Below are 115,343 nucleotides of genomic sequence, written 5' to 3'. Positions count from 1 at the left end.
AATGTTTTTGTTTCATTTACTGTAGTTGTCATTCTTCATTACCTCCTAGAATTATGTATTACGTTTTTGAACCTTTCGTAATTAATTTCAAATATACTGAATCTTTTTTTAATTATCAAGCCTGTAAATTGCTCATTTTCGCAAGGAAACAATATCTTTTCTCTTAAATACTCTTTCATTCTATCTTTTTGAAGGTTTTTAAAACGTTCGTAAAAAATACGTAATTTTTGTTTTAGGATGTGGTATTATTAATTTAAATACATAAGCTCTATTAGAAACATGGATATCTTGATAATCAAGGAGGTTAAAATGAAAGGTAATAGTAGATTCAAGAATCTATACGGAAATCTAAACGTTAATACGATTAGTTCAGGTGTTGTTGCAGCTATTTTCGGGTGTACAGGCCCTGCACTGATTATTATCGGAGGTGCATCAAGCGGTGGTTTAACCCATGAACAAACAATCAGCTGGTTATTTGCCGTGTATTTTTTTGGAGGTTTATTGGGACTCTTTTTATCTTTAAAATATAAACAACCGATTGCAGGGGCATATTCAATTGCTGGTGCTGTGCTAGTGGCAGGTGCTTTATCACATTTTTCATTACAAGAAGCAATCGGTGCCTATCTTGTAGCAAACCTCATTGTTCTTATACTAGGTATAACTGGATTAATCGATAAGGTGATGAATTGGATACCAGTTCCAATCGTAATGGGAATGATTGTTGGTGTCATGATGCGATTTGCAATTGAGATGATTACTTCTGTTGAAGTATCCCCTCTATTAGCTGGTTCGGCCATCTTGGTCTATTTGTTATCCTCAAGATATATCAAAAAAATACCACCTGTTTTATCAGCGTTAGTGGTCTCGGTACTCCTTGCCATTGTCATGAATGAGTTTAATTTTTCAAATGTACAAAGTTCATTTGTGCTTCCTCAACTAGAACTTCCAACCTTTAGTTTTAACGCTATTATTTCTCTATCAATCCCTCTTGCAATCTTAATCATTTGTACAGAGAATGCACAAACTACAGGAATCCTAATGGCAAAGGGATATAAACCGCCAATTAGTGCGATGGCCATCTTTGGCGCAATTTTTGGTTTTATTGCCTCCTTTTTTGGAGCTCACGCCATCAACACTGCAGGGCCAATGACTGCTATTTGTGCATCTGATGAATCAGGTAAGAAAGAAGGCAGATATGCTGCTTCTGCATCAAATGGAGTTTTATTTGCAAGCTTCGGTATATTTGCAGCGCTTGTTGTTCCTTTTGTAATTGCGATGCCAGGTGTAATTGTGAGTACCATTGCAGGCTTAGCGATGATAGGTGTACTCTTATCGTCACTTAAAATTGCTTTTTCCGATACAAAGTTTCAGATGGGGGCATTTTTTGCATTCATTATTGGAATGTCTGGAGTAAATTTCTTTCATATCGGTGCCCCATTATGGGCGATTGTAGGTAGTGTTTTTGTCTCCCTTTTGATTGAAAAAAAGGACTTTGAAAGAAAGATAAAAGTAGAAAAAAATCTCAAGCATGGTGCATAGCATTCACGATGGATGTGTTGTAAATAGATGGACATACTAAACACATCCGAAAATCTCATGAGAGGTGAATCAACATGAACATTGATATAACATCTATTTATGACAACATGCCAGATTTTTCGAATCATATGGAAGCCAGAGAGTGGTTTAAAAATGAGTTTAAGGACAGATTTTTCTTAAGGACACATAGTGATAGCGAAGGAAAAATGACATATTTCTATCACATTGTCAAGGATCCAGAAACGTATCAAAGATACATGGAAAGTTTTGCAAGCAATGAGAAACGTGAAATTACGGAAATGTCAACATTTGAGAGCTACACAACCGTTGAAATTACAGAAGATGGCGATGTAAATATTACAATCTAGAAAGAGCCTCTTATCGGCGACAAACACGCGACGAACTCTTTCCTTAGAAATTTGTGACCTCGAGCAGGTGTCACTAAATACATGTAAAAAGGAGGTTTTCGATGTGAAACCTCCTTTTTATTCAGTCTATTTCTCCTATGACAGCCACTTTAGACCTTATTGACTTTTTATGAATAAATTCGTCCATATCAACTTTATTAATTGGCCGACTGAATAAAAAGCCTTGTATCTCGTCGCAGCCCATGTTCACAAGGATATCACATTCATTCCAAGTTTCTACACCTTCTGCCACCACGTTCAACTGAAGTCCATGTGCAATATCAAAAATCGATTTTACTAATAACGCTTTTTTCTCATCTTTATCGATATTATGAATAAATTGTCTGTCGATTTTTATTTCGTCAATTGGAAGCTTCAATAGCTGGTAGAGAGACGAGTATCCCTTTCCAAAATCATCAATTGAAATTTGAACTCCTAGCTCTTTCAGTTTTCGAATCCGATCAGCAACATGCTGTTGATTCGTAATAAATACACTTTCTGTAATCTCAAGCTTTAAATATTGTGGCTCTAATCCAGAATCTTGCAATGCCTTATTGACCATTGAAACAAGATAATCTTGTTGAAAATGTTTGGCCGATAGGTTTACCGAAATCGGAACATGAAGAAGGTTTTCAAGCTGCCATTGTTTATTTTGTCTACAGGCCTGGGTGAGAGACCACTCATCAACTTGCGAAATGAGACCTATTTCTTCAGCTACACCAATAAAAACTCCAGGTGAAACCACCCCTAATATGGGATCATTCCAACGAATCAATGCTTCAATACTTGTGATCTTACCTGCCATTGTCTTCGGCTGATAAAATTGTTCAAACCGATCCTTATCCACTGCAGTACGCAGAGCATTTTCTATTTCTAAACGCTCTTGAAATTTATTTTTCATGGACCCATTGAAAAACTGAACCCTATTGCCACCTTTCTCCTTCGAGGTGTACATTGCAATGTCAGCATATTTTACTAATGTATCTAGATCTTTACCATCTTCCGGGTACACACTGACCCCTATACTTGCAGTTATATAGTGATTTTGACCCGCTATTGTATAATAGGATGAAAATTCTTTGACAATCATGTCTAATGTTTTATCTATCTCATCTCTGCTATCAACAGAATGGACAACAACAAACTCGTCCCCTCCAAGTCTGAAAACCTGTCTAGTGTCTTCTTGCAACTTCTTTAGCTTGTTACCAGTTGCTTTTAGAAGTGTATCTCCTGCATCATGACCTAATGTATCATTGATTTGTTTAAATTGATTGAGGTCGATAAAAATAATCGCAAACATTTGGTCATGGTTATTTCGAATTAATTCACGTACATATTTTTGGAAGAAATAACGATTGGGTAAGTATGTTAAACTATCATAAAAAGCAAGTTTATGAAGCTTGTCCTCGGATTCCTTCAATCTTGAAGTTTGTTCTCTTAGAATGTGGTTCATCTCAATGCTCTCTTGAAATAACTCCTTTAGCTTATCAGCCATTTTCTTTAAATTTTTACTCAAGATGCGAAGTTCTGATATTGAACCTTGCGGCCATTCAATATTTTCTAAAGAACGCAGCTTTTGTGGTAATCCTGTTGTAATTGTTGTCAGTTGCCTTAGGTTATTCGTGAGCATTCTGCTAACAGCCATTACAAACAATATGGCTGAAACTGCTAGAATGAGTAAGTATTTTAGTTGGTCGAGAGAAATATTAAAAATTTGTTGTTGATACCCAGCGATTGGGTACTGCAACATAATTCGGTATGAATCCGTATCTCTTATATAAAAATAAAAAGCATCGTCCCACCTTGTAATCGGCTGCATTTCATTGTTAGCTACCGGTAAAGCCTCAAAAACATTAGGTGAAATCTTCCGAATTTCATACTTATTCGGATCAAAATCCGCCAACGCTGTCGATGAAATGACATGATTTCTATTGTCCAATACCGTAATATCGGTATCTTGGTTCTTATTTTGCCATAATATTTCTTCAATTTGATTAATGTCGATACTTCCGTTTGCTTTTTTTAGTTGATACAGGTCGTTTTCTATCCGATTTGCTCTCGTTTCACTAACATTAACTAAGTCCTTCTTAATAACTTCAAAGGTGTTTAACGTATTTGTAACTACACTAATAAAGAACGGAACAAGAATTGTTAAAATGGTGATTTGGGATAAGAATTGGTGTACTGATACATTATTTTTGCTGATTCGTTTATTTTTAACAAACTTATAGAATGGGAAATAAGCTAGCAACATATCTGCAACTAATACATTAAAAAGACCATTTGCAACATCTTTACAGATTTGAAAATAGAGTGCACTGCCTGACAGTGATTCTCGACAGAAAATAAAGAGCAGGGCTATTCCTATAAAAGTCCAGAAAAAAAAAGTCAACGAAAAACATTTTTGCTTTTCGCCCTCTTAAGAAAAAGGCTCCAACAAATATGACTTCAACAAGCATGATCACTGCATAATAGGGACTGTTTGAAAAAAACATGGCAATAAAGATGGCAATTAAACTCGTTACAATCGCGGTGGTATAGCCAAAAATGCGAAGTATTAAAAAAACTGAAATACTCGCAAATGTAAAAGTAATTCCATAAAGTAACGTTAATTTGAAATGAGAGGCTAATAATACAAATCCTACCAGGGTTACTAATAGGATTAAATCCGTATTTATCTTGCCTTTAATCTGCAAAAATCCTAGCATAAAGTCTCCCCTGATTTATTTATATGTAAATCGATATTTTCTCTGTGGTTATGATAATAATATCATAAAATCTACATCTTTTTTTCAGTTTTTGTTTAACCAAATCATACAGTCTCAACTCAGATCAAAAGTCAGGATTATTGGCAAAAAGTAGTAAACTCTGTTAACCTAATATAGCTAAACTTTTGTGGGAAAACTATGTTTACATAAAAGTTAATGTAAAAGAAAGGGTTATATGATGAAGAAAATATCAAATGTTTTTTGGATTTCGGTTGCTATCGTTCTTGCAGCTGTCATATTTGGTGTTGCAGCACCAAAAAGTTTTGAAGAAGTAACAGGTAATATTCAATCATTTATTACATCAGCCTTTGGATGGTATTACCTTATTTTAGTCACAATCATTGTGATATTCTGCGTTTTCCTTATTTTTAGCCCAGTTGGGGCAATTCGATTAGGAAAACCTGATGAGAAACCTGAGTATTCAAATATATCATGGTTTGCGATGTTATTTAGTGCTGGGATGGGGATTGGACTTGTCTTCTGGGGGGCAGCAGAACCTCTTTCCCATTATATGACTCCCCCTTTAGCAGAGGGTGCTACAAACGCTTCCCAAAAAGAAGCGATGCGCTATACATTTTTCCATTGGGGAATACATGCTTGGGGAATTTATGCACTCGTTGCACTCGCCTTAGCCTATTTTAATTTTCGAAAAGGTGAACCAGGTTTAATTTCAGCTACATTAAAGCCTGTTCTAGGTAAAAAAGCAATGGAAGGAAAACTTGGTACCTTGGTTGATGTACTAGCCGTATTTGCAACGGTTGTAGGTGTTGCGACAACGCTAGGGTTTGGTGCAGCACAAATTAATGGGGGGTTAGCTTATTTACTTGATATACCGATTAGTTTCTTCATTCAATTAATCATTATTGCTGTTGTTACCGTCTTATTTATGATTTCCGCATGGTCTGGATTAAGTAAAGGGATTAAATATTTAAGTAATGCAAATATGATTTTAGCACTTGCCCTTCTCATTTTAATGTTTGTAGCAGGTCCTACAGTTCTGATTCTTGATATGTTTACAGATACACTTGGTGGATATATACAAAATATTGTACAGATGAGTTTTAGAATTGCTCCACTTAATGAAGAACACCGTTCTTGGATTAACGGTTGGACTATTTTCTACTGGGCTTGGTGGATTTCATGGTCACCGTTTGTAGGTATTTTTATTGCCCGTGTCTCAAAGGGAAGAACAATTCGACAATTTATTATCGGTGTTTTATTGCTTCCGGCATTAGTAAGCTTTCTCTGGTTTGCAGCATTTGGGACTTCTGCTGTAGAAGTTCAAAAGGAAGGAAACGTGGATCTCTCACAATTTGCTACAGAAGAAGTACTTTTTGCAATCTTTAATGAATCTTCTCTATCGGTGGTTTTATCAGTGGTTGCGATTATACTTGTTTCAACATTCTTTATTACATCTGCGGACTCAGCTACATTTGTACTTGGTATGCAAACCACATACGGTTCACTAACACCCCCAAATACTGTAAAACTGACTTGGGGAATCCTTCAATCAACAGTAGCTGCTATTTTATTATATAGCGGTGGTTTACAGGCATTACAAAATGCCCTTATTGCAGCAGCTTTCCCATTTTCAATAATAATGGTGCTGATGATGATTTCACTATATCGTTCATTAACAAAAGAGAAAAAAGAACTAGGTTTGTATTTGAAACCAAAACCTAAGAAAAAATCTCCTGCTCCTCAGCAGTAAAAATCAAAAAACCGGCATTGTGCCGGTTTTTTTGATTTGCAAAATCTTTTCGGTTTCACTTAGTAACTAACCCTTGTTTCCATGATTTAACCCCATCATCTTCTACAAATTCAATGATGACATCAGTCACTCCATTCATTGCTTGGATTTTTTCCTCAATGCGTTCTTTTATTTTAACAGCCTCTCTAACAGTTATATTACAGTCTATCTCCAGCTTCATTTCGATATGGAAATCCTCTCCTTCCTTCATGGCAAACAATGCGTTTATATCTTTAATTTCTGGATTTGTATAAATAAGCTCAGCAATTTTGTTTTCTAGCTCTTCATCCGCTTCACCAAGTACCCCTTTGGCATTATCCAAGAATACTCTGCCCACTACGTAAAACATCATTAATCCAATTATGATTGATGCAATTCCTTCTGCGGCATGCCAACCCCCATAATAGGAAAGCAGAATTCCAAAAATTGCAATGACTCCACCAAGGGTTGCGACTAAATCCTCCATGAATACAAGTTTCGTGGCAGGTGTAGCTCTCCCTAAATTGTTGAAACTTTTGCCGATTGCTGCAAATCCTTTAGCTTCAACCCGTGCCTCATGTAAAACTTCCTTCATCGCCTTAAAAAGAACATAAGACTCCAAAATTACAGCTAACCCTAAAACAGACAGATTAATGGCAATCCCACTCGATTCGGTTGGGTGTTTAATATGATGATATCCCTCTTTTATTGTTTCATAACTCATAATCCCTACAATGATCACGGCACCGAGTAAAACCAAATTAACAAGGCGGCCAAAACCGTTTGGATATTTTTCGTTCGGCATTTTTTTACTTAATGCACTACCAATGTATACGAAAAATTGATTGGCTGCGTCACCTAGTGAATGCATTGTTTCAGCAAACATCGCGACATTCCCCGTGAAGAAGTATGCAACTCCTTTAATAATCGCAATTATAGTATTTACAATAGAAGCAATCAAAGATGACTTATTTCCGTTCTTTAATAAACTTTGCTTTTTTGACATAAAGACCTCCAAAGGATGATTCTTTTGGTAATACTTGTAGTATTTATTACTTTTGAAAAATTTATCAGAAGAATTGCGGTAAATCTGGAATGGATGTGTTTCCGCATACTTCCATTTCGGGCCAGATTTAAACCCTTCCGGCGGTTTCTCCGTAAGGCCGACTATGTAAAGGGGGTATTGATGGAAGAAGTTAGCTGGATTTCGGACAAAGTTACTGATTTATCGGACACAACACTCTAGATATCGGACATAATCCTGATTTTATCGGACATAACTTTTAAGATATCGGACATAGTCCTAATTTTATCGGACATATAGCCCGATTCGGAACCAAAAAAGAAAGCCTTCCGGAACACCCGGAAGGCTTTAGCTTATCTTTATTCTTTTACAAGTAATGCAACTGCTTCAACGTGCACAGTATGTGGGAATAGGTCCACTGGTTGAACCATTTTTAGGGTGTATCCAAAAGGCTCAAGTTCTTTAATATCCGTTGCAAAAGTCTCTGGGTTACAAGAAACATAGACAATTCTTTCTGGCTGTGAGCGACCAATCCTTCTCATTACTTTACCGCCGGCACCTGAGCGTGGAGGATCAAGTAAAAGTAACTCTGGTCGTCCAAAACTCTCAAGCAATTCATCAATTCCTTTTCTTGCGTCCTTAGCTAAGAAATACGTGTTTGATAAACCATTATCTTTTGCATTGCGTTTTGCAGACTCAATTGAGCTTTCAACAATTTCAATACCTGCAAGCTTTTCAACACGACTGGCAAATGGTAGAGAAAATGTTCCAACACCACAGAAAAGATCAATCATTTTTTCTGTTTTCTTAGGTTCCCCCATTTCCACAGCTAGGTCTACTAACTTTTGAGCTTGCGTTGGGTTTGTTTGGAAGAAGGTGTCAAACCAGACACGGAAACGATATCCATCCATTTCCTCATAAATGAAATCACGCCCCGCTAATACATGCGTTTCTTCAGATTGAGTTCGGTCTGCCCAGTCCGTATTTTCAAGCCAAAGTAAGCTTTTTACTTCTGGGAATTTTTCTTCGATTCGTTTCACTAAATCATCTGAGGCATGTTTAAGATTGCCTTCTGGCGCCTCAGTTGCAAAAATGGCAAGCATGATTTCACCAGTAGCAAATGATTGTCTCACCATAAGGTGTCGAAGAAGACCTTCATGCTGATCTTTGTTATAGCCAGGTAGCTGATGGTCTTTTGCCCACTGTGCAACTTCCATAGCACCTTCCACCATTTTTTCACCTGCAATTAGGCATGTTTCAAGGGAAATGATCTTTCGGAAGTTTCCTTGTTCATGTAAACCTAGTGACCCCTCAGGAGAGAAGGTAAATTCCATCTTATTTCGGTAATGCCATGGCTCGTCCATTCCAATGGTATCTTTAACAAGGTCCGGATTAAAACCTTGTGATTCAACTTGTCGCTTTACATAATTTGTTTTGTACTGAAGCTGTCCCTTGTAATCCCAATGCTGCCATACACAGCCACCGCATTTTTCAAAATGAGGACAGGGTGGTGCAAGACGTTGTTTATTTGCTGCTAGGATTTCCTCAGCCATCACCTTTCTTCGTTTACGATCAGGTTGGTCTACCGTTACACGAACCTGCTCACCAATTAAGGTTTGCGGAATCGTGAGTTTTAGCTTTTTTTTATTACCGTGCTCATTTTCACGCCACACGACCCCTTGACCTGATCCTTTTTCATCTAACTTTTTAATCTCAACAATCATCGTTTCTGGTTTCGTTACTGCCAATTATTGTTCCTCCCTAGGTAAACCTTTTTGTCTATATTCAAGTTAATAAATCTTGTCGTTTTCAGGTTCTGAAGAAATATAAGTATAGTCCATTTCTATCCTTTTTTACAACATACTAACCAAGTATAAAGCACAACTCATAAATTTGGAATTCCTACACCCCTAGAAAGTATTAACATTCTGCCATTTATAGCTGGAGTCCCTCCTAATTAGAATAGCAAAAGAGCCTCTGGCCTTCTTCACAAAAGCAAAATAACCTGTTCTTCAAAAGGACAGGTTTCGTTTATAAGTAGGATTTTATGTATTTCCCTTTACTATTGCAACACCTAAGGCATGGTACTCCCATAGAATATCTTCTATTTGCTTTGCTTGTAATTCATCACAATCGATGATAAGAATGGTTTCAGCAATTTTACCATTTTGTGACCTCTTTTTCTTTTTATATACAATCTCTACATATAGTCTGATTGTAAAGCCGATCATAAATCCAACTACTGCACCAATTAATCCCCAATAAATTGGCCCCCAAGTTAGGTTAAATCCAAGGCTTGCACCAATTACAGCAAACGCCGTAGCAAGTGCCGCCCCAATATCAAAAAGAGTGGTGCCATCCGATTCTTTCAATGTATCAAATAGTCTTACGTCTTCTTTTGGATTATCAAGCGGAACCGCAAAAATATTTTCGCTCTTTATCCCCTTTTTCTCTATCTCCACGATGGCAATCTCTAAATAATCATTATTTTTAAACGTTGCAAATACCTGCATTCATTTATCACTTCACTTTTTGTCCTTTGAGAACTTGAAATTGACTTGATTGGTAATTTTCTCTTAAGAAATTCCGTTGATCCCTTTCGTATAACTTGTTATTTTCAACTGCATTAATGTATGAATCATAAATAGCAAAACCAAAAACTGATGGTAAAAACAAGAACCACTCTGGATCTAAAACTTTTGTAGCTTCGTTTACTTTACCTAAGAACAATAGAGAGACAGCTTCTAGAGCATGTGAAAAGTAGAAAAAAATTACACAGCAAATAATGAGAAAGAAAGCCGTAATCGTTTTATGATTATAGAGGTGACCTAACCCTGGCATGAACAATGACCATATAATAACTAGGATTGGATTTCTTTTATCCAAATAGTTGATACCAGCAGCCCCCATGCTAAAAGTGTTAAATCGATGGTTCTCATGGTCGGCAAGTATATACATATTATTAAGATCAATTGTTGATCGGTAGCTGTCCCAAATCCCAAAAATGTAGACAGGTATGTACATAAGGAGCCATCTCGTGTCCAAGATGTTCTTGGCCATTTCTATATTTCCATGAAATGAATGAATCATTGCAAGGTTTACGTTAGCATTAATATTTACAATAACTTCCCAAATAATTAGCAGGTATCCACGATGATATTTGTCTAATAGCAAATGGCCAAACCCCGGAAAAGCCGCCGACCACCAAGCAATAATATATGGGTTCCTCAAGTGAATGATAGATGTACCAAATATACTGACATTTGCTATATAACGTCTTGCCGAATTATCATTCGTGTAATTGTTCATGACGTGTAGGTTAGCCTCCATCCGCTTGTTCCAATTTTATAAAGCCAGTATAAGAGGTAATCTTCCCCAACCTAAATCGAAATATCTAAAATGAAGATACGTTTAGTAGAAAGTCATTCGTGGATGGTGAATACTTCCTTCTTTGTTGTTAAATACTAATTGAAAGTATTTGCACTTTATACGGGGTTAGGTGGAGGTATGTTCTGGAAAAAGAAGGATTTTAAACAAACTGTTAACAGTTATGAAACTGAAGAAAAAACCATTGAGGAAGTATTTAATAAAGCAAAAAAGTCGAGTGATTTTACAACAATCACACCTATTGAGAAAAATAATAACATTTCATTAAGTTTTTTTAAAACGTTAGTTGATTCTAAAACGCTACAACAGTCCCTTTTACAGAATTTAAAAGAAAATATTTCTGTTGTAGAAAAAGTATCTGATTTGAAAAATATTATCCCAATTGAGGATATGGTAGTTACGAAGGATCCAAAGGAAATTGAAAAGGCACTTCATGAAGGTGCAACAGTTATTTATTTTAAAAATCAAATGGATGAATTTGCTCTACTTAAGATTGGGAACGCAAGACTTGGTCAACGGGAAACAAATGACACACAAAATGAATTTAGTGTGATAGGGCCAAAGGTTGGATTTATTGAAGATATTGGGACAAATCTCCATATGCTAAGAGAGCATCTTCATTCACCAGATCTTATTTTTGATGAATTAGTTGTTGGAACAAGGACACAAACAAAGGTTGTCATTGCTTACATAGATGGTGTTACGAATCCTGAGTTTGTAAAAACTGCGACACAGAGATTACAAAACCTTGATGTTGATGCTATATTTGACAATACTCAGCTGGAACAATTAATTTCCGATCATTCCTCATCACCATTTCCATTATTTGTAACAACAGAAAGAATAGATCGGACTGTGGGATCGCTTTTATTAGGACAAGTTGTCCTAATTACCGATAAATCCTCCTATGCTGTAATAGGACCCGTAAATCTCATGGATTTTTTCTCAAATCCAGAGGATTTTTATCTACCCTCTTTAATCGCATCTTTTTTTAAATTAATACGGATTTTTGGAATGCTTTTTTCTATGTTTGCAACATCCTTTTATGTTGCGATTCTAACATTCCATTTTGAGGTTATACCAAAAGACTTGCTTGGTCCAATCATTAACTCAAGAGCCAACGTTCCCTTTCCACCTGTCATTGAAGTTTTGTTCCTAGAAGTAACAATTGATCTTCTCAGAGAAGCTGGAGCTCGTTTGCCCACAAAAATTGGACAGACACTTGGAATAGTCGGAGGAATTGTAATCGGACAGGCAACTGTGGAAGCTGCACTTACCAGTACCATTTTGTTAATCATTGTTGCACTCTCAGCCTTAGCCTCTTTTACAACGCCAATATATAAAATGTCAACTGCTGTAAGAATGTTAAGATATCCTTTTATTTTACTAGCTGCCATTTGGGGTGGTTTAGGTATTTATGTAGGGTTACTTTTTATAATCGGACATTTGTCTCGACTCAAGTCATTAGGGGTTCCTTATATGGTCCCCCTCTATCCCTATCGTAAAGGCTGGGCACTTGGTTCTTTCATAAGGCCTAGTTTCGTAAATCTTAAAAAACGTCCATCGTACTTTAGACCATTAAGTAACAAACGATATACTCCAACCCCATCCCAAGATTCAGAAGATGGACTGAACTCAGAATAAAATTTTCTAAAAAAGAAAGCAGAGATTATATGGGTAAACGGAGAAAAGGTAGAATACTTGTTATTATATTTGTTTGTATCGGATGCCTAGTAGGATGTGCAAGAACTAAGATTGTTGATAAGTTGAGTATTATACATGTATTTGGTTTTGATTTAGACGAGAACGGGAATATGGTTGGAACTGCCTTGTATCCTGAATATACCAAGAGCAAGTCCAGCGATAAAATTCAATATTTAGAAGAGAAAACAGATGCAGTTGCGCTATTAAGACCTAAAATGTCAACACATACAAGTACCCCAGTAGCCTTATCCAAAATTAGGGTTATAGTGTTCGGTAATGATTATGCAAAAACTGGTGTTAACGATGTAGTAGAACGACTTCTTTTGACACCAGAAATCGCGACCAATATACAAATTGCTGTTTCTACCCACAGTGCCAAGGAAACACTTAACTCCCTAAAAAAGGGTAACCTGACGCTAGCTGATCAAATCAAACAAAACATGACAGGACAACAACTTCCAAAGATGAACCTGCATGTTTTTTTAAACCATTACTATGGAGAAGGAATGGATCCGTATGTACCAATGATAACGATTGACGAGAACGATAAGATACAGGTTGATCGAGTTGGTATTTTTAAAAATGATAAGCTCAAACTTCACTTGGATGAGAAAGAAACCTTTACTTTTTCGATTTTAGAGGATTATCGAACACAAGCCATATATGAAATTGTCCTTGACGAAAAGGATCTGAAAGAAGTCATTGTGATTCAAGGGTTTCGAAATAAAAGGAAGTGGGAATGGGTAAAAGATAAGCAGCAATTAAATCTTTCTTTAAAGCTCACATGGATAGTTACACATCATCCGGACCGTTTCAACTTAGAAAATCCACATGATCTTGAAATGATTAAAGGTTTAATTAAAAAAAATGTACAAGAAGATGTCGAGGAACTCTTAAATAAGTTCAAAGAAACAGGTGTTGATCCGCTAGGTATTGGAAATATAGTTCGATCCAAGGATCGAGATTGGGAAAAAACATCCTTTTATGAGCAATATCCTACGCTACCTATCAATATTGATTTGAACTTAGAAATCATACATTCGGGCCTTCAGGGCTAGGCTAGACAAGACTAGGATGGTCAATTATGAACAGTCAGATTAACGAAAGTAAACAAGTCTCTCCATATTTCCTGTTTTTTTTAATCCACACCTCTCAAATTGGGATTGCTTTATTAAGGTATCAAGGAAATGTAAGTAAAGGGGCTGGTAGTGAAGCATGGATGTCCATTTTAGCTTTGGGTTTAAGCCTTCACCTTTTGTTCTATATGATGCTATATATATTAAAACAGTCTCCCGCAGGCGATATTCTTTCGTTTCATAAAGACCTACTGGGAAAGAAACTAGGAGGCGCTTTAAATTTATTGTTGGCATGCTATTTTTCTCTAGCAGGAATAGCGGTTGTATATGGTTATATTGACCTTCTCCAAGTATGGGTTTTTGATGGCATTCCTAGTTGGGAGTATGCTCTTCTACTTTGTTGTCTCGCTTTTTATCTGGTCTCTGGGGGATTTCGAGTTATTACTGGAGTTGCATTTTGGGGTGTCGTGATTCCCATTTTCTTATTAGTTTCCTTTTTTTATATTGCAGGCTTTTTGGAGGTGTCATACCTCCAACCGCTTTTTGATCATAGTTTAAAAGACCATTTTATTTCGATTAAAGCAGCTATCCCATTATTTATAGGGTTTGAAACAGCTCTTGTATATTTTCCATTCATAAAAAACGGAAAAAAGGCAGGCAAGTGGGGGCATTTTGGCTTATTGTTTACAACAATCATAACTGTATTTATAACGCTTGTCTCTTTTATGTTTTTTGTACAAGGAAAAATTCAGCACTTAACATGGCCAACCTTGACAATGATAAAAATCATACAGTTTCCTTTTTTGGAACGCTTTGAGTTTATCTTTATATTCACCTGGCTCTTAGTGATCATGCCAGTTATATGTTTATATCTTTGGTCAGCTGTTCGCTCTATAAAAGTTACTCTTCCAAAAATAAAGCCAACTAATATTCTGCTTTTATTACTAGCTTTGTATCTTTTTGTAAATAGCGAACTTATTGATATCTATTACACTCAACTCATACAAAAAATGGTATTGATTAGTGGTACTACTTTATTATTTGGTTATATCCCGCTGCTTTTCATCATCAGTCTGATTCGCCAGTTCATAAAAAAGCAAAAGCAAGGTTGAGTTTCTTTAGCATGTGTATGGATCAAGAAAACTCAATCTTCTATTGGTCTTTATTTACCAGCTTTAGATTCAAAACTTTCAAGGATGTTTAGTTGGCCCCTTATTAAGTTTTTAGGCAATGGGGTCGTCAAGAGTACCATTTTTTAGAAATTTAGGGTTATACTCCTATCACAAACGCGATATAATGAGTTTGGAATGAAATTGTTTTCGTATGGAGGGGAAGTTATCATGTTAAAAAAATTCGCAGCTGATGCTTTAGGTTTATCGGATATCGGAAAAATTATTGGTCCAGAGGATTATGACAAAACAGACGCAGATGATTACATTAGACATGAGGATAATGAAAAGATTTACTTCTTGATTAAGACAAAAGCCGATGAGTATTGCTTCACAAACACCGCTTTCATCCATGTTGATGGTGCGAATGCCGTTTCATCGAAACGGATGCTAAAACGCTACCCGTATTCACAACATAAAATCACAAATGTTTTTCTCGAAACAGCTGGTAGAGTTGATTTAGATATCGAAATAAAATTCAACTTAGGTAATCAAGCTTTTAGTATTGATGTGGATAAAAGACAGATCGATAAATTAAATGATTTATACAAAGCACTCGTTTATATTTCTGAAGTTATTCATGAAAATAATATTATGTATGATATGGCGATCAATAGCTTGGACAAAGCGGTAACAGTATTGCACAACTCCCGACCATCAGAAATCCAGCTTGCTGAGGAATACAAGCAATTAACCGAATACGGCTTCTCTTGGCTATCGTCAGCACGGGATCAGTACCTCAGGAAAGACTTTGGTGATGTTTTCGAAAAGTATATTAATAACTAATAGAAAAGACGGCATCCGAATTGTGATGATGCCGTCTTTGTTTTTTGTAATTTGATCTATGGCAGAGATGTAGACCTTTACTAGATTCTACATGCTATGTTTGGTCGGGGGAGCCATTAAGTTTATGAAGGACTTTGGATGACGGCTGCCGGGGTGTTCGGGACTTCATACCACTTATGAAGGACTTTCGGTGATGGCTGCCAGCGCGTTCGGGACTTCATACCGCTTATGAAGGACTTTGAGCGATGGACGTCCTGGTGTTCGGGACTTCATCCAGCTTATGAAAGACTTTGAGCAATGGACGACGATGCGTTCGGGACTTCATCACGCTTATGAAGGACTTTGCGCGATGGACGCCATGTAGTTCGGGACTTCATCCAGCTTATGAAAGACTTTGAGCAATGGACGACGATGCGTTCGGGACTTCATCATGCTTATGAAGGACTTTGCGCGATGGACGTCCTGGTGTTCGGGACTTCATCCAGCTTATGAAAGACTTTGAGCAATGGACAACGATGCGTTCGGGACTTCATCACGCTTATGAAGGACTTTGCGCGATGGACGTCCTGGTGTTCGGGACTTCATCCAGCTTATGAAAGACTTTGAGCAATGGACAACGATGCGTTCGGGACTTCATCACGCTTATGAAGAGGATTCACACCAAAATCAAGGTTCCTTTTCCCCTTCATCTCGTTTATGAAGAGGATTCACTTCTAAATTCAAGCCTACTTTCCCCTTCATCCCCTCTATGAAGAGGATTCACTTCTAAATTCAGATTGCTTTTTCCCCTTCATCCCCTCTATGAAGAGGATTCGCTTCTAAATCCAGGGTCCTTTTCCCCTTCATCCCCTCTATGAAGAGGATTCACTTCTAAATTCAAGCCTATTTTCCCCTTCATTCTGCTTATGAAGAGGATTCAGATCAAAATCCAGATTGCTTTTTCCCTTCATCCCCTCTATGAAGAGGATTCACTTCTAAATTCAGATTGCTTTTTCCCCTTCATCCAGCTTTTGAAAAGGATACAGCTAAAAATCCTTGTTCGTTTTCCCCCTCCTCTCCCCTACAACGCGGATTCATCTCGTAATTAAAATTCCCTATCCCTCGTAGCAAGCTCATACTACAACTTTTCTAAATCTACATAAAAAATCGGTGCCTGATTCCCAGCGAGATTGCAAGATTACGATACTCACTGGGTGCCAGGCACCGATTCCGTTTTACCAGAATTAAGTGGCAATCCAACTCTAACACTCTATTTGGTATAACGGTTCGCGTAGCATGAGGCCACGAATGCATTTGGTTTTATTTTCGGTTCCACACCAATTGCTTCCATTCGTGTCACCATTTCCTTCACAAATTCACGTGTTTTGTTTCTCTTCCCTGCTCCGATGTCAATGTGCCCCTCCATTGTGAATGAAGCACCATCATATATATAAGGGAGCACGATATCGATGAGTTGATTTTTCTTCTCTTCGGTAAACAATGAAACAACTTCCTCCGATAATGATAATTCATAGGAAATGCGCTCATGCAATTGTTCCATTCTCCTTGGAACAACCACTTTTCGGATACATGCCCAGACACCTTTTCCTTCATTAAGGATGACAACACCTGTTATAAAGGTAGTTTGTCTTGGGTGCACTTGAGAATCTGTCCCAATAATGAGCCTGAATTTCCCACTAGGTTGGGAGCGCATGAACTCAGTAATATGCTCAAAAACTCGATCAAATGACATCCGTTTTTCCGTGAGATTTTTAAATAAGAAGTGATTATTTGAATTGTTTTTCATAAATTCATATCACAACTTTCCCGGTCTCTTTATTGACCTGCTTTTATACATTTTATGACCGGAAACAGAATAATGTGTGCTAAATGATGATTTGGTACAAAAATTGAAGCCCCACAATAAAAATCATGCTATTTTTCCTAGTACTTTGTTACCTACTTTCACCCACTTTTTGATTGTATAATATTACCATAATCCTAAATTGGAGCGTGCATGTGAAAAAAATGAAAAAACAAACAATTGATCCATTTGATTCCATTCTGTCAGAAGCCATAAATAATCCTGAGAAGCGCTATTATTTTTATAAAGCCCTCCTGGATTTAGAGGTGGTTGCAATCGGCACGGTTTCCTCCAGCACAAATGGAGAACCTATTTTGAATTTAAAGTATATAGAAATGAATAATGAGCTTGTTCTCCCTGTGTATTCAAGTATTGAGAAATTCAACTCCATCTATAAGGGAAACTATAAATATATAAAAATCTCCACACGTATGTTACTAAAACTAATTGAGTCAGATACCCCATGGGTTCTTAACCCTGGTTTTGATGTTAGTAAAAAGATTATCCAACAGGAACTCGAAACACTACGGGACGGAAGAATTTTACATTACTTTTTTGAGGAGTTAAGTGTTGAAGAAAAACAGAATTTCTTAACAAACCAAATGGAAGGAATCCCTCAATCTGTTCTAAGTGTTATTTCCGACAATTTAAAAAGCTTTCCTTCAATCAAAAACGCATACTTTACCCATATATACAATCCCGCTAGTGCAAGTAAGCCGATTCCATTTATTGGATTAACGGTAGACAATCAAGATGCGAAAAGTTCCGAGAAACTAGTATTGGATGTGTTTAAAACCGTTGATACACTTTCTAATCAGCAAATTGAAATTGTGATTCTACCAGAAGATTTGCCACTAACAAATTCGATTATAGATCAGACCAACCCCTTTTATACTCGTACAGCAATAAATGATTTGAATTCCTTGTTTCGATAATATTCACGAAAGGAGGTTTCGAAATGGCTCAAATAGACATAAAAGTGAATAGTGTCCGCTCCTCAAACAGTCGGTTAAAAGGAATCACTTCCGATTTAACAGATACACAGAGTCGAGTATCTAGTCTACGCCATGCGATTGACAGTCAAATCACTAGTAGGCAGGGCATTGCATTAAATCTAAATAATGTAGCTACTTCCATACATGATATAGAAAAACGTCTCAATCAACTGTATAGTTTCGTGGATACTACCATGACTCGGTATGAACAAGCTGATAAACAAGTAAACTCTCACTCACAACATTTAACCGCGCCTCCTACAAAGTCGTTTTGGGATTCGGTTGGAGATTTCTTTGGAGTTGTCGGCAGGTCTGTTAAAGGATTTGCAACAGGACTATGGGATGCCGTCGCATCCACTGTAGAAGGGATCTGGCATGCAATTACACACCCAATAGAAACGATTAAAGGATTAGTTCATGTTATTCAACACCCAGTTGAAACAGGAAAAGCGATATGGGATGCAATCAAAACATCATGGAACGAAGATGTTGTTAACGGTGATGCTGAAAGTCGAGGAAATTGGTTTGGTCGCGCTTTTGGAGAAATTGCGTTGGCAGTTGTAGGTGCAAAAGGTATTGATAAAGCAATAAAATTATCAAGAGGAGCAAATATTGTTGATGAGGTTGGTGGGGTTCGGATCGTTGATAATTCAGGCTCTAGTAATAAACCTGATGCAATAGACCCAACTGACGTGGGATTTACGATTGAACCAAGAATTGTAGATGAAATATTACAGACTAATAAAGGAAATCGTCCTGACCCTTCGACCTATTTACCACAAGAGTATATCGTAAATCATTTAGCCAAATTTGATGATGGTGTTACCAAAATCGCTTGGGCAGCACCAACACGACCATTAGGACCACCTGGAGGAACGTTCGTGATGCCAAAGTCTGTTGCTGACGAACTAATCACCCAATCCAATGGAAATGTAACAAAGTTAGAGGAATTATTAAGTTTAGAACCAGGCACACTTGGCGAAACGCCAGTTCGAATCGACATATCTCATCCAACAGGACTAAGAATGCCAGATGGTAATGAATTAGGTGCGAATGAACAGTGGATTCCTGGTGGCTATACCGGCGGAGGAATACCTGAGGCTACCATCGATCAAGTCCCACTTGATAAATTAGTAGTAACTGATTTATTTTTAGATTAAAGGAGTGAGGAAAAAGTGAAAAAAATATTCTCAGATTATGGCATTGATATTCACGAAAATAATGGTCAGTACTTCCTGACATTTGACCAAGGTGAAATTGCTGTTCAGATGACAACTATTGAAATCTCAAAAGAAGATGCTGAAAAAGCCCAACAAAGTGCGAATGATGCTTATCAGGTAATTATTAAGCACCAGAATAATGCAAGAAATTCTAATGTGTAATCTAGCAAACCTTCATTGGTTATGGTAAAGACCAAAAATGCCTAGACCCTTAATGGGCTAGGCATTTTTATTATTTCAAAACATTCACTGCTCCCTCTCCCCTTCAATCTCAATCACGCCTTTCAAATCGCCCTGCACGCTTTATGATACAAGGGGAACTTTTGAGCGGTAGGGTCGTTGGTTGTTGATGAGGTTGGCGGAGGTACGCAATATTATTCAAAAATAGAGGTTGTAGATGACTTCGGTAACAAAGTTCCTGCGACAGTCGAGAGCTTAATCAAATATGGTTATATTAAATAAGAAAAAGGGAATGAAATAAATGGACAAAGATCAACTATTACAAATATGCAAATATGTAGGTATTGCAATTAAACATGATAATCATATCTTGATGGAAGTGAAGTCACCTTACGAAAATTATGCTCAACTCGAGTTTAGCAATGGTAAATATGAGTATTCTGAAATTAACTTTGAAAGACAACCTAATCCAAAGAAAGAAAACATCGTTATGTTTAATGATGGAGCAAAAGCAACAAAGTATTTCTTAATTAAATTATTAAAGAAATTCTTTTTCTATAAAATTTTCCCTTCTGATAACCCAGTTCATGATTTCAAAAACACTAATGAGCTAATTGCCTATTTCCAAAAACTTGGGATTTCAAGTAAATATTATCATTTCAACACAATAAGTTCACAGACTATTCACTGTGAGATAGATAATAGTAATAACATGCTAATTAGTTATATTGATGTTAACAACAAAAAAAGCTTTACCACTATGCCACTGAGTGTAAATCGAGGTATTTTTGTTTTGTATCGATTGACTTATTCTTTGTATTTAATTAAAGAACTTGAGCAAAAACTAACCCTGCAAGGGCTTCTAAATGAAAAATTTGATGATGAAGATATCGAATTATTAATAAAATAAATCAACATAACCATGATCAATATTAATCTCGTCGAGGAATGATTGTTGAAGAGATATTTTAAAACTAGAAAAAGAGCCCTGATATAGAGGAGATGTGGTCATTATATGACGAAAGAACAGGCACTGCAAATAATTAAAGACGAGAATCTACAATTCTTTAACTGGTATAATGATCATGACATTAGTCCGAACGAGGTGTTAATCAGTCAACAGGGAAATACCTGGAAGGTTTCCACAACAGACGAACGCGCAAATGCTATTTCCGAAAAAGATTTCGACAGTGAGGAACAAGCATTAGAAAATTTTATTAAAAGAGTACGTGGATTGAACAAGTTTCATAATCTATCTAAATAAGAAATTTCCCCTAGGTTTTAAATTTTAAAATAATACTGAGGAAACAATTATGAGCGTATATGCAATTTATCAGAATAAGAACTACCCAGTGAATATTCGGGGTCAAGTACTTCGTTTAAAATGTGTATATAAAAATAACGGCTTTCAAGAACTTATTGATTTAGCAGGAAACAAGCATAAAGATATTTTTATAAAAGAGGTTTCCCTTGATGATGTTGAGCTAGTTTATGAGTTAAAGATTAACGCAATTTTTAAAGGAAAGGAATTTGAAACCTATGGGGTTGATACCTCTACATTAGAAAATAATTACATACTATTATTTAGCAAGAAGTATGAAGATGTAAATAATTACGGTTTCATCAAATACGAACAATTTGTTTACCAAAAAGAGGCAAAACTTGAAGACATTGATTCGTTAGTTGAAATAAAAAAGCCAATCTTAAAGTGGGAGAACCAGCCTGAATCTCGGAAAACAATTGCCAGTAACAAGATTCAAGAATATTTAAGAACAACCAAAAATGCCTAACCCTATAAAAAGGCTAGGCATTTTTATTTCGAAGCCTTCACTGCTCCCTCTCCCCTTCAATCTCAATAACGCCTTTCAAGTCATCTTGCACGCTTTGTTCTGCAAGGGGAACTTTAGAGCGATAAGCAGAGCGCACAATTACATGTGCCGCGACTGGAGCTGTAAGGAATACGAAAAAGATTCCTAGAAATAAGCGAATACTAAAAGTACCTTCCATGATAAAGAATAGAAACGTTCCTACAAGAGTAAACAGAACGCCCATCGTTGAGCTTTTTGAAGCTGCATGAGCACGGGAATATAAATCAGGTAATCTAATTAAACCAACTGCACTTAAAAAACTAAAGACAGTTCCCACTAATATCGATAAAACTGCAATGACTTCTAACACCTCAATCGGATTGCTTACGCCGCTCAATTACAACACCTCTTTCAATGAATCTCGCGAAGGAAATCGTTCCGATGAAGGAAAGAATCCCAATTAATAAAATCACTTCAAAAAAACCAGTATTCCTTAAAAACACGGAAAAAATAGCTACTCCCGAAATGATATTAATCCCTAAGACATCAAGCGCTTGGACTCTATCAGAGGCTGAGGGGCCTTTCACTAACCGATAAATCGTCGCAAAAATAGCGAATGTTAAAAAAAACAATGAAATTATTAAAATGATTCTGATCATTATCGCGTCACCCTCTTTATCGCCGCTTCAAATTTTTCCGTTGAACGTATGACAGCATCGCTTGATTCCGGAATATCCATAGCATGTATATAAAACTTTTTCTCATCATGTGATACTTCAACAACCACCGAACCAGGGGTTAACGTTAATAACATCGCAAGCAAGGTTATCTCCAAGTCCCCTTCTAGTTCCGTCTCTAAGGTAAAAATGCCCGGTGTGATATTAATTTTTGGACGCATAACTTGCTTAACAACTAACACACTGGATGTAAATAATTCTTGGATGAAAATAAAAAATAATTGTAAAATAGCAACCAAAGTCACGATATAGAATTGATGAGGGAAATACCTCCGTAGTATAAATAGCACGATTAGACCAAATAAATAACCACTAAAAAAGGTTAACACGGACCAACTATCCTGAAGGAACATCCAAATAAAACCGATTAACAAATTAATTAAAACCTGCATGGGCATTGATACCACCCCTTTCTTATTTAAAGAATAACCACGGGATTTTTCAAAAGATACTCTTCATCCGTCACCTTTTCACGCTCAAAAAACTTATTCAATAAAGGCACTACCCAAGACCGCCTCAATATAGATAGATGGATTCATAATCACTTCAACCGCAAGGTCAACATACTCACTAATCCCTTGAGTCCCTAATCCAAGCGTAATTGTCAAGCCGGTAAGAATGCCCATAGGTAATAATAATCCTTTTAAAGACTTAGTTGCGCTTTCCTCTGGTACGTCAGTATAACCCCAGAATCCATTCATAAAAATTTTCATCACAGAGTAAAGAACCATTAAACTTGTGAGCAGACCAATTCCACCAAGCCAAAAATAGCCCGTTGCGAAGGTCCCCTCTGTAATAAATATTTTTCCTAAAAATCCACTAAGGGGTGGTAATCCTCCGAGTGACAAAGCTGCAACGAAAAACATCCACCCGAATTTTGGTTGTAGGCGCATTAAACCACTGAATTCTTTTAAATTACTAGACCCAGTCAGATAAATAATAGTTCCTCCTAAAAGAAAGATAAGTGCCTTTACAATCATATCGTGGATTAAGTAGTAAATAGATCCGGTTATCCCTTCAGCAGTTAACGATGCAACCCCTGCTAAAATAAAGCCAACTCCTACGACCACATTGTACGTTATAATCCTTTTAATATCCCAATAAGCCACGGCCCCAAAGGCTCCAAGCAACATCGTAATAGCTGCTAAAACACCGATTAATAGATGTGTCACTTCTGGTTCATGGTAAAACACAAGCGTGAATACTCTCATAATCGAATAAATTCCAACCTTTGTTAACAGCGCTGCAAAGATTGCAGCAATCGCTGTTGGTGGTGCACTGTATGAACCCGGTAACCAAAAGAAAAGGAACAGTCCTGCCTTTAAACTAAACACAATCAAAAATAGGATTGCGACTGTCGTCATAACACCGTCCTGACCGACCTCAGCAATGCGAACTGAAAGATGTGCCATATTTACTGTACCTGTCATCGCATATAAATAGGCAACAGCTACTAAAAATAAGAAGGAAGAAATCAGGTTCACTAATATATATTTGATAGATTCCCTAAGCTGTATTTTCGTGCCACCCAAGGAAATTAAGACATAGGATGAAACAAGCATGACTTCAAAACATACGAATAAGTTGAAAATATCCCCTGTAAGAAAGGAACCATTAACACCTGTAATTAAAAATAAAAAGAGCGGATAAAAATAAAATAGTTCTCGGTCCCTCCCAATTGTGTAAAACGCATAAATGAGACAGCACAATGCCACAATGCTAGTGACCATAACCAAAATAACAGCCAACATATCTGCAACCATACTTACACCAAATGGCGCTTCCCATCCACCTAACTGGAGAACCTGAATTCCATCTATTTTTATTTGTTGCATCAGTACCAATGAAACCGCAAATATACTTACTACTGCAACTATACTAAGCGCCCTCTGCAGCATGATATTTTTTCGAAAAATAACCATAATCATCCCAATAAGAATAGGGATGATTATTGGAATAATAACTAAATTACCCATCGTTTTTACCTCTCAATGCTTGCGTATCGTCCGTGCCTAAAACCTTATACGCACGGTAACTTAGCACTAAAAATAAAGCAGTGGTCGCAAAGTTGATGACGATTGCTGTTAAAAGTAGTGCCTGTGGTAATGAATCTACATAGGATAATCCCTTTATTCCCAGTAGCGGAGGTCCACCCTTTTCGAGGCCCCCCATTGTAATAATGAGTAGGTTCACACTATGACCGATTATAGATGTTCCTAATATGATTCGTAATAGAGTTTTCGTTAAGATAAGATAAACCCCGATTGCAAATAAAATCCCGACAAGAATAGACATTAATGTTTCCATTATCGATCATCACCTATACTCATAATAATTGTGAGTGATGTTCCAATGACCGCCAAGGCGACACCTACATCAAACAAAACCGCTGAAGCAAGCTCTGTTTCTCCGAAAACAGGGAGCTCAATATATCCAAATGTTTGGGTTAAAAATGGCTCATTAAATAGCAAGCTTCCGACCCCTGTGCCAACTGCAATTAATACTCCGATCGCAGCAACCACTTTAAAATCGAGGGGCAAATTTTTGCGAACCGTTTCTATATCAAAGGTTAGGAACAGAAGGACCAATCCGGCTGAAAAGGTCAAGCCTCCTATGAAACCACCGCCTGGATGGTGATGACCAGAAATAAACAAGTTGATTGCAAATGTAAAAATAATAATAACCGCAATCTTAGTGATACTTCTTATAATGACGTCATTCGGCTCTTTCATCTGAACCCTCCTTTACTAAACGTAGCTTTATTAATGAATAAACTCCTAATCCTGCAATGCTTAACACCAGAATCTCAAGCATTGTATCAATACCTCTAAAATCCACTAGAATAGCATTGACGATATTCTTGGCTCCTGCAAGTTCATAGGCATTTTCATAGTAGCTTGAAATCGAATCAAATAATCGATTTCCATTCACAGATAATGCCACTAGTGTGATGACTACTCCTGACCCAATAGCTATGACCGCATTCGTTACCTTAAACGGGATTCGACTAATTTCTTTTCGCAATTGCGGTAAGTGATAAAAACATAATAGGAAAAGAGCGGTTGTGACGGTTTCCACAACCAGTTGAGTCAAAGCCAGATCTGGTGCACGGAATAAGACAAAGAAAAATGCCACTAAATATCCTAGTGCTCCCACTGCAACAATCGAAGAAATTCTTGATTTTGCAAATAGAACGGTGACAGCTGAAACTACAGAAACGATCATAATCGCGATTTCAAATAGTGTAGCCGGATTATCATTTGATGAATCAAAGGAAATCCCATCAAATAACCAGATTGATCCCCCGACAACGATAATCATGAAACCAAAGATATAAACAAGATAATCACGAATAAAACCTGTCATATAAAAGTTTGTAATCAAACCATAAATCTGTTCCAATTTATTTAAAGAAAGATTATAGATATGGTTAATTGTTAATGACTGTGGGTAAAACTTGTAAACCCGGTACCATTTTCTAATATTGAGATAGAGAATCGTTCCGAGAACAACTACCCCGATTGTCATCCAAAGTTCCTGATTCCAACCATGCCACGCCGTTATTTTCAACCTCAACACATCTGCCTCTGTAAGCATCGGCAATACTGACGTTAACGCCGGTTTTAATAAATACTGTGAGATCAGATTCGGGAAAAAGAAACCGAGAATCACGAGTGACCCTAAAATTATCGGAGGTATTAACATTCCAAGTGGCGCTTCATGAACAACTCGGTCATTATCGAGCTTATATTTCCCTCTAAATGTTTTAAATACAAGTATCATACAGTAGATAAATGTAAAAACACTGGCGATCCAAGCAATGATAGGAATTAATACGCCTATCGTTCCCATGTTAAAAAAGTCCATTTTTGCTGCATTATTGACCGCTGCAAAAAACATTTCCTTACTTAAGAAACCATTAAATGGAGGCAGTCCAGCCATTGAAAAGGCGCCTATCACCATTAGCGTAAAGGATATAGGCATAAGATGAATAAGACCACCCAACCTTCGAATATCACGAGTCCCTGTTTCATGGTCAATAATCCCGACTACCATAAAGAGACTCCCTTTAAATGTCGAGTGATTCAGCAAATGAAACAGTGCTGCAAAGACGGCTGTGCCGTATACAGCTGTTTCATCCCCCAAACCGAAATACATCGCAGCTGAACCGAGACCAAGAAGACTCATGATCAAGCCTAATTGGCTAATCGTTGAGTATGCCAATAGAGCTTTTAAATCTGTCTGACGTACCGCATTAACAGATCCGTACAGCAATGTAATTAAACCTACTCCCGTAACAATCCAAAACCATTCAGATGAGCCACCAAAAACAGGAGTTAATCGTGCAACTAAATAAATACCTGCTTTAACCATTGTGGCTGAATGTAAATAGGCACTAATAGGGGTCGGAGCTTCCATTGCATCTGGGAGCCAAATACTAAAAGGAAATTGAGCTGATTTCGTAAAAGCACCTAATAAAATTAATACCATTGCTGGTACGAATAAAGCACTCGATGTTATCGCATCAGTATTCATCAACATTTCACGAATGCTATAGGTTCCGGAGTTACTTGAAATCATTACAAGTCCCGCAAGCATCGCTAATCCACCAAAAATTGTAATTAGCATAGATTTTTGCGCACCGTATCGTGATTTCTCACGTTCATACCAATAGGCAATTAATAGGAAAGAAGATACACTTGTTAGTTCCCAAAATACATAAAGAACAAAGATATTATCAGAAAATACTAAGCCAAGCATGGCTCCCATGAACATCAGTAAATACACGTAAAAGTTATGGAGTGCTTCACGTTCTTTTGATAAGTAAAAAATGGAATATAAAATAACCAATGCACCAATACCCGTAATTAATAATCCAAACATTAAACCTAATCCATCGATATAGGTAGTAAAATTAATATTATAGGAAGGTATCCAAGGAAGGCTTGTAATAATGGTATTCCCATTTGCAATATCGGGAATAAATGTAATAAGATAAACAAAAATCAGAAGTGGCACCAGGAACACGAACCAGCCCGTATGAATGCGAGGACAAAACTTCTTATATAATATAGGAACAAACACGGCGAAAATAAATGGCAGCATGATTAAAAAATGGAACCAATACATTGGAATCGCCTCCTTAGTGGATGATTTTTACAAAATGGCTGAATGGATTGACTCATTTTGTAGCATGCGATATAGTCATACATAGTTTATAAATTAAAGAACATTTTTTAATACTTTTGTAATCAGTAGCTAATTAAATTCCTACTGAAATATAGCTTAGCGGTTGCCTCGATTTACTCAAATATCGGATCTAATTAGCTAAGTGAATTTTAATAGGTGGTGTGATAAATGTAAGCCCAGCTAAATTAAGGGTTTATCCTTTAGTAGTTCCTTATTTGCTTGTTATTTATGAAACGGAAGTTGGCTAGGCCAATGATTTCACATCAACTTCGAGGTGAGTAATAATGAAATTAATAAAAGAGCGAATGGACGAGAGTATCCTTGTCTGTGTATATTATGGCCCAAATGGTGAACGTCTCATCCAACGTGGTTGCAAGATTGCAAAAATGCTAGATTGTCCACTTTATATCTTAACTGTTGATCCAAAGCCTTTCGATGATCTCGACCCTGAAAAGGTAAGCTATATTGAAAGATGGAAAGAGTTAGCTGACCAACATAGTGCGGATGCGTTTATTATCAAGGACAATGAAAAAAGACCAATTTCAAAAGTAATCGCAGATGTTGCAAGGGAGAAAAATGTTACCCAAATAATTCTTGGCCAAACTGCACAAAGTCGTTGGGAACAAATCGCAAAAGGTTCAATTATAAATTCATTATTAAGAGAGATTCCTTTTGTAGACCTTCATATCATATCTGTTGCCCGTTACCTTAAAAACACTGAAGGCCATTTTGACAAAGGCGTTCGTGCATATCTAGTCCAGGAGGGTAATGTTTACCGCCTCATCTTTAAACATACAAAAAATGTCCTTTATGAAGGTATCTTCTTTAAGGAATTCGGTACAGACTTTAATAATGGAATATTTAAATTCATGAAAGACCAGAAGACATTACAGGTCCAAGTGAAAGAGGATATCGTTTCTGATTTTACAAATGTAGAAATGAATACAAATTTAGACGACGATGATGACTTTTTATGACCACTCCGCTATCAAGCGGAGTTTTTTTTGTACTTTATTATTTATAGGTTTACGTCCACTTTCACTAATTGCTTCTCTTCGTTATTGATTCCGATATATTTGAACGTTTCGGATGGTGAATGATGGTTGTAGATATCCATTAATATTGAAATTGCAATTCCTTTTAGGTATGCATGATAGCCAAATGTTTTTCGAAGAGTATGCGTTCCGATCTTCCCAGAAACTCCCACCTCTTTAGCAGCATGATTAATAATCCGGTATGCCTGCTGTCTGGAAATTGGTAGATTATCCTTCTTTGATTTAAATAAAAAATCACTGCCTTCGTATTCTTGTGAACTTAAATACTCAGTAAGTTCATTTTTTATCATATTATTTAAATAGAAAGCTTTAACTTCCCCACTTGTTATGTCATTTATATAGAGGAAATCCTTCATTCCAGATTCACCCCATACGTCTTCAACACGTAATGAAAGTAAATCACTAACCTTTAATCCTGTGTTGATCCCAAATACAAAAAATAATAAGTCCCGATGGGATTGCTTTTTAAGCACTTCCTTAATTTCATTTATTTTATTTACGTCTTTAATTGGATCGACAAATTCCATCGATATCCCCCTACTAATGTTACATAACTTAAAACTAACATACATTAAGTAACATGACAAGAATCATGCTTACAAATTTTTTAGAGAAATGCCCTCACTTTTTATTGAATAACACCATGTACTGCTAAAATCTCAAATTTTCAGCTAATAAATTGGATTATTTTATTTGGAGCAGGGCAAATTATAAAAAATCTTATTAACTTTATTCAGGAAAAGTCCACCACTTTATATGTAGTGGGATGAGTGCACTAATAGTAACTATTCAGAAGGAGAATTTGGACTGAATAAAGTTAAAGCCCTAGGCGGACGCCATGATTTTTCGGAGGTGTTTTTTCGACCATAAGATCAAAGACTACTAACGCCACTTCCTGTGGCAACGTCTTTGTGACCCACCTCGTGTGGGCCTAAGAATCTGGCGATAGTACGCTAAGCGGCATTTGATTAATTTTCACTATTATCACAATGGAAAGGAGTTTTACGGGATGAAAAGGTTTGGATGGGTTATTATTGTCCTGCTTGTTGTAATTGCCATCGGAGCTGGTGTAATGATTTCAAATAATATCGGCAAAGAAGAACAAGCTGAACAAGGAGTCGAAAACCAAGAAAAAGAAAAGCAGAAAGTAGACAAGAATAAGCATTTTTCAGTACAACATAAGGATTATCCTGGAAAAGTTGCCCCGAAATTTTCAGCTGAGGATTTGACGGCGGCACCAACAGGAGATTGGATTACACATGGTGGAAATATCTTCAATGGTAGGTACTCTCCGCTAGACAAAATCAACATATCAAATGTAAAAGGCTTAAAAGCTGAATGGGTTACAAGTCTCGGCTCAGGTTATGAATTTAAATATTCAGGCGAAGCAACTCCAATTGTCTATGACGGGGTTATGTTCACCATTACCGGTGCTGATGATGTTCAAGCAATTGATGCTAGAACTGGTGAATTAATTTGGGAATATCGCCCTGAATTAGCAGCGAACTTAGATACGGTCTGCTGTGGATGGACAAGTCGTGGTGTTGGATTAGGAGATGGAAAAGTCTTTGTCGGGCTATTAGATGCAAGACTAGTTGCATTAGATCAAAAAACAGGCGAACTTGTTTGGGAAACGAAAGTTGAGGATTGGGAAAAAGGATATAACATCACTAGTGCCCCACTTTATTTTGATGGATTGGTATACACAGGGGTTGCTGGAGGTGAATATGGAATCCGCGGTTTCGTTGCTGCATTTGATGCTGATAAGGGTAAAGAAGTTTGGAAAACCCATACGGTTCCTGGACCAGGTGAGGTTGGACATGATACCTGGCCGCAAGACACTGATGCATGGAAAAGAGGCGGAGCAGCTGTATGGCAAACCCCAGCAATTGACCCAGAGTTAGGGCTTCTCTATCTCTCAACTGGTAATCCATCTGCTGACCTAGATGGAAGCACTCGTGAAGGTGACAATTTATTTGCCGATTCCGTTCTTGCATTAGATGCGAAATCGGGTGAGTACAAATGGCATTTCCAAGAAGTACACCATGATATTTGGGATATGGATGCGCCAAACCCTGTAGTTTTATTTGATGTAGAAATGAAAGGAAAGATGAGAAAAGGTATTGCACAAGCTGGAAAAACTGGCTGGCTCTACATACTGGACCGAACTAACGGTGAACCACTGATCGGCATTGAAGAAAAACCAGTACCACAGGATGAAAGACAAAAAACAGCGGCCACTCAGCCGTTCCCGGTTGGAGATAATTTTATTCCACAGGGAGTCACAGAAGAAGATGTTAAAAAAGATTTTCCTGAGGGTTGGAAAGGAAAAATCGGTACGATCTTCACACCGTTCTGGGATGAGTTTGTTACATTAAAACCGTCACCACAAGGTGGAGCAAACTGGCCACCTTCAGCTTACAACCCAAATACTGAGCTGTTCTATTTATTAGCAAATGATACGTATTTTTCATACTCACATCGTGAAGGTGATGAGGCGAATAATTATAAAGAAGGCGAAGTTTGGCTTGGTAGTATATGGCAGCCTGTTAATGGAGCTCCTGGCCGTGGTGTGGTAACAGCCATGGATATTAAAACAAACAAAATTGTATGGCAAAAACATTGGGATCAAATTGCCTATAGCGGTCTATTGACAACAAAAGGAGATCTCTTGTTTACAGGTCATAACGATGGCCGAATCATCGCATTCGACGCAACTAACGGGAACGAATTATGGGAGTTTAAAATGGATGCCGGAGCAAACGCACCTCCTATCACATATGAAATTGATGGTAAGCAATATATTTCAATTTTTGCTGCTGGTAACTCACTTGCAGGAACAACACATGGAGATAAAATCTATACCTTCTCACTTGAAGGTGCGTATGCATCTCTAGAAGATATACCTGAAGATAAAATCAACATATCACCAACAGCAAATGATCCTTCCGCTACCGATAAGAAACAAGATGCAGAAGAAAGTGATAGATCAACTGCACATGAAGGCGCAGACATTTACAAAAACAACTGCTTGGCATGTCACGGTGACAACGGTGAAGGTGGTCACAACGGACCAAACTTACAGAAGAGTGAAATGCTCCAAGACAGGGACGCTTTAATTAATCAAATTAAAAATGGTAGCGCTGGAATGCCTCCATTTAAGGACAGCTTGGATGATAATCAAATTGATGCATTAGTTGAATATTTACAAAGTCTTGGTAAATAACAGAAAAGGGAATCGTTTGATAACGATTCCCTTTTTTTGTTGGTGTTTGTTAACTAATGTTTGGTATCGATTCGCTGGGGTTTTTATTGACGTGGATGAAAGACTTTAGCTTGCTTCCTCCTCCTCGCTCGGGACTTCATTGACCGGATAAGGACTTTAGCTTAAATTCCTCCTCATCACCTATGAAGGGGTAAATCACTAAAATATTTGACCGGTTTCCTCTTCATCGCCATCATGAAGTGCATAATCACCAAAATATTTGACCAGTTTCCTCTTCATTGCCACTATGAAGGGCAAAACCATTAGAATATTTAATCGGTTTCCTCTTCACCACCACTATGAATGGCAAAACTACTAAAGTATTTGACCGGATAAGGACTTTAGCTTAAAGTCCTCCTCATCACCTATGAAGGGGTAAATCACCAAAATATTTGACCGGTTTCCTCTTCATTGCCACTATGAAGGGCAAAACCACTAAAATATTTGACCGGTTTCCTCTTCATCGCCACCATGAAGGGCAATATCACCAAAATATTTGACCGGTTTCCTCTTCATCACCACCATGAAGGGCAAAACCATTAAAATATTTAATCGTTATCCTCTTCACCACCACTATGAAAGGCAAAACCACTAAAATATTCGACCGGTTTCCTCTTCATCGCCACTATGAAGGGCATAATCACTAATTCGTAAATAACTGAAGCTTCCTTAAGATATATTGTGACTTATCAACAGCGGAATTCACAGTGCCATACTCTTTTTATCGATCAATTAATTAAGAAAGATATACAAATATAATATCTAAAATTAAAACTTCGTTATATTCAGTAATTTAGTCCTATAATTTTGTGAACTCCTATTTACACTATTTAGCTTAATCTACGGGTAGACATTTACACATATTTCACATTGTAAAAGTTGTAAAAGCATTGGCTATTAATGAAAATATAGAAATTCTTGAATGCATATTTTGTAATAAAATGCAGATACTCTATTGTCCTTTAACGCTTTCATTAAAAAAATTATCAAAAAACACGAAATATTGTAGAAAAATGAAAAATAGATGTTATAATGTTCAATATCGTATAAAATTTTCTGAAAATAGGGGGCTTTATCATGAAAGGAAGAAAACTTTCCTGGATGGTACTCTTCTTCGTGTTTGCTTTAGTTTTAGCAGCATGTGGAAGTAATGAATCCAGTAACGAAGGCGAATCAACATCTGATGGCGCTAAAGACGAAGGAAAAACATACACATTTAAAGCAGGACATTCTCAAACAGAAGAACATCCTTATCATCTTGCATTACTTGATTTAGCTGAAAATGTGAAAGAACGTACTGATGGAAAAGTTACAATTGAAATTTTCCCACTTAACCAATTAGGTGCAGAGAGAGAACTAACAGAAGCACTTACACTTGGAACTGCTGATATGTCAATTTCATCAACAGCCCCAATTGCAAACTTCTATCCACAAATCGGAATCGTTGATTTACCATTCTTATTTGAATCAAGAGAACATGCATACAGCGTACTTGATGGACAAGTTGGTCAAGATCTATTAGCTGGTATGGAAGATGTAGGACTTGTGGGTCTTGCTTGGGCTGAAAATGGTTTCCGTCATATCACAAACGGCAAACACCCAATCACAAAGCCTGAAGACTTAAAAGGATTAAAAATCCGTACACAAGAAAACCAAATTCACTTAGATGCATTCAATGCTCTTGGCGCTCAACCAACACCAATGGCTTGGAACGAAGCACTAACTGCTCTTCAACAAGGAGTCGTTGATGCACAAGAAAACCCATTAATCATTGCTGATACGTACAAGCTTTATGATGCTAACCAAAAATACATGACATTAACAGGTCATATTTACTCACCTGCAGTTGTCATGTTCAGTAAATCAGTTTTTGATACACTTCCAGCTGAATACCAAGATATTCTTAAGGAAGAAGCAAAAATTGCGGGTGATAAAGTTCGTGAACTTAGCACAAAAGCTGACACTGATTCTTTACAGGTAGTAAAAGATGCCGGTATGGAAGTTATCGAAGATGTTGATGTACAACCTTTCCGTGACGCAATTCAATCTGTATATGAAAAGTACGAAAAAGACTTTGGTAAAGAAAACATCGAAGCAATCTTAAACGGAAATTAATCTAAATAAAAAAAACTTGGTGAGTGCCCAGCACAATCCAAGTTTTTAACTTTATTCAGGCGGGGTTTGAACCCCTACTGAATAAAGTTAAAAGCCTACGGCGGAGACAAGCGATTTTCAAAGGAAGCTTTTATAGCGTAAGATCAAAGACTAAGAACGCCACTTCCTGTGGCAACGTCTTTGTGACCCACCTCGTGTGGGCCTAAAAAATCTCGGCGAAAATCCGCTAATGCGCATTTAATTAGATAATAAGGGGAAATAAAGGTGATTAAAAAGATAGTAGATTTAATAAACGGATTTTTTAAATGGATACTAATCATCCTATTTTTTTTATTGGTAGTCGTTGTCTTTTTACAAGTGCTTTTCCGATTCGTTCTTGAACAGCCCTTGGCATGGACAGAGGAATTAGGTCGTTACTTACTCGTGTGGACGACGTTCCTGGGAGCAGGTTATGGAATGAGTGTAAAAGCACACCCTGGGGTTGAAATTCTCTATGACGCTTTCGGACCAACCGTAAAAAAAATACTAAATGTAGTTATTTCAATTCTTGTTATCTTTTTCTTTTGGCAGATTATCGTCCATAGTTTCGACTTTATCGGCCGAAGCATGATTCAGAAGTCTCCGGTTCTTCAAATACCGATGGGATATATCTATACAGTAATTCCGATATCAAGTGTTCTTTTTATTATCAATCTACTTTATGTCGTAATTACTGAATGGAAAAAGGAGGCGAAGAACTAATGGCTTGGTTATTATTTGGGATATTAATCGTCCTTTTCTTCATTAATGTACCAATCGCAGTTGCCCTGGGACTCGCTTCTATGATTGTGCTTATGATTCAAGATAATGTTCCATTAATGGTTATAGTTCAAAAAATGTTTACATCAACAGACTCGTTCACATTGATGGCTGTTCCCTTCTTCATCCTTGCAGGTAAGTTAATGGAGGTTGGCGGGATTTCTAAACGACTCGTAGATTTTGCAATGACGATTGTTGGAAGAATGCATGGTGGCTTAGCGATGGTTTCTGTTGTAACATGTATGTTCTTCGCTGCTATTTCAGGATCTGGTGCGGCAACAACAGCAGCAGTTGGAGCTATCATGATTCCAGCAATGGTTCAAAAAGGCTATGATAAGAGCTTCTCTACTGCCATTCAAGCTGCAGGTGGAACAATCGGTGTTATGATTCCTCCAAGCGTACCAATGATTTTATTTGGTGTTATCGCTGGGGCATCAATCAGTGATTTATTCATCGCAGGAATTATCCCTGGTATCTTTGTTGGTCTATCTTTAATTCTAGTTGCGTACTTTATTTCTAGAAAACGCGGGTACGGTAAAGAAGAAAAAAGTTCAGTTAAAGAAATCTTCACATCCTTTAACAGAGCCATTCTTGCGATATTGATGCCAGTTATTATTCTTGGCGGTATCTATGGTGGAGTGTTTACTCCTACTGAAGCTTCCGTTGTCGCTGTTGTTTATGGATTAATAGTTGGTCTGTTTATCTACAAGGAAATTAAATGGAAGGACCTTCCTGAAGTTTTTATTCAATCAGCTGTTACATCTGCAGTTATTATGTTTATCATTTCGTGTGCATCGATTTTTGGATTTATTTTGACAAGGGAACAGATTCCACTGTCAATTACAAATGCGCTACTTGCAATTTCAGATAATCCAATTATCGTTTTAATTATCATTAACTTAATTCTATTAATTGTAGGTACATTTTTAGAAACATCTGCTGCGATTATCATCATGGCACCAATCTTGCTTCCGGTTACAACAGCTGTTGGCATCGATCCAGTTCACTTCGGGATCATCATGGTTGTAAACCTTGCAATTGGATTCATTACACCACCAGTTGGTATTAACCTATTCGTAGCATCCAATATCGCAAACTTACGATTAGAAAAAATCGTTCGGGCAATTATTCCATTCCTGATTATTCTAATTATCGACATCATCATAATTAGTTTCGTACCTGAATTGAGTTTGTTCTTCTTGGATAAATAATAAAGAACGCTTGCTTCCAACTGGAGGCAAGCTCTTTTTCTATTTTACAATCTACCGTTCTTAAAAATTCGATGATACAATCAAAAATACTTATAATAATTAGTATTGATTTTTTTATTCAAGTCCCAACGACAGGAGGCAATCCATGCAACAAGCTATTTTATCTTCCATGATTATTAAAAATATAAAATCAATCGAAGAATTACATCAGGTTCATGAATTAGAATCGACCGTTTGGAGTCCGGAGGATACGGTTCCGATTAGTCATACTGCTGCAACGATTAAGAACGGTGGGTTTATTTTAGGTGCTTTCTACGAGGAGCAACTGATTGGTTTTCAATATAGTTTCCCAGGTTTTGATGGGATTAAGCCCTACCTTGTTTCTCATAGTTTAGGAATTCACCCTGATTTTCGCAAGTTAGGTATCGGTGAAAAATTAAAGCATGAACAACGAGCGTTGGCAACGAAGATGGGGTATGATTTAATTTCGTGGACCTATGATCCTCTGGAAACAGTGAATGGTAATTTGAACCTACATAAATTAGGGGCAACATGTACTGCTTATATCGAAAATGCATATGGGGAAATGACGGATGGCATGAATGACGGTCTTTCCACTGATCGTTTCGTTGTTGAATGGGCCGTAAAAAAAGTAAAACGTGAAAGTGAAAATTACGAAATAAGCAAGTTTCCACTCTTAATATATGTGGAATTTGAAGATGGCTCCCTAATTCCGGGAGATACAAACTTAGAGGAAAACAGTGATGCTTTGTTAGTACCGGTACCTGGCAATTTTCAAGAAATAAAAAGAAAAAACTTCAATGCCGCCATATTATGGAGAGAAAAAACAAAAGAAGTGTTTACACATTATTTAAAACACGGTTGGGTTGTGACAGATTTAGTAAAGGACCCCGAGAAGAAAAATCAATATATGTACCTTTTGGAAAAATAATATTTTTTTGAGGAGAATTGGCTTGGAAATTAAGAGTATTATTTTACGATATATGAGAATGAGATTGCTCCACCCTTTTAAAACGAGTGTGGGAACAATTACGGATAAAGACTTTATTTTAGTTGAGGTTAAGTCAAAAAGCGGTTTGTCCGGTTGGGCAGAAACGGTCTCCGACGCAATTCCCATTTACCACGAAGAAACAGTTAAAACAAATTGGCATATGCTTAAGGATATTTTAATTCCGAAGCTCATGAAAACAGAGCTTAAACACCCAGATGATGTGTCAAAAGCTTTCAAGGATTTGCGTGGAAACTATAATGCAAAGGCGGCCCTTGATGGTGCCATCTGGGATTTATATGCTAAGGAAAATGGCATCTCATTGACTAAAGCGATCGGCGGCATTAAGGATAAAATAGAAGTTGGAGAAAGTGTCGGAATTCAAAAGTCTGAACAGGAGCTTCTTCAAAAAATCGAAGGCTTTGTAACAAAAGGTTACAAGCGTATTAAGGTGAAAATTAAGCCAGGTTGGGATATGAATATTTTAAAAGCGATTCGTAAGGAATTTCCGGTGATTCCGCTTATGGCAGATGCGAACTGTGCATATACCATACATGATATTCCTTACCTCAAACAATTGGACGAGTTCAATTTAATGATGGTCGAGCAGCCCTTAAGCTATGACGATCTCATTGATCACGCCAGACTGCAAAAAGAGTTAAATACCCCAATCTGTCTGGATGAGTGCATTCACACAGTTGAAGATGTTCGAAAAGCAATTGAGATTGGCAGTGGAAAAATCATCAATCTTAAAATTGGTCGTGTAGGAGGTATAACAGAGTCCTTAAAAATTCATAAGCTTTGTGAAGAGAACAAGATCCCGATGTGGTGTGGTGGAATGCTCGAGGCCGGGATAGGCAGAGCACATAATATCGCCATTACTAGTCTAGCAAACTTTACGTTACCAGGTGATACAGCCCCTTCTTCCCATTACTGGAAAGAGGATATTATTACTCCAGAAGTTACGATGAAAGATGGATATATTGAGGTTCCTACAGGGCTTGGAATTGGCTTCGAACCTAACATGGAAAAAATAGAGGATCTCATGCTCTATAGTGAAACATTTCATAATTATGAATAAGATAGTCCAAGAGAGATAATAAATGGAAAAACTATACACATGTGTATCATTTTTAAGCAAATAAGAGTTAAAAGCATTCGTAAAATAGAATTACGTATGCTTTTTTATAGATTGACTATATAAAAGCATTCGCAAAATCCAAAGAATGGTAGAATTGATTTCAAAAAAGATATAAAATGTAAAAATTCTCCACTTGTGTATCCTTTTTAAGAAAAAATATGATAAAAGCATTCGTAAAATAGAATTACGTATGCTTTTTTATAGATTGACTATATAAAAGCATTCGCAAAATCCAAAGAATGGTAGAATTGATTTCAAAAAAGATATAAAATGTAAAAATTCTCCACTTGCGTATCCTTTTTAAGAAAAAATATGATAAAAGCATTCGTAAAATAGAATTACGTATGCTTTTTTATAGATTGACTATATAAAAGCATACGCAAAATCCAAAGAATGGTAGAATTGATTTCAAAAGAGACAATAAATGTAAATATTATCCACTTGTGTATTGTTTTCAAGTAAAAATGTGATAAAAGCATACGTAAACAAGAATTACGTATGCTTTTTAATAGATTGGCAGTATAAATGCATTCGCAAAATCCAAAGAATGGTAGAATTGATTTCAAAAGAGATATTAAATGTAAATATTATCCACTTGCGTATTGTTTTTAAGTAAAAAAAGTGATAAAAGCATACGTAAAAAAATTTTTAAGAGGCACTCTTTCTTACCTTTTGATGTTTTTCCTGAAAGGACTAAACTAGCTGCCATTGCCAGAACCGATGATCTTTTACTTCGTTGATAACACCCTCGTAAAGTGCACTTATCCTCAGCCGTTACTACACCCGGCACGTTTTCAATACCATTTACTTTTAGCCACCTGTTGCCCCAACCAGCTTATAATGTGTGTACCCTTCATGAATAGAATAGAATGGCTACATCTTTATTTAACTCGTGCTTAGAAGCATTAGTATATTATCCTTCAAGTTGCAAAAACTACCAAAAACAGTTTTTTAAGGTGGGGGTTGTGAATGAAAAACAGGATGATTGATTGGCCAACTTTTATTGGCGCATTTTCATTATTGATGTTGGTTACGATTCCTCTCGTCCTCTTTCCTGAAAAAGGTGAAGAGGTGGTTAATGCTGCGAATACGTATGTGACCACAAACTTCGGTGTGCTCTATTTGCTAGTTGGAATTGTCATTTTCTTTTTTCTCATCTATGTTTCATTTAGTGCAAACGGTCAGATATTGCTTGGGGATAAAGGAGAAAAGCCCGAATTTAATGATTTCTCTTGGGCTGGCATGCTATTTTGTGCTGGGATTGGCTCTAGCATATTATATTGGGGAACAATCGAATGGGCTTATTACCTTCAAGGTCCTCCCTTTGGAGTAGAACCTGGCACAAAGCAAGCCATTGCATGGGCAACCACCTATGGGATTTTTCATTGGGGACCAATTGCTTGGGCGATTTATACACTTCCAGCCTTACCAATTGCATATTTTTATTATGTTAGAAAAAAACCTGTCTTAAAAATTAGCGAAGCGACACGGCCATTAATTGGTAGACTAGCCGACGGTCCTATTGGTACCATAATCGATATCTTATTTATGTTTGGTCTTATAGGTGGTGCCGGAACGACGCTTGCCCTAGGCACTCCGATGATTGCTGAGGGTATTTATCGTCTAACCGGCATTGATGTGAACATGACTGTAAAGACGATTATTTTATTATTTGTGACTGTTATCTTTGCTGTTAGCTCTTATACAGGATTAAAAAAGGGAATAAAGATTCTTTCTGATGTAAACCTATATCTTGCTTTCTTTCTTTTGGCTTTTATCTTTTTATTTGGGCCAACTCGATTCATGTTAGAAACAACAGTAAATAGTATTGGTCTTTTATTGGATAACTTTTTTCATATGAGTACATGGACAGAGCCGTTTAATTCATTGGGCCCATTTGAGAAAACCTCCTTCCCTGAAACTTGGACGGTGTTCTATTGGGCATGGTGGCTTGTCTATGCCCCATTTGTCGGTCTATTTGTTGCCAAAATTTCACGTGGACGTACGATTAAACAGATGATTCTTGGGACGATGATCTATGGTACAATCGGAAGTATTTTATTCTTTGGTGTATTAGGAAATTACGCGATGCATCTCCAACTTACAGGAGAAATGGATATTATTAATACATTGAATACAGAAGGAGCTTCTCCTGCTATTTTAGATGTTATTGAGAGCCTTCCGTTTTCATGGTTTATGGTCCTCGTATTCACTGTACTTGCTATAGTATTTCTTGCTACAACTTTCGATTCAAGCTCTTATGTGTTAGCGTCTGTTGTACAAAAGGAGGTTAAAGATGAACCAATAAGGTGGAACCGATTATTTTGGGCATTTGCCCTCTGTATAATGCCACTAACTTTGATGTTTATCGGCGGACTCGGCACCTTGCAAACTGCAAGTATCGTCGGAGGCTTCCCTCTCCTTTTTATCATGGTCATGCTTGGTTGGTCCTTTCTAAAAGCATCCACCCGTGATATCATGGCATCCGATTATTATGAGCCAAAAACGATTGAGTTAAATTATCGTAAAATTCTTGAACGCTTGCGTCGGAAGAAAAAAGCAAAAGGGAAAGCATCTGGCGAACAAGACCAAAAGGGGCCAATCGATGCCCATTTTGAAGATGACAAAAAATAAATCTAGGACAGAGCCCATTTCGGCTCTGCCCTTTTTAATGGGACGCAGGGACAGGTCCCTTGACCCACTTTTTCTATCATTAGAGTCCAATAGCTTAGTGTTCGTGTTCAGCCTCCATTGCTGCTGCTTTTGTTTTATGGACAGTACCGAAAGGATGATTTGGTGGTGCATAGATTGAATATAGTTTTATTGGAACATTTCCTGTATTTGTTAGGTTGTGCCAATACCCTGCTGGAATAATAATGGCTGAATCGTCAGCAATTTGTCTTACAAAGTCTAACTGATTTTTGTTTTTCCCCATTTGAACAATTCCATTGCCTTGTTCAACACGTAGGAATTGGTCCACATCAGGATGTATTTCTAAGCCGATATCTTCTCCAGGTTGTAAACTCATTAATGTTACCTGTAGGTGAGTACCTGTCCAAATCGCGGTGCGAAACGTATTGTTTTGCTTGGAAGCTTCATTGATATTAACTACAAATGGCTGCTTACCTTGATCATTAAATTCGCGCATTTCCCTTCCCATATGCGGGTGATAGTATCCCCAATAGTTCCAGTAATGCATAGGAACATTCGTGTAATATGGATGGTGGTGATGATGTTGGTGGTAATAGTGATAGGGGTATCCATATGTTACATAATTCATTTTCTTCAATATCCCTCCTCAAATTGCTAAAATATCCTATGCAAGAGAGAGTGTGAACGGTACCCAAATTATTTGTCAATTATGCGGGACGGAGGGACCTGTCCCTGCGACCCACATTCTTACAATTCATCTAAAAGGAGAACTTCTCCTGTTGATGCATGAACGGCAAATTGGCAATCTATTTTTCCACACAGGACATATTGATTTTGGTCAAAGTCATACACGTAATAAGGCTCTAATTCGAACTTTCCTTTGACCTTTTCATAGGCCTCATCCTTGCTTATCATCACTTTCTCGGGTTCTTCAAATTCATCAAACATCTCTAACATCATCTGGTTATCCATATAATTCACAGCCTGAAGACTTTCAGAATCAATCATGACATTAACTTTCCGCTGAAATACGCGTTTATCCTGCTTGTTTGCTCTTACTATCGCATGAATATACCCCGACTCGCGATGAAGTGATTTTAACATCCAGACTCCAGAATCACTGGGATATACCCTTCGTAAAAAATCCCGGACCTCTATCGTACACATTTCTTGCTCTGTCTCTGTGATTGGTAGTGTATCAGGTGAGGGCTCGCCTGAAAATGCTTGGTCAGCCGAAACCTCTTCATGCCAAGTTATCTCGTTTCTTTCAAATGAAGAATCCTCAATCGGCTCATCCCAATCCAACGTTTTATCTATTTTCATATATCCTCTAACATCCACGATAACTTCAAAAGGGATTGTGGCTGATTGGTCATTCCGTACATAAAGCTCTTCTACTGCATAAGCGGAGACTAGTCGTTGTTGTTCCATTAACGGAAAATCAATCAACTTCACTTGATTTTTTGCGATTTCCTCAATTTTCTCAAAGGTCAATGTATAAGGTTCTATTTTCACCATGTCCTTCGCTGGAAAATGACCATGTGCAGAAAACAAAGTTAGCCTACCCTCCTGATCGAAATTGACCTCAATCATTCCAGAAGGCGAAACAGCAACACCATTAATGCATTCTTTAAAATGTAGCTCTCCCTCTTCTTCCTTATGTAACTGGAATTGCTGCTCAAACGTTAATCCTGTCTCCTGCTCAACCCATTTTATAATGTCATTTTTATCAGAGAAGTTTATCCCGTTTGTGGCAAACGTCTGACCCATCACGAAAATTACACTTTCAAAGTTACGACTATTTACATCGATTGTGATAACTGCCGTTCCAACTGGATTTTCATCCTCATACTCTTGTCCCAAACAATGATTAGGAAACCATTCCATTGACATTGTATAGACCGTCTCATTAAAAATATTGACACTTCGATTGAAACTGTAAGTTTCTAAATAATAGTCCCACAACCCAAACTTTTCTTTTGTAAAATCAACTAACTCCCGAGTTCTTTTATCCATATTGCCACCTCCAATATATTGCTTCGATAATAACTACGAATTACTCACCCAACGGTTTCACATTTTACCAATTTCAGGTTAATAAAATACTGCACTTGTTTAAGTGCAGCAAATAATGATTAGTCGGTATTCCGGTCCATCTGACCTAGTATATTTTTGAATAAATGACAAAGGAGATAAACATCGTAGAGATTAATAATGTTGTGAGGATGTTGATCAGTTGTGCTGCAGTTAAAGCAATCAATTCAAATTGTAAACCAATGTTAAAAGCAATTAGAAAAATCATCATCGCAAAAAAAGAGGCGAAAATACCTTTCTCTCGGATAAGTTTCATGCGTTCATCCTTTTGCTTAAATTGTGGATACAAATATGACAAACAAAAACTCATGACTGCCATAGCCATTGTCATTAAAGCCATAGGTGCGGGTGATGAATTAGCCATAATCCCAACAATTAGTAAAAAAACCGACATCACGGTAAACAAAATACCCAACACGATAAATGGAACTCGTGAATTTCCCATCTTTTTTCCTCCTTTAATATGACTTCGTCAAGAATAAATCCTTATTTATAATCTTCTTTCTCTAAAATGAAAATGTCTTCAACCTTCGTTTCAAAAACTTCAGCCATAATTAATGCTAAGGGAAGAGAAGGGTTGTATTTGCCCTTTTCAATTGAAATAATCGTTTGCCTGGAAACACCCAATTTTTCAGCAAGTCGATCCTGCGAAAAACCGTGTTTTTTCCTAAAATCTGATACTTTATTTTGCAACCCATTCACCACCTCTTATATTATTCATCATAATGTAAAGCTTCCTTTACGTCAAGTTTCCTTTACATTTTTTTAGACAAAAAAAAGAAAGTTAGTCACTTGAACTAACTCTCTTGCAAAATCACAATTTAGACCCCCACTAAGTAACCCGTCTCACTATGAATTTTTGTCGAGTACTTTTTGTATGGATTGATTAAGTTTATTTATATTTACTTGTACAGACTTTTTATCGCTTAACTGATACTTTTCTTTCAATTGGAGGATCCTAGTCACACTTTCATCGATTCTCTCTTCGGATATTTCACCATTTTTGATCGCACTTTTAATCGCATTATGGACCCGAACCACACTGTTGTAGTCATGTGCCACCATGATAATGTCACTTCCGGCCTTAATTGATTGAACCGCTGCCTCACCAATATCGTAATCATTGGTGATTGCTTTCATGTAAAAATCATCGGTAATGACAACTCCATTAAAACCTAGTTCTTTCCGCAGAATATCGGTGATTATGGTTTTAGACATGGAGGACGGATAGGTGTTGTCAAGCGCTGGGACTAAAATGTGGCCGACCATTACCATATCTGCTCCTTCTTTAATAGCCTTCCGAAATGGAATAAATTCCAGACTCTCTAGCTCCGCCCGCGTTTTTCCAACCCTAGGTAATTCAAGATGCGAATCAACATGTGTATCCCCATGCCCTGGAAAATGCTTGACTGAGGAAATAATAGACTGCGACTGCAGCCCTTTCATTGTTTGGATCCCAAGACTACTCACAATCTCTGGATTACTGCTAAACGAACGGTCACCAATAACAGGGTTATCAGGATTGCTATTAACATCAAGCACAGGTGCAAAGTCCACATTAAACCCAAATGCTTTAAGCTCTTTTCCAAGGACTGTGCCGATTTCATACGAGAGGGTTGGATCATTAATCTTTCCAATTTCTAGATTTGTCGGGAAGGTGATTAAACCTCCTGGCAACTTTGAGATTCGACCGCCTTCCTGATCCACACCAAAAAATAATGGAATTTTACCTTCATTAGCCTGTTTTATTTGGTTCAAATAGTTGACAGTTTGTTTCGGAGATACTAAATTATCCCCATTAAAAATGATGCCTCCTACTTGGTATTTCGTAATTAACTGGTTCATATTTTGGCTCATCGTTGTACCGGAAATCCCAGCAAAAATCATTTGACCAATTTTTTCATCTAAACTTTGGTTTTCACTTTCACCTTTATCAACCGATTGTTGAAGGTTTGTCACCACAGAAATATGATGAACAGTTGGGTTAGGCTTTTGTTCAGTCGGTTTCGGTAAAATCCACTTCAACTGAAAAGTAGGATTGACTTGATAGATGAAAATAACTTGGTTTACGTTTTCATCTTTATAATATTTAACCTCATCTGGCTCGCCTATCGCTTTTTGAATATCTTCTAAATGAATATCCATTAAATCCGAGTCGTAGGAACGGATGTCAAAAGCAGTCTTATTCTTAATCCCAATTGTTACGTCATGATCAGGATACACTACGAAGTCCCCAATCGAGCTTTTGTCAATAGTTGGCGGCTCTCCCCATTGATTGTGTATTTCTTGAATGTTTGTCTGTCCTGCTATAAAAGGAGTGTGCGGAACCTTCCCTGTTTTAGAAATTGAAAAAATTCCCTTAACTTGCTCTAAGGAATCTGGTTTTTCTTCTGCTGTTCCTTCTGGCAATGTCTCAGATTCATTTTTTTCTGATTGCTGAGTCGACTCCTCACTTGGAGCACTCTGTTCACTTTGCTGTTTGTTACCTTTTTCAACATACATATAAACAGCTGCAACCACTACAACAACGGAAAGTATACCAATCAAACCTGTTAATATTCCTTTTTTCAACATAGGCTACCTCCCTGCAAGTTTTTCTTCTATATATTATTAGACTCTTTTAACAGCAGAAACGTTACATTCGTTTTTGGGACACAGGACCTGTCCCTGTGTCCCACCAGATCGGTTTCATTGTGCAACAAGAATTCAAAGAGGCAAGGGTTCAAGTCCTTGCCTCTTTTTTATAATATTCCCCTAGAAACTGTGGCAATGCAAAACAGCTTACCACCATTTGCTCGTTCACATATTTTGTTTCTTTGTGGCTGACTCTGCTTGGGTTTACAGTAATATGCTTCTTGGACCCAATCGTGAAGCTCCACATTCCACCAGGGTAGGTCGGTACAACTGCCGTATACAACTTAGTCTCATTGAAAAGTTCTGAGATTCGAGTATAGGACTGTTTCATTATGGCAGAATGGAATATTGGTGATTGGCTTTGACAAACCATGATTCCGTCATCTTTTAAGGCCTCATATAAGCTTTGATAGAAGCTCTCTTCGAATAATACCGCTGCTGGTCCAATTGGATCTGATGAATCCACGATTATCAGATCATACTTATTTTTCTTAGTTGCCGCGAATTTTACACCATCATCAAAAATAAGATGAACACGTGGATCTGCTAGGCGACCTGATACCTCAGGTAAATGTTCGATACTAGCTTTTACTACAAGCTCATCAATTTCAACCATATCAATATGTTCGATTTCTTCGTATTTGGCTACTTCCTTTGCAACTCCACAATCACCACCACCAATGATTAATACCTTTTTCGGATTAGGGTGAATCGACATGGGCACATGTGAAATCATTTCATTATAGATATGTCCATCAACTGAGGTCGTTTGAACAATACCATCTAACACTAGCATTCTTCCAAAATCATATGAATCCAGAATCATGACTTCCTGGAAAGATGATTGTTGATCAAAAATAATATCTTTAATCCGATAGCTGATTTTCAAGTTGTCGTACTCATCTTCGGTGAGCCATAAATCTCCATTTTTCTTAGATAAATAAGGCTTATTAAGTTCCATCATCATCCCCCATTCTATTCTTATTCTTCCAATATAAGAATAAGAAAGAACACTATGCATGTCCAGCAAAGTGGGTCGGAGGGACAGGTTACTCGTCCCAGTTTAATCCTGTTGTGGGACGCGGGACCTGTCCCTGTGTCCCGGCATTATAACAGTGATCTCTGTTCCGATGTTTTCCCACGATTCGACGTTAATATCTCCGCTATGCGATTTTGCAATTTGCAGCGCTATACTCATTCCAAGCCCTGTTCCTTCTACACGTTCATCTGTGTTTGTTCCACGATAATACCTATCGAATAAATGTTTCTTAGTCACCTCATCCATCCCAACACCGTTATCCTTGACAACTATTTTCGTCCTACCTTTTTCATTGGTTTCCTCTAAGAGAACTTCAACGCTTGTACCAGGCGGGTTATGTTTCATTGCATTATAAATAAGGTTATCTAGCATTCTTTCAAACAACCGTTTGTTTACTTGTAGATAACGGTTATTGCGTAAAGGATCAAAGGCAATCGGGTAGTCTTTTATTATCCGGTCCCTTTCAAACTTCCCTAAGACCCCTTCTACAAATTCACTTACTTCTACGGTCTCAAACTGCACTTGATTCGTACCATTTTTCAGTTGAAAACTTAATGAAAAATCTTCTATTAAATGTAGCATATAATCACTTTTTTCACGTATCGTTTTCCCTATTTCTTCTAACTCATCCTTGGTCCAATCATATTGGCCACTTTCTAAGAGATTTCCATATCCCTGCATCGTCGATAAAGGTGTGCGTAAATCATGAGATATTCCTGTCATCCATTCTGATCGATTTTTCTCTAATTGCTCCCGCTCTTTCCTCGAAGCTTCGAGTTTACCTGCCATATCATGAAATGCCTCAAACACCTCTAGATATAACTTATATCGCAACCGAATCTTTCCATTCTTACGATATACCTTCTTCTTTTCACGCTCTGTTAGTACTTCACTGTAGTTTTCATTTCCCATCCTGCCAAGCCAATTCGCAAAAATAAACAGTGGATTTCCATAGCGAAATCCATTCCATATTGAAATTGCGATAGTGATAAGGAGGACAATCCCCCCAGTAATAAGAAATCCTCGTGCTACATCAAGATACGTTTCTAGTTTCACTACATTGCTATTTTCATTTGGTGTATATAATTCCCAAACCATTCCATTCTTAGTGTCTTCATAAGTCGTTCTTTTTGATGAATAAATATCAGGTGCAACATCTCTCACAAAAACATCCAAAGGCTTCTCGTCTTCACGGTTTTGTAACCCAATCATTTGTTGCAATGACCCATCCTTACGATATATTTTCAGAGTGCCTTTTTGTTTTTTTAATAGATTCTCGACTTTAAGTTGGTCCGCTTCATCTATTGTCCCACTTTCCCCATACGCCCCAACAATTTGTTTTAGTAAAAGGTGTGCTTGATCCTGGTAGCCTAAAACAAATAGGTAAGGTACCTCGTAAAATGTCTCTAAGTAAAAGGCAAGTGAAAAATCTTGTAATTGCTTTGTTTCCTTCATCATTTCCAACTCTTGATATGTATATTTGTTCGGTATTTCACCTGGTACATTTCCTGATTCAATCACAGTTCCCTCATGATCAATTATTTGTACCCAAATTTGTTCCTTTTCTAAATCTTTATCCCAATCCTTGTTCATACTGAATTCTGAAAATGAAAACCCCGTATTGACTGAAATGGCCTCTAACTTTGCCTGATAATAATTAGATTGAGATACATCTTCTGCATAAATACCTATAGCTATAATTAGGGTTAGAAAAATGACAATAACCATTAAGGCAGCTACTAACAAAAACTGTAATGAGAAATGCAAAAATAAACGCCATCTTAGCTTTTTCATGATTGATTTCCCTTAACAAGTTTATATCCAAGCCCTCTTACTGTTAGTAAATATTTAGGGTTACTTGGGTCCTCCTCGATTCTTTCTCTAATTCTTCTAATATGTACCGAAACTGTATTCTCATCAACATAATTGTCAAATCCCCAGACTGCTTCAAGGAGTGCAGATTTAGAATGAACAATATTCGGATGCTTGCACAAATAAAGCAACAACAAATAAACTTGAGTTGGACAAGGTACTGGCTGACCGTTTACCAACAATTCTCCTGCGCCTTCATCTAACAAGAATCGATTAAAATCAAACTGCTTAGATTTCAATAGAATTGTAGGCTCAGCTAATTTAGAACTTCTTCTTAAATACGCTTTAATTCTTGCAGCCACCTCTAATGGATTAAACGGCTTTGTCACATAATCATCACCGCCAGTAGCAAATCCCGTTAGTACGTCTAAATCTGATACTCTAGCGGTTAAAAATAAAATATAGGCTGACGATAATTCACGGATTTTCGGACAAAAGTTGAATCCGCTGCCATCTGGTAGCATCACATCAAGGATAACAATATCAACCTTTTGTTTTTTTAGAATAGTAAGCGCATCTTCCCCTTTGTATGCCGTATATATATTTTGAAATCCTTCCTTTTTCAACATCATTTCTAACATTTTCACAATAGCTTGTTCATCATCAACTATTAAAATATTTGTCTCATTATACATAAGTTTCCACCTCATCCTTATCATAACAAAGCAACTTTACGAACAGTTGAACAAATCAAATAAAGTTTTATGCATCCGTAAGGTAGTGGTTAATTTTTGGAAAGCTCATCCCTTTAACATATAGGGTAGTTCAATATGAAAGGGAGCAGAAAATGAAAAAACGAGTTAGGTTGATGGATGGACTAAGGGGATTCAGTTTAATTGGGATATTAATAGCGAATGTATTAATTTTTCAATATGGTATGTTTGGGAAAGATCAAATGGAAAACTATCAGACTTTAGCGTCTGATCAAGCATCCTATATTTGGATCAAAATCTTTATAGAAGGTAGCTTCATGCCTATCTTTTTGTTTTTATTTGGCTATTCTATGGTTAAATTATCGGAAAAACTTGAAGGCAATGGTAAAAAGATCAAACGACACCTAGTACGTCGTTTCATATTATTACTTACTTTCGGATTACTCCACTCCTTTTTTGTTTGGGAAGGAGATATTTTATTTTCCTACGGACTGATTGGCTTACTTATGATTGGCTTTGTTAAACGAAAGAAAAAGACAATACTAATTTGGACTATGACGTTATTTTCATTAAGTACATTGTTAGGGGTAATTGGAGCAAATGAAGAAATGGAGAAACCAAAGAATTTAGATTCCTATATCCAAAAGGAGTACGAGGCATATTCAAGTGGAGATTATTGGGAAACTTATGATTTTCGCAATAACAGAGAAGATCCGTATGGTTATCCTGATTTTGTATACCTAGTCATGTTAGTGCTTATGCCACTTGTGATCTGCCCGATATTCTTATTCGGAATGTACGCCGCTAAAAGCGGATGGTTCACATTTCCTGAAAAAGAAAAACGGAAATATAGTTGGTTAGCTTGGCTATTTCTACCTATGGGCTTAGGGTTAAAATCTTTACCATATCTGTTTCCAGAACATATATGGACAGAATCAATTTATACAATAGGTGCGCCCCTTCTCTCGGTCGGTTACATCTTCCTATTTGCATATTTTTATACAAAAGGAGAATCCGTCATTTTAACTCTTTTTGAAAATGTAGGACGTCTATCCATGACAAATTATTTAGCGCAAAGTTTTATATGTACTCTTATTTTTTATGGATATGGTCTAGGATTATTCGGAAAGATGGGTGTTCTTAATGGGATTTTGTTAGCAATCGTGATTTACTTATTCCAAGTTATTTTAAGCCACTTTTATCTTAAAATCTGGAAAATGGGACCTTTTGAAAAAATCATGAGAATCGGCACCTACATGACATGGCGAGGAATTCCAAAATCCAAAAAGGCACAAATTCGATTGCATGAAAAAGCTACGCATTAATGTGCGACAACTGTAAATGGCATGAGCAGAACATGGCTTTCGAAAGAGTTTTCGCCTTCACATTCGGATATCAGCCATAAAAATATGTTATCAGCCGTATTTTCAAATTAACGGCCATAATTCAAAAAAACGCCGCGAGTGTATTTGCACTGCGGCAGCGTAGTATAGTGAAGTGGCTGGGACGAGGGACCTGTCCCCGTGTCCCAACAGCCATAAAGATATGTTATCAGCCGTATTTTTTAGTTATTGGCCATAAATTTTCAGTAACAGCCGTATTTTCAAATTAACGGCCATAAATCGAAAAAAACGCCGCGAGTGTCTTTGCACTGTTGCGGCATAGTATAGTGAGGTGGCTGGGACGAGGGACCTGTCCCCGTGTCCCAACAGCCATAAAAATATGTTATCAGCCATATTTTTTAGTTATCGGCCATAAATTTTCAGTAACAGCCATATTTTCAAATTAACGGCCATAAATCGAAAAAAACGCCGCGAGTGTCTTTGCACTGTTGCGGCATAGTATAGTGAAGTGCTGGGACGAGGGACCTGTCCCCGTGTCCCAACAACCATAAAGATATTTTATCAGCCGTATTTTTTAGTTATTGGCCATAAATTTTCAGTAACAGCCGTATTTTCAAATTAACGGCCATAAATCGAAAAAAACGCCGCGAGTGTCTTTGCACTGCAGCAGCGTAGTATAGTGAAGTGCCGGGATAGAGCCCGGCGTCTTATCTAAAACTTTTTAAGGAAGACTTTTTCCATGATGTGGTCAGGGCCTTTTTTGAAGACGATATCTGCGCGACGACGTGTAGGGAGAATGTTTTCTCGTAAGTTTTTGGCGTTGATTTCCTCCCAGATGTCAGTTGCCTTTTTAATCGCCTCGTCTTTTGACAACGATGTGTAGCGATGAAAATAAGACATTGGGTTCTGGAACGCCGTCTTTTGCAGTGTCAAAAATCTCTCAATGTACCATTTTTTAATATTTCTTACGTCCGCATCAATATAAATTGAGAAATCAAAAAAGTCACTGACAAAAACCGAATGGGACTTGCTGACTTGAAGGACATTTATCCCTTCAACGATTAAAATATCTGGCTGCTTAATAACCTCTACCTTATCGGATAGCACATCATACGTTAAATGAGAGTAAAGTGGAGCCTCCACTTTCGACTTACCAGACTTTACCTTCATCATAAACTCAATTAATCTTTGAGTATCGTAGCTTTCGGGAAATCCTTTTCGACTCATCAAGCCCTTACTCTCTAGGGTTGCGTTAGGATACAAGAATCCATCTGTTGTAACTAACCCTACCTCTTTATGCTCATCCCAACGTGATAATAGAGTTTGGATCACCCTCGCTGCGGTGCTTTTCCCTACAGCCACACTACCTGCAATTCCAATAATATATGGAATTTTCTTAGCTTTATAGTCTAAAAATGAATTCGTTGCTCCCTGTAGCTGTTGCGATGCTTTTACCTTTAGATTGATCAAACGGGTCAATGGCAAATAAATTTCTTTTACTTCCTGAAGAGAGATTTCCTCGTTTATACCACGAATGCTCTCTAGTTCTTCTTCAGACAGTAACAAAGGAGTTTTATTGCGCAGTTCCGCCCATTTTTCTCTATTAAATTCAATATAATTTGTTAACGGATTCATAGCATTTACCTCTATTTTAGATTCATGTTCATTTTATCAGATTGTTACTTGAATTAATATGTTTTAATAAGAATGAGTTGTGCTCGCGATTTGCAAGACTTTCTTCGTTCTATTATTGACAACTTGAATGATTTTACCTAAAAACAACGCAATCACTAGAGTCCCAAGTCCAACCGGTCCTCCTAAAAGAAATCCGAGAACGGCTCCTGTACCTTCAATCCCCATTCTTACAATATTAAAGCTTAAACCGAACCGATTGCAAAACGCAACCATCATTCCATCTATTGGTGTCTTAGGTAAATTCGCCTCCATATAAATGCCAATCCCAATTCCAGCGATAACAAGACCTACAATGAAACTGACAATTTGTAATTCCCGAGATGATGTAAAGTCAACATTCCCTAATACAATATAAAACCAAAAATCAACAAAAACACTTCGGATTAAGATTGGGATAACCGATTCGATTCGCAATCTCTTTTTTTCAAGAATCCAGGTAATGAATATAAAAGTGAACTGTGTGAAAATTGACCACGTTCCAATCGTCAAACCTAAATGCTCTGTAAGCCCTACAGCTACGGTATCCCATGGCCCCGCTCCGATCAATGATTGAATAATAAAAGCAATACCTAACGCAGTTAGAGCGAGTCCTCCAAAATAAATTCCTATACGCTTTCCCATGTTGCACCTCGATGTTGATTGATATTTCAAAATAATTATTTAATTATAACATTTGCACGCAAAATTCATCAAAAAAAGAGGCATCTGCCCACCAAAAAGGACAGAAGCCTTTAAACATTTCACTAGACTCATATTTTTTCATATTGAGTATTCTTGATATATTATGAAATACTATTCTACTTCTATTAAGACGGCTGCTCCTTGACCTCCACCGCCACACATTGAAGCAATGCCTCGGCCGCCGCCACGTCGTTTAAGTTCTCGAGCGAGTGTTAATACAAGCCTGAATCCACTAGCACCTAGAGGATGACCAAGTGCTATTGCTCCTCCGTTCACGTTAACGACATCTGAAGGAAGCCCGAGCTCTTGCTGACTAGCTATCACAACACTTGCAAAAGCTTCATTAATTTCAAACAAATCAATATCTGAAAGTCGTAAATTTGTACGTTCCAATAAAGCCCGTATCGCATTTGCCGGCTGGAGGTGCAATGATGGATCTGGCCCTGCCACAAATAACCAGTCAACAATGGTTGCTAGCGGTGACTTACCTATTTTTTCACATGTGTCTAAACTAGAAATTAGGCCAGCACTCGCACCATCTGACATCGGACTGGCGTTTCCAGGAGTAATGGTTCCCCCTTCCTCAAATGCCGGGGAAAGCTTTTGTAGCTTGTCAATAGAGGTTTGAGGACGAATACATTCATCCTCGGTATAAAGTTGGCCCGAAACATTAACTCCAACTATTTCATCCTTATAAACTCCATTATTTTGTGCACGAGCTGCCCGTAGTTGTGAGTGTAGAGCAAATTCGTCTTGTTCTTCTCTGCTAATTTGTAATTCACGATTTGTACGTTCAGATAACCCGCCCATTGATTGATCTGAAAGCGCACACCATAAACCGTCATTCAAGGTATCATAGAATTCAATAGCACCCATTTTAACTTCTCGTCTAAGGTTAGATACGTGTGGTGCATTCGTCATGGATTCGAATCCCCCAACAACAAATAGGTCCCCTTCTCCTCTTTCTACACGGCGAGCAGCGTCAGATACTGCTGCTAAACTAGCAATACAAACGCTGTTTAATGTCAAGGCGGGAGTATGTATCCCAACCCCAGCTTGATAAGCAACTTGACGCGCAGGGTTTTGACCTTGCCCAGCCTGTATGACTTGACCTAGTATAACGCCATCTGCATTAGCCGTTTCAGGAACTCGGCGAACGAGCTCCGAAACTACCGCAACACCTAGTTCAGTTGCTGTATTCATGCTTAAACTTCCCTTAAACCGTCCAATAGGAGTACGAACTCCATCAATTAATACAGTTTTTTTCAACGAAATCACCCATCCTTTTTTGAAACTACTAAATTACTGGGTTAGTGAATCACGGTACGTTTCCCGTGCAAATAACGTTGCAACAATGCTTATCACACCTAATGAGACTAAATATAGAATAATTGGTAAGCTTTGCCCATTATATTTTGCTAGTAACCAAGTCGCAATTAGAGGGGAAAATCCACCTGCTAGGATAGCTCCAATTTGGTAACCAATGGATGCTCCACTTAAACGAACCTTTGACCCAAAAAGCTCAGAGTAGTATACTGCCTGAGGGCCGTAGACAGAGTCATGTATGACATTCAATCCAAGCACGATTCCTATTGTGATCCAAAGTACTGACCCTGTGTCCATCAGCGCGAAAAATGGAAAAATGAAAAGCGTCGTCGCTATTGTTCCACCCAAATAGACAGGTTTACGGCCAATCTTATCTGATAAATAGGACCATAGTGGCATGGTCACAAAACCAACTGCCGAAGAAATCATAACTGCATTTAGACCAATAGATCGGTCAACATTAACCGTTCCTACTAAATAGGTTAGAACAAATACAGAATAGATATAAAATGTTCCGTTTTGAACTAATTTCATACCAATCGTTAAGAATAATGGTTTTTTCTGGCTACGTAGTACGGTGAGCACAGGTTTTTCTTCTAACTGTTTCTTTTCTGCCAAATCCTCAAATACAGGCGACTCGCTGACTCTTAAGCGAATCCAAAGTCCAATGATGACAAGTATTGCACTTAGTAAAAAAGGAATACGCCAGCCCCAGGCAAGGAAAGCTTCATTTGACATATTGTTATTTACCATCGAGAACACGAAGGTGGATAAGAGAAGACCAGCAGGAACTCCCATCTGTGGAAAACTACCGTATAATCCCCGTTTTCCTTTTGGAGCATGCTCGACAGCCATTACTACAGCTGAGCCCCACTCTCCTCCAACGGCAAATCCCTGGACAATTCGTAGAAGACTTATTAATAGTGGTGCCATCAATCCGATTGTTTGATAGGATGGTATCAGCCCCATTAAGAATGTTGCTATTCCCATTAATAATAGTGAAAGTGTAAGCATTTTTTTCCGACCAACTTTATCGCCGAAATGTCCAAATACCATACTTCCTAAGGGCCGTGCGATAAATCCTGCGGCATATGACCCAAAGGCCGCTAATGTCCCGTATAGAGGGTCGAAAGTTGGAAAAAACAATGCTGGAAATACTAAAGCAGCAGCTGTACCGTATAAATAGAAATCATACCATTCAATTGTTGTACCAATAAAGCTAGCCAAACCGACCTTGCGATGTTCTTTAGAAAAACCTTTTTTCTCGGTATTTATATCCTCCTGAATTACTGGAGCTGTAGACATCGACTTTCCTCCCTTTTTACGCTGGTGTAATATGACTTAATGCTATTTTTCATTCCTTACTTTCGAAAAATGGCAACCACACATCATTGCATTTTATATATTTGACTTTCAGCGGCTGCCCAATTTTTAATTTTTGATCAGAATCAACTAAAAGATGTGTCAGCATCGATGGGCCTTCTTCTAGTTCAACAATCCCTAATACATAAGGTGTAACTTCTGCCCATCCAGGATGGCCAGGTCTGTGTACAATGCTCCATGTCTTTAATGTTCCTTCTCCTGAAGCTGGTTTCCATTCTAACTGGTCACTCCAACAATGCGGACAATGGGAACGAGGATAAAATACCCATTCACCACAATCACAGCATTTCTGCAAAATAAATTCCTTACGAGCTACTGCATCCCAGAACGGCTTAGTGATAGGTGTTATTGTTGGTCCTGGGACCGTTAAATTTTCAAATTTCTCTATCATAATTCCACCCCCAAGACCAGAGCAGCAGCTTCACTCAATGTAGCTCCATTCCCTGTTATCAGAGCATGACGGGCATTTGGAATTTGTCGCAAATCTGCTTCATGTCGCAATTGATGAACAGCTTCAATAATATGGGACATTCCACCAGCAAGATCTGCCTGACCAAATCCTAATTGTCCCCCGTGCGTGTTAAGTGGCCAATCCCCATCATGACCGAATGAATGCTCTTTCATCCATGAACCAAATCTTCCAGGTGCACATAGACCAGCATTTTCTAATGTTTGTGCAACTACACTCGTATAGCAATCATAGATAGAAAGTAAATCCATGTTTTGAACGGATAAACCTGCTTGTTCCAATGCCCTTGGGATCGCATAGCTTAGTGGAGCATTTTCCAAGGAAGGGGCTTGGCTGACGGCTCTATGAGTGATTTTTTCACCCGCCCCTAGTAAATAAACTGGAGGATGTCCTCCCTTAGAGGCATTTTTGGCAGAGGTAACAACGACAGCTGCGCCACCTGCTACAGGCATAACGATTTCAAATAAATGCAAGGGATCCACAATTAGCGGTGAATTCAACACGTCCTCTACTGAGGCTGGTTTTCCGTATGTAATGGCTTTAGGGTTGAGCTGCGCATTTTTTCGTGCCCAATGAGCAATGAGTGCAAAATCTTCTTGTGTTGATCCATACTCGGCCATGTGCCGTTGCTTTAACAGCGCATAAGAAGTGTTTGCGCCAGAAGCACCAAATGGAACATCAAATTCACGAATTGGATTACGATTTGGTGAACGTAAAGCTTTTCCTTTTTCATTGATATTGGCAAGCACACATACAACTGTTTCACACATTCCCGCTTCTATTGCAGCCACCGCTCTCCATATCATTCCCGCACCGGTAGCACCTCCAAGATCAACTACATTTGACATTGTCGGCTCAAGACCAAGGTATTCCGCAACAGTAGCTGGCACATGCTGCGGAGTTTCGCCTACTTGGGGGCCAACTAATAAACCATCTACCTCGTCTTTTTCAATTCCGGCATCTTGAATGGCCAGCCTTACTGACTCGGCAATTAATCCAAGAGTTGTCACACCCTCGCTATAACGGACTGGAGTAAGTTCTCCAATCCCTATAATTGCACCTTTCGGAACTTGGAGTTTACCCATTATACTAAACTCCTTTCGGACAAGCTGCTATATTCCTCTAGGCACGCTGGGTTGGCAAGTGAACCCCTATTCTTTATTGGCTGTCCAAGAACAGTTGAACGTACTGCCCCCTCTACCTTCTTGCCGTTAATTGTATAAGGAATCTCTTTGACACCGTATATACGCCTTGGCACATGCCGCGGTGAAGCTTTTTCCCTAATTTCCTTACGAATCTGAATCGCTAATGTTTTATCCAGTGATCCATCCTCGGTGACGACACACAGTGCAATCTCCTCATCATTATCAACAGGGTAGCCAAACACGATTGAGTCCTGTACCTGAGGAAGCTGCTCCACAACTCGGTAAATTTCAGCAGTTCCAATCCGGACACCCCCAGGATTAAGCGTCGTATCAGCTCTTCCATAAATAACTAACGTTTGCTCTATTGTTTGCTCAGCGAAGTCACCATGTGACCATATACCAGGACGTTCAGCAAAATAGGCGGAAAAATAGCGCTCATCTCCGTCCTCTCCCCAGAATGTGATTGGCATACTAGGAAAAGCCTTTGTACACACTAACTCCCCTTTTTCATTGATTACGGATACACCTCTTTCATCGAGGACATCTACTGCCATCCCCAGTGCTTTACAGGTAATTTCCCCGCGTCTCACTGGATGTATAGGAGAACCCATCACAAAGCAGCCAATGATTTCGGTACCACCTGAAATCGAAGCCAACATGATATCCTGTTTAATATCGCTATAAATCCAATCATATTGTTCCGCCGATAAAGGTGCTCCACAAGAAAGAACACTGCGTAAAGATGAGAGGTTGTGTCTCTGACCAACCTGATAATCTGACTTCGCCAAGGTGTCTAAATACTTAGGACTCGTTCCGAAATGCGTAAGCCCAATCTCTTCTGCAATCTCCCAAAGAATCCCTATATTCGCCTTAGGTATTGGTGACCCGTCATAAAGAAGAATGGCAGCACCGCTTGCTAATCCAGATAGCAGCCAAGGATACATCATCCATGCTGTATTGGTGTACCAAAACAAGACATCTCCAGCTTTTAAATCACAATGTAACTGATGTTCCTTTAAGTGTTGAATTAATGTACCTCCGACTGAATGAACAATGGCCTTTGGCAGCCCAGTAGTCCCCGAAGTATAAAGGATGTAAAGTGGATGATTGAATGGAACTCGTGTAAATTCCAGATGGGATGATTCATTTTGACATAGCTCTTGCCAGCTCATCACTTTCGTTTCTTGATTAATCGATATATCTGCACTCTCAGATAAAGTCACAATAGCGGAAACATCGTTCAGTACCTCACTTACAGCGGAGATGTTATCTCGAATATCATAAGACTTTCCGTTATATTGATAATCCAAAGTTGCAATTAATACTTTTGGATGAACTTGCCCAATCCGATCGATAATCCCCTTTGGACCAAAGTCAGGAGAGCATGATGTCCAAACAGCACCTAATGAAGTGGTTGCCAATAAGGCTACGAATGCTTCAATTCTATTTGTTACAACTCCAGCAACACGATCACCAGCACTTACTCCCAAACTCTTTAACCCAGACTGGGCACGTGCCACCCTATTACGCAATTCTCCCATTGTGATTGTTTGAGAGACGCCGTTTTCATCTGATTCAATAACTGCGGTTTGCTGATCGTCACCACGTAAAATATTTTCTGCAAAATTTAATCTAGAATCAGGAAACCATTGTGTACCTAGCATTCCACCATCGCTTGGAGGAACTACGACTCTATCTCCTTTATCTCCAATAACTTTTGCAAAGTCCCATACCGCTGACCAGAATGATTCAGGTTGAGCGACTGACCAGCGATGAAAACGTTCATAGGGTAGGAGTGGAAAACCGACCTCTTGTGAAAACTTCACCAAATTCGACTGTGAGACCCAAGTTTCACTCGGCTCCCATAGAACCTTGGATTCTAGTAAACTGTGTTGTGTTGTCATTATCTATTCCTCCCTCATACTAAGAGAAGCATTATTCTAAGCACACACCCATCCCTTAGTTCATATTTTAATAGTTTCTCTTTACAATCATCCCCTACCTATAGAGGTAGGGGAAATCTTCACAATTATATTTCACAAGCATACGTAACAATAGCACCTCTGAGACGTTGTGCCTCCTTATAGGTACATCTGTTTTGTACTACCTCAAGTCCTGCCTCTTTCGCAACTTCCACTGCCCTTGGGGAAATAACACCTTCTTGTAACCAGAATACTTTTGGTTGAATCTTTGCTGCTTCAGCTGCAACTCCAATAGCTGCCTCAGGACTACGGAATACTTGAACGATATCTACCTTTACCGGAATAGATGTTAAATCTGGATATGCCTGTTCACCGAGTACTTCTGTTTCCCTTGGATTAACCGGGATAATTTTATAACCTAGACGCTGCATTTTCCGTGCAAGTCTGTAGCTTGGGCGAGCTGGATTACCACTTAGACCAACAACGGCAATTGTTTTTGCACGCTGAACTTCTTTCCCTTCAACTTCTTCACGAATAAATGTTGATTGCAGTGCCCAGCGTATTACTCCCTCATCGTTAACCGCTGTTTCTCCTTTTTGCTCACCTTTTGATGAAATGCCTGTCGCTTCATAAAAAGCCTGGTCCAAGTCATTAACTAAATCACGGTATGATTCAATACCAACCGATAAACGGATTAATTCTTCACTTACTCCTGTTTGTACTAACTCTTCCGCACTTAACTGCTGATGAGTTGTTGATGCTGGGTGAATAATAAGTGACTTGGCGTCGCCAACATTTGCTACATGTGACCATAGTGCAATGTTATTAATTACTTTCTTACCGGTTTCTCTTCCACCCTTAATGCCAAAGTTTACGATAGAGCCATATCCCGAACGCAAATATTTAGTAGCTAGTTCATGTGCTGGATGCTCTTCAAGACCAGGGTATGAAACCCAATCAACCGCAGGATGGTCATTTAAGAATTTTGCGACTTTCAGTGCATTTTCATTATGTTTTTCGATTCTTAGGTGTAATGTTTCAAGACCCTGTATCAATAGGAACGCACTATGTGGGCTTAATGAAGAACCAAAATCTCTTAAAAGCTGAACTCTAAGTTTGGTACTAAATGCTAAAGTTCCAAATTCATTTGCATACTTAATTCCGTTATAACTCTGATCTGGCTCTGTAAAGCCTGGGAACTTTTCACTGTTCCAATTAAAACGGCCTCCATCAACGACTAACCCACCAATTGTCGTTCCATGTCCACCTATCCACTTTGTTGCGGAGTGAACCACTATATCAGCACCATATTGGATTGGTTTACAAACATATGGAGAAGCAAATGTATTATCTATAATGAGTGGTACTCCATTTTCATGTGCAATCGCTGATACTGCTTCAATATCTAAAACATGCAAGCTTGGGTTTCCAATCGTTTCTGCAAATACGGCCTTTGTTTTCGGTGTTATAGCTTTTCTAAAATTCTCAGGATCTGTTGGATCAACGAAATGAGTCTTGATTCCATATTTCGGAAGCGTAACAGCGAAAAGATTGTAAGTTCCGCCATATAAGTTGGAAGCTGCTACGATTTCGTCTCCTGCTTGTGCGACGTTCATAATGGATAGAGCAATTGCGGCCATTCCTGAAGATGTTGCTACAGCTGCGACACCATCCTCCAACAACGCGATTCGTTTCTCAAGCACATCAACAGTCGGGTTACCGATTCTAGAATAAATATTACCTGACTCATCAAGACTAAATAGACTTTGAGCATGATCTGTATTATGAAAGACGAAAGAACTCGTTTGATATATTGGTACTGCACGTGAACCAGTTGTAGGATCTGGGGATTGACCACCATGTAAAAGTATCGTTTCATCATCATAAGTTTCATATTGTTTTGTCATTGTTTAAACCTCCAAGTTCAATTTTCTGCAAGTTTGCTAGATAAGTTTTTATTTTATGTAAATAAAAAGCCCCCTCAAAATAAGAAGAGGGGGCCTCAACTTATCTTTCAGATGTACACACATCTGCAGGAATTAGCACCTTTTCAAGTTTTCACTTGAAGGTTGCTGGACTTCATCGGGCCTGTTCCCTCAGTCTCTCTGGATAAGAATTTTATTCAAATGACGTATTAACGCTTTAATCCTTCATTAATATAAAGTATTATAGAATACTTTATTTTTTCAGTCAATATATTTTTTAGAAAAATATATCTATTTCTAAGATTTTTTCTATTTGATTAACCGTTGGAAAGTGCTCCTTCTTCCAATTTAAAATAAGGCTCTTTTCTAAAAGATTGTTGCTTTTATTTGTAGGGTGATTTCCGCTTCTGGTACTCGCTTTCCGCGGGCGATCCGCAAGCCTCCTCAACAAAATGTGGAGGAGGCTTGCACAGAAACGAGAAAATTGGCCGACTAAAGCGCCACGTCCTGTGGCGGAGTCGGCACTAGCACGTCGTGTACGTCGGAGACTCCGACAAAGAGGCGTTTTTTGCCTCTGAAGGGGGAGTTGAAATTTCTCGAGTCTCTAGCCGCTGCAACTGGACAAGTCGCTATGTCACTGCGGGGTCTCACCTGGCTCGCTATTCCCGCGGGACCTTGAATTGCTTCCTCGAAACTACACCGCACGAAGAAAATGCAAGCATTTTCGAGGATCCCGTACCATCCACTGAAATAATTAATTGGACAATAATATATCCCTTGCATAATCGGATCAAAAAGCAACAAAGTTTACGAAAATAGCCTAAAATAAAAACCCCTTCTGAAAGACCAGAAGGGGCGCAAGAATTTACAATAATAATATTTGCATTCGTCCACCTTCTCATCTCCGGAATAAAAATACTCCTCTGAACTTGGCACCGGGCATTCAAATGCTGGTTGCCGAGGCTTCGTAGGGTCAGTCCCTCCACCTCTCTTGATAAGAAGAATTGCATTATTTAACTTTAGTTGTAATGTTAAACATTTTAGATAATTTAGTCAATGGTTTTTTTATAGATGATAAAAAATTTTTTTATTGTTTCATATATTTATTTAAAACAACTATAGAGCACTAGAGCAAGGTTTCACCATAACTTAGTCTAACCGATAAACAAGCATTTTCAATTCCCTTAACAAATGATAAAATGGCACTAGTTCTTAGTTCCTGTGTTTTAAAACTATAACATCCCTCTCGATGATAACGGTTACAAATATACAAGATTATGAAACTAATGACAAAATAGAAAGGCGAAAGCCCATGATCAAAAAATTTAAAAAATGGAACACATTACGAAATCAGATCTTATTTATCTTCTTATTTGTCATGATTATCGTTCTTTTGATTGTAGGTCTATTAACATTAAGACAGGTCTCTACTCTTTTAAAAAGCAATGCAGAAAAACAAATCCGCCAGGTTGCGATTGAGGCAAACGGTAGAATGGAATCTTTATACGAACAAATTAATATGTCGTCAAAGCTCGTCATTACGGACGAGGGCGTTCAAAAAGCCCTAACAAAAATGTTTGATGGAAAAGAAATCTCCTTCCAGGAACGTCAACAATTAATGGGACATGTAAACCGTATTATGGGGAATACAGATGGCATCTTTTCATTTCAAATCTTTTCTGGGGAACAACAACGTGTTATTCCCCTAGATGAAGACTTATTAAAAAATCGGATAGAGAAGAAATGGATTGAAAAAGCTAGGCTTGCAAAGGGTGGAATGGTTTGGATAGGAGATGACCCGCAAGATAAAAACAATTTCCTAGCCATACGTAGGATTAGTTTAATCGAGCGCAGATTTATACATGGCGGTTACCTTTTAATAAGTATAAACCGTGACCATTTTCAATTTCCAGTATCAAACAACCAATACTCCATTCTTTTGGACGAAAACGATCAGCCAATTGTTCAAAATTACAATGGAGATCTCTCAAAAATTCTTTCAAGTCCTAAGGGTACTGTTCAACTCGACGAAGGCGACTATATTGTAACAAAGGAAACTTCCAAACTTACAGGCTGGACCGTCCTAATATTAACGCCCATTAGTGAACTTACAAAAGGGCTAGCTGGAATTCGGACAGGGATCATTTTATCTGGTGTAGCTGGTGCAATCATTTTTATGATTTTTTCCTTATTTCTTTCAACTGTCATTACAAGACCGATTGTCCACTTAACAAAAACAATGCAGCGTGCTGGCCAAGGTGCTCTAACTTTGAATCCAGATGTTTCATCTGTAAATGAGATCAATGAGCTAAACAGTACCTACAATCAACTAGTAAAGGAAACAAATCACCTAATCCGAATGGTCTATCAAAAGGAAATTTTACGAAGTAGAAGCGAATTAAAAGCTCTACAAGCACAAATCAATCCGCATTTTCTCTTCAATACCTTGGATGCCCTTCATTGGTCACTTGAAGAAAAAAATGAAGATGAGTTATCCGAAGTCGTCATTGCAATGTCTGATTTATTTCGATACACCATTACAAAAGAAACAGATGATGATTGGGTATTTTTAAAGGAAGAAATTAAACATATTAGTGACTACATGGAAATTATGAAAATGCGTTTTGGTGATCGATTGAAATGGAAGGTCTCTGTTCCACAGCAATTTGAACATATTCGAATACCAAAACTCATCATTCAACCACTTGTTGAAAATGCAATCTTACACGGGGCTGGGAATAAGGTCGGTGATAGTCTTGTAACTGTATCCATTGAATCAGTTAAAACTGATAGAATTAGAATATCTGTTCAGGACGACGGTCCAGGAATGGACCAAGATCGAATCAATCAAATATCTGAATCTATGAAAACTGGCAGTGTGGCTTCAACAAGGGGTAAAGGCATTGCCATTTCAAATGTATATAAACGATTAAAACTCTATTACAACGAGAATTTGCATCCCGAACTTTTAATTGAAAGTGAGCCAGATAAAGGAACACGAATTTCATTTGAAATTCCAATAAATGGGGGGAATTAAAATGTTTTTCAAAAATATCGTGATTGTTGATGATGAACCAAGAACTAGGCAGGGCTTGCAAAGGACGTTGGAAAATTGGAATAATGGTGAATTTAATATCCTCACTGCTCAAAGCGGTGAGGAAGTGTTACAAATTGCAGAAAATCAAAAGATTCATATATTACTTTCCGATATACGTATGCCTGAAATGACAGGACTTCAGCTATTAAAAACAATAAAAGAAAAAGGAATGTCACCAGTCGTTATTGTTATATCCGCTTACTCAGAGTTTGAGTATGCCCAAGAGGCGCTCCGTCTTGGAGTCGTGAACTATCTTTTAAAGCCAATTAGCAAATCTAAGTTACTTGACGCGGTTGAAGAAGCGATTCAAATTTTGGAAAATCAGTTCAGAGTAGGAATGATTGAGAAAGTTGTCGATAAAAAAATCATTGATGCCTCAACGAAAATGGATACAACAACAGATACAATTCGTGAGGCTATTACCTACATTGATCGTCACATCAAGGATGATATTAGCCAAAAAGACGTTGCAGCTCATGTGCATTTAAACCCTAGTTACTTTAGCGTGTTATTTAAAGAGGAAGTAAAATTAAATTTTAGTGAGTATGTGACACGACGTAGAATTCAACGTGCAAAAGAATTTCTCCTTTCTACCAATCATACCATCAATGAAATTGCTGAAGAAGTTGGCTATAAAACAGCTAAGTATTTTATTAAGATTTTTAAAGAGTATGAAGGAATGACACCTACCACATATCGAAAAACAAGAAGTGAAAGGGCTTTCTAAAAATAGTAGTATTTTTCCCAATCATCGTTCCCTTTTTTGAAGATTCCCATGATGGTAGACTTTAAGTGTAAGGCAAAGAGGGTAAGACAAATTAAGGGGGTTTTTGATTAATGAAAAAGAAAGCGTTTGCTACTGTGATGTCAATGGCATTAGCTGGTGGTTTAATCTTAGGAGGATGTTCTTCATCAGATGAAACCGCTAAAGATTCCAGTGGATCTAGCAGTGATAAAACCGTTGTAAAAATGATGCACTTATGGCCAGAAGGTAGCTCCAATGCGCAGTTTACAATAGTAGATGATATTATCAAGGCTTATGAAGAAGAGAACCCAGATGTAGACATTCAAACTGAAATTTTAGGTAACGAGCAATACAAAGAGAAAATAAAAGTATTGTCAGCTTCAAACGAACTTCCTGACGTAGGTATTACTTGGGCTGCTGGTTACATGAAGCCTTTTGTTGATGGAAATATGTTCGCTCCACTTGATGATATTGTTGAAAAAGATAAGTTCGTAGCTGGCACTTTGGATGCCTTCTCAGTTGAAGAAAAACCATATGCTTTACCTTTAGAATTAAACATTACTCCAGTTTACTACAATAAGGAAATCTTTGAAAAATATAATTTAGAAGCTCCAAAAACATATGATGAGTTCTTAAATGTTGTTGAAACACTTGTTGATAACGGCGTTACCCCTATCACTTTAGGTAACAAAGACCGTTGGACTGGCTCTATGTGGTACATGTACCTTGCAGATAGAATCGGAGGGCCTGAAAGCTTAAATAATGCAATCAATCGTACAGGTAGCTTTGAAGATCCAGCACTTGTAAAAGCTGCTGAGGAAATCGAAAACCTTGTAAATATGAATGCATTTGTTAAAGGATTTAATGGTCTTTCAAATGATGAAGCAAAAGGATACTTCATGAATGAACAAGCAGCTATGTACTTAATGGCAACTTGGGAACTACCAAACTATACAACATCACCTGATGTCGATCAAGAATTCAAAGATAAAATTGGGTACTTTAAATTCCCGACCTATGAAGGTGGCAAAGGTGACATTGATAGCTACGTAGGTGGTCCTGGTGTTGGTTTATTCGTTTCTGAACAATCAAAAGTAAAAGATGAAGCAAAAGAATTTGTTTCTTACCTTGTTGATGAGTGGGGCAAGCGTTCAGTTGTTGATGCTGGTGTAATCCCTGCAACAGTTGTTGATACATCTGCTGGCGACCTTCACCCAATGTACATTGACATTCTTAACGATTTAGGAAATGCTTCAAACTTAACACTTTATGCAGATGTTCAAATGTCTGCTGGCGTGGCTGATGTTCACTTAAATCAAATTCAGGCATTATTTGGCGGACAAACAACTCCAGAAGAATTTACAAAAACACAAGAGGAAGCTCTTGCTGCCGAAAAATAATTGTGGCTTAAAGAGAGAGGGCATATTGCTTGTAATATGCCCTCTTCTTCATAGAAAGGAAGGGGCAAAACCATTATGAAAACTGTGATGTCGAATAAGTTCGTTATCGCCCTTTATACACTCCCTGCTTTACTTCTCATTCTAGTCCTTATTTATATTCCAATTGCTTTATCAGGTTACTACGGTCTCATGGATTGGGACGGAATAGGTGAAATGACATTTATCGGATTAGATAACTACATTACTTTAATTCAGGATAAATTATTCTGGTCAAGTACCTGGCACTCATTTTTACTAGCAATCTTTTCAACAGCTAGCTTACTTTTATATTTAGCTATTTCACTTGTTTTAGCTAGCAAAATCAAAGGTTCTGACCTTTTGCGAAAAATTTATTTAATACCAATGCTATTATCTTCTGTTGCGATTGCCCAACTATGGATGAAAATTTTTGACCCTACTAACGGTATGGCAAACAAATTGCTTGAGTTCTTTGGAGTCGAAAACACACCCATCTGGTTAGCAGACCCAAAGATTGCACTGTATGCAATCTTCATCCCAATCATTTGGCAGTACGCAGGATTTTACATTTTGATCTATTATGCAGCTTTGAAAAATGTTCCTGACGAAGTCATCGAAGCAGCAAAAATCGATGGGGCTAGCCCATTTCAAATTGCCTATAAAATCAAACTTCCACTCATCTCTGGAGTTTTCAAGGTAACAATCATGCTAGCAGTTGTGGGTTCATTGAAATACTTCGATTTAATCTATGTAATGACCGGAGGAGGTCCAAACGGTGCAAGTGAAGTGATGGCCTCATATATGTACAAAGAAGCCTTCAAATTAAACAACTTCGGTTACGGTAGTGCAATTGGCTTTGGCCTATTAGTGATCTGTCTTCTTATGACATGGTTAACATCACAATTAACGAAATCTAAAGACGATGTTCAATTTTAAGGGGGAGTGATTCAAAATGAGTGAGGTTCGTATACAACAAGTTACACCAAACCTTTCCACACAAAAGCCTAGAAAATCCTTCTTGAACAAGATTGGATTTGGATTTCTATATCTCTTACTAGGTACTTTTGCAATTATTCAAATCTATCCATTGGTTTGGTTGGTGTTCTTTTCCTTAAAAACCAATAAAGAAGTTTTCGGTATGTCTCCCTTCTCTTTACCACAAAGCCCGCAATGGGAAAACTATACGAAAGCTTGGACTTCCGGAAATATCGGTGTCTACTTCTTTAATAGCGTATGGATTACTGTATTATCAGTTGTCCTAACGATTATTCTTGCTAGCTTTGTAACATTCGCAGTAACACGAATGAACTGGAAACTAAGCGGCCCTGTTCTTGGATTATTCTTAGTCGCCTATATGATTCCGTTACATTCTACTCTAATTCCACTGTTTAAAATGTACAACAGTGCAAATTTAATTGATAATCCATTATCAATCGTATTATCCTATACGGCATTTAACTTGCCATTAACTATCATGATTTTACTTGGGTTTTATAAGACATTCCCTCGCGAAATCGAAGAAGCTGCGGTTATGGACGGATGCTCAGTACATCGAATCTTCTTCCAAATTACGCTACCAATGACGGTTCCTGTATTATCTACAACCGCCATAATCAACATGATTTACAACTGGAACGAATTTGTGTTTGTAAATACATTCATCAGTTCTGATAAGTGGAAGACACTAACTGTCGGAATCAATAACTTCGTCGGTCAATATTTAACAGACTGGGGCGCAATCGGTGCAACACTTGTTATCAGTATCGTGCCAATTCTACTCGCCTTCTTATTCTTAAGTGATAAGATCGTTGAAGGAATGGCAGCTGGTTCTGTGAAAGGATAAGGTTATGAGTAAGAACCACCGCTTGGGATTGGGGCCATCGCAACAAACATGCCACAATCTGCAGCCAGAAATATGAATGGCCAATAGGCTTGGTTTGGAGTCAAACAATAAGAGACAGATAGGAAAGCTTCTACTTGAATCTTCCTATCTGTCTTTTTGTAATTGGGGAAATTGAGGGATTTAGAATTTGGAGTTTGGAGTTTGGAGTTTGGAGTTTGGAGCTTGGAGCTTGGAGTTGATATGGTAGGGTTTGGGGCCGGCAAAGGTTTTAACACTATTGAGCAATCTTAAGTTGGCTGTTCTTTATTAAAACTCTTTCTTAGGTAGTCCATTCGGTTGGGACTTCATGATCCCTATGAAGAACGTTATCTATTAATCTACTTACAGGTTGACCTTCATAAACTTGGCTTCTTTTCCTCTTCATCGATGCGATGAAGAGGATTCAGTATCAATCCAAAGCTCCTTTTCCCCTTCATCGATACCATGAAGAGGATTCAGCTTATGTTTAATGCTCCTTTTCCCCTTCATCGACTCTATGAAGAGGGTTCACCTTCTGTTTGGCGCTTCTTTTCCCTTTCATCGACACCATGAAGAGGACTCAACTTCTGTTCGACGCTCCTTTTCCCCTTCATCGACGCTATGAAGAGGATTCAACTTCTGTTCGACGCTCCTTTTCCCCTTCATTGACGCCATGAAGAGGATTCAGCTTCTGTTCGACGCTTCTTTTCCCCTTCATCGACTCTATGAAGAGGATTCGGCTTCTGTCCAACGCTTCTTTTCCCCTTCATTAACTCTATGAAGAGGATTCGGCTTCTGTCCAACGCTTCTTTTCCTCTTCATCGACGCGATGAAGAGGATTCAGTATCAATCCAAAGCTTCTTTTCCCCTTCATCGGCGCTATGAAGAGGATTCGGATTCTGTTCGACGCTCCTTTTCCTCTTCATTGACGCGATGAAGAGGATTCGGCTTCTGTCCAACGCTTCTTTTCCTCTTCATCGACGCTATGAAGAGGATTCAGTATCAATCCAAAGCTTCTTTTCCCCTTCATCGGCGCTATGAAGAGGATTCAGCTTATGTTCGACGCTCCTTTTCCCCTTCATTGACCCCATGAAGAGGATTCAGTATCAGTCCAAAGATACTTCTCCCCTACATCAACCCTTGAAAAGTAATTAGAACCTCTGGGATTCAGAATGGCTTTCTGATCCGCAATATAACTTCTTTACTTAACCTAAGCTTTCCTTCTTCCGTTCCATCTTTTGAAAAGTACGGTAGCATGCAGCCATGATGATTGCTGCAGATAGGCTCCCCCCGAAGAAAAAGCCCAATCCAGGGATATATTTTATGACAAAGAATACCATTACCAAACTAATAACCATCACAACATTTTCAAGTGGGTTAATGAGCATTAACAAAAATGAGTTTTTAATCATATGGACAATCTTAAGTTCATAGTGAACAAACACCGGAAATATGTACAACAACGTCATTACTGCTGCAAAAATAAACAAATAAATTGGGATTTGAATTACGCGAACAAAACTTCCACCTAAATTCCTTACAAAAAACAAGTCAAGTATTATCAAGACTCCAACCACTACAATGATCAACCCTAGACCGTTACTTTTTATAAACTCAGCTTTATAGGTACTCCAAAAGGTACCAAAGACTGGAATATCAGTATCTCCCATTAACCATTTGCGAACAACCGCAAACATGGCCACCGTTGCTGGAAAGAATCCCAAAGCAACTAGTCCCACTAACGAGAATCCAATCCAAAGTAGATTTAGATACGCGAATTTTGAAATCCACAATGTAGCCGCATAGGCTCGGTTTGCTGTTTTACTCATCAAATCCCTCCGACGTCGACAAATACAAAATTATTTTGATATGAAATTTTATCACACTCTACTCTTAAAATCCTTTCATAGCGCTCAACAACAAGTAACAAATCAAATTCCTAACAAGCTTCCGAACCACTTTAACTGATGATTGTAATGTTTCCTCATGTAATAACAAATATATCACTCTCTCACGCTTCCAAATAAAAACTCGAATCATATGTCCATAAAAAAGAACGAGACTAGCTCGTTCTTTAATATGCTCCTCTGATAAAATCTTTTACATTTTCATGATAGAAACGCAGAATTTGTTCTGCTTCTTCGTTTGTAAATGATTTTTCTTCAAGAGATGCCAGGTTATTTTGAACTTGTTTTACATTTTTAAAGCCAGGAATTATACATGTTATTTCTTTTTGGTCTAATATCCAACGTAGAGCTGCACTTGCCATCGAGTTACGTCCATTTGCGATCCACTTTAACTGGTCCGCAAGTTCAACACCCTTTTTAAAACCAAGTCCGGCAAATGTTTCCCCAACATTAAATGCTTCCCCATTTTCATTAAAACGTCGGTGGTCATCCTCTTCAAAGACATGATTAGAGGTGAATTTACCAGTAAGCAGTCCGCTAGCAAGTGGCAATCTCACAAGTAGTCCGACTCCTTTATTGTAGGCCTCAGGAATTAACTCATCCAACGGCTTTTGGCGGAACATATTAAAAATAATTTGCAAGCTCTTTACATTTGGATTCTCCAAACAAATAAGACCTTCCTCAACTGTTTCTACACTTACCCCATAATGACGAACTTTCCCTTCGAGTTGCAAACGGTCGAGTACTTCAAAAACACTTCCATCTCGTAAAATCTCTGTAGCAGGGCAATGAATTTGATATAAATCAATCGCGTCTCGATTTAAACGACGAAGGCTGTCTTCACAATATTTGCTTACTTGTTCATAACTGTAATTTTTGGGATCAAAGATGTCACCTTGCCGGCAGAATTTAGTGGCAATATGAATCTTATCTTCCTTGCCTTTTGTTGCCTTAGCCAACAACTCTTCACTATGTCCGTCACCATACACATCGGCTGTATCAAAAAAGTTTACACCTTGATCCATTGCAAATTCCAAAGACCTTAGAGCTTCAGTATCATTCGTTTTCCCCCAAGCTCCGCCGATTGCCCAAGTACCAAAGCTCACTTCACTAATTTTTATTCCAGTGTTGCCTAATTCACGGTAATTCATTTTTATATCCCCTTTCATTGCAGCTTATCCATTAATCTTCTTATTGACTAATATTTGATAATGCCCAATTCGTATCAGATTTCACTTTTTAAAACGCTCTTCTCCCTCTGCTCCGAACTTATGTAAATGACCGAAGAATAATACTGGCCTTCAATCTGTTTCATTTAAATGGAAAGTGGGACAGGGGACCTGTCCCCGTCCCATTATTTTCTAAAGGCTCTTAGCTGTTCGTTGAGAGCTTTTGTTTGGGTATAAACTTGTTGGTAGATGGCAAATATTTTTTGGTACGCTTCCACATTTTCTGGAATTGGTTCATATGTTTTCGAAGTTTGCAGGAACGTATCCGCACATTCTTTTAATGATTCAAACCATCCACTGCCATATGCAGCAAGCATGGCTGCTCCCATTCCAGGACCTTGTTCAGATGTTAATTTCTCTATTTTCGCGTTAAAAATATCGGCCTGCATTTGTAGCCAAGCTTCGTTTTTTGAACCGCCGCCAATTGATATAATTGTATCTATCGTTTTGCCGCTATTTCTGAAGATTTCAATCGACTCGTTCAAAGAAAATGTAATTCCTTCAAGTACCGCACGGGCAAAATGCTTTCGTTCATGGGCTGCATCAATACCAATAAAGCTGCCTCGGATATTCGAATCTGCATGTGGTGTTCTTTCACCTACAATATAAGGTGTAAATAATAATCCGTTGCTACCTGAAGGCACTTCCTCGATACCCTCTAAAAATTGATCGAAAGTCTCTTCTTTTGCAAACGTATCCTTAACCCAACTCAGGCTATAACCTGCCGCAAGTGTGACACCCATCGTATAATACGTATTTTCTTCACCATGGTTAAAATAGTGAACCTTACCTTCAAAATCAAGATCATTTCGTTCCTCATAGGACAACACTACACCTGAAGTGCCTATGCTGCAGAGAGTCTTACCTTCCGACAAGATTCCTGAACCAATCGCGCCACAAGCGTTATCCGCTCCTCCAGCAAATACCTTAGTAGCCTTAGATAGTCCTGTTATCTCAGCAAATTCAGGAATTACCGTACCAACAAAGTCGTGTGACTCCACTAAAGGTGGACAAAATTCTGGCACAAGTCCAAATGCATTTAATACTTCCTTACTCCATTCACGATTTGCCACATCTAACATCAATGTCCCCGCCGCGTCTGAGTACTCCATATGAATGGCACCTGTAATTCGATAACGTAAATAATCCTTCGGAAGCATGAACAGATTGGAGCGTTCGAATATTTGCGGCTCATTTTCTTTTACCCAAAGAATTTTCGGCAATGTAAAACCTTCTAATGCAGGGTTCTTTGTTACTTCCAATAGTTGTTCCCTACCAAAAGTCTCATAGATTTGCTCACATTGCTTCGTCGTTCTTGTATCATTCCATAAAATTGCGTTTCTCAACACTTGATTTTCATTGTCTAGTAAAACTAGTCCATGCATTTGTCCAGAGAAACTAATTCCTTCAATATCATTTACGTCCCCATCGAATTGAGCAACAAGTTCTTTTAGACCTGCAGTTGTCTTTTCAACCCATTCTTCCGGATTTTGTTCACTATAACCTGATTTCTCAATTATAAGTGGATATGATTTCGATACCTCACCTGCTACTTCCCCGTTCTGATTTACAAGCAAAATTTTTACAGCGCTTGTTCCGAGGTCCACACCGATTACATATTTCATCCGTCTCATCCTTTTCTACAAAAATGTGCTGGAGTAGCATACACCCAGCACATTCTTGTTTTCTATTCATTAAGCATTTAAAGTTTCTAGTAGATATTGGTTGATTAACGCTTTTAAGCGTTCTGTTCTACCTGATGTATTTTTAATTTCAGTTAATCCAAGTGCATATGCTTCTAGCTCACGGAAGTTGGTTTTTCCTTCTACGATTTCTAAGCCAATGCCTTTCGTATAACTGCTATAGCGCTCTTCTACAAAGTTATCAAGCACTTTATCTTCGATTAGTTTATTAGCTACCTTTAAGCCAACCGCAAAAGCATCCATACCCGCAATATGTGCGTGGAAAAGATCATCTGTATCAAATGAACCTCTTCTTACTTTTGCATCAAAGTTTAGACCACCATTGCCTAGTCCACCATTTTGCAGAATTTCATACATGGCTAATGTGTTTGTATATAGGTCTGTTGGGAATTCGTCTGTATCCCAGCCAAGTAATGTATCCCCTTGGTTTGCATCAACTGAACCAAGCATACCATTAATACGAGCTGTTCTTAACTCATGCTCAAATGTATGACCAGCAAGTGTTGCGTGGTTTGCTTCAATATTGAACTTGAAGTAATCTGTTAGGTCATATTTTTGTAAGAATGCTAGACCTGTAGCTACGTCAAAATCATATTGGTGCTTAGTAGGCTCTTTTGGTTTTGGCTCAATTAAGAATGGAACATTTAATCCAATTTCCTTCGCATAATCAACGGCCATGTGGAAGAAACGAGCTAAGTTGTCCATCTCAAGCTTCATATCAGTGTTTAAAAGTGTTTCGTAACCTTCACGGCCACCCCAGAAAACATAGTTTTCTGCACCAAGTTCTTTAGCAACTTCTAATCCTTTTTTTACTTTTGCAGCAGAGTAAGCAAATACATCTGCATTTGGAGAAGTCGCAGCACCGTGTGTATAGCGTGGGTTTGTGAACATATTAGCTGTGTTCCAAAGTAATTTTACTTTGCTTGTCTTCATGTAATCTTTAATCATTGCAATAATGACATCAAGATTTTCATTCGTTTCCTTCAATGTACTACCTTCTGGAGCTACATCAACATCATGGAACGCAAAGAAAGGAACATCTAATTTTTCAAAAAGCTCAAAAGATGCTTCAACACGAGCTTTTGCTAAGTCTAAACCCTTAAGGTGATCCCAAGGACGTACTGCAGTCCCTACACCAAATGGGTCTGTTCCATCAGCAGTAAATGTATGCCAGTATGCAACAGAATAACGAAGAATTTCCTCCATTGTCTTGCCATTAATTTTTTCTTCTGGATTGTAATATTTAAATGAAAAAGGATTCGTAGATTTAGCGCCTTCATATTTAATTTTGTTAACTGAATCGAAATAAGCCATCGGGTTATTCCTCCTGGTATTTAGAAATTTTTTTTAATGCTATCAAAAGCTTGTCATCTTTAAGCAAGCTTCCATAATCAGAGTATAACACCGCTTACAAAGTTTGTCTATACAATAAACTAAGTATCTCGAAAATTATTTTACTATTATATTTATACGTACTTAATTTATCCCCCATTCCTTATATATACTGAGTTTCACATTCGTATATTCACCATACTAAGTTTTATGATAAAATAAACACAATACCAAATAAGGAGTTAAATCAGTGAGAACGATGACATGGAATCAACAGGTTGTTAAAAAAAATAATAAAGCACTCGTCCTTCAATTAATTATGGAAAACGAGCCAATTTCACGTGCAGATATTGCTCAGACTTCAGGCTTAAATAAAACAACAGTTTCAACTTTAGTTACTGAATTATTAGAGGAAGATTTAATTTTTGAATCAGGACCAGGTGTCTCTAGTGGAGGTCGACGTCCCGTGATTCTTCACTTCAATAAGGATGCAGGTTATGCAATTGGAATCGATATTGGTGTAAACTATGTGCTATCTGTCCTTACCGATTTAAAAGGGAATATTTTAATTGAAAAAAGCCAAACACTGAGCCACACTACTTATGCGTCAATCATGGATATTTTACAAAAAATGATTCAGTCGCTAATGGATGAAATGCCAAAGAGCAGGTACGGAATTGTCGGTATCGGAGTTGGTGTACCGGGAATTGTTAATAATGAGGGGTCCGTCCTGCTAGCTCCGAATCTTGGATGGAGTAATATCCAATTAAAGGAGGAGCTTGAAAAACTCTACAATGTTCCAGTTATTATCGAAAACGAAGCAAACGCCGGGGCTGTTGGTGAACAGAATTTTGGTATAGGACAAAACCACAAAAACATTCTTTATATCAGCGCTGGTATAGGAATTGGTGTCGGAATCATTGTTAACAGGGAGCTTTATAAAGGAATAAATGGATTCTCCGGTGAGATGGGACATATGATTATTGACATGAACGGTAAGCGTTGTAACTGTGGAAGTCGTGGATGCTGGGAAGCTTATGCATCAGAGCAAGCATTACTCGAAATGTCTGATGCTAGTATTAAATCACTGGAAGGGTTACTTGAGTTAGCGAAGAATGGTGACAAAAAAGCGAAGCATCTCTTTGAAGAGATTGGACACTATCTAGGACTTGGAATTAATAACATCATTAATACTTTTAACCCCGAACAGGTCATCATCGGAAATCGACTTGCATTAGCGAAAGAATGGATCGAATCACCTATCCGGAATACGATTGAAAAACACACACTCGCATTCCACCAAAACGACTTGCAACTCAATTTTTCAAAACTCGGTAAATACTCAACCTCGTTAGGTCTATCAGCCTTCGCTGTAGACAACTTTATCAAAGGTTAAGGAAACTAGCCCACGTCTCTCCCCTGCTTTTAATAGAAAGCAGGGCTTTTTTTATAAAAAAATTCGACAGGCTGTCCTGTCGAATCTCTACATTATTTATCTCCATATGGATCAATTGTTTGAATTGTTCCATCTTCATTGTATTTAAGTTCTGTAAATTTAACGCTGCGCTTATGGTTAATCCCATTTGATAAAGAGCAGTCATGGTAGAAGAGATACCACTTATTCTTAAATTGAACAATTGAATGATGGGTTGTCCAACCAATTACTGGCTTAAGAATTGTCCCCTTGAACACGAATGGTCCCTGTGGATTTTCACTGACAGCGTATACAATTTTATGTGTTGTTCCAGTTGAATAGGATAGATAATAAAGTCCATTGTATTTATGAACCCACGGTCCTTCAAAATAACGACGGTCTTCATCACCTGCTAATATTGGGTTTCCATTCTCGTCAACAATTGAAATTTCCTTTGGTTCACTTTTAAAAGTAAGCATATCATCATTTAATTCCGCGAAGATCGGTCCTAATGCAGGTTCTGTAGGAGCTGGTCCTTCTGTAACCTCAGATTTAAATGAGCCCGTTTGCCATTTTTCAAGCTGACCACCCCAAAGCCCTCCGAAATACATAAAAGCGCTATCATCTTCATCTACAAAAACAGCTGGGTCGATACTAAAGCTTCCTGGTATATAATTTTCCTCTGGTGTAAAAGGTCCAGCTGGGCTATTCCCTGTCGCAACTCCAATTCTGAAAATACCTTCTTTATCACGTGCAGGAAAGTAAAAATAGTACTTGCCATTTTTGTAAGCTGCATCAGGTGCCCACATTTGCTTACTTGCCCATGGTACATCCTTTATATGAAGTACTTCCCCATGGTCTACAATAGGTCCTTCCATATCCTCCATGGATAAAACGTGGTAATCTTCCATTTTATATTGGTCCCCATTATCATTTGACGGTTCATCGTGTTCAAGGTCATGTGATGGATAAATATAAAGTTTTCCTTCAAAAACGTGTGCAGAAGGATCTGCTGTAAAAATATGTGTAACGATTGGTTCATTAGGTTTTGTGTTTTTCACCATAACAGCCTCCAGTAACTTTTATGATACCTACACATTCATTAAATCATATTCAATATACTTTGTATAGTGAAACAACTAACTTGTAATTACTTTTTTAAAAATAAAAAAGTGCCAACCCTGACTCTTCTATAACACGTCAGTGCTAGCACCTCATTTTATTTATAAATTCCGTACGTCTTTTTAACATCTTGTATAAAAATGATACCATTTCCTGGTTCATCGATTTTTATTTTTTTCCTAATTGATTCTACAATTGCATCTGTGCTTGCTGTCTCAGCTAAAATTAATACAATCTCTTTTTCAGGTTCTATTTCCATTGAAAATAGTTTACTTGTTTCATGGATTCCAGAACCTCTTGCATTCATGATTGTACCACCCTTAGAACCAGCTTCGACCGCTGCATCAATCACATCTTCGGCATTACCCTTTTCTACAATCACTGTAATCGCATGATACATTGGATTGTCTGCACCTTCCTCTTCTTTAATTTCTTCACTTTTACAGCTACTTGCTCCAACAATATGACCAACAGAAGTCGTAAATGCTATTCCATGATTAGGTTTAGAGAATTTAAATTTTTCATCAAGCTGATCTAGCGCTTGTTCCGCTACCTTATTATTCGAGACCATGATAACAATTTCTTTTCTAACGTCATTTAAAGCTAAGAATTCTAAGAGGCGATTTTTTATTGTGCCTTTTCCTAACAACACTGTTCCTCCTGATATTCCGAATTTCTTAGCTGTTTGCATGATTTTACTTCCCATACCATGATTTACAATTATGCAAACCAGTTCAAAGTCGGCTGATTCAGAATTACCCAACATTCTTCTCCAGTCCTCCTTTTTTTGATTTTAATTTAAATACATATCCTAATACCTGTAAAGCAATTAATGGTGTTAACGCGACCATTGCAATCATTCCAAATCCATCAATTAGGACATTTGCACCGTCAATTGCCTCAGCAGCACCTTGAATAAACGCTAAGATAAATGTTGCTGTCATTGGACCTGAGGCAACACCACCTGAATCAAATGCAATCCCGACAAACAGTTTTGGTACAAAATAAGTCATGGCTATCGCAATAATATAACCTGGCAGAAGATAATGCCATAACTGTAATTCGGGAATTAATATTCTTAGTATCGACAACGCGACCGCAATACCTACTCCTATAGATAAAGAAAACATGACCGTCTTTCTCGGTACATACCCACTTGTAACATCTTCTATTTGATGTGTCAACACGTGAACAGCAGGTTCTGCCAATATTGTTACAAGCCCCAAGATAAAAGCTACAATAACAAGATATGCTTTACTGTCTAAAGATGCAATACTATACCCAACTGCAGTACCTACATCCATAAATCCAGCATTCACTCCGACTAAAAACAGGACAAGTCCGATAAATGTAAATAAGAGACCCATTATAATTTTCCGTACTGCTTTTTTAGACTTTTTAAATGAGACTTTTTGAAAAATAAGAAAAAGGATTAAGATTGGTAGTAGCGCAATAATGATTTCAAACGCTATGATTGGAAATTTGTGCAAGAAAGGTCCAATAATAGAGCTTGAAACCTCATTATTTTCCAAACTTCCTGAGATTTTATCCGTTTTGGCAATGATGTTCATGATCATGACAGAGATGATCGCACCTGTAGAGGCGATTGCAACTAAACCGAAGCTATCTTTCTCTGAAGCTTTACTATCCTTTTTTAGTGTAGAAACCCCTAAGGCAAGCGCTAAAATAAAAGGAACCGTCAATGCCCCAGTCGTTGCCCCTGAAGCGTCAAATGATATGGCTAAAAATTCTGGAGAAGTGAATATGGCGAGTACAAAGATGATTAAATACAAAATGGATAACAATTTATATAAAGGAAAGTTGTAAACAATTCTTGCAAGACCCACCGCAATTAAAGCACCAATTCCAATCGAAACAATCACAACAAGACTAGCCTTAGAAATCAATCCAGATGTAACAAGGTCAACCTGTCCGGCGAGTATATGTAAATCAGGTTCGGCAATGGAGATGAAAAATCCTAGCGCTAATCCAGCTATCACCACAATCCATATTTTATTAGATTTTGCAATACTTGCCCCCATTGACTGTCCAATTGGCGTAATTCCAAGATCGACTCCAAATAAAAAGATAGACAATCCAATAATGATTAAAATCGCTCCAATGATAAAGCGAACTATTAGTGTCATATCTAAGTGAACTAAAGTAAAGTTTAGTATCAAGACAATAGCGGTAATAGGGAGAACGGCATACAAAACTTCCACAAGTTTAGAAACTAAAACATGCAATTTTAGATCATTCCTTTCTAGTAAATTTGTATTACCTAAAAAATAGAAATCTAGTATATTAATGTGGGTATTACACAGGATAGATTTCCAGATAATGGATTACAAATTAACATCCACTTTTATAATGTATTTTTCGTTTTTTTCAATACCGATATAATGTAATGTTTCTGCAGAAGACTGATGACGATAGATCTTTGATAAGATGGAAACAGCTATTCCCTTCCGATAGGCATGATATCCAAATGTCTTCCTTAAGGTGTGAGTCCCTATTTTTCCTGGAATTCCGACCTCTTTTGCTGCATGATTAATAATTCTGTATGCTTGCTGACGAGTAATTGGTTTATTATTCTTTTTTGATTTGAATAAATAATCACACTCCTGTAAATCAACTTGGCTTAAATATTTCCTTAGTTCTTTCTTCACACTGAGATTAATATAGAAGTCAGTTACTTCATCTGTGTGGGGGCCTTCTATAGAAACAAATTCTTTTATATCCTGCCCATCCCAGATATCACCGACTTTTAAAGAAAGTAATTCACTAACCCTCATCCCTGTATTGATCCCAAAGACAAAGAACAACAAATCCCGCTGTGAATGTTGACTCAATACTTCCTTCATACCCTTAATATCAGCAATTCTTTTGATAGGTTCAACAAACTCCATAGGATTTTCCTCCAATTGCCAATGTTACTTAACCATATTTTAACACCAACTATGTAACACCACAATAAAAAATGGGTCACAGGGACAGGTCCCTTGTCCCACGACTATTCCACTATACTTTTTCATAAAAAAACTCGACAGTTCTCAGTCGAGTCGCTGTCGAGTTTTATCCATTCTTCATTTTGGCTGCCATATATGCAGGATTTTCAGCTCCTGTGATAGAACTACCTGCAATAATAATGTCTGGGTTATAAACAGCAATATCAGGTATGTTTTCCAGTTTAATTCCACCCGCAACGGCTACCTCAAAGCCAAAGCCCTCAACAAGTGAAAATAATTCGGTGTTAAAGTTCCCTTCCGTTTGTTTATCTTTTCCAACATGTAGACTTACTAGCTTTACACCAAGCTCTTTAAGCTCTATTAGCCTTTCTCTGGAATGGACCTCTAATAAATCAATCATGATTTGATTTCCTGTTTCTTTTGCTATGTCTAGTGTATCTTTAATTGTAATGTTGGACGAAAATGCCATTACGGTCGTAATGTCTGCACCTGCATCAAATGCTTGAAGTGACTCATGTTTCCCTGCATCACAGGTTTTCATATCAGCAAGAATCACTTTTGTTGGGAATAGCGAACGCATTTCTCTGATAATGGACATTCCATACTCTTTAATGACACCTGTTCCAATTTCTAGGATATCAGTACTTTCTTCAGTTTCTTTTGCAATTCGAATACACTCTTCTTTTGTTAATCTATCTAATGCTAACTGTAATTTCAATCTAATCACCTCATATTCCCATTACCAAGTAAGGATAGAAATTTCTACTTACCTTTCAATTCGTTCAACTTCCCCGAGCTTTGCCTGAACATCTTCAATATAAGGCAGTCCTTCATTATCTCCTTTTACGCTTACAACCATTGAACCAATTGTATTTGCAAAATGTAGCGTTTTTTCAAGTGGCCAACCTTTTAAAATACCGTAAAGGACACCGGCATTAAATCCATCACCGGCACCAACCGTATCCACTACCTTTGACGCCTTTATTGCCGGTGATTTTATCATATCACCGTTAAAATAACCGACTGATCCTTTTTCCCCTTGTTTGATAGCAATAAAAGATATGCCCATTGCTTTCATCTTTTCAATAATTGTTTCAGGGTTCTTTTCACCGATGATAATTTCCATTTCTTCGTCCCCTGCAAGTAAGATGTCCACGTGTGGTAGAATCTCAGATAACACTTTTCTGGCTTCTTCCTTACTCCACATGCGAAGTCTTATATTTGGATCAAAGGAAATTTTTAACCCATACTTCTTTGCAAGCTTAATAGCTTGATAGATTACTTTGATGTTAACAGAGCCGATGGCTGGATAAATCCCAGTAATGTGTAGAATTCTTGCTTGTTGGAAGTAGTTTTCATCTAAGTCATCTTCACTCATGGCAAGTGTAGGGGATTTGTCTCGATAATAAAAAGTTCTAACATTTCCATCTTCCATAATTTCTTTAAAATTTAAAGATGTTGGATATCCGTCAACAAATTCTACCTGTGAAACATCAATTCCCTCACCGCGAGCAAAATTTAGAATGTATTTTCCAAACTCATCGTTACCTAAGCGGCTAATATATCCGGTTTTCAACCCAAGTCGCGCACACCCAATTACTAAATTGAGCTCTGCTCCACCTATTTTTTTTTCAAATCCATTTACAAATTTCATCGGTCCAGTTGCAGTAGGGTTAAATGCAATCATTGCTTCCCCAATCGTAATCACGTCTTTCATAACCGATTCCTCCAAAACTTTATTTCTGCCAAATTGTACACAGCTCAACTTGCCACTTGTTGAACAAGGGGAGCTGCCAATTAGTTTCTTGTGTGAATTTCGATATTACCTTTCCGAGCCACAATCACTTTGTCTGCCATCTCACCAAATAGACCTGTTTCAACTACCCCAACTAACTTAATCAACCTCTCATGTAATTGAATCGCATCATCAATAAGTCCAAAGTCACAATCTAAAATGTAATTTCTATTGTCAGATATAAACACTTGATTTTCTTTCATTCGTAGCGATGGAATTCCGCCGATTTTTTCAATACTCTTTACTGTCACTTCAAATCCAAATGGTATAACCTCCACTGGTAGAGAGAAAGCACCTAGCTTAGGAACTAATTTTGTAGAATCGGCAATAATAATCAATTCATCTGCGCAAGCGTCAACTATCTTTTCTCTTACTAGTGAGCCTCCCCCACCCTTAATCAGGTTTAGTTCCTTATCGATTTCATCAGCACCATCAATGGCAAGATCAATATGTGTAGTCGTGGAAAAGTCAGTTAACGGAATGCCCAGTTCTTTTGCTAGACGTTCTGTTTTTTTCGACGATGGGATTCCTTTAATGTGAAGCCCCTCCTTCACACGTTCACTCAATTTTTTTAGCATCAAGTTTACTGTAGAGCCAGATCCTAATCCAACTGTCATACCATTTTTCACAAATTTAACTGCTTCTTCAGCCGCAATTCGTTTATCGTTATCCATGCTATCGCTCACCCCTGTAAATCCTTAAAATAGACCAGGATTAATCAATTTTGGAATATAAAATGCAATTTCTGGGAAAAACGCAATAAATAATAATACCACAATGATAATTGCAATATACGGTATTACTGCAACAAACGACCTCTCGATGGACATATCCCCAATTTTAGCCGCTAATAATAGACATAATCCGTATGGAGGTGTAATCAATCCTATTGCTAACGTAATTACAACAATTAAACCTAAGTGTACTGGATCAATTCCAAACTGCAGAGCAGTTGGTAGAATAACCGGTACGAATAGTATCATCGCTGGGATAGCATCCATAAAAGTTCCTACAAACAGGAAGAACCCGATAACAATGATAATAAATAACCATTCTGTCCCAACATTATTCGCAAAGAATTCTTGGGCTATCGTTCCTAATTGATAGTAGCTCATTAATTCTCCAAGTGCGCTTGCAGCTGCTAACGCGAACAATGATAATGAACTCAATGCTAACGTATCCATTAAAATTTTTGGTAGGTCTTTTACTTTTAACGTTTTGTAATAGAACATACATACAATCAACGTGTAAAGCGATGCAACTGCCGCCGCTTCTGTTGCAGTAAAAAAACCTGAAATGATTCCACCAATGATAATAATTGGGGTTAGTAATGCTGGAATTGCTTCAAAGAATAATTTAGCAAATTTTTTCATCTCTACACGCTTGGAGCGTGGATAATTTCTTTTTCTAGCAAGAATGTATATAAAAATCATCATACCTAAACCAATTAAGATGCCTGGCACAATTCCACCAAGAAACAACGCACCAATCGAAGCATTAGTTAAACCTGCGAAAATAATCATCGGAATACTAGGTGGTATTACGACCCCTACAGTTGAGGATGCAGCCGTAACTCCAACTGCGGTTTCTTTGTCATATCCCTGTTTTAACATGCTCGGAATTAGGACTTTACCTACCCCGGCTGTATCTGCTTGTGCTGCACCAGACACACCAGCAAACATCATAGATACTAGCACGTTTGCATGGGCTAGTCCCCCGCGAATCGGACCAACAATTGCAAGTGCTAAGTTAATGAGCTTTTCGGAAATTTTTCCAGAGTTCATTAAATTAGCAGCTAAAATAAATAACGGCACTGCTAATAGAACGAACGAATCAAGTCCATTCACCATCTTCATTGGAACAGTGGCTTCAGGAGTGTAAGGGATTCCAAAAATACCAAGCAAAGCAACGATTCCGATTACAAAGGCGATTGGAACTCCAATTAACATTAAGATGATAAATAATCCAAGAAGTATAAATCCCATTATGATCTAACCTCCTTCGCTTTATATTCTTGAACATGGTTAATTAAATGTGATACCGAGTAAATAATCATGGTACCCGCCATAATAGGAATTGCGATCCAAATATACCCCATTTTCATATCAGGAAACGTAGCCCATGTGTAATTCCAAAATTCATTTACAACGATAAGACCTAGGAAAAAAATACAAATATTAAATGAAATTAAAACAAGATCGTTAAAAATTTTTAATGTTAACTCCTTTACTCCTGTTAGCTTTTTAATGATGAAATCAAAGTTGAAATGTTCCCTACGATTCACCATTACCGCTGCGCCCATGAATATCGACCAAATAAAGGAATAATTCGCTACCTCTTCTGTCCAAATTACAGATATCCCTAAATGTCTGGTAATAATTTGTAACAAAATCACAATAAAGAAAATACTTAAGAAAAATACCCCAAGCGTGATTTGTAATTTTTCAAGTGTCTGGACAAAACGCTTCATTTGAATCCCCCTAACTATTCGAGTTCAATAATCTTTTGTAATAAACCTTCTACTTCAATTTCCTTTGCAAAGTCTTCAAGAATAGGTCTTGCAATATCTATGAATGGTTGCCTATCAATTTCATTTACAATTGCGCCTTCTTCAACTGCTTTTTGCTTATACTCTACATCTTGTTTGTTTGTTGCTTCACGTTCTGCTTTTACCGATTCTTCAGCAGCTTTTAAAATGATGTCCTGCTGTTCTTTAGAAAGGTTGTCAAATTTTTTCCCATTGATTAATAAGAATCTTGTTGTATAGTCATGGCCAGTTTCGGTAATGTATTTCCCATTTTTTGTTGTGTGATGAGCTTGTTGAACAAAAAATGGGTAAGCGTTTTCAGATGAGTCAACAACGTCTTGTTGTAATCCTTGATAAAGCTCTCCCCATGAAATTCCTGATGGAATGGCTCCGGTTGCCTCCCAGAAATCTGAAACAACACCAGAAGTTTGGGTACGGATTGACATTCCTTTCAAGTCGCTAATAGAGTTAAGCGGTTTCTTTCCATAGTAATGTCTTACCCCAGCAGACCAATAACCTAGTAGTTTAAAAGAGTTATCTGATTTTTCATTAATAATATCAGCCATTTCTTTACCAACCTCACCATCTACTACGCTTAACCAATGGTCATAACTAGTAAAGAGATATGGAGCAGAAAATAAATCTACTTCTCTAATCCCTGTTTGTGTCATAAAACCTGGCGAAACGAGTACCACGTCCGCTGCACCTAGTTGAAGTTTTTCAACTAACTGTGATTCTTCTGTTCCAATTGTTCCGGCATGCACTTCAACTTCAATAGTTCCATTTGATTCATGCTCCACAACATCTTTAAATTTCAACATTCCTGCTTGATATGGATTATCTGGAGATGTTTGGTTATGTGCTGCGATTATCTTGATTTTCCCATCTCCATCTGCATCTACTTCTGCACTATTACAACCTGCTAATAGTCCTATGGTTAAAAAAACGAGTAATATGAAAATGTATTTATTTTTCATTCACCTTCAACCTCCCAATATAATTTCATTTGAAACAAACATTACTCTAGGTTTGCATGTTTTTGATTTAAGTTGGAATGACTTTTACCTTCAGGACTTTTTTGTAAAAGGTAAACAATAATTGCATCTAAAAGCAGGTGAGCAGATTGGTCAAACTGACTACCAAGCGGCTGTATAGTACTAGGTTCAGATGCTATGCGTTTTTTTGTTGCTGCTGGAATTCTTACTGATATATCGCTAAGTTCCCCGATTAAAGAATCCACGTTCGTTGTAACCAACACAACTTTTGCATCAATTTCTTTTGCCTTTCCTGCATACTGTACAAGAGATCCTGTATTTCCTGATCCAGAGATTAAAACCAAGAGATCACCTGTTTCTATGCTTGGTGTAATCGTTTCACCCACAACAAAAACTGAATATCCACAATGCATTAAACGCATTGCAAATACCTTACCCACTAGGCCAGAACGTCCTGTACCGGCAATAAATATTCGCTTGGCATTTTGTAATTCATTCGCTAATTCCAACGTTTTACTTTCATCAATTTGTCCTAATACACCAGAAACTTCTTCGGCAACTGTTTCAATTATTTTTTTCACTTTCTATCACCCTTCATTTTAATAAGATTCTCTTTCAAGTAATCGAGGTTCAAACCGATATATACCCGCCTGGTTTATATGATCTTTGTTTTGAATCTTCTCGAATAATATATTTGCTGCTTTTTCTCCCATTTCAAAAGTAGGTTGTGCAATAGTTGTTAAGGCTGGACTAAAGACCTCTGCATATGAGACGTCATCTATGCCAATTAAAGCGACATCATCAGGAATTTGGATATTTAGTTTCTTTGAATAAGCCAATACTTCATATAACACTAAGTCATTACCTGCCAGAATTGCGTTCGGTGGATGTTGTAAATGTAACAATCGATCTAACACTTGTTGCATTTCTGAAATCTCACAATTAACAAGATATTCCTCATTTAGGGGGACTTGGTATTGTTCCAACGCTTTTTTATATCCATTTAATCTCTCAATACGCGGTGTGATATTCGAGTGTAGAGAAGGTGCTAACATCGCAACCTTGGAATATCCATGTTTAATAAATGACTCTACCGCTAGATAAGATGCTTTCTCGTTGTCTAGTAATACTGCGTCGATATCTACACCTTCAATCAAGCGGTCAATAAAAACAAATGGGTAATTCTCCTTCACTAGGTCTTGATATAATGAGACATTCTCTCCTGTCGGAATAGCAATCAGTCCATCAACTTGTTTCGCCCGTAACATATCAATATATTTCTTCTCTTTATCCGGATTATCGTCTGCATTGCATACAATGACGTGGAAATCTCTTTCATTGCAAACATCTTCAATTGCTCGAATAATTTGTGTAGAAAATTCATGCAAGATATTTGCAACGATTACTCCGATAGTTGTTGTAGATTTTTGTTTTAAACTCCTTGCTAAAATGTTTGGTCTGTATCCAAGTTTCTCTATAGCATCTTCAATTCGCTCTTTCGTTTCCTCGCGCATATAATCGAAACGCTGATTTAAATATTGGGAAACGGTGCTTTTTGAAACACCAGCATGTTTTGCAACATCAGCAATTGTTATCTTTTTCATCTATTTATCTCCTAAACACTTAATAGAAGTTTCACTAAATCGGTTTAGTAAACCGGTTTAGTGAAAGTATAAAACATATGAAAGCGTTTTACAACCATTTTCTTAAAGTTTTTTAGTGACTTCCGCAAGTCATTTTATATAAAATCACTATTCTTGCATTTAAAAAAACCCCTCGCCAATTGCGAAGGGTTCGTAAACTTTACTATTAATATACGTCGCGTAGGTAACGACCTTGTGTTTTCATATCTTTAAGGTATGCTTCTGCAGCTTCTCTGTCCATGCTGCCTTCTTGTTCAATGATTGTGAGAAGGGCTTCGTTCACATCTTTTGCCATATGTTCTTTATCTCCACAAACATAGAAATAAGCACCATTGTTTATCCACTCAAATAATTCTTTACCATGCTCAAGCATCTTATGCTGCACATATACTTTTTGAGCTGAATCACGTGAGAAAGCTACGTTGATTTTTGTCAAGATTCCGTCTTGATTGTATTTTTCCAACTCGTCTTGATACAAGAAGTCAGTCGCCTTATGCTGATCTCCAAAGAACAACCAAGATCGACCTGTTGCCTTATTTACAGCAAGTTCTTCGATAAATGAACGGAATGGTGCAATCCCAGTTCCAGGACCAACCATAATAATATCTTTATCTAATTCTTCTGGTAAATGGAAGTGTTTATTAACTTGAACGAAAACTGGAAGAGTATCGCCTTCCTGAACTCGTTCCGCACATTGTACAGAGCAAACTCCTTTGCGTTCACGACCGTGCGCAGTATAACGCACCGCACCGATTGTTAAATGAACTTCATCTGGATGTGCCGCTAAACTACTCGCAATAGAATAAAGTCTAGGTACCATTTGTCTTAATAAAGCAACGATATCTTGGGCTGAAGCCTTCCATGGACGAAAGTCACGCAGCATATCAAGTAAGTCCCGACCATCGCAATATTCTTTTATTGCCGCTGTATCTTCCACAAGCTTTTGCAGCTCTTCATTATCAGTGAATGCTGCTGCACCCTGCAATATTTTCTTTGTAAGTAATGTGATATCTAAATACGTAATCAATGCTTCTTTGAGAGGCATCGTTTCACCTTTACGACCGACTTTTACAACCTCATCTGCATCCCATTTCATTTCCTCAAGAAGGGTTGCGACTAATTCTGGATCATTTGAAGGTGCAATTCCAAGTGTATCACCAGGGATGTACGAGAATCCTGAACCTTCTAATGAAAGTTCAATATGTCTGGTTTCCTTACTAGAACCTTCCCCATTTAAGTTAATGTTCTTTAGAACTTTTGCTTGAAATGGATTCGTTCTTGAAAATGTTGTAGGAACAGGCTTTTTCGGATCTTTTTCGTTATCTATAGTTCGTTGCATTTTCTAAAAACCTCCAACAGTTATATATATAGTTAGAATAACACATGTACAAGTTACCTTGTGTGCATTTTGACACATTTTCATCACTTTTTCATTATACTACCAAAAGAGAGCCCAGCCCAATAAATTCGCTTAGTCTTTACATAATCTTGTTCTTGAATTGTGTCAATTCTTTTTAAAATCCAGAACTGCGCTATTCGCACATGTTCGAAAAATCTCGAGGGATTCTTTTGATATTATATTGTACAATAAATCAATTACGTGCACGACAAACTTGAAGAATGGGATGTTGGTTTTTATTTGTGGTAAGTGGTATTATTCGGTAAGTTTGGGACGACTCCTCTGTTTCCAGCGTTGGGGTTCATGGTGGAGAACTGTACCTATCCCACTTATTTTAGTGAGTTTTTATAGTTTCGATCGGCTTTGATGCTGAAAATAAAGTAGAGCATTACCATGATTGGGAAACAAAAAACTACGATTCCTCTGAAGAGTGCAAATGGTGTTTCAAAAAGAAAAGCTCCCCAAAAGTCCATTCCAGCCTTTTCCCATAAACCAGGAGTATAATATAATTCTTTTGGATTTAAAAGAGCAGAAGCGTATTGATGATCATTGTTGAATAACGCGATAAGAATAGGTAAATAACAGATAGCAAGACTCAAGTACATTTTTGACAGTCTTTTATATCGGAAAGCTCTCGAGTCAGAATCGGAAAAAATATCCACGTCCGCACTTTCACTCACTTTTTTAAAATATTGTGTGCCAGAACTCTTTGTTCCCGCAATATGCTTCCATCCGCAATCCTCGAAAAGAGTTATATAGTCGATAAAATCCTCTTTTGATTTAAATTTCCGGTAATCAATTCTTATGTTTACATTTTCAGGTTCTGTAGGGCGAAATTGATAAGTAAATGACTTTCCAACAAATTCATAGCCTTTTGTAGCCATTTCACTTAACCATGTTTCTTCTTTTTCAAAGTTAAGGAATAACTTTAATTTTCTCATCTCTTCACCTCATTTTTTTTAAAAAGCCTCTTCGGTTATTCGAATCATATGCTTCATTCTTTCTAAATCAAGTTGCAACACTTCTTTTCCTGTTTCTGTAATGACATAAACCTTCCTTCTGCTGTCCTCACTTGGTACAGGCTCGATAAACTTCAACTTTAGCAAATTATCGATAGCCCCATACAGAGTGCCCGCTGCCATCCTTACCTGCCCATCACTAAGCTCTTCAACTTTTTGGAGGATTAAGTACCCATGTGCCGGCTCCAATAATGCCAAAAGAATGTAATAAACTGTTTCTGTTAGTGGAATATTTTTATCTCTTTTCATAACTTTCACCTCAGTTCAGGCTAACTATATAGTTTGACTGTATAGTTTAATTTTATACAGTTACACTGTATATGTCAATAAAGCATTTGAAAAATAGGTTAATTTCCCAACAACACCTTTTATAAAGGCTCTTTCCTAAAAAATTGTTGCTTTCTGATAATAAAGGCAAAACTAGTTGATTGGAGTGTAAGGTAGCGACTCCTCGAAAATGTATTCACATTTTCTTCGTGCGTGGGTTATTTCAAGGAAGCAAATTCAATGTCCAGCGGGAAAAGTGTGAGACTTGAGACCGAGACCCCGCAGGAGCGGCAGCGACTTGTCCAGTTGTAGCGGCTAGAAACTCGAGAAATTTCAAGTCCTCCTTCAGAGGCAAATTACGCCTCTTTGTCGGAGTGGCCAATTTTCTCGTTTCTGTGCAAGCCGCCTCCACATTTCGTTGAGGAGGCTCAAGCCACGCCCGCGGAAAGCCTCCACCTGAAGCGGAAGTCAACGATATAAAAAACAACGAAGTTTGCGAAAACAGCCTTTATAAAATAAAAAACACCTAGTCTAAAGACTGGTGAACAGGAGTAGTTGACGTAAAATGGGGAATTTATACTTACTGGCCTTTGGGACACTGTACCTGTCCCTCTGTCCCAAAAAAAGAGAGCCCAAGGGCTCTCTCTAATTATGCTTTAATTTTCAGATTGTGTTCCGTATGCAGAGTTGCGATTATGCCGTAGAATGCATAGTAGAAGGATTCGGGTGCAATTAAGCGAAAATGACCAACTTCATCAGTGTTGAAATTCAGGGCGTTTTCTAACAGACGATAGGTGGAGTACGCATAAAAGCAAAAATATACATAATCAAACTTCGGCATTTTCTCATATATAATAGCAATTTCTTCCTTATATAAATCAATATTAGCTGTTGCTTCATCAATTATTGTTTTTAAATCTTCTAGTCCAGCTTCAAGGATTAGATCATTCTTTTCGATTTTTATTGTAGCCATTTTTATACCTCCATTATCATTATCTACCCCCATTAGACCATTTTTTAAAACGTTTTGTTATGATATGAATCACTCTTATTCCATACGGATAAATTCTTATTTTTCATCTAGAAAATCTTTAACAATCACATTAAATTTTTCACTATGTTCCCAAAACATCATATGACCTCCAAGAACCTTTACTTGAGATTCTGGTGTTAATTGTTTTGTATACTTTACGGCAATATCCGCCCAGTGCTCTGCAACAAAGGTTAAGGTAGGAACGGCTTTACTAGCTTGTTTGGCTTCCTCTCGATAATCCGAAAACATACCAGAGGCAAATAAATTACCAGCGATGTAATATGGGGTTTTCAAAGATTGCTCTACTAACCATGTTAGCTCATCTTTCTCAAGTTCTCTCTGCACCATTACTTGGGTAATATAACTGGTTATGAAATCTCTGTGTCCTGTTGGATTTCGTAAATAACCGTTATAGATTGCTGCAATATCATCTAATTTTCCTTCAACCCACACTTCTTCATTTACGGATAATGATTTAGGCGGCATATCCACAAGTATTATAGATTTAATGTTTTCTGAACTATTTTGCTTCAAATATTCCCAAACTGTAAAACAACCAAACGACCATCCTACTATAGTTGCATTTTTCACGTCCAACGCTTCCAAAACGGTCGCTAAATCAGATCCGTGTGTGACATAATCATTTCCATGAGGAGTAATAGTTGATCTTCCGTGGCTCCTTGGATCAATCACAATTACGCGGTTGGTTTTTGAAAAATACTCAACTTGCTTATTAAAAACCTCTGTCGTAAAAGTAAAACCTGGAATGAAAACAATAGCTTCCCCTTCTCCTAAATCTTGTACAAACAATTCGACCCCTGGATTGACTTCAATATATTTCCCTTCATTAAAACCCATCATAACTCCCCCTATATTAAGCTTTTAAACACTATATTCATTGTTTCTGATCTAAATTCCTTTTATATTGTTAATCAAAAAATACCAAATAGAAAAGCCTTCGAATATTTTCGAAGACTTAACTGTTACTATTTTTTACAGCTTATTTTACTGCTAGTGCTGTCTTTTTTAAGTATTGCTTTCCTGGATGATGGGCAGGCAACTGGCTTCCACGTCCAAACAGGCTTTCTCTTAATGTGTCACCTTCGTATTCTTTCCGTACAAGACCTCTTTCCTGTAATACTGGTACAACTAGCTCTATAAAATCTTTAAATGTTCCAGGTGTAATTGCGTAAGCAATGTTAAATCCATCGACTCCGGTCTCTTCCACCCAACTCTCTAAATCATCAGCTACCTGTTCGGGACTTCCAACAGTCACAGGACCAAGGCCGCCAATTCCGGTGTATTTCTTTATCTCATCAATCGTCCATTTTTTATCAGAATCGATTTTTGTAAAGTTCTCAACGGTCGATTGAATCGCATCATTTTTCACATACTTTAAATTTTCATCTGGACTATACTCTGAAAAGTCGATTCCAGTCCAGCCACCTAGAAGTGCTAATGCCCCTTCATAGCTTACGTGTTTTTGATACTCATTGTATTTATCTTGTGCTTCTTCTGCTGTTTGACCAACGATTGGAGTAATACAAGCAAGTATTTTTATTTCCTCTGGTGCTCTGCCAGCCTTGATTGCTTCTTCACGTAGTTTCTTGACGGAATGCTTAGCTGCATTTTTAGTCGGTGCCCCAATAAAAATTAATTCCGCATGTTTACCAGCAAAAGCCCGCCCCTTACTAGAAGTTCCGGCTTGGTAAAGGACTGGTGTTCGTTGTGGAGAAGGTTCGCAAAGGTGAGCACCTGGAACCTTATAATACTTACCTTCATGATTGATATCGTGAACCTTACTTGGATCTGCAAAAATTCGATTCTGTTTGTCTAGTAAAACTGCATCATCCTCCCAACTTCCTTCCCATAATTTATAGCAGACTTCTAAGTATTCATCGGCAATATCATAGCGCTCATCGTGTTTAATCTGATCTTCCAAGCCCATATTCACAGCGGCACTTTTTAAATATGAAGTTACAATATTCCAGCCTACACGCCCTTTTGTAATATGATCGAGCGTCGACATCCTGCGAGCAAATGTATATGGATGCTCATGAGTAACAGATGCAGTAACCCCAAATCCTAAATGTTTCGTCACCGCTGACATTAACGGTACAACAAGGGATGGATCATTGACAGGTGTTTGTGTACCTTGGCGGATTGCAGCATCTCTTGAACCTTGATACACATCGTATGGCCCTAGTACATCTGCTAGAAATATAGCATCGAATCTACCCTTTTCTAAAAGCTTCGCGAGTTCAATCCAATACTCGCTGTCTTTATAACGATGGGATTGATCCTCTGGATGTGTCCATAGACCTGGGGATTGATGTCCCACACAATTCATATCAAACGCATTTAAATAAATTCTTTTCTTCGTCATTTTCATTAACTCCTCTTCCATTAATTTTTCAAGGCAAAGTCTTTTTTCTTATTTACTGTTTCAATAAAGTAATAAAGCTCTTTTTTCAATCTCACTAACACATTCTCGTCCGTTATTGGGTTGACTACTTGTGTTTTATCGATTTGGCAATCTTGGAAGTACACTCCTTGTTGGCTTTGCCCCTTTAATGCAGCCAATAATGGTTTGAGGCTGAACTCAATCGCAAGTAAGTGGGCTGGGCTTCCACCTGTCATGATTGGTAATACTGTTTTCTGCGACAGCACATCTTGGGGAAGCAAATCTAGTACTGCCTTCAAAATCCCAGTGTAGGCTGCCTTGTATACGGGCGATCCTACAATCACTCCCTCAGCCCCTTGAAGGAGTAAAGTCAGATCCTTAAGTGCAGGACTATCAAACCTCAGATTAAAAATGTCCTCAAATGGAATATCTCTAACAGATACATATGTGACCGAGAAACCCTCTTGTTTCAGCTTTTTTCCAACATACTGTAGGACTAAATCCGTTCTAGAACTCTCAGACGGACTTCCTGATAAAATTACGATTTCACTCATTTTAATCATCCTTTCGCTTGTGTCTTTTTGTTCATTTAAATGAGTTTAACTTAGGATTATTTGTAAGGAATCCCCTCTTCTTCCAAGTAAAAGATCGAATAAAAAAGGCATCTTTATCTAAAGCGTCTTTTTTGGTCGCTTTGAAAATAAAGATGCCTTTAGTCGTCTAATCGGCACGTTATTTACTTAGTTTTAGTTTGGGTTGATGTGGATTTTTGCAAGGAAAAACGCTTCTTTTCTGTTGCATCGATTTGGGTAATTTCCCCATTGTGAACCGTGATCACAATAGATCCAAAATCCAATTTCTCCAAGGTAGATAAAATATGCTTTACCTTTGATTCATCAAGCTGCGCCATACAACTCCCCCTTGTTCAAGATGTATATGATTCATTGCCATTGGTTGACCAGTATGGCAATCAGTTCTGCGGCCAAAAAATCAAATGCGCCTTGGCGTATTTGCGCCAGATTTTAGGCCCACATGATGTGGGTCATAAAGACGTTGCCACAGGACGTGGCGTTCTTAGTCTTTGATCTTACTGCTCGAAAATTTCCTTTGAAAAATCGTGGCATCCGCCGGAGGCTTTATTTATATCAGTAGAAGTATGACTTTTACTGATATAAATTAAAAAGCCCTCTTCTAATAAGAAGAGGGCATACGTGATTAGTTTCATACGCTCTTCTTATCTTTCAAGCTTTACGCTTGCTGGAATTGGCACAGTACAATTGTCTGTTGCCGAGGCTTCGATGGGCCAGTCCCTCCACCTCTCTGGATAAGAATAAAATGGTAATTTAGTTGTTGATATATAAATTACACGGAATTTTTGTTTCTGTCAATCGATTTCAGCGAAAATTTTTAAAAGGTAGAAATTTTAGTCATTTTGTCATAGTGTTTATCGTTCTTCTAAGGATTAGGCTGTTTATACACCTTAAAAAAATGGATATGATAGGACTTTTGTATATAGTTGGAAAAGGTTAATGCTTAATAGCTCCTTTTGATATGACTTTTGGGTACTTTTTGAAAAACAAATATCATAAACGCTTTTTTTCTTATGATTTTTGGATATAACTGGTAATATCCATAGTATAAATGCTGCTTATTGCATGACTTTTGGAAATCACAGGAAAAACCTGCATTATACCATTTGGTGTAAACCCACAAAAAAAGACCTCGAATCATTATATAATTCGCGGTCGCCGTTTATGATATTTTATTAATTTCGTAGTAATCGTTCGAGCTCAGCTTTTTCTTCAGTGGACAATATTCTCTCAGCCAATGGAAAAAGCATATTTTCTTCCTTCGCGAAGTGCTGTGTTAAGGTTGCGTACGCTTGGACTGCGTAAACTGTAATAGTTTGTGCATCATATTCATCCATGTCCTCTCCCACTAGAGCAGCCTCATCAAGGAAATCTCGTAAATGCTTTTCCGCTTTACGATGCTCATATTCCATTGTACCGATGGTTTGATCTTTATCACCAAGACGACGGTCCATCATTGGGAACAGTCCTTCATCCTCACGTTTTGAATGTGCCTTAAGCTCAATATTAAATGATGAAATCTGCTTGTATAATTCTGAAAACAGTTCAAGCACTTTGGGACCAGATTCGTATTCTATTTCTTCCGCAATCTCATAGAAACGATTCATCATTGCCCTCAATGACTCGTGCTCATCCTTTAATTTTTGCAGCGGAGGACTAAGTAGCTTCACATTTTGATCCTCTATCAACATTCAACTTCACCCCTTCACCAGTCATATGTCACCTTCCTATAGCATACGATAATTGCTCAAAAATTTTAGTGATAGGAATCACTAGGTCGAAACCCCTAACAAACAATGTCCTATATGATGCTTGATGATGATAGATATAATAAACCAAGTAGGCAATCAACTAACGGAAAAAGTTGTCTCTACGATATAGGACTAAGTTTTGTAGATACAGGACTAAACGTGCGATTTAACGGACGGAGTTTAAAGGATTTAGGACACATATCTCAATATATCGTACATAACCATCCATAGATTCAGCCATATAAAATACCTTCCAAGCACTCGGAAGGCCAATTATGAGCTTCAGCAAAGAATTACTATTTCTCGTTTTTCTCAGTTGCTTTGTAGTTCTTGAACCGCGTTTGGAATAACATATGTTTCTATTACCTGGTTTAAATAGTGGGACGCGGGACCTGTCCCTGTGTCCCTGGTAGGAGACCTGTGTCGCTCAATGATTTCTCATAATTCTCTCATTCTCTTTTAATTTTTGTACGGTACATTACAGGTATAAACGTTTTATGGGAGGATTTTAAGATGAAAATTGTTATTGTGCCTTCGGGTTTTAAGGAATGTTTAGATGCAGAGGAAGTTGCTTTGGCAATGGAACGGGGTGTGAGGCGCTTTGATACGTCAATTGATCCTGTAGTAATCCCCATGGTTGATGGTGGGGAAGGATTTGTAAAGACTATTATTAGCATTAAAGGTGGAGATTTAATTTATAAAAAGGTAACTGGACCAGTCGGGAAGAAAATCAGTAGTTATTTTGGCTTTTATGAAGAGAGTGGTAGACGTATCGCTGTGATTGAAATGGCAGCCGTAGCTGGGTTGAAGCTAGTGCCTCGTAATCAACGAAATCCGTTAAGAACTACGACCTATGGAGTTGGAGAATTAATAATGGCTGCACTTGATTTCGGTGTCGATCATATCTTAATTGGCTGTGGAGATTCAGGTACTTCTGATGGAGGTGCAGGGATGGCACAGGCGTTGGGGGTTCAGTTTTTAAATAAGGAGCAACAACTCGTCCATATCATGGGAGGCGAGGATTTATTGGAAGTCGACTCACTCATAACCACGAATATAGATAGTCGATTAAAGTATGTCACCATCGATGTAGCATGCAACTGGAAGAACGTATTATGCGGAGAAAAAGGAGTAGCACGAATATTTGGTCCCCAAAAAGGCGCTACTTCAGAGCAGGTTGAGGTCTTATCAACAGCGCTAGAAAATTATGCAACTGTCATTGAAGATGCATCAGGATTGAATGTTCGCTCACTACCAGGTAGCGGTGCATCTGGAGGTTTGGGTACGGGATTACTCGCATTTACAAATGCAACATTACATCCACGATTCGATATCATTATGAATTTTATTAATATTGAGGAAGCAATTTCAAATGCTGATATCGTTTTTACTGCTGAGGGGAGTTTAGATTTTCAAACTCCTAACGGAAAAATCCCGGCCGAAGTAGCCCGGATTGCGAAAAAGAATGATATACCTGTTATTGCTATTACAGGAACTATCGGAAAAGGAGCGAAACTTAACTATAACGCAGGTATAGACGCTTATAGCAGTATTATTAAAAGACCTGTTTCCTTGGAGTTAGCCATGAAAAAAGCACCGAAATGGATAGAGGAAAGTACGGAGTCTGCATTACGAAAAATCGCAATTGGTTGGGGAATGGCAAACAAAAACCTGTTAAAGAAAGTGTCTATTTAACATGATTACGGGATTGGAGAAACAAATTGAAAAGAGTCAACCATTAAAATCTGCGGTCCTGCCCATTTCAAAGCCGCTTGCTCTCGTTGTTTTACATGTTCTCTTCTTGGCAGGTATTGTCTTTATTGATGGTTTGGATTATCGCTCAAAGATTGCTTTATTTACTTTTTTATCTGCAATGACATTATGGGTTACTACAAAAATTCCAGCTGGCTTTGTTGCTATTTCACTGATCGTGTTCACCATTCTCATGAATGCCGGAGAACCGAATTTATTATATGAATCACTCTCTGAAAAAGTAGTATGGTTAATGATCGGATCTTTTATTATAGGTGAAGCAGTCAAAGAATCTGGATTAGCAGATCGAGTCACCCTGATGCTGTTGAGCAAATCGAAAGATAAAGGAAAAGTTCTAGCTGGGGTGAGTTCCATTTTGTTCGCATCCGCATTTTTTATACCGTCTACCTCCGGTCGGGCAGCATTATCTATGCCAATTATCAATCAGTTAAACCAAAAATATACGAAAAAAGAACAAAGTGTGTTTGCATTGTTAGCTCCCATCATTATTTTAATGAGCACGTCCGCCACCCTAATTGGAGCTGGATCTCATTTAATCGGAATTGGATTACTTGAAACCACCGTTCATCAATCCATTTCCTTTATCCAATGGTTCATATGGGGGCTTCCCTTTGCTTTGGTTATGACAATCCTTTCGTTCTTTACTGTGAAATGGCTCCTATGGCCAAGGGATGAATTAAGAGTGTTGAAAAACACTCAATCTGTTGAAACATCTTTATTGAAGAAACAGATGAATAGAACGGAAAAAAAGACCTTGATCTTGATGATTTTTTTAATAATCGGATGGATGACAGAAAGTGTACATGGCTATGATATTGCTTTTATTACGATGGTAGGTGCCATCTTAGTGATGACGCCCAATTATGGAATCATTAACTGGAAACAAGGAATAAAGTCAGTTTCGTGGAATTTGATTTTATTTGTTGCAGCAGCCGCTGCCCTAGGAAAGATGTTGGTTGAAACAGGTGTCGTGAAATGGCTGGAAAAGGAAATACTGAGCTTTCTGCATTTGTTTACAGTTGCTCCAGAGTGGTTAATTGTTTTGGTCATTTTAGTCGCAACAGTTTCAAGCCATTTATATATTACTTCACATACCACACGGGCCATCGTGTTTATCCCGGGATTATTATTATTTAGTGAAACAATTGGAGTAAACCCTTCAGCGGTTGTGTTTTTAAGTTTAATAGGGATGAACTACTGTGTGACATTTCCCGTCAGTTCAAAAGCATTACTTCTCTTTTATGAAGATGAAGGAAATTCATATGACGCTAAAAACCTATTAAAAATTAGTGCAATATTAATGCCAGTCTATATCCTTGTCATGATGACATTCTATTTCTCCTACTGGCAATGGACTGGACTACAATTGTAGTTGGGACAGAGGTTGACTGTCCCTTTTATCCATTCAAAGAGACTGTCTGTAAAAAAATAATGGGACACGGTACCTGTCACCGTGTCCCATTTTGGTGTTGCTTATTAGCAAATCTCACAATGGGCTTAGCGAATAATGTTTCCTCCAAAATGCAATAATCTTCATCGCATCCCCCCACCTTTACCCCAAAAATAGAAAACTCCGCACAAACAATATTGACTTTTAACAATACATCTATTATGGTTATATACATAACTATATAACCATTTATGTATATAACTTATATATTACGAATAGTAGGCGATTATTATGCAAAAACCATTTGTTCAAGACAAACCCATTTATTTGCAGGTTCGTGAAAAAATCGAAGATCAAATACTTAACGACCAACTAAAAGAAGGGGAGCAAGCACCTTCAACTAATCAGTTAGTTAACTTTTACAAAATCAACCATGTCACTGTATCAAAAGGAGTAAATCAGTTAGTTGAGGAAGGGATTCTTTTTAAAAAAAGGGGAATTGGAATGTTTGTAGCCCAAGGTGCAAAAGAAAAACTAATCCAAAAACGCAAGGAATCTTTCGTTGATGATTATGTAGTCAAATTAGTTCATGAGGCTTATAAGTTAGGAATCACTGAAAATGAAATCATTGAATTCATTAAAAATGTAAAAGGGCGTGAAATAGAATGAAGGTTAAAGCGGAAAATCTTCAAATTAAATACGGAAACCAATTAGCTCTTAAAGATGTTTCTTTTGAGTTAAACGGAGAAAAGATATATGGATTACTAGGCAGAAATGGTGCAGGAAAAACCACTCTTCTTTCCATTTTGGCATCATTCCGTGAACCAACTTCAGGATCCCTTACCATCAATGGGGAAATACCATTTGAAAATGCCAAAGTTATGCAACAAGTGGCATTTTTGTATAACAAAGATTATAAAGATGAGTCAGATAATGTTATAGCAATGCTGGAAGACGTACAAAGATATCGTCCACATTTTGATAGAGACTATGCAGATTTTCTAATAGATCGATTTATGCTCGATAAAAAGAAGCCGATTAAACAGTTTTCAAAGGGAATGCAATCTTCTTTAAATGTCATTATTGGTTTAGCAAGTAGATCACCCATCACTATATTTGATGAAGTATATCTAGGAATGGATGCCCCTTCGAGGGATATATTTTACAAAGAGCTTATCCAGGACCAGGAAAAACATCCACGGATCATTATCTTATCCACTCACCTTGTTTCGGAAATGGAATATTTATTTGATGAAGTTCTTTTATTAGACAGGGGTAGCATTCTACTTCAAGACGATTACGATTCACTTATTTCAAAGGGAGCCTCAATTACTGGAAATGTAGAGTTGGTCGATGAGTTTGTTAAGGGTATGAGACAGATTAACATACAACAACTAGGAAATACAAAATCCGTTACAGTTTATGGAGAACTTACAGATCACGAAAAAGAAGTAGCTTTCGAATCCGGACTTGAAATAGCACCCGTCTCCCTTCATGATTTATTTGTTCATTTAACGCAAGGAGGAAATTAAGAATGAAACCAACAGCAGTATTTCCAAGGGTTGCAAAAGACATCTTTTTTGTCCAATTAATGTGGACTGGCGGTTTTTTAGGAATTATGTTAATCGTGAATATTGTTAAATTAATATTTGCAGGTATAAAAGGAAACGAGGCTGAGGGATTTTTTAGTTCTATATTTGTTGCAGGAAATATTTATATGCTGATAATCGGGATTCTTGCTATCTATTTTCTCCCCCATTTTGTAGGAAACGGTGTGACTAGAAAAGATTATTTTATTGGTACAGTTCTCGCTTCTATTGGTCTATCAATCATTATACCGATTATTACCCTATTGGTATCAGTTCTGGAACGATTGATATTAAATATTTTGGATATAACTTTAAAAGGACAAACAATTAATGAAGTGGACGTTGACGGTGCAGTTATTGGAGATATAGTCCAGTCTATCATCATTTCACCTTATGTTGATCCTCAAAGCAATTTGTTTTTGGCTATTAGTGTACTAAGTCTAAATCTTTTAGTTATTTATTTGATTGGTTGGTTAATCAGTTCAAGTTTCTACCGATTTGATACTGTAGTCGGAATCGGTTTTATTTTGATTGGATTAAATCTCAAAATGTTAAAAGATACTTTCCTTAGAATTTCTCTCGATTTACCTATACCTGGTTGGTACACTAAATTAGATATCCTGCCGATAAGTTTCTCATTAATCGGTATATTGTTGATCATACTAATTTCGATTTGGTTTATTCGACTATTAACTAAGAAAGTTGCCATTAAAATGTAAGAAAGCCGATATTGTTTATCGGCTTTTTTTATGTAGAGTTGTTCAACTATTGTAAAAATATAATGGGGACACGGCACCTGTCACCGTGTCCCAACCTGTCATGCGTTTATCATTTTTTGAGCCTGATTTTGGTGTAATTTTTTCATTGCAAATCTGGCAATGGGTTGTGCAATTAATGATTCTACCCAAAATGCGATGAAAAAGTTACGCGGCCAATCATAGAAGAATGTTCGAATTGGTTCCATGCTAATTTCCTTCATACCTATCCACGATCCGATTATTGTTAGTAAGATTGATAAAATGGTTACACTAAACAATATTGTAAATAAAACTCTGGCATTGAATCCATCTGTGGGTTCAATGAACTTAGGTACTAATTTACTAACAATCGGATTTGCCACAAGAGTGACCAAGAGTATGACACAAATCCATACAAACGGAAGTACTTTTAATGTTTCAAAATAAACTTCTTTCCGGAAGCCAAATTTAAATCCCATAATAAGAGGTCCGATAATGTTTACCGAAAGTATTGAAATAATGGCTAAAAACAATAAAAATTCTTTTCCGTTTCTTGGTAATCTTGTTTCTTCTTGCATATCCGTCATCTCCAAAATAAATATTTCAGATAGCAGACGTATCGTTAGACATATATTTTTGGTCAAGTTAGATGACCAATATCTCTACAAACTGATTTAACAATATTATCACGAGGCATGAAAGTAATTCAATACTTCGTTATTAATTTAAATATTTATATACCCCCTTTATTGTAGTAAAACCAATAAGTAGTTCAACGTTTTTTTAGTGTAAATGTGTGCTTTAGCTTCCTAATATGGTGGGACAAGGGACCTGTCCCTGTGACCCACTCTTATTTGATCCATTGTAGGACGATTTCATCAAAGACGGGTTGATTGACCAGTATGCGGTTCATCCAGTAGTTATCATTTTCGGAAGTGATTGAGCGTGGTGCGAGAATTGATGCAGTCTCGTAACCTGATTGTTTAATTGGATTCACAAGTTCTGCTCTCCCATTTCCAAATGGATAGGCGAAATCTTTTACCTCAATATTTAAATGATCTTCAATTAATTCTTTACTAAGTTGAAGGTCTTCTTGAAAATCTCTGTAGTTTCCTTCAAGGAAAAACACTGGGACATCACCTGAAAAATAATGCATGTCAAAGGTATGGGAACCAATAGTTGCCAGCCCACTTTTTATCATCGTTTGAAGTTGCCCCCATGACGCCATTTCTAAATTCGAGTAATCCTTTCCCACCTGGCCTGCAATGATAAATAAAGTAAATGGGATGTTATTTTTCTTTAAAATCGGATAAGCATTCTTATAAACTGACACATCAATATCATCGAACGTTATCCAGATACATTTATCAGGAAAAGTACCTGTTCGCTTTGCCTCTCTTAGTTCATCCGGAGTAACAAAGGTTGCACCCTGCTCTTTTAATTGTTTCATCTGATTTTCAAGTTGCTTGGTATAGACACTGTATTTCGTTAATTCTTCCGACTGAGTGGCCAAGCCAAAAATTTTATAAAAAAAGTTCTCATCGCGAACTCGATGATACGTTAAACCTAAGCATCCATTTTTGTCGAGCTCCTCTGGAAACGTCATTGCAGGATCGGTAAATTCTTTAGTCGAGATTAAATATACAATTCCTCCAACGAGAGCAAAGAAAATAAAGATAATCAAGATATTCTTACTCATTTCATCACCTAACGAGATCCTGGATTGGATTTTTCTCCAATGTAATGTCTTTTGCATTTTGCAAGGAATCATAGTCCTCTTTACTAATTAAGCCAAGTGCTAAAACCTCTTCTTCAGTCGTTGGTTGCGGATATTTTCTTCTTGCCAAATGACTAAACCTTTTTGTATTGTAGTACTTCCAAAACCATAATCCTAAGTAACATGCGATAAAAATAGCAAATACTGTATAAATGAATTCCCTTATTTCAATATTTGTTGTTTTAAATAACATCTTCACAATATTTAAATACTCATTATTATTGTTAAGAATAGCGCTGACAAAAAAGAAGATGACAAATAGACAAAATATCCAAATTAAAAGTGAAAAAAAACCAATAATCACTTCATGAGCCCAATTACGTTTAGTTTTAATAATTAATTCATTCTGTTCCCTCTGTCTGGGCTTGTCCATGTCGCATACCCCCCTTTGATTCGTGACTTTATTGCTTTCGGGAACGCAAACACCACAATAACTGCATTTAGTACCCAATAAATGACCGGATACCAAGCTGCCCACAGATAGTACTTCAAAATTCGGTCATATGGAGAATCCACCTTAATAGAAATCAACAATTGAATTAAGCTTAAAAAGATTAGCGAAAATGAAGAAAAGGTGATCCAAATGAATAGCTCATTAATGCTCGTAGCGGTAGCGAAATAGTAAAGAGTCACAAAAGTCCAAGAATAAGACCAAAGTAAGCTTACCCATTGCTCGATATAAATGGGCCAAATTCTTCGGTGCTTCCAATTCAGCATTATTTTCCAATGTCTAAGAATAACTTCCTGTCCACCTTGAGCCCACCGAATTCGTTGTTTCCATATCCCTCTAATCGTTTCAGGTACCAGCATCCAGCACAGCGCACGTGGTTCATATCGGATATCCCAAAACCTCTCTTGAAGCTTCCAAGATACTGAAATATCTTCGGTAATCATATCGCGGTCCCATAGGCCAACGTTTATTAGAGCTTTCTTTCGAAATGCCACTACTACACCTGATACTGTCATAATTTTACCCAACGTACGCTGGGTTCTTTTTATCGCACCTATAATCGACGCATATTCCACAATTTGTAGGCGGCTCAGTAATGTATCACGATTGCGTATCCTAGGGTTACCTGTTACAGCACCTAATCTCTCACCACGATTAAAAAATTGGTAAATCAAATAGTATGGGGCATCAAGGTCCAAAATGGCATCTGAATCAATACAAATTAAATATTCTGCTTTAGATGCATGTAAGGCAATATGTAAGGCATTGGCTTTCCCTCTATTTTCCTTACAATCAATGACTCGAAGTTCTTGATATTGAGGGGCTAATGTATGGAGAATATTAGCTGTACGATCAATACTTCCATCATTCACAACAATGATTTCTTTATGCGGATAATTCACTTTTACTAGATGTTTGACTGTTTCTTCAATCGTTTCCTCCTGGTTATAACATGGGATTAAAATACTAACAAAGGGCCACTCAACCTTGTTAAAATCAACCTTATTCTTTCTTTCCCTGTACCTAAAAAAGAGGCTAGTACCTGCTATCCAAATTAAGGACATAATCAAAGGGTACCAAAAAATAAATTGTGAAAGATACGCTACCAAACTCTCCATATAATCAACCCTGTTTCGTAAAAATAAAGATAAGTAACAGTAGTCTATGTAATTCCGAATACATTTATAATGGGACGGTCTACTTTCCCATGTTTTCATCCTCCAAATAAAAAAGTGGGAGGCGATAATCGCGTCCCACAATTCATATTCTAAATTCCGTTTCTTCATCTGCAATATTGAAACCTGTTGCTTCGATTTCTTTCCTTAATGCTCCGTCTCTGTGCAATACAGGGTTTGAATGATTAAGATGTGTAAAATATATTTCGGTTTCTCCTACTAAATCCTGTAGCAACTCCATTGTCTCAGTCATTAGTGGATGGGGAACCTGTCGATAATCACGCCCAATATTCGCTAAATCCTGTGGCGAATGAAATGTGCCATCAAGGAAACAAATGTCCGCCTCTTTCACTGCTTCTCGAATATCAATATTCCATTCTTCCCAACGATCAATATCTGGAATAAATAAAACCTTTTTATTTGGGCCCTTGATCCAATAAGCAAACGTCTCAGAAAACTCATTTCGATGAGGAACGGTTACCGGAGTAACTGTTACTTCCGAAGAAACATTCACAGGTTGTCTATCCTTGATTTCTTGGACAACAATGTTCTCAAGTGCCGTAAGCTGGCTCCAAGGAGCATCATTTTCAAGTAATCTTTTCATTTTTGTCCCTGCCATTACGGGTAATTGTCGGGAATTAATCGCTTCTTTCCCTAAAAACATCAAACCTGGATAATGGCCGATATGGGCATGCGTTAGAAAAATACTGCTCATCAATTTGGATTCTAATCCATATCTCATTTGTAATCGCGCCATTTGCTCTCGGAAATCAGGGGTAGCCTCAATTAAATGCCATTTATCCTCATTTGGTAAAATGATCGCTAGTGATGCCGCTGTTCTTTTATACTTTGGATCTTCCATTGCCCTTTTACAATTTTCACAAAAACAATTCGCTTGTGGTAAACCGCCATCTTGCGCAGTCCCAACCACACTTAAAATAACTTCACTCACTATACAACTTCCCTTTCTACTTGAGCAGGTTCTCTTTCTTGGCTGTAATCCTTTCTAGCAATAGTCCATCCGGTGAAACCAAACAACAGATTTACTAATGGAACAAGATAGATAAAGAAAGCATAAGGGATAAACTCCCATGCACTGACACCTAAAATGCTCGTTGCAAACACGGCTGGAACACTCCATGGGATGAGGTTAATTCCTACCGTCCCCATTGACTCCACTGTTCTAGAAAGGTTTTTCGTATCAATATTCATATCTTTATACTTTTGAACGAAAGTTCTTGCAGGTAAGATAATTGCCAAAAACTGAGCTCCACTTGCTAATGCAACAACAAAGGTTGATAAAAGAGTAGATCCAATGAGTGCTCCAGTTGTTTTTACCTTCCTCATCATCTTACCTGTTAGTATTTCAAATGTTCCCGTTTCTTCTAGAATACCACCAAGTGCAGTAGCAATCATTAGCATTCCAACGGTTCCAAGCATCGAAGCAAGTCCACCTCGATTTAACAGTGAATCAATTTCACCTATTCCCGTTTCAATCTTAAAGCCACTTGTCATAAATTGAACAATTGAACTTACCGAGATTCCTTGCACTACAACAGCTATAACGGCCCCTAACAAGCCGACACCCATTAATGCTGGTAATGCAGGAGTACGTTTTAGCATTAAAAGGATCGTTAATATCGGTAGTAATAATAACAATGGGTGAATGACGAATGCTTCGTCTAATCCAGACATAATGACTTCAATCGTTCCATTACCGATACTTGTGTTATTAGCAATCTCAAAACTGCCAAACATCCAAAATAACAGAAGGGATACTACAAATGCAGGAATCGTGTCCCAAAGCATGTGTTTAATATGACTAAATAAATCCGTATCTACTAGAGCTGCAGCAATATTGGTCGTATCTGATAAAGGTGAAAGTTTATCCCCTAAATAGGCACCTGAAAGAACAGCCCCTGCAACGAGAGCCGATGAGAATCCCAATCCTTCTCCAATCGCCATGAAAGCTAGTCCTACAGTTGCGATAGAAGTAAAGGATGTTCCTAGAGTAATCGAAACAATACCTGTTATTAGCGCAACGAACGGAACAAACCATGACGGATCTAAAATCGAAACACCATAATAAATCATTGTTGGAATAACTCCACTCGCAATCCAAGATCCAATAATCGTCCCGATTACCATTAATATAAATACAGCTGGTAAAGACCTTGTTACTCCATTTACCATCATTTGTTGAATATCATTCCAACTCCATCCACAGCTGATTGCTATGATGGATGCCAAAATCACCCCAACTATTAACGGAAAATTCATTCCTGCATTCCAGATAAAAATAGAGCAAGCTGCAGCAATGATTAATCCTAATAATGGAATGATTGCTTTCCAAATTGTAAGATTTGATTTCACCTTTTCCCCCACCAGTTCTAAAAATCGATTTTTATAGTTTATAAGATTCAACATATACTTTAGTGCTTTAAAGCTTTCATGCTTTTATGCTTTTTACTGCGATAATCATAATTTATTTTCATTCATTAGTCAATATCCTTAGTAAACATATGCACAAAAAAACGAATTCCATTTAACGGAATTCGTTTTCACTATTAATACCCACGGCCTTTTTCATCTTCTCCCCAACATTCAACATCACCCATATTTGGTACGTTTTTCTTGTAGAATACTGGATCCTTGCCTTGTCTTTGTTGGACTACATAATCATGAATAACGCCTTTTACTACCTTCCATAGCAGCAGGATTGCAATAAGGTTAATGATTGCCATAATGGCCATAAAGAGATCGGCTAAATCCCAAACAATTTGTACTTTTGCAATGGAACCAAACATGACAAAGACGACAACAAATAGACGAAATATGCCTAAGCCAATTTTCGATTCATTAATAAATTCAATATTTGTTTCACCGTAGTAATAATTACCAATTATTGAACTGAAGGCAAACAGAAATACAGCTACTGCTAAGAAGATTCCAGCCCAATCACCTAAATTCTCGGCTAAAGAAACTTGAGTCAAGTTAACTGAAGCAGCGTCAGATTGAAGATACGCATCGCTTAGTAATACGATGGCAGCTGTTGCAGTACAAACTAATAATGTATCAATAAAAACCCCTAGCGTTTGAATTAAACCCTGTTTGACTGGATGAGTAACAGATGCCGTTGCCGCTGCATTCGGGGCAGAACCCATTCCCGCTTCATTTGAGAATAAACCACGTTTTATCCCGTTCATGATTGCTGCCCCTAACAAACCAGCAAAGGCTTCTTCCAATCCAAATGCAGACTTAATGATCAACGCTAACACACCGGGGAGCTCAGTAAAATTTTGAATTACAACCAGGAGTGCGATAATAATATAAAGAACTGCCATAACCGGAACAATAATTTGAGTGACACTCACAACACGCTTTAATCCACCAAAGACGATAATACCTGTTATAACAGCAATTATGATCCCAACGACAACACGATTAGCACCGAAACTTTCTTCAAAAGCAATGGATATCGTATTTGCTTGTACCGCATTAAACACAAAGCCATATGTAAATGTAATAACTACGGCAAAAATGATCCCCATCCACCTTTTATTTAATCCTTTTTCCATATAATAGGCGGGACCACCACGAAACAACCCAGTTTCGTGATCTTTAATTTTATATACTTGTGCTAGTGTACTTTCAACTAGTGAAGTTGCACCACCAATTAGTGCAATCATCCACATCCAAAAAATTGCACCAGGTCCTCCAAGGGCAATTGCCGTCGCAACCCCGGCTATATTTCCAGTCCCAATCCGGGATGCAGCAGAAATTGTAAAAGCCTGAAAAGAAGAGATCCCTTTTTTCCCTGATTCATCTCTTGGAGTACTTTCCGTAATAACTTTAAACATATCAGAGATTAATCGGAATTGAATAAAGCCTGTCTTAAATGTAAAAAAAAGACCAACTCCAACCAACAATATGATTAACAAATACGAATACAAAAAGGTATTGATTTCACCTAAAGTACTACCAAACCAATCCATAGATTCCCCTCCTACACTTATAGTTACAAATCCTTCTATTCCTTATACATTTTTTGGGACAGAGGGACATGTCCATAGTCCCAAAATTTTTTATTTAAGACGGTTTCTAGCGGAAACACTGTAAAATAAAAGTGGGACACGATAAATATCCCCGTGTCCCACCCTTTTATACAAATTTCATCTGTTCATTTCTAATGCGTATTGCTCTTTCAGGATAATCTGTAATAATCGCATTGACTTTAAGACTAAGTAATTTTTCAATTTCATTTGGTTCATTGACTGTCCAAACCCTTACCTTATCAAAAAGATGTTGGAAACTCTTCTCATTATCCTCTTTAATCTTTTTATTAAGATAGTGAATGGCTTCTTTTGGGAAATACATTGGGAATTGCTTGCTGAGTTGTAATACTTGTTGGTATATTTCCCCCTTTGGCAAAAGAATCGCTTTGTTTAAGTGAAAAGCCTCTAAATATAACGAAGTAAGATAATCGTGTGGAAGAGAAATACCTTCATTTAACAACCAGGCTATTTTGGTGTCCGAGTTAATCTGCTTTATTCTCAAAATGGATGGCAAATGAAAGGATGAATAAATTATTTCTAAATTCTTTCCATATCGCTCAACAATTGCTAGTACCTTTTCCTCAATTCCTTCGTAAGGTACAGAATAGGTTTTTAGCTCGATATTAAGTTCGATTTGATGAGGAGCCACTAACGTTAGTACTTCTTCAAGCGTAGGGACCTGCTCATTATCCCATGCTTCCTCGTATTCGTTAAAATGTGTGAAGGAGCTTCCGGCGCTGTATTTTCTGATCTCAGCTAAGGTTAAATCTTTTATCCAACCAGATCCAGTTGTTGTTCGTTCAAGCGTCTCATCATGAATGACAACAACTTCCCCATCCTTTGTCAGATGGACGTCTAATTCCAAACCATCTACACCTTGATCAATTGCCTTTTTAAAACTAAGCAAAGTATTTTCAGGATATAATCCCTTTGCACCACGGTGTCCATAAATTTTTGTCATCGAAAGTCACCCTCTACATTCGTTTTTTAAAGTGTATTATCTGTACCCATCTTAAAGTTCTTTTTTGTAAAAAAATAAATAGTGGGACACGGTACCTGTCCCCGTGTCCCAAAACTGAGGAGCAGAACGCCGTGTCCCAACGATTTATTTTGCTCTTGCTTTGTTGGCTTGTTCAATTGCTTTGTTAAATTGGTCTACGGCAGTGGTATAGGCCTCATCTACAGACCCGCCATTGTATACGGATTCGAGGGCTGTTTCCATTACTTTTCTACCCTGTGGAAGCATATCCATTAAAGCGCCTTGTGTAGCAAATGATGATTTAGTTGCTTGTAATTGATCCACCGTAACACGTAATTGTGGTTTTTCAGTATGGGCATCTTTTACCAATTGTTCCTCGTATGCATCAGGGTTTATAGCAAAGTAACCTGTACCTACATGCCATTTTGCTTGTACTTCTGGAGTTTGTAAATATTTCATGAATTCCCATGCCGCTTTTGTTTCTGCTTCTGGTTTTCCATCGATCATCCAAAGACTAGCTCCACCAATGACTACCCCTTCACGTTCCTTATTTTCAGGGTGTGGTAGGAAAGCAATACCCACTTCAAAAGGAGCATTGTCGATAACATCTCTAGCACTAGCTGATGATTGTAAAAACATGGCTACATCCCCAGCTAAAAATCCAGCAACCATGTTATCTCCGTTTGTACCATAATTCGCAAATGTACCGTCGTCTACCATTCTTTTAACCCATTCAAAAATGGATTTTCCTTCATCTTCTGTCCATCCGATCTCAGTTGGAGTCTCTGAACGTCCATTGTCATTATTCAGTAGTAAAGCACCTTGATTCGCTAATAATTGTTCCCATAACCACCCATACGCTTGTAAAGCGAAGCCTTTCATTTCCGGATTGGATTCCACAATCGCTTTACCAGTAGCTTCTACTTCTTCATAAGTTGCAGGAGGTGATACTGGATCTAAACCAGCTGCAGAAAATGCATCTTTGTTATAATACATAACCGGAGTGGATGAGTTAAATGGCATTGAATAAAACTTTCCATCTAATGAGTAATAATTCACAATGTTTTCTTCTAATCCACCCATTTCATAACCATCAGCATCTACTAGTTCTTGAATCGGGATAATATTTCCACTATTAATCATTGACATAGTTCCGATTTCGAAGGTTTGAATCATTGTTGGAGCACTATCAGTACCAGCAACAGCATTAAACTTTGTTAATGATTCATCGTATGTACCTTGATATTCCGCATTTACTTGAATATCCTCCTGTGATGTATTGAAGTCTTCCACAATTGCATCTAGTGCTTCTTGACCCGCACCACCCATAGAGTGCCAAAAAGTTACAACCTGTGGGCCACTACTTTCTTCCGAATCTGATCTGTCATTTCCTGAGTTTTGGTTGCTGTCTCCAGAGGTGGACTCACCTCCAGCACATGCTGTCAAAAGCAAAACGAAACCTAGAGCAAGGAACATCATAAATCTTTTCATTTCTTCATCTCCTTTATTGTATGTTCGAGGTATCTGTTATTTTACAGCGCCCTCTGTTAAACCTGTTTGTAGCTTCTTTTGTCCTAGGAAAAGCAGTATTAATGTTGGGATAATCACAATAACAGCTCCTGCCATGATGACACCCCAATCATTTAACTGTTCCTGTGTTTGTAATTGTTTCAAGCCAATTTGCACCGTTCGAACAGTGTCGTTAGTGGTTGCAAGAAGTGGCCATAAATACATATTCCATGATGTTAAAAAACCATATACCCCTAATGTAACTAGGCTAGTCCTTGATACAGGCAATACGACAGTTAAGAAAAATTTGAAATCACCAATCCCAGCAATTTGGCTCGCTTCCCTTAGTTCTTTAGGAATTTGTTTAAAGTTCTGTCGTAACAAAAAGGTGCCAAACGTCGTTGCAAAGAATGGAATGGTTAAGCCTGCGTAATTATCAAGCCAGCCTAAATCACGGATAATGTGAAAGTTAGGAATGATAGACGCCTCAAAGGGAACCATCATTGTTGCAATAAACAGATAAAATAATAAATCTCTTCCTTTAAATTCTAAAAATACGAAAGCATAGGCTGCTAGACTTGATAAAGCCAGTTGGCCGAGCATAATCACAATTGAAACTACAAAACTATTAAACAAATATTTGAATAACGGAAAACGTTCAAAAGCTACAACATAATTGTCTGCTGTTAGCTCGGTCGGCATACTAGCTGTTAAAATATCCTGGTTCGTCATGAAACTCATAACAATCGCCATTATGGCTGGGCCTGCAATTAAAAGGGCTGAGACAATTAATAGGATATAGAAGGTTACCTTTCTCCCCAATGACATCATCATTGATAGTGGACCCTCCTCTCACCTAGCTTAAATTGCAGTGCAGTCATTACTAAAATTAGTATAAATAACACGATTGCTTGTGCACTTGCTGACCCGAATTGATAATTCACAAATGCCTCACGGTAAATCGAATACACGATTAGGTTCGTCTCATTTGCTGGACCGCCTTGTGTCAAAATATCAATTTGACCAAACGTTTGGAACGAATTGATAATCGAGACTGTAATCACAAAAAATAATGTCGGTGAAAGCATCGGGACCGTAATTCTTCTAAATTTATAAAAATACCCTGACCCCTCAATATCCGCACTTTCATATAGTGAGGTATCGATAGATTGTAAACCACCTAATAAGATCAAAAATGTAAAACCTATATTCATCCAAATAGTCGTAATGGCAATCGCAATCATTGCCCATTTCGGATCTGTTAACCAGCCAATCGATTCCGCTCCAAACATGTTAAGTAATTGGTTCAATAAACCCATTGTCGGATTGAATAAGTAAAGCCAGAATACAGAAGCAGCCGCAACAGATATTCCCATGGTTGACGTATAAACGGTCCGAAAAAAGCCAATACCCTTTAACTTCTCATTGGAAATGACGGCTAAAAACAAACTGATAATAATAGTTGCAGGTACCGTATAGATGACAAATAAAAAGGTATTTTTAAAGCTTTTTAGAAAAATAGGATCGGAGAACATATATAGATAGTTTTCTAAGCCCACGAATACAGTCGTAGCTCCCTTTGCATCAGTTAAAAAGAAACTTAAATAGAGAGTTTTAAACAAAGGGTAAAATAGAAAAACACCAAACAAAACAATAGATGGCAACAAAAATACAATTCCTTTAAATAAACTTGAAATGCGTTTTTTCCTTCTTGCTTTTTCAATTTGAGCAGTAAAGGATTCTTTACTTTCAATAATTGGACTGATCATACTCATATGGCTACAACCTCTTGTCTCTTCCCTAGTTGAGCAGATTTAAGTAGATTCCCACTGTCACCATCAAAAAATAAGATGTATTCTGGCTTAATTTGCACAGGGACCATTTGTCCAAATTGAACGTTCCATTGTCCAGGCCATTTCGCTGTCCATAATTCAGAACCTACATCAAAAGCAATGGATGTTTCATTGCCTAATTGTTCAATATTCACTGCTTCCAAATATGAAAGATGTTCTTCTTTATTTAGCCCCGAAAATATATGTTCAGCGCGTATCCCCACGACTAGGTTCCGATTTCGTGGTAGATCACTTGTTATCTTAGGATCGACTGGTATATGTAGCTGATTTTCAATAATCAGTTGGCTCTCATCCTCCGAAAATGTAGCCTTCCCCAGATTCATTTTTGGTGAACCGATAAACGACGCAACAAATAAATTTTTAGGTTCGTTATATAAGGTAATCGGTTTACCTACTTGTTGGATTTTACCCTCATTTAGCACCATAATTCGGTCACCCATTGTCATCGCTTCAACTTGGTCATGGGTAACATAAATCATCGTTAATCCTAGACGTTTCTGCAGCCTTCGAATTTGAACCCGCATATTAGCACGTAGCTTTGCATCCAAATTAGATAGTGGTTCATCCATTAAACATAAAGGGGCATGACTTACAACCGATCGTCCAAGTGCAACACGTTGTCTTTGACCGCCAGAAAGCTCCCTAGGTTTCCGTTTCAGCAAACCACTTAACCCTAGCATTTCTGCAGATTCTATAAGCCTTCTTTGTTGTTCTTTTTTATCCACTTTCCTTGCTTTTAAGCCAAACAGGATATTTTGTTCTACAGTTAAATGTGGATATAATGCATAGTTTTGAAAGACCATAGATAAATCTCGGTTCTTTGGGGGGAGCAGATTCACGACTTCATTATTGATCTTCAATATTCCACCCGAAATCTCCTCAAGACCCGCAATCATCCGAAGCAATGTACTCTTTCCCGATCCAGAAGGACCAACAAGTACGAAAAATTCACCCTCTTCTATCGAAACATTGATACCGTCCAATACATCCTTTTGTTTATCATAGGATTTAGAGATGTCAGTTAACTCAACTCGACTCATGCCAAACCTCCTTTCTAATCACATCAACATTTAACCATAATTTTTGCTATAAAAAAGCAAATTTACAGTTTTTTGACAATCTCTTAAATCTACTTGATTAACTAAAAATTAAATTCACAAATTAAACGAACCTTTACACAAAACAGGACCGATGCACTATTTACAAAAGAGGACAGGGATATGCCTATTCCTCTGGTTTTATTCACCTTGCATCGTATAGGTAGCCATTTTTTGCAAGTTCCTCTGATAGTACTACGATTTTTATGTGTTCAAGATGTGGAAATCGACCAATTTGATTGGACATCCGTCTTGAAATTTAAAAAATTGTTTTTCCCTCTGATGTAAAATTCATGTAGGGTTTTCCTCTAGATGCCCCACCGTTAAATTGATTGCCACCTTTTCCTTGAAAACTTCCTGGGGACAACAAGTCTTTCTTCCTCTATCCTTTGATGAAGATTCACTTTTCCCGTCAGATATATCAATAGCCGCACTGATTACAAATCCACTTTCTTCTATTTCTACACAATCCAACAACCTGTCACCAGTATTAGCAAGCAAAGGATTAATAAGCTTTTAATTACTTTCATTCCCCTTCCCCCCACCTATTTTAGAAATTAACAGAAGTAGTAGTGGAATCAACATACTTAATACAATTCCGAAGTACCTTTACCACGGGAAACCTGTTGAACAATTTCACGTGTACTTTGGTAACTTCGGACTGCGCTAGGCAATTTCTGCTGAGCTGTGTCCGAAGCTTTGGTATCTTCGGACAACGCTAGGCAATTTTTACGCATGGGTGTCTGAAGGCGAGGTATCTTCGGACAGTACATGGCAATTTCTGCTGGGCTGTGTCTGAAGTTGAGGTATCTTCGGACAACGCTAGGCAATTTTTGCGCTTGTGTGTCTGAAGGCGGGGGATCTTCGGACAGCACAAAGTAATTTCTGCTGAGCTGTGTCCGAAGTTTGGGGATCTTCGGACAACGCTAGGCAATTTTTACGCATGTGTGTCTGAAGGCGGGGGATCTTCGGACAGAACTAGGCAATTTCTGCTGGGCTGTGTCTGAAGTTTTGGCATCTTCGGACTGCGCTAGACTATTTCTGCTGAGCTGTGTCCGAAGTTGAGGCATCTTCGGACTGCGCTAGGCAATTTCTGCGCATGTGTGTCTGAAGGCGGGGGATCTTTGGACAGTATAAGTCAATTTCTGCTGGGCTGTGTCTGAAGGCGGGGGATCTTCGGACAGAACTAGGCAATTTCTGCTGGGCTGTGTCTGAAGTTTTGGCATCTTCGGACTGCGCTAGGCAATTTTTACGCATGTGTGTCTGAAGGCGGGGCATCTTCGGACAGAACTAGGCAATTTCTGCTGAGCTGTGTCTGAAGTTTTGGCATCTTCGGACTGTGCTAGGTAATTTCTGCTGAGCTGTGTCTGAAGTTTTGGCATCTTCGGACTGTGCTAGGCAATTTCTGCTGAGCTGTGTCTGAAGTTTTGGCATCTTCGGACTGTGCTAGGCAATTTCTGCTGAGCTGTGTCTGAAGTTTTGGCATCTTCGGACTGCGCTAGGCAATTTTTACGCATGTGTGTCTGAAGGCGGGGCATCTTCGGACAGCACAAGGCAATTTCTGCTGGGCTGTGTCTGAAGTTTTGGCATCTTCGGACAACGCTAGGCAATTTTTACGCATGTGTGTCTGAAGGCGGGGCATCTTCGGACTGCGCTAGGCAATTTCCGCTGAGCTGTGTCCGAAGTTTGGGTATCTTCGGACAACGCTAGGCAATTTTTACGCATGTGTGTCTGAAGGCGGGGCATCTT

At 37.8% G+C, this 115,343-nt stretch carries 104 protein-coding genes and 3 riboswitches (1 of these 107 running past the window's edge); of the genes, 34 read left to right on the top strand and 70 right to left on the bottom strand.

Annotation, left to right across the window (positions count from 1 at the left end; all coding sequences use genetic code 11):
* Positions 1-32: the beginning of an enoyl-CoA hydratase-related protein gene (locus AC6CHV_RS18885; protein ID WP_498079475.1), read on the bottom strand. It extends 766 nt beyond the left edge of the window; the window shows 32 of its 798 coding nt (coding positions 1-32); it begins with the start codon at positions 30-32; its stop codon lies off the left edge, out of view.
* A gap of 277 nt (positions 33-309) precedes the next feature.
* On the opposite strand from AC6CHV_RS18885, the gene AC6CHV_RS18880 reads away from it, so the two are divergent.
* Both AC6CHV_RS18880 and AC6CHV_RS18875 read left to right on the top strand, forming a co-directional pair.
* Positions 310-1,539 carry a benzoate/H(+) symporter BenE family transporter gene (locus AC6CHV_RS18880; protein WP_498079474.1) on the top strand — a complete coding sequence of 410 codons (1,230 nt, stop codon included), beginning with the start codon at positions 310-312 and terminating at the stop codon, positions 1,537-1,539.
* Between the two features lie 74 nt (positions 1,540-1,613).
* A complete protein-coding gene (locus tag AC6CHV_RS18875) occupies positions 1,614-1,907 on the top strand; it encodes a hypothetical protein (RefSeq protein ID WP_498079473.1) in 294 nt (97 codons plus the stop codon).
* A 121-nt stretch (positions 1,908-2,028) separates the two neighbouring features.
* On the opposite strand, the gene AC6CHV_RS18870 is transcribed toward AC6CHV_RS18875, so the two are convergent.
* Positions 2,029-4,338, bottom strand: a complete 2,310-nt coding sequence (locus tag AC6CHV_RS18870) for an EAL domain-containing protein (RefSeq protein WP_498079472.1) — start codon at positions 4,336-4,338, stop codon at positions 2,029-2,031.
* Between the two features lie 554 nt (positions 4,339-4,892).
* Between AC6CHV_RS18870 and AC6CHV_RS18865 the strand changes: the two genes are divergently transcribed.
* Positions 4,893-6,425: a glycine betaine uptake BCCT transporter gene (locus tag AC6CHV_RS18865; RefSeq protein ID WP_440273488.1), complete on the top strand. Its 1,533-nt coding sequence runs from the start codon at positions 4,893-4,895 to the stop codon at positions 6,423-6,425.
* A 55-nt stretch (positions 6,426-6,480) separates the two neighbouring features.
* Here AC6CHV_RS18865 and AC6CHV_RS18860 read toward each other — a convergent pair whose 3' ends face one another.
* The 4 genes from AC6CHV_RS18860 to AC6CHV_RS18845 form a co-directional block, all read right to left on the bottom strand.
* Entirely contained in the window at positions 6,481-7,449 is a 969-nt protein-coding gene (locus AC6CHV_RS18860) for a cation diffusion facilitator family transporter (protein ID WP_498079471.1), read from the bottom strand.
* A gap of 377 nt (positions 7,450-7,826) precedes the next feature.
* Positions 7,827-9,191, bottom strand: a complete 1,365-nt coding sequence (rlmD, locus tag AC6CHV_RS18855) for a 23S rRNA (uracil(1939)-C(5))-methyltransferase RlmD (protein WP_498079490.1) — start codon at positions 9,189-9,191, stop codon at positions 7,827-7,829.
* Between the two features lie 321 nt (positions 9,192-9,512).
* On the bottom strand, positions 9,513-9,980 hold the full coding sequence (locus AC6CHV_RS18850) for a hypothetical protein (RefSeq protein WP_498079470.1): 468 nt from the start codon (positions 9,978-9,980) through the stop codon (positions 9,513-9,515).
* Positions 9,981-9,987: 7 nt separating this feature from the next.
* A complete protein-coding gene (locus AC6CHV_RS18845; RefSeq protein WP_341332760.1) occupies positions 9,988-10,776 on the bottom strand; it encodes a hypothetical protein in 789 nt (262 codons plus the stop codon).
* A 198-nt stretch (positions 10,777-10,974) separates the two neighbouring features.
* On the opposite strand from AC6CHV_RS18845, the gene AC6CHV_RS18840 reads away from it, so the two are divergent.
* The 4 genes from AC6CHV_RS18840 to AC6CHV_RS18825 all read left to right on the top strand — a co-directional run bounded on the left by AC6CHV_RS18840 (position 10,975) and on the right by AC6CHV_RS18825 (position 15,589).
* Complete coding sequence (locus tag AC6CHV_RS18840) at positions 10,975-12,498, top strand: spore germination protein (protein WP_341332761.1); 1,524 nt, start codon at positions 10,975-10,977, stop codon at positions 12,496-12,498.
* Between the two features lie 29 nt (positions 12,499-12,527).
* Positions 12,528-13,616, top strand: a complete 1,089-nt coding sequence (locus tag AC6CHV_RS18835) for a Ger(x)C family spore germination protein (RefSeq protein WP_498079469.1) — start codon at positions 12,528-12,530, stop codon at positions 13,614-13,616.
* Between the two features lie 26 nt (positions 13,617-13,642).
* A complete protein-coding gene (locus AC6CHV_RS18830) occupies positions 13,643-14,746 on the top strand; it encodes a GerAB/ArcD/ProY family transporter (RefSeq protein WP_498079468.1) in 1,104 nt (367 codons plus the stop codon).
* 228 nt (positions 14,747-14,974) lie between these two features.
* A complete protein-coding gene (locus AC6CHV_RS18825) occupies positions 14,975-15,589 on the top strand; it encodes a PH domain-containing protein (protein WP_440273570.1) in 615 nt (204 codons plus the stop codon).
* Positions 15,590-16,838: 1,249 nt separating this feature from the next.
* Here the strand turns inward: AC6CHV_RS18825 and AC6CHV_RS18820 are convergent.
* Positions 16,839-17,375 carry a ribonuclease H-like YkuK family protein gene (locus AC6CHV_RS18820; RefSeq protein WP_341332765.1) on the bottom strand — a complete coding sequence of 179 codons (537 nt, stop codon included), beginning with the start codon at positions 17,373-17,375 and terminating at the stop codon, positions 16,839-16,841.
* 221 nt (positions 17,376-17,596) lie between these two features.
* On the opposite strand from AC6CHV_RS18820, the gene AC6CHV_RS18815 reads away from it, so the two are divergent.
* The 7 genes from AC6CHV_RS18815 (at position 17,597) to AC6CHV_RS18785 (ending at position 21,617) form a co-directional block, all read left to right on the top strand.
* Positions 17,597-18,367: an enhanced serine sensitivity protein SseB C-terminal domain-containing protein gene (locus AC6CHV_RS18815; RefSeq protein WP_341333582.1), complete on the top strand. Its 771-nt coding sequence runs from the start codon at positions 17,597-17,599 to the stop codon at positions 18,365-18,367.
* Positions 18,368-18,390: 23 nt separating this feature from the next.
* The gene (locus AC6CHV_RS18810; protein ID WP_341332766.1) at positions 18,391-19,587 is read left to right on the top strand and encodes a hypothetical protein; all 1,197 of its coding nucleotides are present in this window, start codon (positions 18,391-18,393) and stop codon (positions 19,585-19,587) included.
* A 15-nt stretch (positions 19,588-19,602) separates the two neighbouring features.
* Positions 19,603-19,809: a hypothetical protein gene (locus AC6CHV_RS18805; protein ID WP_341332767.1), complete on the top strand. Its 207-nt coding sequence runs from the start codon at positions 19,603-19,605 to the stop codon at positions 19,807-19,809.
* A gap of 177 nt (positions 19,810-19,986) precedes the next feature.
* Positions 19,987-20,109 carry a hypothetical protein gene (locus AC6CHV_RS18800; protein WP_341332768.1) on the top strand — a complete coding sequence of 41 codons (123 nt, stop codon included), beginning with the start codon at positions 19,987-19,989 and terminating at the stop codon, positions 20,107-20,109.
* Positions 20,110-20,128: 19 nt separating this feature from the next.
* The gene (locus tag AC6CHV_RS18795) at positions 20,129-20,737 is read left to right on the top strand and encodes a hypothetical protein (RefSeq protein WP_341332769.1); all 609 of its coding nucleotides are present in this window, start codon (positions 20,129-20,131) and stop codon (positions 20,735-20,737) included.
* A gap of 105 nt (positions 20,738-20,842) precedes the next feature.
* A complete protein-coding gene (locus AC6CHV_RS18790; protein WP_341332770.1) occupies positions 20,843-21,091 on the top strand; it encodes a hypothetical protein in 249 nt (82 codons plus the stop codon).
* Between the two features lie 49 nt (positions 21,092-21,140).
* A complete protein-coding gene (locus AC6CHV_RS18785; RefSeq protein ID WP_341332771.1) occupies positions 21,141-21,617 on the top strand; it encodes a UCP033725 family protein in 477 nt (158 codons plus the stop codon).
* A gap of 37 nt (positions 21,618-21,654) precedes the next feature.
* Here AC6CHV_RS18785 and mnhG read toward each other — a convergent pair whose 3' ends face one another.
* The 7 genes from mnhG to AC6CHV_RS18750 form a co-directional block, all read right to left on the bottom strand.
* A complete protein-coding gene (mnhG, locus tag AC6CHV_RS18780) occupies positions 21,655-22,032 on the bottom strand; it encodes a monovalent cation/H(+) antiporter subunit G (protein WP_341332772.1) in 378 nt (125 codons plus the stop codon).
* On the bottom strand, positions 22,007-22,294 hold the full coding sequence (locus AC6CHV_RS18775) for a Na(+)/H(+) antiporter subunit F1 (protein ID WP_309100504.1): 288 nt from the start codon (positions 22,292-22,294) through the stop codon (positions 22,007-22,009). The genes mnhG and AC6CHV_RS18775 overlap by 26 nt, the downstream gene beginning before the upstream one ends.
* Entirely contained in the window at positions 22,294-22,770 is a 477-nt protein-coding gene (locus AC6CHV_RS18770; protein WP_341332773.1) for a Na+/H+ antiporter subunit E, read from the bottom strand. The genes AC6CHV_RS18775 and AC6CHV_RS18770 overlap by 1 nt, the downstream gene beginning before the upstream one ends.
* Before the next feature lie 87 nt (positions 22,771-22,857).
* A complete protein-coding gene (locus AC6CHV_RS18765; protein WP_498079467.1) occupies positions 22,858-24,348 on the bottom strand; it encodes a Na+/H+ antiporter subunit D in 1,491 nt (496 codons plus the stop codon).
* Positions 24,341-24,679: a Na(+)/H(+) antiporter subunit C gene (locus tag AC6CHV_RS18760; RefSeq protein ID WP_099364023.1), complete on the bottom strand. Its 339-nt coding sequence runs from the start codon at positions 24,677-24,679 to the stop codon at positions 24,341-24,343. Before AC6CHV_RS18760 ends, AC6CHV_RS18765 begins: the two co-directional genes overlap by 8 nt.
* Positions 24,679-25,104 (bottom strand): Na(+)/H(+) antiporter subunit B, encoded by a 426-nt coding sequence (locus AC6CHV_RS18755; RefSeq protein ID WP_341332775.1) that lies wholly within the window; start codon positions 25,102-25,104, stop codon positions 24,679-24,681. The genes AC6CHV_RS18760 and AC6CHV_RS18755 overlap by 1 nt, the downstream gene beginning before the upstream one ends.
* Complete coding sequence (locus AC6CHV_RS18750; RefSeq protein ID WP_498079466.1) at positions 25,088-27,502, bottom strand: Na+/H+ antiporter subunit A; 2,415 nt, start codon at positions 27,500-27,502, stop codon at positions 25,088-25,090. Before AC6CHV_RS18750 ends, AC6CHV_RS18755 begins: the two co-directional genes overlap by 17 nt.
* 344 nt (positions 27,503-27,846) lie before the next feature.
* Between AC6CHV_RS18750 and AC6CHV_RS18745 the strand changes: the two genes are divergently transcribed.
* Positions 27,847-28,539: a universal stress protein gene (locus AC6CHV_RS18745; protein WP_440273580.1), complete on the top strand. Its 693-nt coding sequence runs from the start codon at positions 27,847-27,849 to the stop codon at positions 28,537-28,539.
* A 41-nt stretch (positions 28,540-28,580) separates the two neighbouring features.
* Here AC6CHV_RS18745 and AC6CHV_RS18740 read toward each other — a convergent pair whose 3' ends face one another.
* The gene (locus AC6CHV_RS18740; RefSeq protein ID WP_341332777.1) at positions 28,581-29,144 is read right to left on the bottom strand and encodes a tyrosine-type recombinase/integrase; all 564 of its coding nucleotides are present in this window, start codon (positions 29,142-29,144) and stop codon (positions 28,581-28,583) included.
* 482 nt (positions 29,145-29,626) lie between these two features.
* Here AC6CHV_RS18740 and AC6CHV_RS18735 point away from each other — a divergent pair, with 482 nt between their 5' ends.
* The 7 genes from AC6CHV_RS18735 (at position 29,627) to AC6CHV_RS18705 (ending at position 40,790) form a co-directional block, all read left to right on the top strand.
* Complete coding sequence (locus tag AC6CHV_RS18735) at positions 29,627-31,843, top strand: outer membrane protein assembly factor BamB family protein (RefSeq protein WP_341332778.1); 2,217 nt, start codon at positions 29,627-29,629, stop codon at positions 31,841-31,843.
* A gap of 1,116 nt (positions 31,844-32,959) precedes the next feature.
* Complete coding sequence (locus tag AC6CHV_RS18730) at positions 32,960-33,997, top strand: TRAP transporter substrate-binding protein (protein ID WP_341332779.1); 1,038 nt, start codon at positions 32,960-32,962, stop codon at positions 33,995-33,997.
* Between the two features lie 264 nt (positions 33,998-34,261).
* Positions 34,262-34,738 carry a TRAP transporter small permease gene (locus AC6CHV_RS18725; RefSeq protein ID WP_341332780.1) on the top strand — a complete coding sequence of 159 codons (477 nt, stop codon included), beginning with the start codon at positions 34,262-34,264 and terminating at the stop codon, positions 34,736-34,738.
* Positions 34,738-36,006 (top strand): TRAP transporter large permease, encoded by a 1,269-nt coding sequence (locus AC6CHV_RS18720; protein ID WP_341332781.1) that lies wholly within the window; start codon positions 34,738-34,740, stop codon positions 36,004-36,006. Before AC6CHV_RS18725 ends, AC6CHV_RS18720 begins: the two co-directional genes overlap by 1 nt.
* 145 nt (positions 36,007-36,151) lie before the next feature.
* A complete protein-coding gene (locus tag AC6CHV_RS18715; RefSeq protein ID WP_498079465.1) occupies positions 36,152-36,958 on the top strand; it encodes a GNAT family N-acetyltransferase in 807 nt (268 codons plus the stop codon).
* 22 nt (positions 36,959-36,980) lie between these two features.
* Positions 36,981-38,096 (top strand): o-succinylbenzoate synthase, encoded by a 1,116-nt coding sequence (gene menC, locus AC6CHV_RS18710; protein ID WP_498079464.1) that lies wholly within the window; start codon positions 36,981-36,983, stop codon positions 38,094-38,096.
* Between the two features lie 1,029 nt (positions 38,097-39,125).
* Positions 39,126-40,790: a BCCT family transporter gene (locus AC6CHV_RS18705; RefSeq protein WP_440273586.1), complete on the top strand. Its 1,665-nt coding sequence runs from the start codon at positions 39,126-39,128 to the stop codon at positions 40,788-40,790.
* A gap of 94 nt (positions 40,791-40,884) precedes the next feature.
* Here the strand turns inward: AC6CHV_RS18705 and AC6CHV_RS18700 are convergent, their stop codons facing one another.
* The 8 genes from AC6CHV_RS18700 to AC6CHV_RS18665 form a co-directional block, all read right to left on the bottom strand.
* Positions 40,885-41,436, bottom strand: a complete 552-nt coding sequence (locus AC6CHV_RS18700) for a cupin domain-containing protein (protein WP_341333583.1) — start codon at positions 41,434-41,436, stop codon at positions 40,885-40,887.
* A 119-nt stretch (positions 41,437-41,555) separates the two neighbouring features.
* The gene (locus AC6CHV_RS18695; protein ID WP_341332786.1) at positions 41,556-42,824 is read right to left on the bottom strand and encodes a hypothetical protein; all 1,269 of its coding nucleotides are present in this window, start codon (positions 42,822-42,824) and stop codon (positions 41,556-41,558) included.
* Positions 42,825-42,969: 145 nt separating this feature from the next.
* On the bottom strand, positions 42,970-43,347 hold the full coding sequence (locus AC6CHV_RS18690) for a permease (RefSeq protein ID WP_498079463.1): 378 nt from the start codon (positions 43,345-43,347) through the stop codon (positions 42,970-42,972).
* Positions 43,348-43,388: 41 nt separating this feature from the next.
* Positions 43,389-43,595, bottom strand: a complete 207-nt coding sequence (locus AC6CHV_RS18685; RefSeq protein ID WP_341332788.1) for a helix-turn-helix transcriptional regulator — start codon at positions 43,593-43,595, stop codon at positions 43,389-43,391.
* A gap of 156 nt (positions 43,596-43,751) precedes the next feature.
* Positions 43,752-45,476 (bottom strand): beta-N-acetylhexosaminidase, encoded by a 1,725-nt coding sequence (nagZ, locus tag AC6CHV_RS18680; RefSeq protein ID WP_498079462.1) that lies wholly within the window; start codon positions 45,474-45,476, stop codon positions 43,752-43,754.
* 148 nt (positions 45,477-45,624) lie between these two features.
* Positions 45,625-46,500 (bottom strand): polyamine aminopropyltransferase, encoded by an 876-nt coding sequence (gene speE, locus AC6CHV_RS18675; RefSeq protein ID WP_498079489.1) that lies wholly within the window; start codon positions 46,498-46,500, stop codon positions 45,625-45,627.
* Between the two features lie 99 nt (positions 46,501-46,599).
* Positions 46,600-48,369, bottom strand: coding sequence for an ATP-binding protein (locus tag AC6CHV_RS18670; protein WP_498079461.1), 1,770 nt, complete (start codon positions 48,367-48,369; stop codon positions 46,600-46,602).
* A complete protein-coding gene (locus AC6CHV_RS18665; RefSeq protein WP_498079460.1) occupies positions 48,366-49,082 on the bottom strand; it encodes a response regulator in 717 nt (238 codons plus the stop codon). Before AC6CHV_RS18665 ends, AC6CHV_RS18670 begins: the two co-directional genes overlap by 4 nt.
* Positions 49,083-49,234: 152 nt before the next feature.
* On the opposite strand from AC6CHV_RS18665, the gene AC6CHV_RS18660 reads away from it, so the two are divergent.
* On the top strand, positions 49,235-50,425 hold the full coding sequence (locus AC6CHV_RS18660; RefSeq protein ID WP_498079459.1) for a DUF418 domain-containing protein: 1,191 nt from the start codon (positions 49,235-49,237) through the stop codon (positions 50,423-50,425).
* Positions 50,426-51,154: 729 nt separating this feature from the next.
* Here AC6CHV_RS18660 and coaA read toward each other — a convergent pair.
* The 8 genes from coaA to AC6CHV_RS18620 form a co-directional block, all read right to left on the bottom strand.
* Positions 51,155-52,078 carry a type I pantothenate kinase gene (coaA, locus tag AC6CHV_RS18655; RefSeq protein WP_498079458.1) on the bottom strand — a complete coding sequence of 308 codons (924 nt, stop codon included), beginning with the start codon at positions 52,076-52,078 and terminating at the stop codon, positions 51,155-51,157.
* Between the two features lie 63 nt (positions 52,079-52,141).
* Entirely contained in the window at positions 52,142-52,759 is a 618-nt protein-coding gene (locus AC6CHV_RS18650; RefSeq protein ID WP_341332795.1) for a YczE/YyaS/YitT family protein, read from the bottom strand.
* A gap of 171 nt (positions 52,760-52,930) precedes the next feature.
* The gene (locus tag AC6CHV_RS18645; protein WP_498079457.1) at positions 52,931-54,097 is read right to left on the bottom strand and encodes an acetyl-CoA C-acyltransferase; all 1,167 of its coding nucleotides are present in this window, start codon (positions 54,095-54,097) and stop codon (positions 52,931-52,933) included.
* 24 nt (positions 54,098-54,121) lie between these two features.
* A complete protein-coding gene (locus tag AC6CHV_RS18640; RefSeq protein WP_498079456.1) occupies positions 54,122-55,450 on the bottom strand; it encodes a metabolite/H+ symporter in 1,329 nt (442 codons plus the stop codon).
* A 49-nt stretch (positions 55,451-55,499) separates the two neighbouring features.
* Positions 55,500-55,919, bottom strand: a complete 420-nt coding sequence (locus tag AC6CHV_RS18635; protein WP_341332798.1) for a Zn-ribbon domain-containing OB-fold protein — start codon at positions 55,917-55,919, stop codon at positions 55,500-55,502.
* Positions 55,916-57,082 (bottom strand): thiolase family protein, encoded by a 1,167-nt coding sequence (locus tag AC6CHV_RS18630; RefSeq protein ID WP_341332799.1) that lies wholly within the window; start codon positions 57,080-57,082, stop codon positions 55,916-55,918. The genes AC6CHV_RS18635 and AC6CHV_RS18630 overlap by 4 nt, the downstream gene beginning before the upstream one ends.
* Positions 57,082-59,046: an acetoacetate--CoA ligase gene (locus tag AC6CHV_RS18625; protein WP_498079455.1), complete on the bottom strand. Its 1,965-nt coding sequence runs from the start codon at positions 59,044-59,046 to the stop codon at positions 57,082-57,084. Before AC6CHV_RS18625 ends, AC6CHV_RS18630 begins: the two co-directional genes overlap by 1 nt.
* 125 nt (positions 59,047-59,171) lie before the next feature.
* Positions 59,172-60,971 (bottom strand): aminotransferase class V-fold PLP-dependent enzyme, encoded by a 1,800-nt coding sequence (locus AC6CHV_RS18620; protein ID WP_498079454.1) that lies wholly within the window; start codon positions 60,969-60,971, stop codon positions 59,172-59,174.
* Positions 60,972-61,068: 97 nt separating this feature from the next.
* A riboswitch (SAM riboswitch) is annotated at positions 61,069-61,180 on the bottom strand.
* 704 nt (positions 61,181-61,884) lie between these two features.
* Positions 61,885-61,990, bottom strand: a riboswitch (SAM riboswitch).
* 311 nt (positions 61,991-62,301) lie between these two features.
* On the opposite strand from AC6CHV_RS18620, the gene AC6CHV_RS18615 reads away from it, so the two are divergent.
* The 5 genes from AC6CHV_RS18615 to AC6CHV_RS18595 all read left to right on the top strand — a co-directional run bounded on the left by AC6CHV_RS18615 (position 62,302) and on the right by AC6CHV_RS18595 (position 68,092).
* Positions 62,302-64,026, top strand: coding sequence for a histidine kinase (locus AC6CHV_RS18615; RefSeq protein WP_498079453.1), 1,725 nt, complete (start codon positions 62,302-62,304; stop codon positions 64,024-64,026).
* Position 64,027: 1 nt separating this feature from the next.
* Complete coding sequence (locus tag AC6CHV_RS18610; RefSeq protein WP_341332803.1) at positions 64,028-64,813, top strand: response regulator transcription factor; 786 nt, start codon at positions 64,028-64,030, stop codon at positions 64,811-64,813.
* Positions 64,814-64,923: 110 nt separating this feature from the next.
* Positions 64,924-66,231, top strand: a complete 1,308-nt coding sequence (locus AC6CHV_RS18605) for an extracellular solute-binding protein (RefSeq protein WP_498079452.1) — start codon at positions 64,924-64,926, stop codon at positions 66,229-66,231.
* A 75-nt stretch (positions 66,232-66,306) separates the two neighbouring features.
* Positions 66,307-67,185, top strand: coding sequence for a carbohydrate ABC transporter permease (locus AC6CHV_RS18600; protein WP_440273765.1), 879 nt, complete (start codon positions 66,307-66,309; stop codon positions 67,183-67,185).
* Between the two features lie 16 nt (positions 67,186-67,201).
* Positions 67,202-68,092, top strand: coding sequence for an ABC transporter permease subunit (locus tag AC6CHV_RS18595; RefSeq protein ID WP_498079451.1), 891 nt, complete (start codon positions 67,202-67,204; stop codon positions 68,090-68,092).
* Positions 68,093-69,315: 1,223 nt separating this feature from the next.
* Here the strand turns inward: AC6CHV_RS18595 and AC6CHV_RS18590 are convergent.
* The 4 genes from AC6CHV_RS18590 to xylA all read right to left on the bottom strand — a co-directional run bounded on the left by AC6CHV_RS18590 (position 69,316) and on the right by xylA (position 74,263).
* On the bottom strand, positions 69,316-69,939 hold the full coding sequence (locus tag AC6CHV_RS18590) for a DUF624 domain-containing protein (RefSeq protein ID WP_498079450.1): 624 nt from the start codon (positions 69,937-69,939) through the stop codon (positions 69,316-69,318).
* Positions 69,940-70,184: 245 nt separating this feature from the next.
* A complete protein-coding gene (locus AC6CHV_RS18585; RefSeq protein WP_498079449.1) occupies positions 70,185-71,168 on the bottom strand; it encodes an aldo/keto reductase in 984 nt (327 codons plus the stop codon).
* 203 nt (positions 71,169-71,371) lie between these two features.
* Positions 71,372-72,871: a xylulokinase gene (gene xylB / locus AC6CHV_RS18580; protein WP_498079448.1), complete on the bottom strand. Its 1,500-nt coding sequence runs from the start codon at positions 72,869-72,871 to the stop codon at positions 71,372-71,374.
* A gap of 69 nt (positions 72,872-72,940) precedes the next feature.
* The gene (gene xylA / locus AC6CHV_RS18575; protein WP_341332810.1) at positions 72,941-74,263 is read right to left on the bottom strand and encodes a xylose isomerase; all 1,323 of its coding nucleotides are present in this window, start codon (positions 74,261-74,263) and stop codon (positions 72,941-72,943) included.
* 277 nt (positions 74,264-74,540) lie between these two features.
* On the opposite strand from xylA, the gene AC6CHV_RS18570 reads away from it, so the two are divergent.
* Positions 74,541-75,677 (top strand): ROK family transcriptional regulator, encoded by a 1,137-nt coding sequence (locus tag AC6CHV_RS18570; RefSeq protein ID WP_341333584.1) that lies wholly within the window; start codon positions 74,541-74,543, stop codon positions 75,675-75,677.
* Between the two features lie 92 nt (positions 75,678-75,769).
* On the opposite strand, the gene AC6CHV_RS18565 is transcribed toward AC6CHV_RS18570, so the two are convergent.
* The 21 genes from AC6CHV_RS18565 to AC6CHV_RS18465 all read right to left on the bottom strand — a co-directional run bounded on the left by AC6CHV_RS18565 (position 75,770) and on the right by AC6CHV_RS18465 (position 95,149).
* The gene (locus AC6CHV_RS18565; protein WP_498079447.1) at positions 75,770-76,759 is read right to left on the bottom strand and encodes a family 43 glycosylhydrolase; all 990 of its coding nucleotides are present in this window, start codon (positions 76,757-76,759) and stop codon (positions 75,770-75,772) included.
* A gap of 155 nt (positions 76,760-76,914) precedes the next feature.
* Positions 76,915-77,583: a P-II family nitrogen regulator gene (locus AC6CHV_RS18560; RefSeq protein WP_341332812.1), complete on the bottom strand. Its 669-nt coding sequence runs from the start codon at positions 77,581-77,583 to the stop codon at positions 76,915-76,917.
* On the bottom strand, positions 77,573-79,063 hold the full coding sequence (locus AC6CHV_RS18555) for a DUF1538 domain-containing protein (RefSeq protein ID WP_341332813.1): 1,491 nt from the start codon (positions 79,061-79,063) through the stop codon (positions 77,573-77,575). Before AC6CHV_RS18555 ends, AC6CHV_RS18560 begins: the two co-directional genes overlap by 11 nt.
* 99 nt (positions 79,064-79,162) lie before the next feature.
* Positions 79,163-79,726 carry a tyrosine-type recombinase/integrase gene (locus AC6CHV_RS18550; RefSeq protein WP_440273757.1) on the bottom strand — a complete coding sequence of 188 codons (564 nt, stop codon included), beginning with the start codon at positions 79,724-79,726 and terminating at the stop codon, positions 79,163-79,165.
* Positions 79,727-79,892: 166 nt separating this feature from the next.
* On the bottom strand, positions 79,893-80,504 hold the full coding sequence (gene hxlA, locus AC6CHV_RS18545; RefSeq protein WP_341332815.1) for a 3-hexulose-6-phosphate synthase: 612 nt from the start codon (positions 80,502-80,504) through the stop codon (positions 79,893-79,895).
* Between the two features lie 48 nt (positions 80,505-80,552).
* Entirely contained in the window at positions 80,553-81,503 is a 951-nt protein-coding gene (locus AC6CHV_RS18540; protein ID WP_341332816.1) for a sugar kinase, read from the bottom strand.
* Positions 81,504-81,583: 80 nt separating this feature from the next.
* Positions 81,584-82,255 (bottom strand): ribose-5-phosphate isomerase RpiA, encoded by a 672-nt coding sequence (gene rpiA / locus AC6CHV_RS18535; protein WP_498079446.1) that lies wholly within the window; start codon positions 82,253-82,255, stop codon positions 81,584-81,586.
* A gap of 24 nt (positions 82,256-82,279) precedes the next feature.
* Positions 82,280-83,566: a TRAP transporter large permease subunit gene (locus AC6CHV_RS18530; protein ID WP_498079445.1), complete on the bottom strand. Its 1,287-nt coding sequence runs from the start codon at positions 83,564-83,566 to the stop codon at positions 82,280-82,282.
* Positions 83,566-84,051, bottom strand: coding sequence for a TRAP transporter small permease (locus AC6CHV_RS18525; protein WP_341332819.1), 486 nt, complete (start codon positions 84,049-84,051; stop codon positions 83,566-83,568). The genes AC6CHV_RS18530 and AC6CHV_RS18525 overlap by 1 nt, the downstream gene beginning before the upstream one ends.
* A 14-nt stretch (positions 84,052-84,065) precedes the next feature.
* A complete protein-coding gene (locus tag AC6CHV_RS18520; protein WP_440273755.1) occupies positions 84,066-85,085 on the bottom strand; it encodes a TRAP transporter substrate-binding protein in 1,020 nt (339 codons plus the stop codon).
* 41 nt (positions 85,086-85,126) lie between these two features.
* Positions 85,127-85,684, bottom strand: a complete 558-nt coding sequence (gene hxlB, locus AC6CHV_RS18515) for a 6-phospho-3-hexuloisomerase (RefSeq protein ID WP_498079444.1) — start codon at positions 85,682-85,684, stop codon at positions 85,127-85,129.
* An 18-nt stretch (positions 85,685-85,702) separates the two neighbouring features.
* Positions 85,703-86,707, bottom strand: coding sequence for a LacI family DNA-binding transcriptional regulator (locus tag AC6CHV_RS18510; protein WP_341332822.1), 1,005 nt, complete (start codon positions 86,705-86,707; stop codon positions 85,703-85,705).
* Positions 86,708-86,912: 205 nt separating this feature from the next.
* A complete protein-coding gene (locus tag AC6CHV_RS18505; protein ID WP_341332823.1) occupies positions 86,913-88,085 on the bottom strand; it encodes a sulfite reductase subunit alpha in 1,173 nt (390 codons plus the stop codon).
* A gap of 389 nt (positions 88,086-88,474) precedes the next feature.
* On the bottom strand, positions 88,475-89,086 hold the full coding sequence (locus AC6CHV_RS18500) for a DUF2812 domain-containing protein (RefSeq protein WP_498079443.1): 612 nt from the start codon (positions 89,084-89,086) through the stop codon (positions 88,475-88,477).
* Positions 89,087-89,104: 18 nt separating this feature from the next.
* On the bottom strand, positions 89,105-89,413 hold the full coding sequence (locus AC6CHV_RS18495) for a helix-turn-helix transcriptional regulator (protein WP_498079442.1): 309 nt from the start codon (positions 89,411-89,413) through the stop codon (positions 89,105-89,107).
* Positions 89,414-90,080: 667 nt separating this feature from the next.
* On the bottom strand, positions 90,081-90,404 hold the full coding sequence (locus AC6CHV_RS18490) for a hypothetical protein (protein WP_341332826.1): 324 nt from the start codon (positions 90,402-90,404) through the stop codon (positions 90,081-90,083).
* A 96-nt stretch (positions 90,405-90,500) separates the two neighbouring features.
* Positions 90,501-91,322, bottom strand: coding sequence for an alpha/beta fold hydrolase (locus tag AC6CHV_RS18485; protein WP_498079441.1), 822 nt, complete (start codon positions 91,320-91,322; stop codon positions 90,501-90,503).
* A 142-nt stretch (positions 91,323-91,464) separates the two neighbouring features.
* A complete protein-coding gene (locus AC6CHV_RS18480; protein ID WP_498079440.1) occupies positions 91,465-92,850 on the bottom strand; it encodes an NtaA/DmoA family FMN-dependent monooxygenase in 1,386 nt (461 codons plus the stop codon).
* A gap of 20 nt (positions 92,851-92,870) precedes the next feature.
* The gene (gene ssuE, locus AC6CHV_RS18475; RefSeq protein WP_498079439.1) at positions 92,871-93,422 is read right to left on the bottom strand and encodes an NADPH-dependent FMN reductase; all 552 of its coding nucleotides are present in this window, start codon (positions 93,420-93,422) and stop codon (positions 92,871-92,873) included.
* A 182-nt stretch (positions 93,423-93,604) separates the two neighbouring features.
* Complete coding sequence (locus tag AC6CHV_RS18470) at positions 93,605-93,778, bottom strand: DUF2292 domain-containing protein (protein ID WP_121447758.1); 174 nt, start codon at positions 93,776-93,778, stop codon at positions 93,605-93,607.
* Between the two features lie 321 nt (positions 93,779-94,099).
* Positions 94,100-94,199, bottom strand: a riboswitch (SAM riboswitch).
* A gap of 434 nt (positions 94,200-94,633) precedes the next feature.
* Positions 94,634-95,149 (bottom strand): hemerythrin domain-containing protein, encoded by a 516-nt coding sequence (locus AC6CHV_RS18465; RefSeq protein ID WP_498079438.1) that lies wholly within the window; start codon positions 95,147-95,149, stop codon positions 94,634-94,636.
* A 573-nt stretch (positions 95,150-95,722) separates the two neighbouring features.
* On the opposite strand from AC6CHV_RS18465, the gene AC6CHV_RS18460 reads away from it, so the two are divergent.
* The 5 genes from AC6CHV_RS18460 to AC6CHV_RS18440 all read left to right on the top strand — a co-directional run bounded on the left by AC6CHV_RS18460 (position 95,723) and on the right by AC6CHV_RS18440 (position 100,680).
* Positions 95,723-96,904, top strand: a complete 1,182-nt coding sequence (locus tag AC6CHV_RS18460; RefSeq protein ID WP_498079437.1) for a glycerate kinase — start codon at positions 95,723-95,725, stop codon at positions 96,902-96,904.
* A gap of 1 nt (position 96,905) precedes the next feature.
* Positions 96,906-98,354 (top strand): SLC13 family permease, encoded by a 1,449-nt coding sequence (locus AC6CHV_RS18455; RefSeq protein ID WP_498079436.1) that lies wholly within the window; start codon positions 96,906-96,908, stop codon positions 98,352-98,354.
* Between the two features lie 309 nt (positions 98,355-98,663).
* The gene (locus AC6CHV_RS18450; RefSeq protein ID WP_121447754.1) at positions 98,664-99,041 is read left to right on the top strand and encodes a GntR family transcriptional regulator; all 378 of its coding nucleotides are present in this window, start codon (positions 98,664-98,666) and stop codon (positions 99,039-99,041) included.
* A complete protein-coding gene (locus tag AC6CHV_RS18445) occupies positions 99,038-99,904 on the top strand; it encodes an ATP-binding cassette domain-containing protein (protein ID WP_341332833.1) in 867 nt (288 codons plus the stop codon). The genes AC6CHV_RS18450 and AC6CHV_RS18445 overlap by 4 nt, the downstream gene beginning before the upstream one ends.
* A 2-nt stretch (positions 99,905-99,906) precedes the next feature.
* Positions 99,907-100,680, top strand: coding sequence for a hypothetical protein (locus tag AC6CHV_RS18440; protein ID WP_341332834.1), 774 nt, complete (start codon positions 99,907-99,909; stop codon positions 100,678-100,680).
* Positions 100,681-100,778: 98 nt separating this feature from the next.
* On the opposite strand, the gene AC6CHV_RS18435 is transcribed toward AC6CHV_RS18440, so the two are convergent.
* The 14 genes from AC6CHV_RS18435 to AC6CHV_RS18370 form a co-directional block, all read right to left on the bottom strand.
* Positions 100,779-101,276: a hypothetical protein gene (locus AC6CHV_RS18435; RefSeq protein ID WP_341332835.1), complete on the bottom strand. Its 498-nt coding sequence runs from the start codon at positions 101,274-101,276 to the stop codon at positions 100,779-100,781.
* Between the two features lie 272 nt (positions 101,277-101,548).
* A complete protein-coding gene (locus AC6CHV_RS18430) occupies positions 101,549-102,397 on the bottom strand; it encodes a polysaccharide deacetylase family protein (RefSeq protein WP_341332836.1) in 849 nt (282 codons plus the stop codon).
* A gap of 4 nt (positions 102,398-102,401) precedes the next feature.
* Complete coding sequence (locus AC6CHV_RS18425) at positions 102,402-102,848, bottom strand: hypothetical protein (RefSeq protein WP_121447749.1); 447 nt, start codon at positions 102,846-102,848, stop codon at positions 102,402-102,404.
* Positions 102,812-104,143, bottom strand: a complete 1,332-nt coding sequence (pgaC, locus tag AC6CHV_RS18420) for a poly-beta-1,6-N-acetyl-D-glucosamine synthase (protein WP_498079435.1) — start codon at positions 104,141-104,143, stop codon at positions 102,812-102,814. Before pgaC ends, AC6CHV_RS18425 begins: the two co-directional genes overlap by 37 nt.
* A 43-nt stretch (positions 104,144-104,186) precedes the next feature.
* A complete protein-coding gene (locus AC6CHV_RS18415; RefSeq protein ID WP_341332838.1) occupies positions 104,187-105,053 on the bottom strand; it encodes an MBL fold metallo-hydrolase in 867 nt (288 codons plus the stop codon).
* Positions 105,053-106,474 carry a Na+/H+ antiporter NhaC gene (gene nhaC, locus AC6CHV_RS18410; RefSeq protein WP_341332839.1) on the bottom strand — a complete coding sequence of 474 codons (1,422 nt, stop codon included), beginning with the start codon at positions 106,472-106,474 and terminating at the stop codon, positions 105,053-105,055. Before nhaC ends, AC6CHV_RS18415 begins: the two co-directional genes overlap by 1 nt.
* 194 nt (positions 106,475-106,668) lie before the next feature.
* Positions 106,669-108,096 (bottom strand): amino acid carrier protein, encoded by a 1,428-nt coding sequence (locus AC6CHV_RS18405; RefSeq protein ID WP_498079434.1) that lies wholly within the window; start codon positions 108,094-108,096, stop codon positions 106,669-106,671.
* Positions 108,097-108,262: 166 nt separating this feature from the next.
* Positions 108,263-109,117: a glycerophosphodiester phosphodiesterase gene (locus AC6CHV_RS18400; protein ID WP_341332841.1), complete on the bottom strand. Its 855-nt coding sequence runs from the start codon at positions 109,115-109,117 to the stop codon at positions 108,263-108,265.
* Positions 109,118-109,261: 144 nt separating this feature from the next.
* Complete coding sequence (locus AC6CHV_RS18395; RefSeq protein WP_498079433.1) at positions 109,262-110,626, bottom strand: extracellular solute-binding protein; 1,365 nt, start codon at positions 110,624-110,626, stop codon at positions 109,262-109,264.
* A gap of 36 nt (positions 110,627-110,662) precedes the next feature.
* Positions 110,663-111,478, bottom strand: coding sequence for a carbohydrate ABC transporter permease (locus AC6CHV_RS18390; protein WP_341332843.1), 816 nt, complete (start codon positions 111,476-111,478; stop codon positions 110,663-110,665).
* Complete coding sequence (locus AC6CHV_RS18385; protein WP_445724498.1) at positions 111,475-112,419, bottom strand: carbohydrate ABC transporter permease; 945 nt, start codon at positions 112,417-112,419, stop codon at positions 111,475-111,477. The genes AC6CHV_RS18390 and AC6CHV_RS18385 overlap by 4 nt, the downstream gene beginning before the upstream one ends.
* Positions 112,416-113,537, bottom strand: a complete 1,122-nt coding sequence (locus AC6CHV_RS18380) for an ABC transporter ATP-binding protein (protein ID WP_440273955.1) — start codon at positions 113,535-113,537, stop codon at positions 112,416-112,418. Before AC6CHV_RS18380 ends, AC6CHV_RS18385 begins: the two co-directional genes overlap by 4 nt.
* 202 nt (positions 113,538-113,739) lie before the next feature.
* Entirely contained in the window at positions 113,740-113,841 is a 102-nt protein-coding gene (locus AC6CHV_RS18375) for a hypothetical protein (RefSeq protein ID WP_440273956.1), read from the bottom strand.
* 44 nt (positions 113,842-113,885) lie between these two features.
* Positions 113,886-114,068, bottom strand: coding sequence for a hypothetical protein (locus AC6CHV_RS18370; RefSeq protein WP_498079432.1), 183 nt, complete (start codon positions 114,066-114,068; stop codon positions 113,886-113,888).
* Positions 114,069-115,343: the final 1,275 nt, after the last annotated feature.

It is taken from the genome of Ferdinandcohnia sp. GQ5 (genome assembly GCF_059759275.1).
This window is presented reverse-complemented; position numbering and strand designations above follow the sequence as displayed.

Excerpts from the sequence above, each read along its gene's own strand:
- AC6CHV_RS18540 (WP_341332816.1), bottom strand. The coding sequence starts at position 81,503 with ATGAAAGACGTGATTACGATTGGGGAAGCAATGATTGCATTTAACCCT.
- AC6CHV_RS18430 (WP_341332836.1), bottom strand. The coding sequence starts at position 102,397 with ATGAGTAAGAATATCTTGATTATCTTTATTTTCTTTGCTCTCGTTGGA.
- AC6CHV_RS18530 (WP_498079445.1), bottom strand. The coding sequence starts at position 83,566 with ATGGGATTTATACTTCTTGGATTATTTATCATCTTAATGTTAATTGGA.
- AC6CHV_RS18465 (WP_498079438.1), bottom strand. The coding sequence starts at position 95,149 with ATGTTGATAGAGGATCAAAATGTGAAGCTACTTAGTCCTCCGCTGCAA.
- AC6CHV_RS18740 (WP_341332777.1), bottom strand. The coding sequence starts at position 29,144 with ATGGAATTTGTCGATCCAATTAAAGACGTAAATAAAATAAATGAAATT.
- AC6CHV_RS18745 (WP_440273580.1), top strand. The coding sequence starts at position 27,847 with ATGAAATTAATAAAAGAGCGAATGGACGAGAGTATCCTTGTCTGTGTA.
- pgaC (WP_498079435.1), bottom strand. The coding sequence starts at position 104,143 with ATGAAAACATGGGAAAGTAGACCGTCCCATTATAAATGTATTCGGAAT.
- AC6CHV_RS18470 (WP_121447758.1), bottom strand. The coding sequence starts at position 93,778 with ATGGCGCAGCTTGATGAATCAAAGGTAAAGCATATTTTATCTACCTTG.
- AC6CHV_RS18705 (WP_440273586.1), top strand. The coding sequence starts at position 39,126 with ATGAAAAACAGGATGATTGATTGGCCAACTTTTATTGGCGCATTTTCA.
- AC6CHV_RS18750 (WP_498079466.1), bottom strand. The coding sequence starts at position 27,502 with ATGTATTGGTTCCATTTTTTAATCATGCTGCCATTTATTTTCGCCGTG.
- AC6CHV_RS18735 (WP_341332778.1), top strand. The coding sequence starts at position 29,627 with ATGAAAAGGTTTGGATGGGTTATTATTGTCCTGCTTGTTGTAATTGCC.
- AC6CHV_RS18445 (WP_341332833.1), top strand. The coding sequence starts at position 99,038 with ATGAAGGTTAAAGCGGAAAATCTTCAAATTAAATACGGAAACCAATTA.
- AC6CHV_RS18550 (WP_440273757.1), bottom strand. The coding sequence starts at position 79,726 with ATGGAGTTTGTTGAACCTATCAAAAGAATTGCTGATATTAAGGGTATG.
- AC6CHV_RS18820 (WP_341332765.1), bottom strand. The coding sequence starts at position 17,375 with ATGAAAAACAATTCAAATAATCACTTCTTATTTAAAAATCTCACGGAA.
- AC6CHV_RS18695 (WP_341332786.1), bottom strand. The coding sequence starts at position 42,824 with ATGGATAAAAGAACTCGGGAGTTAGTTGATTTTACAAAAGAAAAGTTT.
- AC6CHV_RS18610 (WP_341332803.1), top strand. The coding sequence starts at position 64,028 with ATGTTTTTCAAAAATATCGTGATTGTTGATGATGAACCAAGAACTAGG.
- AC6CHV_RS18380 (WP_440273955.1), bottom strand. The coding sequence starts at position 113,537 with ATGAGTCGAGTTGAGTTAACTGACATCTCTAAATCCTATGATAAACAA.
- AC6CHV_RS18395 (WP_498079433.1), bottom strand. The coding sequence starts at position 110,626 with ATGAAAAGATTTATGATGTTCCTTGCTCTAGGTTTCGTTTTGCTTTTG.
- AC6CHV_RS18825 (WP_440273570.1), top strand. The coding sequence starts at position 14,975 with ATGTTAAAAAAATTCGCAGCTGATGCTTTAGGTTTATCGGATATCGGA.
- coaA (WP_498079458.1), bottom strand. The coding sequence starts at position 52,078 with ATGAATCCGTTAACAAATTATATTGAATTTAATAGAGAAAAATGGGCG.
- AC6CHV_RS18490 (WP_341332826.1), bottom strand. The coding sequence starts at position 90,404 with ATGGCTACAATAAAAATCGAAAAGAATGATCTAATCCTTGAAGCTGGA.
- AC6CHV_RS18590 (WP_498079450.1), bottom strand. The coding sequence starts at position 69,939 with ATGAGTAAAACAGCAAACCGAGCCTATGCGGCTACATTGTGGATTTCA.
- AC6CHV_RS18845 (WP_341332760.1), bottom strand. The coding sequence starts at position 10,776 with ATGAACAATTACACGAATGATAATTCGGCAAGACGTTATATAGCAAAT.
- AC6CHV_RS18500 (WP_498079443.1), bottom strand. The coding sequence starts at position 89,086 with ATGAGAAAATTAAAGTTATTCCTTAACTTTGAAAAAGAAGAAACATGG.
- AC6CHV_RS18830 (WP_498079468.1), top strand. The coding sequence starts at position 13,643 with ATGAACAGTCAGATTAACGAAAGTAAACAAGTCTCTCCATATTTCCTG.
- AC6CHV_RS18440 (WP_341332834.1), top strand. The coding sequence starts at position 99,907 with ATGAAACCAACAGCAGTATTTCCAAGGGTTGCAAAAGACATCTTTTTT.
- xylA (WP_341332810.1), bottom strand. The coding sequence starts at position 74,263 with ATGGCTTATTTCGATTCAGTTAACAAAATTAAATATGAAGGCGCTAAA.
- AC6CHV_RS18375 (WP_440273956.1), bottom strand. The coding sequence starts at position 113,841 with ATGTCCAATCAAATTGGTCGATTTCCACATCTTGAACACATAAAAATC.
- AC6CHV_RS18460 (WP_498079437.1), top strand. The coding sequence starts at position 95,723 with ATGAAAATTGTTATTGTGCCTTCGGGTTTTAAGGAATGTTTAGATGCA.
- AC6CHV_RS18670 (WP_498079461.1), bottom strand. The coding sequence starts at position 48,369 with ATGAAAAAGCTAAGATGGCGTTTATTTTTGCATTTCTCATTACAGTTT.
- AC6CHV_RS18620 (WP_498079454.1), bottom strand. The coding sequence starts at position 60,971 with ATGACAAAACAATATGAAACTTATGATGATGAAACGATACTTTTACAT.
- AC6CHV_RS18625 (WP_498079455.1), bottom strand. The coding sequence starts at position 59,046 with ATGACAACACAACACAGTTTACTAGAATCCAAGGTTCTATGGGAGCCG.
- speE (WP_498079489.1), bottom strand. The coding sequence starts at position 46,500 with ATGATGGAACTTAATAAGCCTTATTTATCTAAGAAAAATGGAGATTTA.
- AC6CHV_RS18875 (WP_498079473.1), top strand. The coding sequence starts at position 1,614 with ATGAACATTGATATAACATCTATTTATGACAACATGCCAGATTTTTCG.
- AC6CHV_RS18615 (WP_498079453.1), top strand. The coding sequence starts at position 62,302 with ATGATCAAAAAATTTAAAAAATGGAACACATTACGAAATCAGATCTTA.
- AC6CHV_RS18640 (WP_498079456.1), bottom strand. The coding sequence starts at position 55,450 with ATGTCTACAGCTCCAGTAATTCAGGAGGATATAAATACCGAGAAAAAA.
- AC6CHV_RS18630 (WP_341332799.1), bottom strand. The coding sequence starts at position 57,082 with ATGGGTAAACTCCAAGTTCCGAAAGGTGCAATTATAGGGATTGGAGAA.
- AC6CHV_RS18480 (WP_498079440.1), bottom strand. The coding sequence starts at position 92,850 with ATGACGAAGAAAAGAATTTATTTAAATGCGTTTGATATGAATTGTGTG.
- AC6CHV_RS18505 (WP_341332823.1), bottom strand. The coding sequence starts at position 88,085 with ATGCAACGAACTATAGATAACGAAAAAGATCCGAAAAAGCCTGTTCCT.
- AC6CHV_RS18880 (WP_498079474.1), top strand. The coding sequence starts at position 310 with ATGAAAGGTAATAGTAGATTCAAGAATCTATACGGAAATCTAAACGTT.
- AC6CHV_RS18770 (WP_341332773.1), bottom strand. The coding sequence starts at position 22,770 with ATGCCCATGCAGGTTTTAATTAATTTGTTAATCGGTTTTATTTGGATG.
- AC6CHV_RS18755 (WP_341332775.1), bottom strand. The coding sequence starts at position 25,104 with ATGAAAGAGCCGAATGACGTCATTATAAGAAGTATCACTAAGATTGCG.
- AC6CHV_RS18485 (WP_498079441.1), bottom strand. The coding sequence starts at position 91,322 with ATGGGTTTTAATGAAGGGAAATATATTGAAGTCAATCCAGGGGTCGAA.
- AC6CHV_RS18650 (WP_341332795.1), bottom strand. The coding sequence starts at position 52,759 with ATGGGAAAGCGTATAGGAATTTATTTTGGAGGACTCGCTCTAACTGCG.
- AC6CHV_RS18405 (WP_498079434.1), bottom strand. The coding sequence starts at position 108,096 with ATGGATTGGTTTGGTAGTACTTTAGGTGAAATCAATACCTTTTTGTAT.
- AC6CHV_RS18810 (WP_341332766.1), top strand. The coding sequence starts at position 18,391 with ATGGCTCAAATAGACATAAAAGTGAATAGTGTCCGCTCCTCAAACAGT.
- AC6CHV_RS18690 (WP_498079463.1), bottom strand. The coding sequence starts at position 43,347 with ATGGGAAATTCACGAGTTCCATTTATCGTGTTGGGTATTTTGTTTACC.
- ssuE (WP_498079439.1), bottom strand. The coding sequence starts at position 93,422 with ATGAGTGAAATCGTAATTTTATCAGGAAGTCCGTCTGAGAGTTCTAGA.
- AC6CHV_RS18840 (WP_341332761.1), top strand. The coding sequence starts at position 10,975 with ATGTTCTGGAAAAAGAAGGATTTTAAACAAACTGTTAACAGTTATGAA.
- AC6CHV_RS18790 (WP_341332770.1), top strand. The coding sequence starts at position 20,843 with ATGACGAAAGAACAGGCACTGCAAATAATTAAAGACGAGAATCTACAA.
- nagZ (WP_498079462.1), bottom strand. The coding sequence starts at position 45,476 with ATGTTGAAAAAAGGAATATTAACAGGTTTGATTGGTATACTTTCCGTT.
- AC6CHV_RS18565 (WP_498079447.1), bottom strand. The coding sequence starts at position 76,759 with ATGGTGAAAAACACAAAACCTAATGAACCAATCGTTACACATATTTTT.
- AC6CHV_RS18605 (WP_498079452.1), top strand. The coding sequence starts at position 64,924 with ATGAAAAAGAAAGCGTTTGCTACTGTGATGTCAATGGCATTAGCTGGT.
- AC6CHV_RS18450 (WP_121447754.1), top strand. The coding sequence starts at position 98,664 with ATGCAAAAACCATTTGTTCAAGACAAACCCATTTATTTGCAGGTTCGT.
- AC6CHV_RS18795 (WP_341332769.1), top strand. The coding sequence starts at position 20,129 with ATGGACAAAGATCAACTATTACAAATATGCAAATATGTAGGTATTGCA.
- AC6CHV_RS18390 (WP_341332843.1), bottom strand. The coding sequence starts at position 111,478 with ATGATGATGTCATTGGGGAGAAAGGTAACCTTCTATATCCTATTAATT.
- AC6CHV_RS18720 (WP_341332781.1), top strand. The coding sequence starts at position 34,738 with ATGGCTTGGTTATTATTTGGGATATTAATCGTCCTTTTCTTCATTAAT.
- AC6CHV_RS18665 (WP_498079460.1), bottom strand. The coding sequence starts at position 49,082 with ATGTATAATGAGACAAATATTTTAATAGTTGATGATGAACAAGCTATT.
- AC6CHV_RS18520 (WP_440273755.1), bottom strand. The coding sequence starts at position 85,085 with ATGAAAAATAAATACATTTTCATATTACTCGTTTTTTTAACCATAGGA.
- AC6CHV_RS18385 (WP_445724498.1), bottom strand. The coding sequence starts at position 112,419 with ATGAGTATGATCAGTCCAATTATTGAAAGTAAAGAATCCTTTACTGCT.
- AC6CHV_RS18815 (WP_341333582.1), top strand. The coding sequence starts at position 17,597 with ATGAAAAAACAAACAATTGATCCATTTGATTCCATTCTGTCAGAAGCC.
- AC6CHV_RS18785 (WP_341332771.1), top strand. The coding sequence starts at position 21,141 with ATGAGCGTATATGCAATTTATCAGAATAAGAACTACCCAGTGAATATT.
- AC6CHV_RS18850 (WP_498079470.1), bottom strand. The coding sequence starts at position 9,980 with ATGCAGGTATTTGCAACGTTTAAAAATAATGATTATTTAGAGATTGCC.
- AC6CHV_RS18400 (WP_341332841.1), bottom strand. The coding sequence starts at position 109,117 with ATGACAAAAATTTATGGACACCGTGGTGCAAAGGGATTATATCCTGAA.
- AC6CHV_RS18525 (WP_341332819.1), bottom strand. The coding sequence starts at position 84,051 with ATGAAGCGTTTTGTCCAGACACTTGAAAAATTACAAATCACGCTTGGG.
- AC6CHV_RS18775 (WP_309100504.1), bottom strand. The coding sequence starts at position 22,294 with ATGATCAGAATCATTTTAATAATTTCATTGTTTTTTTTAACATTCGCT.
- AC6CHV_RS18860 (WP_498079471.1), bottom strand. The coding sequence starts at position 7,449 with ATGTCAAAAAAGCAAAGTTTATTAAAGAACGGAAATAAGTCATCTTTG.
- AC6CHV_RS18570 (WP_341333584.1), top strand. The coding sequence starts at position 74,541 with ATGACATGGAATCAACAGGTTGTTAAAAAAAATAATAAAGCACTCGTC.
- AC6CHV_RS18560 (WP_341332812.1), bottom strand. The coding sequence starts at position 77,583 with ATGTTGGGTAATTCTGAATCAGCCGACTTTGAACTGGTTTGCATAATT.
- AC6CHV_RS18600 (WP_440273765.1), top strand. The coding sequence starts at position 66,307 with ATGAAAACTGTGATGTCGAATAAGTTCGTTATCGCCCTTTATACACTC.
- AC6CHV_RS18700 (WP_341333583.1), bottom strand. The coding sequence starts at position 41,436 with ATGAATTATGTAACATATGGATACCCCTATCACTATTACCACCAACAT.
- AC6CHV_RS18865 (WP_440273488.1), top strand. The coding sequence starts at position 4,893 with ATGAAGAAAATATCAAATGTTTTTTGGATTTCGGTTGCTATCGTTCTT.
- AC6CHV_RS18435 (WP_341332835.1), bottom strand. The coding sequence starts at position 101,276 with ATGCAAGAAGAAACAAGATTACCAAGAAACGGAAAAGAATTTTTATTG.
- AC6CHV_RS18835 (WP_498079469.1), top strand. The coding sequence starts at position 12,528 with ATGGGTAAACGGAGAAAAGGTAGAATACTTGTTATTATATTTGTTTGT.
- rlmD (WP_498079490.1), bottom strand. The coding sequence starts at position 9,191 with ATGATTGTTGAGATTAAAAAGTTAGATGAAAAAGGATCAGGTCAAGGG.
- AC6CHV_RS18595 (WP_498079451.1), top strand. The coding sequence starts at position 67,202 with ATGAGTGAGGTTCGTATACAACAAGTTACACCAAACCTTTCCACACAA.
- AC6CHV_RS18455 (WP_498079436.1), top strand. The coding sequence starts at position 96,906 with ATGATTACGGGATTGGAGAAACAAATTGAAAAGAGTCAACCATTAAAA.
- AC6CHV_RS18760 (WP_099364023.1), bottom strand. The coding sequence starts at position 24,679 with ATGGAAACATTAATGTCTATTCTTGTCGGGATTTTATTTGCAATCGGG.
- AC6CHV_RS18425 (WP_121447749.1), bottom strand. The coding sequence starts at position 102,848 with ATGGACAAGCCCAGACAGAGGGAACAGAATGAATTAATTATTAAAACT.
- rpiA (WP_498079446.1), bottom strand. The coding sequence starts at position 82,255 with ATGGATAACGATAAACGAATTGCGGCTGAAGAAGCAGTTAAATTTGTG.
- AC6CHV_RS18635 (WP_341332798.1), bottom strand. The coding sequence starts at position 55,919 with ATGATAGAGAAATTTGAAAATTTAACGGTCCCAGGACCAACAATAACA.
- AC6CHV_RS18730 (WP_341332779.1), top strand. The coding sequence starts at position 32,960 with ATGAAAGGAAGAAAACTTTCCTGGATGGTACTCTTCTTCGTGTTTGCT.
- AC6CHV_RS18660 (WP_498079459.1), top strand. The coding sequence starts at position 49,235 with ATGAAAAAACGAGTTAGGTTGATGGATGGACTAAGGGGATTCAGTTTA.
- AC6CHV_RS18765 (WP_498079467.1), bottom strand. The coding sequence starts at position 24,348 with ATGGGTAATTTAGTTATTATTCCAATAATCATCCCTATTCTTATTGGG.
- AC6CHV_RS18495 (WP_498079442.1), bottom strand. The coding sequence starts at position 89,413 with ATGAAAAGAGATAAAAATATTCCACTAACAGAAACAGTTTATTACATT.
- AC6CHV_RS18510 (WP_341332822.1), bottom strand. The coding sequence starts at position 86,707 with ATGAAAAAGATAACAATTGCTGATGTTGCAAAACATGCTGGTGTTTCA.
- xylB (WP_498079448.1), bottom strand. The coding sequence starts at position 72,871 with ATGAAATATGTAATCGGTGTGGACCTCGGAACAAGCGCTGTAAAAATT.
- AC6CHV_RS18715 (WP_498079465.1), top strand. The coding sequence starts at position 36,152 with ATGCAACAAGCTATTTTATCTTCCATGATTATTAAAAATATAAAATCA.
- AC6CHV_RS18585 (WP_498079449.1), bottom strand. The coding sequence starts at position 71,168 with ATGAATTACCGTGAATTAGGCAACACTGGAATAAAAATTAGTGAAGTG.